111 protein-coding genes, 6 tRNA genes and 5 pseudogenes (1 of these 122 cut by a window edge) are annotated in these 113,409 nt (G+C 56.1%); 109 read left to right on the top strand and 13 right to left on the bottom strand.

Annotated features, from left to right (window positions below):
- Nucleotides 1-259: 259 nt before the first annotated feature.
- A pseudogene (locus tag HMPREF0721_RS00510) lies at nucleotides 260-2,383 on the bottom strand (glutamine synthetase III family protein).
- 449 nt (nucleotides 2,384-2,832) lie between these two features.
- On the opposite strand from HMPREF0721_RS00510, the pseudogene HMPREF0721_RS00520 reads away from it, so the two are divergent.
- From HMPREF0721_RS00520 to HMPREF0721_RS00560, 9 genes and pseudogenes are all read left to right on the top strand, one after another.
- Nucleotides 2,833-3,934, top strand: a pseudogene (locus HMPREF0721_RS00520) (class II glutamine amidotransferase).
- Between the two features lies 1 nt (nucleotide 3,935).
- Nucleotides 3,936-5,441: pseudogene (locus HMPREF0721_RS00525) on the top strand (glutamate synthase-related protein).
- A gap of 14 nt (nucleotides 5,442-5,455) precedes the next feature.
- Nucleotides 5,456-5,902, top strand: coding sequence for a 4Fe-4S dicluster domain-containing protein (locus HMPREF0721_RS00530; protein WP_040640114.1), 447 nt, complete (start codon nucleotides 5,456-5,458; stop codon nucleotides 5,900-5,902).
- A 9-nt stretch (nucleotides 5,903-5,911) separates the two neighbouring features.
- Entirely contained in the window at nucleotides 5,912-7,162 is a 1,251-nt protein-coding gene (locus HMPREF0721_RS00535; protein ID WP_156788665.1) for an NAD(P)/FAD-dependent oxidoreductase, read from the top strand.
- Nucleotides 7,163-7,173: 11 nt separating this feature from the next.
- Entirely contained in the window at nucleotides 7,174-7,896 is a 723-nt protein-coding gene (locus HMPREF0721_RS00540; protein ID WP_006597545.1) for a GltB/FmdC/FwdC-like GXGXG domain-containing protein, read from the top strand.
- 31 nt (nucleotides 7,897-7,927) lie between these two features.
- Nucleotides 7,928-9,226 (top strand): glutamine synthetase family protein, encoded by a 1,299-nt coding sequence (locus tag HMPREF0721_RS00545; protein WP_006597546.1) that lies wholly within the window; start codon nucleotides 7,928-7,930, stop codon nucleotides 9,224-9,226.
- Between the two features lie 36 nt (nucleotides 9,227-9,262).
- Complete coding sequence (locus HMPREF0721_RS00550; protein ID WP_156788666.1) at nucleotides 9,263-9,841, top strand: ANTAR domain-containing response regulator; 579 nt, start codon at nucleotides 9,263-9,265, stop codon at nucleotides 9,839-9,841.
- Nucleotides 9,842-9,979: 138 nt separating this feature from the next.
- The gene (locus HMPREF0721_RS00555; protein WP_040640116.1) at nucleotides 9,980-10,783 is read left to right on the top strand and encodes a class II glutamine amidotransferase; all 804 of its coding nucleotides are present in this window, start codon (nucleotides 9,980-9,982) and stop codon (nucleotides 10,781-10,783) included.
- Nucleotides 10,784-10,869: 86 nt separating this feature from the next.
- Complete coding sequence (locus tag HMPREF0721_RS00560) at nucleotides 10,870-11,610, top strand: ferritin-like domain-containing protein (protein ID WP_006597549.1); 741 nt, start codon at nucleotides 10,870-10,872, stop codon at nucleotides 11,608-11,610.
- 77 nt (nucleotides 11,611-11,687) lie between these two features.
- Here HMPREF0721_RS00560 and HMPREF0721_RS00565 read toward each other — a convergent pair whose 3' ends face one another.
- From HMPREF0721_RS00565 to HMPREF0721_RS00575, 3 genes are read right to left on the bottom strand one after another with little or no spacing between them, the layout of a single operon-like run.
- Nucleotides 11,688-12,479 carry a hypothetical protein gene (locus HMPREF0721_RS00565; protein WP_006597550.1) on the bottom strand — a complete coding sequence of 264 codons (792 nt, stop codon included), beginning with the start codon at nucleotides 12,477-12,479 and terminating at the stop codon, nucleotides 11,688-11,690.
- The gene (locus HMPREF0721_RS00570; RefSeq protein ID WP_006597551.1) at nucleotides 12,473-13,174 is read right to left on the bottom strand and encodes an ABC transporter ATP-binding protein; all 702 of its coding nucleotides are present in this window, start codon (nucleotides 13,172-13,174) and stop codon (nucleotides 12,473-12,475) included. Before HMPREF0721_RS00570 ends, HMPREF0721_RS00565 begins: the two co-directional genes overlap by 7 nt.
- On the bottom strand, nucleotides 13,167-13,535 hold the full coding sequence (locus HMPREF0721_RS00575; RefSeq protein WP_006597552.1) for a GntR family transcriptional regulator: 369 nt from the start codon (nucleotides 13,533-13,535) through the stop codon (nucleotides 13,167-13,169). The genes HMPREF0721_RS00570 and HMPREF0721_RS00575 overlap by 8 nt, the downstream gene beginning before the upstream one ends.
- Before the next feature lie 179 nt (nucleotides 13,536-13,714).
- Between HMPREF0721_RS00575 and HMPREF0721_RS00580 the strand changes: the two genes are divergently transcribed.
- The 26 genes and pseudogenes from HMPREF0721_RS00580 to HMPREF0721_RS00715 form a co-directional block, all read left to right on the top strand.
- Nucleotides 13,715-14,467, top strand: a complete 753-nt coding sequence (locus HMPREF0721_RS00580; protein WP_050786931.1) for a DUF975 family protein — start codon at nucleotides 13,715-13,717, stop codon at nucleotides 14,465-14,467.
- Nucleotides 14,468-14,588: 121 nt separating this feature from the next.
- The gene (locus HMPREF0721_RS00585) at nucleotides 14,589-15,305 is read left to right on the top strand and encodes a DUF975 family protein (protein WP_006597554.1); all 717 of its coding nucleotides are present in this window, start codon (nucleotides 14,589-14,591) and stop codon (nucleotides 15,303-15,305) included.
- Between the two features lie 271 nt (nucleotides 15,306-15,576).
- Nucleotides 15,577-16,428 carry a substrate-binding domain-containing protein gene (locus HMPREF0721_RS00595; protein ID WP_006597556.1) on the top strand — a complete coding sequence of 284 codons (852 nt, stop codon included), beginning with the start codon at nucleotides 15,577-15,579 and terminating at the stop codon, nucleotides 16,426-16,428.
- 118 nt (nucleotides 16,429-16,546) lie between these two features.
- Entirely contained in the window at nucleotides 16,547-17,419 is an 873-nt protein-coding gene (gene pstC / locus HMPREF0721_RS00600; protein WP_040639807.1) for a phosphate ABC transporter permease subunit PstC, read from the top strand.
- On the top strand, nucleotides 17,416-18,153 hold the full coding sequence (gene pstA / locus HMPREF0721_RS00605) for a phosphate ABC transporter permease PstA (protein ID WP_006597558.1): 738 nt from the start codon (nucleotides 17,416-17,418) through the stop codon (nucleotides 18,151-18,153). The genes pstC and pstA overlap by 4 nt, the downstream gene beginning before the upstream one ends.
- 105 nt (nucleotides 18,154-18,258) lie before the next feature.
- On the top strand, nucleotides 18,259-19,026 hold the full coding sequence (pstB, locus tag HMPREF0721_RS00610) for a phosphate ABC transporter ATP-binding protein PstB (RefSeq protein WP_006597559.1): 768 nt from the start codon (nucleotides 18,259-18,261) through the stop codon (nucleotides 19,024-19,026).
- A complete protein-coding gene (gene phoU / locus HMPREF0721_RS00615) occupies nucleotides 19,026-19,673 on the top strand; it encodes a phosphate signaling complex protein PhoU (RefSeq protein ID WP_006597560.1) in 648 nt (215 codons plus the stop codon). Before pstB ends, phoU begins: the two co-directional genes overlap by 1 nt.
- Complete coding sequence (locus tag HMPREF0721_RS00620; protein WP_006597561.1) at nucleotides 19,670-20,377, top strand: response regulator transcription factor; 708 nt, start codon at nucleotides 19,670-19,672, stop codon at nucleotides 20,375-20,377. The genes phoU and HMPREF0721_RS00620 overlap by 4 nt, the downstream gene beginning before the upstream one ends.
- Nucleotides 20,374-22,050 (top strand): sensor histidine kinase, encoded by a 1,677-nt coding sequence (locus HMPREF0721_RS00625; protein ID WP_006597562.1) that lies wholly within the window; start codon nucleotides 20,374-20,376, stop codon nucleotides 22,048-22,050. Before HMPREF0721_RS00620 ends, HMPREF0721_RS00625 begins: the two co-directional genes overlap by 4 nt.
- 226 nt (nucleotides 22,051-22,276) lie before the next feature.
- On the top strand, nucleotides 22,277-23,308 hold the full coding sequence (gene asrA / locus HMPREF0721_RS00630; RefSeq protein ID WP_006597563.1) for an anaerobic sulfite reductase subunit AsrA: 1,032 nt from the start codon (nucleotides 22,277-22,279) through the stop codon (nucleotides 23,306-23,308).
- Nucleotides 23,305-24,093 carry an anaerobic sulfite reductase subunit AsrB gene (asrB, locus tag HMPREF0721_RS00635; protein WP_006597564.1) on the top strand — a complete coding sequence of 263 codons (789 nt, stop codon included), beginning with the start codon at nucleotides 23,305-23,307 and terminating at the stop codon, nucleotides 24,091-24,093. The genes asrA and asrB overlap by 4 nt, the downstream gene beginning before the upstream one ends.
- Before the next feature lie 10 nt (nucleotides 24,094-24,103).
- Nucleotides 24,104-25,081 (top strand): sulfite reductase subunit C, encoded by a 978-nt coding sequence (gene asrC / locus HMPREF0721_RS00640; protein ID WP_006597565.1) that lies wholly within the window; start codon nucleotides 24,104-24,106, stop codon nucleotides 25,079-25,081.
- Nucleotides 25,082-25,224: 143 nt separating this feature from the next.
- Nucleotides 25,225-25,638, top strand: a complete 414-nt coding sequence (locus tag HMPREF0721_RS00645; protein WP_006597566.1) for a hypothetical protein — start codon at nucleotides 25,225-25,227, stop codon at nucleotides 25,636-25,638.
- The gene (locus HMPREF0721_RS00650; RefSeq protein WP_006597567.1) at nucleotides 25,635-26,633 is read left to right on the top strand and encodes a DNA/RNA non-specific endonuclease; all 999 of its coding nucleotides are present in this window, start codon (nucleotides 25,635-25,637) and stop codon (nucleotides 26,631-26,633) included. Before HMPREF0721_RS00645 ends, HMPREF0721_RS00650 begins: the two co-directional genes overlap by 4 nt.
- A 43-nt stretch (nucleotides 26,634-26,676) precedes the next feature.
- On the top strand, nucleotides 26,677-28,329 hold the full coding sequence (locus tag HMPREF0721_RS00655; protein WP_006597568.1) for a hydantoinase/oxoprolinase family protein: 1,653 nt from the start codon (nucleotides 26,677-26,679) through the stop codon (nucleotides 28,327-28,329).
- Nucleotides 28,330-28,641: 312 nt separating this feature from the next.
- Nucleotides 28,642-29,418, top strand: coding sequence for a sulfide-dependent adenosine diphosphate thiazole synthase (locus HMPREF0721_RS00660; protein ID WP_006597570.1), 777 nt, complete (start codon nucleotides 28,642-28,644; stop codon nucleotides 29,416-29,418).
- A gap of 119 nt (nucleotides 29,419-29,537) precedes the next feature.
- A tRNA-Lys gene (locus HMPREF0721_RS00665) sits at nucleotides 29,538-29,614 on the top strand.
- Between the two features lie 224 nt (nucleotides 29,615-29,838).
- Nucleotides 29,839-30,477 (top strand): DUF6652 family protein, encoded by a 639-nt coding sequence (locus HMPREF0721_RS00670; RefSeq protein ID WP_006597571.1) that lies wholly within the window; start codon nucleotides 29,839-29,841, stop codon nucleotides 30,475-30,477.
- Nucleotides 30,478-30,534: 57 nt separating this feature from the next.
- The gene (locus HMPREF0721_RS00675; protein WP_040639808.1) at nucleotides 30,535-31,098 is read left to right on the top strand and encodes a hypothetical protein; all 564 of its coding nucleotides are present in this window, start codon (nucleotides 30,535-30,537) and stop codon (nucleotides 31,096-31,098) included.
- Between the two features lie 294 nt (nucleotides 31,099-31,392).
- Entirely contained in the window at nucleotides 31,393-32,886 is a 1,494-nt protein-coding gene (locus HMPREF0721_RS00680) for a carbon starvation CstA family protein (protein ID WP_006597573.1), read from the top strand.
- A 257-nt stretch (nucleotides 32,887-33,143) separates the two neighbouring features.
- A complete protein-coding gene (locus HMPREF0721_RS00685) occupies nucleotides 33,144-34,235 on the top strand; it encodes a hypothetical protein (RefSeq protein WP_006597575.1) in 1,092 nt (363 codons plus the stop codon).
- A gap of 30 nt (nucleotides 34,236-34,265) precedes the next feature.
- Nucleotides 34,266-35,186 (top strand): AAA family ATPase, encoded by a 921-nt coding sequence (locus tag HMPREF0721_RS00690; RefSeq protein ID WP_006597576.1) that lies wholly within the window; start codon nucleotides 34,266-34,268, stop codon nucleotides 35,184-35,186.
- Between the two features lie 6 nt (nucleotides 35,187-35,192).
- Nucleotides 35,193-36,935 (top strand): vWA domain-containing protein, encoded by a 1,743-nt coding sequence (locus HMPREF0721_RS00695; RefSeq protein WP_006597577.1) that lies wholly within the window; start codon nucleotides 35,193-35,195, stop codon nucleotides 36,933-36,935.
- Between the two features lie 13 nt (nucleotides 36,936-36,948).
- Nucleotides 36,949-37,284: a hypothetical protein gene (locus HMPREF0721_RS00700; protein WP_006597578.1), complete on the top strand. Its 336-nt coding sequence runs from the start codon at nucleotides 36,949-36,951 to the stop codon at nucleotides 37,282-37,284.
- A 259-nt stretch (nucleotides 37,285-37,543) separates the two neighbouring features.
- Entirely contained in the window at nucleotides 37,544-38,494 is a 951-nt protein-coding gene (locus HMPREF0721_RS00705) for a 2-hydroxyacid dehydrogenase (RefSeq protein WP_006597580.1), read from the top strand.
- Between the two features lie 693 nt (nucleotides 38,495-39,187).
- A pseudogene (locus HMPREF0721_RS00715) lies at nucleotides 39,188-39,886 on the top strand (DUF6017 domain-containing protein); the annotation flags it as partial.
- Here the strand turns inward: HMPREF0721_RS00715 and HMPREF0721_RS12650 are convergent.
- Nucleotides 39,803-40,114, bottom strand: coding sequence for a plasmid mobilization protein (locus HMPREF0721_RS12650; RefSeq protein WP_423219052.1), 312 nt, complete (start codon nucleotides 40,112-40,114; stop codon nucleotides 39,803-39,805). The pseudogene HMPREF0721_RS00715 and the gene HMPREF0721_RS12650 sit on opposite strands and share 84 nt — an antisense overlap.
- A gap of 296 nt (nucleotides 40,115-40,410) precedes the next feature.
- Between HMPREF0721_RS12650 and HMPREF0721_RS00720 the strand changes: the two genes are divergently transcribed.
- The 7 genes from HMPREF0721_RS00720 to HMPREF0721_RS11385 all read left to right on the top strand — a co-directional run bounded on the left by HMPREF0721_RS00720 (nucleotide 40,411) and on the right by HMPREF0721_RS11385 (nucleotide 47,847).
- Nucleotides 40,411-41,049, top strand: coding sequence for a TetR/AcrR family transcriptional regulator (locus tag HMPREF0721_RS00720; RefSeq protein ID WP_006597584.1), 639 nt, complete (start codon nucleotides 40,411-40,413; stop codon nucleotides 41,047-41,049).
- A 128-nt stretch (nucleotides 41,050-41,177) separates the two neighbouring features.
- On the top strand, nucleotides 41,178-41,774 hold the full coding sequence (locus HMPREF0721_RS00725) for an MptD family putative ECF transporter S component (protein ID WP_006597585.1): 597 nt from the start codon (nucleotides 41,178-41,180) through the stop codon (nucleotides 41,772-41,774).
- On the top strand, nucleotides 41,764-42,477 hold the full coding sequence (locus tag HMPREF0721_RS00730; protein WP_006597586.1) for an energy-coupling factor transporter transmembrane component T family protein: 714 nt from the start codon (nucleotides 41,764-41,766) through the stop codon (nucleotides 42,475-42,477). The genes HMPREF0721_RS00725 and HMPREF0721_RS00730 overlap by 11 nt, the downstream gene beginning before the upstream one ends.
- Nucleotides 42,462-43,931, top strand: a complete 1,470-nt coding sequence (locus HMPREF0721_RS00735) for an ABC transporter ATP-binding protein (protein ID WP_006597587.1) — start codon at nucleotides 42,462-42,464, stop codon at nucleotides 43,929-43,931. The genes HMPREF0721_RS00730 and HMPREF0721_RS00735 overlap by 16 nt, the downstream gene beginning before the upstream one ends.
- A complete protein-coding gene (locus HMPREF0721_RS00740; RefSeq protein ID WP_006597588.1) occupies nucleotides 43,921-45,711 on the top strand; it encodes an ABC transporter ATP-binding protein in 1,791 nt (596 codons plus the stop codon). Before HMPREF0721_RS00735 ends, HMPREF0721_RS00740 begins: the two co-directional genes overlap by 11 nt.
- Complete coding sequence (locus tag HMPREF0721_RS00745; protein WP_006597589.1) at nucleotides 45,704-47,449, top strand: ABC transporter ATP-binding protein; 1,746 nt, start codon at nucleotides 45,704-45,706, stop codon at nucleotides 47,447-47,449. The genes HMPREF0721_RS00740 and HMPREF0721_RS00745 overlap by 8 nt, the downstream gene beginning before the upstream one ends.
- A 197-nt stretch (nucleotides 47,450-47,646) precedes the next feature.
- On the top strand, nucleotides 47,647-47,847 hold the full coding sequence (locus tag HMPREF0721_RS11385; RefSeq protein WP_006597590.1) for a cysteine-rich KTR domain-containing protein: 201 nt from the start codon (nucleotides 47,647-47,649) through the stop codon (nucleotides 47,845-47,847).
- Between the two features lie 728 nt (nucleotides 47,848-48,575).
- Here HMPREF0721_RS11385 and HMPREF0721_RS00750 read toward each other — a convergent pair.
- Nucleotides 48,576-49,202, bottom strand: a complete 627-nt coding sequence (locus HMPREF0721_RS00750; RefSeq protein ID WP_006597591.1) for a DUF5662 family protein — start codon at nucleotides 49,200-49,202, stop codon at nucleotides 48,576-48,578.
- Between the two features lie 12 nt (nucleotides 49,203-49,214).
- Entirely contained in the window at nucleotides 49,215-50,579 is a 1,365-nt protein-coding gene (locus HMPREF0721_RS00755; protein ID WP_006597592.1) for an MATE family efflux transporter, read from the bottom strand.
- A 291-nt stretch (nucleotides 50,580-50,870) separates the two neighbouring features.
- Between HMPREF0721_RS00755 and HMPREF0721_RS00760 the strand changes: the two are divergent.
- A pseudogene (locus HMPREF0721_RS00760) lies at nucleotides 50,871-52,081 on the top strand (IS110 family RNA-guided transposase).
- Nucleotides 52,082-52,330: 249 nt separating this feature from the next.
- On the opposite strand, the gene HMPREF0721_RS00765 reads toward HMPREF0721_RS00760, so the two are convergent.
- Together HMPREF0721_RS00765 and HMPREF0721_RS00770 are read right to left on the bottom strand one after the other, a co-directional pair.
- Nucleotides 52,331-52,750, bottom strand: a complete 420-nt coding sequence (locus HMPREF0721_RS00765) for a hypothetical protein (protein ID WP_006597595.1) — start codon at nucleotides 52,748-52,750, stop codon at nucleotides 52,331-52,333.
- Nucleotides 52,751-52,919: 169 nt separating this feature from the next.
- Nucleotides 52,920-53,555, bottom strand: coding sequence for a EutP/PduV family microcompartment system protein (locus HMPREF0721_RS00770; protein ID WP_006597597.1), 636 nt, complete (start codon nucleotides 53,553-53,555; stop codon nucleotides 52,920-52,922).
- A gap of 287 nt (nucleotides 53,556-53,842) precedes the next feature.
- On the opposite strand from HMPREF0721_RS00770, the gene HMPREF0721_RS00775 reads away from it, so the two are divergent.
- The 26 genes from HMPREF0721_RS00775 to HMPREF0721_RS00885 all read left to right on the top strand — a co-directional run bounded on the left by HMPREF0721_RS00775 (nucleotide 53,843) and on the right by HMPREF0721_RS00885 (nucleotide 74,173).
- A complete protein-coding gene (locus HMPREF0721_RS00775; protein ID WP_006597598.1) occupies nucleotides 53,843-54,034 on the top strand; it encodes a hypothetical protein in 192 nt (63 codons plus the stop codon).
- A 160-nt stretch (nucleotides 54,035-54,194) separates the two neighbouring features.
- Nucleotides 54,195-55,022: a TMEM175 family protein gene (locus HMPREF0721_RS00780; protein WP_006597600.1), complete on the top strand. Its 828-nt coding sequence runs from the start codon at nucleotides 54,195-54,197 to the stop codon at nucleotides 55,020-55,022.
- A gap of 9 nt (nucleotides 55,023-55,031) precedes the next feature.
- Complete coding sequence (locus HMPREF0721_RS12655; RefSeq protein WP_006597601.1) at nucleotides 55,032-55,172, top strand: hypothetical protein; 141 nt, start codon at nucleotides 55,032-55,034, stop codon at nucleotides 55,170-55,172.
- Nucleotides 55,151-55,558: an MBL fold metallo-hydrolase gene (locus HMPREF0721_RS12660; RefSeq protein WP_006597602.1), complete on the top strand. Its 408-nt coding sequence runs from the start codon at nucleotides 55,151-55,153 to the stop codon at nucleotides 55,556-55,558. Before HMPREF0721_RS12655 ends, HMPREF0721_RS12660 begins: the two co-directional genes overlap by 22 nt.
- Entirely contained in the window at nucleotides 55,495-55,827 is a 333-nt protein-coding gene (locus HMPREF0721_RS12665; RefSeq protein ID WP_341349313.1) for an MBL fold metallo-hydrolase, read from the top strand. Before HMPREF0721_RS12660 ends, HMPREF0721_RS12665 begins: the two co-directional genes overlap by 64 nt.
- Nucleotides 55,828-56,330: 503 nt before the next feature.
- Nucleotides 56,331-56,483 carry a DUF2798 domain-containing protein gene (locus HMPREF0721_RS12670; RefSeq protein WP_314605194.1) on the top strand — a complete coding sequence of 51 codons (153 nt, stop codon included), beginning with the start codon at nucleotides 56,331-56,333 and terminating at the stop codon, nucleotides 56,481-56,483.
- Nucleotides 56,484-56,528: 45 nt separating this feature from the next.
- A complete protein-coding gene (locus tag HMPREF0721_RS12675; protein WP_314605193.1) occupies nucleotides 56,529-56,816 on the top strand; it encodes a DUF2798 domain-containing protein in 288 nt (95 codons plus the stop codon).
- Nucleotides 56,817-56,843: 27 nt separating this feature from the next.
- Nucleotides 56,844-57,575 carry a F0F1 ATP synthase subunit A gene (locus HMPREF0721_RS00795; protein WP_006597607.1) on the top strand — a complete coding sequence of 244 codons (732 nt, stop codon included), beginning with the start codon at nucleotides 56,844-56,846 and terminating at the stop codon, nucleotides 57,573-57,575.
- 81 nt (nucleotides 57,576-57,656) lie between these two features.
- Nucleotides 57,657-57,884: an ATP synthase F0 subunit C gene (gene atpE, locus HMPREF0721_RS00800; RefSeq protein WP_006597608.1), complete on the top strand. Its 228-nt coding sequence runs from the start codon at nucleotides 57,657-57,659 to the stop codon at nucleotides 57,882-57,884.
- A 69-nt stretch (nucleotides 57,885-57,953) separates the two neighbouring features.
- On the top strand, nucleotides 57,954-58,412 hold the full coding sequence (gene atpF / locus HMPREF0721_RS00805; protein WP_006597609.1) for a F0F1 ATP synthase subunit B: 459 nt from the start codon (nucleotides 57,954-57,956) through the stop codon (nucleotides 58,410-58,412).
- On the top strand, nucleotides 58,396-58,914 hold the full coding sequence (locus HMPREF0721_RS00810; protein WP_006597610.1) for a F0F1 ATP synthase subunit delta: 519 nt from the start codon (nucleotides 58,396-58,398) through the stop codon (nucleotides 58,912-58,914). The genes atpF and HMPREF0721_RS00810 overlap by 17 nt, the downstream gene beginning before the upstream one ends.
- Entirely contained in the window at nucleotides 58,911-60,410 is a 1,500-nt protein-coding gene (atpA, locus tag HMPREF0721_RS00815) for a F0F1 ATP synthase subunit alpha (RefSeq protein ID WP_006597611.1), read from the top strand. Before HMPREF0721_RS00810 ends, atpA begins: the two co-directional genes overlap by 4 nt.
- 1 nt (nucleotide 60,411) lies before the next feature.
- Nucleotides 60,412-61,290, top strand: a complete 879-nt coding sequence (gene atpG, locus HMPREF0721_RS00820; protein WP_006597612.1) for an ATP synthase F1 subunit gamma — start codon at nucleotides 60,412-60,414, stop codon at nucleotides 61,288-61,290.
- Entirely contained in the window at nucleotides 61,287-62,696 is a 1,410-nt protein-coding gene (gene atpD, locus HMPREF0721_RS00825; protein ID WP_006597613.1) for a F0F1 ATP synthase subunit beta, read from the top strand. The genes atpG and atpD overlap by 4 nt, the downstream gene beginning before the upstream one ends.
- Nucleotides 62,693-63,088 carry an ATP synthase F1 subunit epsilon gene (atpC, locus tag HMPREF0721_RS00830; RefSeq protein WP_006597614.1) on the top strand — a complete coding sequence of 132 codons (396 nt, stop codon included), beginning with the start codon at nucleotides 62,693-62,695 and terminating at the stop codon, nucleotides 63,086-63,088. The genes atpD and atpC overlap by 4 nt, the downstream gene beginning before the upstream one ends.
- Nucleotides 63,089-63,218: 130 nt before the next feature.
- Complete coding sequence (locus HMPREF0721_RS00835; RefSeq protein ID WP_006597615.1) at nucleotides 63,219-63,620, top strand: DUF2513 domain-containing protein; 402 nt, start codon at nucleotides 63,219-63,221, stop codon at nucleotides 63,618-63,620.
- A 156-nt stretch (nucleotides 63,621-63,776) separates the two neighbouring features.
- Nucleotides 63,777-66,128 (top strand): HAD-IC family P-type ATPase, encoded by a 2,352-nt coding sequence (locus tag HMPREF0721_RS00840; RefSeq protein ID WP_006597616.1) that lies wholly within the window; start codon nucleotides 63,777-63,779, stop codon nucleotides 66,126-66,128.
- Between the two features lie 29 nt (nucleotides 66,129-66,157).
- On the top strand, nucleotides 66,158-66,682 hold the full coding sequence (locus HMPREF0721_RS00845; RefSeq protein WP_006597617.1) for a cysteine hydrolase family protein: 525 nt from the start codon (nucleotides 66,158-66,160) through the stop codon (nucleotides 66,680-66,682).
- Between the two features lie 60 nt (nucleotides 66,683-66,742).
- Nucleotides 66,743-67,225 (top strand): hypothetical protein, encoded by a 483-nt coding sequence (locus HMPREF0721_RS00850; protein ID WP_006597618.1) that lies wholly within the window; start codon nucleotides 66,743-66,745, stop codon nucleotides 67,223-67,225.
- A gap of 473 nt (nucleotides 67,226-67,698) precedes the next feature.
- A complete protein-coding gene (gene trpD, locus HMPREF0721_RS00855) occupies nucleotides 67,699-68,715 on the top strand; it encodes an anthranilate phosphoribosyltransferase (protein ID WP_040640126.1) in 1,017 nt (338 codons plus the stop codon).
- A 1-nt stretch (nucleotide 68,716) separates the two neighbouring features.
- Entirely contained in the window at nucleotides 68,717-69,517 is an 801-nt protein-coding gene (gene trpC / locus HMPREF0721_RS00860) for an indole-3-glycerol phosphate synthase TrpC (protein ID WP_006597621.1), read from the top strand.
- Entirely contained in the window at nucleotides 69,504-70,136 is a 633-nt protein-coding gene (locus HMPREF0721_RS00865; protein ID WP_006597622.1) for a phosphoribosylanthranilate isomerase, read from the top strand. The genes trpC and HMPREF0721_RS00865 overlap by 14 nt, the downstream gene beginning before the upstream one ends.
- A complete protein-coding gene (trpB, locus tag HMPREF0721_RS00870; protein WP_006597623.1) occupies nucleotides 70,133-71,371 on the top strand; it encodes a tryptophan synthase subunit beta in 1,239 nt (412 codons plus the stop codon). Before HMPREF0721_RS00865 ends, trpB begins: the two co-directional genes overlap by 4 nt.
- The gene (gene trpA / locus HMPREF0721_RS00875) at nucleotides 71,364-72,149 is read left to right on the top strand and encodes a tryptophan synthase subunit alpha (protein WP_006597624.1); all 786 of its coding nucleotides are present in this window, start codon (nucleotides 71,364-71,366) and stop codon (nucleotides 72,147-72,149) included. The genes trpB and trpA overlap by 8 nt, the downstream gene beginning before the upstream one ends.
- Nucleotides 72,150-72,220: 71 nt before the next feature.
- Nucleotides 72,221-72,895, top strand: coding sequence for a TIGR00266 family protein (locus tag HMPREF0721_RS00880; protein WP_006597625.1), 675 nt, complete (start codon nucleotides 72,221-72,223; stop codon nucleotides 72,893-72,895).
- Between the two features lie 135 nt (nucleotides 72,896-73,030).
- Nucleotides 73,031-74,173: an aldo/keto reductase gene (locus HMPREF0721_RS00885; RefSeq protein ID WP_006597626.1), complete on the top strand. Its 1,143-nt coding sequence runs from the start codon at nucleotides 73,031-73,033 to the stop codon at nucleotides 74,171-74,173.
- A gap of 232 nt (nucleotides 74,174-74,405) precedes the next feature.
- On the opposite strand, the gene HMPREF0721_RS00890 is transcribed toward HMPREF0721_RS00885, so the two are convergent.
- Nucleotides 74,406-75,119: a TVP38/TMEM64 family protein gene (locus tag HMPREF0721_RS00890; RefSeq protein WP_006597627.1), complete on the bottom strand. Its 714-nt coding sequence runs from the start codon at nucleotides 75,117-75,119 to the stop codon at nucleotides 74,406-74,408.
- A gap of 490 nt (nucleotides 75,120-75,609) precedes the next feature.
- On the opposite strand from HMPREF0721_RS00890, the gene HMPREF0721_RS00900 reads away from it, so the two are divergent.
- The 18 genes from HMPREF0721_RS00900 to HMPREF0721_RS00985 all read left to right on the top strand — a co-directional run bounded on the left by HMPREF0721_RS00900 (nucleotide 75,610) and on the right by HMPREF0721_RS00985 (nucleotide 94,847).
- Nucleotides 75,610-76,380, top strand: coding sequence for a nucleotide-binding protein (locus HMPREF0721_RS00900; protein WP_006597629.1), 771 nt, complete (start codon nucleotides 75,610-75,612; stop codon nucleotides 76,378-76,380).
- A complete protein-coding gene (locus HMPREF0721_RS00905) occupies nucleotides 76,361-77,689 on the top strand; it encodes a nitrogenase component 1 (protein ID WP_242821838.1) in 1,329 nt (442 codons plus the stop codon). Before HMPREF0721_RS00900 ends, HMPREF0721_RS00905 begins: the two co-directional genes overlap by 20 nt.
- Complete coding sequence (locus HMPREF0721_RS00910; protein WP_006597631.1) at nucleotides 77,689-78,726, top strand: nitrogenase component 1; 1,038 nt, start codon at nucleotides 77,689-77,691, stop codon at nucleotides 78,724-78,726. The genes HMPREF0721_RS00905 and HMPREF0721_RS00910 overlap by 1 nt, the downstream gene beginning before the upstream one ends.
- Complete coding sequence (gene hypF, locus HMPREF0721_RS00915) at nucleotides 78,723-81,038, top strand: carbamoyltransferase HypF (protein WP_006597632.1); 2,316 nt, start codon at nucleotides 78,723-78,725, stop codon at nucleotides 81,036-81,038. Before HMPREF0721_RS00910 ends, hypF begins: the two co-directional genes overlap by 4 nt.
- Nucleotides 81,039-81,093: 55 nt before the next feature.
- The gene (locus HMPREF0721_RS00920) at nucleotides 81,094-81,306 is read left to right on the top strand and encodes a HypC/HybG/HupF family hydrogenase formation chaperone (protein ID WP_006597633.1); all 213 of its coding nucleotides are present in this window, start codon (nucleotides 81,094-81,096) and stop codon (nucleotides 81,304-81,306) included.
- A complete protein-coding gene (gene hypD / locus HMPREF0721_RS00925; protein ID WP_006597634.1) occupies nucleotides 81,303-82,352 on the top strand; it encodes a hydrogenase formation protein HypD in 1,050 nt (349 codons plus the stop codon). The genes HMPREF0721_RS00920 and hypD overlap by 4 nt, the downstream gene beginning before the upstream one ends.
- Before the next feature lie 11 nt (nucleotides 82,353-82,363).
- Nucleotides 82,364-83,380: a hydrogenase expression/formation protein HypE gene (gene hypE, locus HMPREF0721_RS00930; protein WP_040639810.1), complete on the top strand. Its 1,017-nt coding sequence runs from the start codon at nucleotides 82,364-82,366 to the stop codon at nucleotides 83,378-83,380.
- Between the two features lie 67 nt (nucleotides 83,381-83,447).
- The gene (locus tag HMPREF0721_RS00935; RefSeq protein WP_006597636.1) at nucleotides 83,448-83,714 is read left to right on the top strand and encodes a TM1266 family iron-only hydrogenase system putative regulator; all 267 of its coding nucleotides are present in this window, start codon (nucleotides 83,448-83,450) and stop codon (nucleotides 83,712-83,714) included.
- Nucleotides 83,707-84,474 carry a nucleotide-binding protein gene (locus HMPREF0721_RS00940; RefSeq protein ID WP_006597637.1) on the top strand — a complete coding sequence of 256 codons (768 nt, stop codon included), beginning with the start codon at nucleotides 83,707-83,709 and terminating at the stop codon, nucleotides 84,472-84,474. The genes HMPREF0721_RS00935 and HMPREF0721_RS00940 overlap by 8 nt, the downstream gene beginning before the upstream one ends.
- Nucleotides 84,468-85,811 (top strand): nitrogenase component 1, encoded by a 1,344-nt coding sequence (locus tag HMPREF0721_RS00945; protein ID WP_006597638.1) that lies wholly within the window; start codon nucleotides 84,468-84,470, stop codon nucleotides 85,809-85,811. The genes HMPREF0721_RS00940 and HMPREF0721_RS00945 overlap by 7 nt, the downstream gene beginning before the upstream one ends.
- A complete protein-coding gene (locus HMPREF0721_RS00950; protein ID WP_006597639.1) occupies nucleotides 85,808-86,968 on the top strand; it encodes a nitrogenase component 1 in 1,161 nt (386 codons plus the stop codon). Before HMPREF0721_RS00945 ends, HMPREF0721_RS00950 begins: the two co-directional genes overlap by 4 nt.
- 35 nt (nucleotides 86,969-87,003) lie before the next feature.
- The gene (hydF, locus tag HMPREF0721_RS00955) at nucleotides 87,004-88,206 is read left to right on the top strand and encodes a [FeFe] hydrogenase H-cluster maturation GTPase HydF (protein ID WP_040640129.1); all 1,203 of its coding nucleotides are present in this window, start codon (nucleotides 87,004-87,006) and stop codon (nucleotides 88,204-88,206) included.
- 31 nt (nucleotides 88,207-88,237) lie between these two features.
- Entirely contained in the window at nucleotides 88,238-89,284 is a 1,047-nt protein-coding gene (gene hydE, locus HMPREF0721_RS00960; protein WP_156788667.1) for a [FeFe] hydrogenase H-cluster radical SAM maturase HydE, read from the top strand.
- A 39-nt stretch (nucleotides 89,285-89,323) separates the two neighbouring features.
- Nucleotides 89,324-90,628 carry a DNA polymerase Y family protein gene (locus HMPREF0721_RS00965; RefSeq protein ID WP_006597642.1) on the top strand — a complete coding sequence of 435 codons (1,305 nt, stop codon included), beginning with the start codon at nucleotides 89,324-89,326 and terminating at the stop codon, nucleotides 90,626-90,628.
- A 98-nt stretch (nucleotides 90,629-90,726) separates the two neighbouring features.
- Entirely contained in the window at nucleotides 90,727-92,097 is a 1,371-nt protein-coding gene (locus HMPREF0721_RS00970; protein ID WP_006597643.1) for a Mur ligase family protein, read from the top strand.
- A gap of 11 nt (nucleotides 92,098-92,108) precedes the next feature.
- Complete coding sequence (locus tag HMPREF0721_RS00975) at nucleotides 92,109-92,852, top strand: type 1 glutamine amidotransferase (protein ID WP_006597644.1); 744 nt, start codon at nucleotides 92,109-92,111, stop codon at nucleotides 92,850-92,852.
- A 47-nt stretch (nucleotides 92,853-92,899) separates the two neighbouring features.
- Nucleotides 92,900-94,090, top strand: coding sequence for a M20 metallopeptidase family protein (locus HMPREF0721_RS00980; protein ID WP_006597645.1), 1,191 nt, complete (start codon nucleotides 92,900-92,902; stop codon nucleotides 94,088-94,090).
- A gap of 16 nt (nucleotides 94,091-94,106) precedes the next feature.
- Nucleotides 94,107-94,847 carry a class I SAM-dependent DNA methyltransferase gene (locus HMPREF0721_RS00985; RefSeq protein ID WP_040639811.1) on the top strand — a complete coding sequence of 247 codons (741 nt, stop codon included), beginning with the start codon at nucleotides 94,107-94,109 and terminating at the stop codon, nucleotides 94,845-94,847.
- A gap of 56 nt (nucleotides 94,848-94,903) precedes the next feature.
- Here HMPREF0721_RS00985 and HMPREF0721_RS00990 read toward each other — a convergent pair whose 3' ends face one another.
- Nucleotides 94,904-95,503, bottom strand: a complete 600-nt coding sequence (locus tag HMPREF0721_RS00990) for a cytidylate kinase-like family protein (RefSeq protein WP_040639812.1) — start codon at nucleotides 95,501-95,503, stop codon at nucleotides 94,904-94,906.
- 209 nt (nucleotides 95,504-95,712) lie between these two features.
- Between HMPREF0721_RS00990 and HMPREF0721_RS00995 the strand changes: the two genes are divergently transcribed.
- The 11 genes from HMPREF0721_RS00995 to scfA all read left to right on the top strand — a co-directional run bounded on the left by HMPREF0721_RS00995 (nucleotide 95,713) and on the right by scfA (nucleotide 100,684).
- Nucleotides 95,713-95,788, top strand: a tRNA-Val gene (locus HMPREF0721_RS00995).
- 6 nt (nucleotides 95,789-95,794) lie between these two features.
- Nucleotides 95,795-95,871, top strand: a tRNA-Asp gene (locus tag HMPREF0721_RS01000).
- A 1-nt stretch (nucleotide 95,872) separates the two neighbouring features.
- Nucleotides 95,873-95,948 (top strand) — tRNA-Phe (locus HMPREF0721_RS01005).
- A 10-nt stretch (nucleotides 95,949-95,958) separates the two neighbouring features.
- Nucleotides 95,959-96,033 (top strand) — tRNA-Gly (locus tag HMPREF0721_RS01010).
- A gap of 8 nt (nucleotides 96,034-96,041) precedes the next feature.
- Nucleotides 96,042-96,115: transfer RNA gene (locus HMPREF0721_RS01015), tRNA-Cys, on the top strand.
- 89 nt (nucleotides 96,116-96,204) lie between these two features.
- Entirely contained in the window at nucleotides 96,205-96,819 is a 615-nt protein-coding gene (gene ruvA / locus HMPREF0721_RS01020) for a Holliday junction branch migration protein RuvA (RefSeq protein WP_040639813.1), read from the top strand.
- 20 nt (nucleotides 96,820-96,839) lie between these two features.
- Complete coding sequence (ruvB, locus tag HMPREF0721_RS01025; protein WP_006597649.1) at nucleotides 96,840-97,901, top strand: Holliday junction branch migration DNA helicase RuvB; 1,062 nt, start codon at nucleotides 96,840-96,842, stop codon at nucleotides 97,899-97,901.
- Between the two features lie 14 nt (nucleotides 97,902-97,915).
- A complete protein-coding gene (gene queA, locus HMPREF0721_RS01030; RefSeq protein ID WP_006597650.1) occupies nucleotides 97,916-98,965 on the top strand; it encodes a tRNA preQ1(34) S-adenosylmethionine ribosyltransferase-isomerase QueA in 1,050 nt (349 codons plus the stop codon).
- Nucleotides 98,966-98,982: 17 nt separating this feature from the next.
- Nucleotides 98,983-100,134, top strand: coding sequence for a tRNA guanosine(34) transglycosylase Tgt (gene tgt, locus HMPREF0721_RS01035; RefSeq protein ID WP_006597651.1), 1,152 nt, complete (start codon nucleotides 98,983-98,985; stop codon nucleotides 100,132-100,134).
- Nucleotides 100,112-100,510 carry a preprotein translocase subunit YajC gene (gene yajC / locus HMPREF0721_RS01040; RefSeq protein ID WP_050786932.1) on the top strand — a complete coding sequence of 133 codons (399 nt, stop codon included), beginning with the start codon at nucleotides 100,112-100,114 and terminating at the stop codon, nucleotides 100,508-100,510. The genes tgt and yajC overlap by 23 nt, the downstream gene beginning before the upstream one ends.
- Before the next feature lie 33 nt (nucleotides 100,511-100,543).
- Nucleotides 100,544-100,684, top strand: coding sequence for a six-cysteine ranthipeptide SCIFF (gene scfA, locus HMPREF0721_RS11390; protein ID WP_083798117.1), 141 nt, complete (start codon nucleotides 100,544-100,546; stop codon nucleotides 100,682-100,684).
- On the opposite strand, the gene HMPREF0721_RS12025 is transcribed toward scfA, so the two are convergent.
- Nucleotides 100,628-100,813, bottom strand: coding sequence for a hypothetical protein (locus HMPREF0721_RS12025; RefSeq protein ID WP_006597654.1), 186 nt, complete (start codon nucleotides 100,811-100,813; stop codon nucleotides 100,628-100,630). The genes scfA and HMPREF0721_RS12025 overlap by 57 nt on opposite strands.
- Here HMPREF0721_RS12025 and scfB point away from each other — a divergent pair.
- The 4 genes from scfB (at nucleotide 100,805) to HMPREF0721_RS01055 (ending at nucleotide 103,819) form a co-directional block, all read left to right on the top strand.
- Nucleotides 100,805-102,199, top strand: a complete 1,395-nt coding sequence (gene scfB / locus HMPREF0721_RS01045) for a thioether cross-link-forming SCIFF peptide maturase (RefSeq protein WP_006597655.1) — start codon at nucleotides 100,805-100,807, stop codon at nucleotides 102,197-102,199. The genes HMPREF0721_RS12025 and scfB overlap by 9 nt on opposite strands.
- A 483-nt stretch (nucleotides 102,200-102,682) precedes the next feature.
- A complete protein-coding gene (locus tag HMPREF0721_RS01050) occupies nucleotides 102,683-102,844 on the top strand; it encodes a hypothetical protein (RefSeq protein WP_242821839.1) in 162 nt (53 codons plus the stop codon).
- Nucleotide 102,845: 1 nt separating this feature from the next.
- Nucleotides 102,846-102,992: a hypothetical protein gene (locus tag HMPREF0721_RS12030; RefSeq protein WP_006597658.1), complete on the top strand. Its 147-nt coding sequence runs from the start codon at nucleotides 102,846-102,848 to the stop codon at nucleotides 102,990-102,992.
- Nucleotides 102,993-103,111: 119 nt separating this feature from the next.
- The gene (locus tag HMPREF0721_RS01055) at nucleotides 103,112-103,819 is read left to right on the top strand and encodes a hypothetical protein (protein ID WP_006597660.1); all 708 of its coding nucleotides are present in this window, start codon (nucleotides 103,112-103,114) and stop codon (nucleotides 103,817-103,819) included.
- A 138-nt stretch (nucleotides 103,820-103,957) separates the two neighbouring features.
- Here HMPREF0721_RS01055 and HMPREF0721_RS01060 read toward each other — a convergent pair whose 3' ends face one another.
- Nucleotides 103,958-105,466 (bottom strand): IMP dehydrogenase, encoded by a 1,509-nt coding sequence (locus HMPREF0721_RS01060; RefSeq protein WP_006597661.1) that lies wholly within the window; start codon nucleotides 105,464-105,466, stop codon nucleotides 103,958-103,960.
- Between the two features lie 265 nt (nucleotides 105,467-105,731).
- Between HMPREF0721_RS01060 and recD2 the strand changes: the two genes are divergently transcribed.
- The 7 genes from recD2 to HMPREF0721_RS01100 form a co-directional block, all read left to right on the top strand.
- On the top strand, nucleotides 105,732-107,951 hold the full coding sequence (recD2, locus tag HMPREF0721_RS01065; protein WP_040640136.1) for an SF1B family DNA helicase RecD2: 2,220 nt from the start codon (nucleotides 105,732-105,734) through the stop codon (nucleotides 107,949-107,951).
- Entirely contained in the window at nucleotides 107,948-108,694 is a 747-nt protein-coding gene (locus HMPREF0721_RS01070) for a ComF family protein (protein WP_006597664.1), read from the top strand. The genes recD2 and HMPREF0721_RS01070 overlap by 4 nt, the downstream gene beginning before the upstream one ends.
- 28 nt (nucleotides 108,695-108,722) lie before the next feature.
- Nucleotides 108,723-109,517 carry a tyrosine-protein phosphatase gene (locus HMPREF0721_RS01075; protein ID WP_006597665.1) on the top strand — a complete coding sequence of 265 codons (795 nt, stop codon included), beginning with the start codon at nucleotides 108,723-108,725 and terminating at the stop codon, nucleotides 109,515-109,517.
- Between the two features lie 298 nt (nucleotides 109,518-109,815).
- The gene (gene murB, locus HMPREF0721_RS01085) at nucleotides 109,816-110,706 is read left to right on the top strand and encodes a UDP-N-acetylmuramate dehydrogenase (RefSeq protein ID WP_040640138.1); all 891 of its coding nucleotides are present in this window, start codon (nucleotides 109,816-109,818) and stop codon (nucleotides 110,704-110,706) included.
- Nucleotides 110,703-111,473 carry a PHP domain-containing protein gene (locus HMPREF0721_RS01090; RefSeq protein WP_006597668.1) on the top strand — a complete coding sequence of 257 codons (771 nt, stop codon included), beginning with the start codon at nucleotides 110,703-110,705 and terminating at the stop codon, nucleotides 111,471-111,473. Before murB ends, HMPREF0721_RS01090 begins: the two co-directional genes overlap by 4 nt.
- Complete coding sequence (rapZ, locus tag HMPREF0721_RS01095; RefSeq protein ID WP_006597669.1) at nucleotides 111,470-112,342, top strand: RNase adapter RapZ; 873 nt, start codon at nucleotides 111,470-111,472, stop codon at nucleotides 112,340-112,342. The genes HMPREF0721_RS01090 and rapZ overlap by 4 nt, the downstream gene beginning before the upstream one ends.
- Before the next feature lie 59 nt (nucleotides 112,343-112,401).
- Nucleotides 112,402-113,409, top strand: partial view of a gluconeogenesis factor YvcK family protein gene (locus HMPREF0721_RS01100; RefSeq protein ID WP_050786933.1) — the 5' portion only. The gene runs 72 nt beyond the window's last position; 1,008 of the gene's 1,080 nt are visible here — the first part of the coding sequence; the start codon lies at nucleotides 112,402-112,404; its stop codon lies off the right edge, out of view.

Raw genomic sequence — 113,409 nt, forward strand, 5'->3', positions numbered from 1 at the left:
GGACGCGTGGATGGGCTTACGGCCGGCGCATCGAATGATGCCAACAAAAAGCACTTCACCTGTGGCCGTGAAGTGCTTTTTGGGTATAGAAGATGTTAATGGTTTGCCGCATGGCGACAAAGGAGAATGTCACGCCGAGGCGGCGTGCGGCCGGGCGCCACAGGGGCCGTTCAAAACGCCCATCTCCTGCCAGGAGATGGGCGCGTCTTTGCGAATATGCGAGTGATTGAAAGGGTTGGAAGGATTGAAAGGTTGTGAATTAAACGTAGAAGAGCAGGTCTTCATAAATCGGATAGGGCCAGTATTCCCGGCCGACGATGGTTTCGAGCTCGTCGGCGACGGCGCGCAGGGCGTTCATCGCGCCGATCACCGCATTGCAATAGGCATCGGCCCTTTCCTGGGCGTCGGCGGCGGCCTGGGCGGCGCGATTGGCGGCTTCCAACGCGTCGGTCTTTTCGAGCATGCCGCCGGCCAGCGCGGAGATGCGCGCGGCCATTTTGGCTTCGACGCTGCCTTTGGTATCGAGGCCGACGGCCTTTTTCTGGGCGAGGATGGTCGTCAGGTCCTTTTCGCACTTAAGCACCGCCGGCAGAATTTCGTGTCGGGCCATCGAGAGCATGGTCAGTGCTTCAATGTTGATGGTTTTGGCGTATTCCTCCAGGTGGATTTCCTGGCGGGCCTTCATTTCCTCTTCGGAATAAATGCCGTGGCGGGCCATCACGTCCACATTCTTCGGCAGGCAGTAATCGGCAAAGGCCTCCGGCGTGGTTTTGAGATTGGGCAGGCCGCGGCGGGCAGCTTCGGCCACCCATTCGTCGGAATAATTGTTGCCGTTGAAGATCACGCGCTTGTGCGCAGAGAGGCGGCCGCGCAGAAATTCGCGGCAGTCGGCTTCAAAATCGGTGCTGCCCTCCAGGGCATCGGCATATTCCCGCAGCACTTCAGCCACGGCGGCGTTGAGGGCGATGTTCGGTCCGGCGATGGACTGATTGGAGCCCAGCATCCGGAATTCAAACTTGTTGCCGGTGAAAGCGAAGGGCGAGGTGCGGTTGCGGTCGGTGGCATCGGAGATGAAGTTCGGCACCGAGTCGACGCCGATATCCATGATCAGATCTCGAGCGGTTTCGACCGTTTCGCCGGTTTCCAGGGATTTGAGGGCGGCCGTTAGCTGGTCGCCGAGGAAGATCGAGATAATGGCCGGGGGCGCTTCGTTGCCGCCGAGACGGTGGTCGTTGCCCGCCGAGGCCACGGTGGAGCGCAGCAGCTCCGGATAGCGGTCGACCGCTTCGATCACCGCGACGAGGAAGAGCAGAAACTGCAGATTGCTCGCCGGATCGCCGCCGGGATCCAGCAGATTTTCGCCGGTATCGGTGCTGATGGCCCAGTTGTTGTGCTTGCCGGAGCCGTTGATGCCCTCAAAGGGTTTTTTGTGGATCAGGCAATGCAGGTTGTGTTTGGGGGCGATGCGGCGCAGGGTTTCCATGATTAGGTGATTGTTGTCCGTCGCCTGGTTGGAGGTGGAGAATACCGGCGCGAGCTCGTGCTGGCAGGGGGCGACTTCGTTGTGGCGGGTTTTGCTCGGTACGCCGAGAGCCCAGAGCTCGTCGTCCACCTCGCGCATGAAGTGGCGGACCCGCCCGCGGATGCGCCCGAAATAATGGTCCTCCATTTCCTGCCCCTTGGGCGCGTCGGCCCCGAAGAGGGTGCGGCCGGTGAGGATCAAATCCTTGCGCTTTTTATACATGTCATTGTCGATCAGGAAATATTCCTGTTCGGCGCCGACGGTGGTGGTCACCTTTTTCACGTCGGTTTTTCCGAAGAGTGCCAGGATGCGGATGGCCTCGTCGGACAGGGCCTTCATTGAGCGGAGCAGCGGCGTCTTTTTGTCGAGTACTTCGCCGGAGTAGGAGATGAAGGATGTGGGGATGTAAAGGGATTTGCCCTTGACAAAGGCGAAGGAAGTCGGGTCCCAGGCGGTGTAGCCCCGGGCTTCAAAGGTCGCCCGCAGCCCGCCGGAGGGAAAGGAAGAGGCGTCCGGTTCGCCCTTGATCAGTTCTTTGCCGGAGAATTCCATGATGACTTTGCCTTCGTCGGTGGGGCTGATAAAGGCGTCGTGCTTTTCGGCGGTGGCGCCGGTCATCGGCTGGAACCAATGGGTGAAATGGGTGGCACCCAGCTCCATGGCTCAGTCTTTCATCGCGTTGGCCACCACCTCGGCGGCGTCCTTTTCGAGGGGGGTGCCTTCCTTAATGGTGCGCAGCACGCTTTTGTAAATGTGCCCCGGCAGCCGCTTGCGCATCACCGTGATATTGAAAACTTTCGAGCCGAACAGCTCGACGACGCTGTCCTTTTGATCCTTGATTTCGGTTAAAACGTCAGACATGATTGCCTCCTTCTTGAAAATCGAATGGCTTGGCGAAAATAAAAAAACGCCGGCACGCTTGTTCAAACGTGCAGGCGCCTTTGCCAGATTCGCTATTGAAGATGCCTATAGGATAGGCGATGCGGAAGGACTTGTCAAGGAATTTCGTGCAAAAAAACAAAGTAGGATGCTGTATACAAATCTGCAATCCTTTTCGATCAATTAAGGCTTGCCAAGGATGGCGGGCTGTGGTTTAATAACAGCAATCTAAAAATTGTATACATCAAGAAGACCATGGAACAAAGGCGTTCCCCAAGCGGTCGATTGTGCAGACAAGCCACCAAGCGTGAAGCGGATGGCGTTTTATCGGTCTGCCGGTCGGCGGCTGGGGCGCGTCTTTTTTCTTTGAGAAGGACCTTGCTTGTAACGCACGCGGCGTCTTGGTGCGCCGGAGAAAGAAGGAGAATGTGATGTTAAGAAAAGAAGGAGAAATCAGAATCCCGTCGGGCTGTGCCATCGCGGGCATCATCGACAAGACCGGCCGGCGCAGTATCAACGGCCGCACGATTATCGATGCCATCGCGGTGATGCACGACCGCGCCAACGGGCTCGGCGGCGGCTTCGCGGGCTACGGCATCTATCCGGAATACGCCAACGCTTATGCCTTCCACGTGTTTTATGACGATCTGCAGGCCCGCCAGGAAACCGAGCGCTACTTCGACCGCTATTTTGACGTGGCGAATATGAGCCGCATCCCGGTGAAAAAGCACCCGCGGATCGGCGATGCGCCGCTGATCTGGCGCTACTTTGTTAATCCGCTGTTCAACCGGATCCAGGAGGAGCGCGGCGAAATCGACGAGGAAAAATTCATCGCCGACACGGTTTTTTATATCAACACCGCCATCGAAGGCGCGTATATTTTTTCCTCCGGGAAAAACATGGGCATTTTCAAGGCCGTCGGTTTCCCGGAGGACGTCGGCGAATTTTATCGCCTCGAGGAATACGACGGTTATTGCTGGACGGCTCACGGCCGCTACCCGACCAACACACCGGGGTGGTGGGGCGGTTGCCATCCCTTCGCGCTGCTGGATCACTCCGTGGTGCACAACGGCGAAATTTCTTCCTACGATACCAATCGGCGCACCATCGAAATGTTCGGCTACACCTGCAGCCTGCTCACCGACACGGAGGCGATCACCTACATTATCGATTACCTGAAGCGCAAGGCCGGCTTCGATTATGAGGATATCGCCCGCATCATCGCGGCGCCCTTTTGGGAGGAGATCGAGCGCATGCCGGAAGAAGCGGCGCGCCGGGCCAAGCTTTTGTGCAATACCTATGCGAGTCTCTTGATCACCGGACCGTTTTCGATCATCTGCGGGTTTAACAAGGGGCTCATGGCGCTCAACGATCGGCTCAAGCTGCGCTCGATGGTCGCCGGCGAAAAGGACGACGTGGTTTATATCGCCAGCGAGGAATCGGCGATCCGCGCCGTCTGCCCGGACATCGAGGGCATCTGGGCCCCCCCGGGGCGGCGAGCCCATCATCGTCCGCGTGAAAGAGGAGGCCTGACATGGGAATCCATTATTTATATCCGGAATTTGAAGTCCACCGGGATGTCGACCGCTGCATTCAGTGCCGGGTCTGTGAGCGCCAATGCTCGGAGGAAGTGCACGCCCTGGATCCGGAAGCGGGGATCATGCGCGCCGACGAGAGCAAGTTCGTGGATTGTCAGCGCTGCGTGACGCTCTGCCCGACCCGGGCGCTGAAGATCGTCAAGACCGACAATACCTTTCGCCCGAACCACAACTGGCAGCAGCACACCATCGAAGAAGTGTATCGCCAGGCGGATACCGGCGGGGTGCTGCTCTCCAGCATGGGCAACCCGAACGATTATCCGATCTATTGGGACAAGATCCTCCTCAACGCGAGCCAGGTGACCAATCCCTCCATCGATCCGCTGCGCGAGCCGATGGAAACCAAGGTTTTTCTCGGCAAGAAGCCGGGCAAGCTTGAATTTGACGCGCACGGCGCGCTGACCTCGGAGCTGCCGCCTCAGATTGAGCTTGAACTGCCGATCCTATTTTCGGCGATGTCCTATGGGTCCATCAGCGAGAACGCGCACAAATCTCTGGCCCGGGCCGCGACGGCGCTGGGCACCTGCTACAACACCGGCGAGGGCGGCTTGAACAAGGAACTTTATCCCTATGGGCCGAACACCATCGTCCAGGTGGCTTCCGGGCGCTTCGGCGTGCACGAGGGCTATTTAAAGGCCGGCGCCGCCGTCGAAATCAAAATGGGCCAGGGCGCCAAGCCCGGCATCGGCGGCCATTTGCCCGGCAAAAAGATCCGAGCCAAGGTTTTCGAGACGCGAATGATCCCCGAGGGGTCGGACGCGATTTCCCCGGCGCCTCACCACGATATTTATTCCATCGAGGATCTGCGCCAGCTGGTTTTCTCGCTCAAAGAGGCGACGGATTATCAAAAGCCGGTGATCGTTAAAATCGCGGCGGTGCACAACGTGGCGGCCATCGCCTCGGGCATCGCCCGCTCCGGGGCCGACGTCATCGCCATCGACGGCTTCCGCGGCGGTACTGGCGCCGCGCCGACGCGTATCCGCGACAACGTGGGCATTCCCATTGAGCTGGCTCTGGCGGCGGTGGATCAGCGTTTGCGGGACGAAAAGATCCGCAACGACGTGTCCATCGTCGTCGGCGGGAGCATCCGCTCGGCGGCGGATGTGGTCAAGGCCATTGCCCTCAGGGCCGACGCCTGCTACATCGGCACGGCGGCGCTGCTCGCCCTGGGCTGTCATTTGTGCCGGCAGTGCTAGCGCGGCCTGTGCAACTGGGGCATCGCGACCCAGCGGGAAGATCTGGTGAAGCGGCTCAATCCGGATATCGGCAGCGAGCGGCTCATCAATTTGCTGACGGCCTGGAATCACGAAATCAAGGAAATCATGGGCGGCATGGGGATCAATTCCATCGAAGCGCTGAAGGGCAACCGGCTGATGCTCCGCGGCATCGGCCTGAGTGAAAAGGAACTGGCCATCCTCGGTATTAAACACGCCGGTGAATGAATGGGAGTAACATTGTGAAAAGAGTCTATGTGAACGAAGAATGGTGTCTTGGCTGCCATTTGTGTGAATACAACTGCGCCTTTGCGAATTCCGGCGAGCCCGACATGGTGCGGGCCTTCAGCCGGGATGTGCCGCCCCTGCCGCGCATCCGCGTTGAGGACGGCACCCAGGATGGTGAGGCCATTCACTTCGCCGTGTCCTGTCGGCACTGCGAGGTGCCCTATTGCGTGAAGGGCTGCATTACCGGGGCGCTTTCTGTCGAAGACGGCGTGGTTAAAATCGACCGCGACCGATGCGTGGGCTGCCGCACCTGCATCGCCATGTGTCCCTACGGCTGTCTGGTGGTGGGCCGCGACCACACGATGCTTAAATGTGAGCTCTGCCTGGAAAACGCCGCGGGCTCGCCCGCCTGCGTCGCTGGATGCCCGAATCGCGCCATCGTTTATGAAGCGCGGGATTAGGAGGGAATGATGAGCCGGGAAATTCAGACTAAATATTTAATCGTCGGCAACGGCGTGGCGGCGGTCGGCGGGGTGGAAGGCATCCGCCAAATCAACCCCGACGGGAAGATCGTGCTGGTATCGGACGAGCCCTATCATACGTATTCGCGCCCGCTGATCTCCTACTGGCTGGAAGGCCGGGTGGACCGCGAGCACATGCGCTACCGCGGCGCGGATTTTTATAAAGTCAACCGTGTTGACGCCCGGCTGGGCGAAGCGGTTACGGCCATCGACGCGGCGGCGCACACGGCAAAACTGGCCGGCGGCGAGGGCATCGTTTATGAAAAGGTGCTTATTGCCACGGGATCGAAGCCCTTCGTGCCGCCCATTACCGGGGCAAACGGCGCGAAAAACGCATTTACTTTCACGAAGCTGGACGACGCGCTGGCCATTGGCAAGCGGCTGACACCTGAATCGAGGGTGGTCATCATGGGCGGCGGCCTCATCGGACTCAAGGCGGCAGAAGCCGTGTTGGGCCAATGCGCGAGCCTGACCGTGGTGGATCTGGCCGATCGGGTGATGCCCTCGGTGCTCGACGCCGAATGCGCCGCGGCGATGGCGGATCACCTGCGGAGCCTTGGCGTGGACCTGCGCCTTAAAACGAGTCTGACCGCGGTGGCCGACGGCACCGTCACCACCAGCGAAGGCGATGTGCTGCCCACTGATATTTTGATCCTGGCGGTGGGCACCCGCCCGAATCAGCAGCTCGCGGCGGATGCCGGGGCGGCCTGCGAACGGGGGATTGTGACCGACACGGCCCAGCGCACGAGCCTGGCCGACGTTTATGCGGCGGGCGACTGCACTCAAAGCCGCGACATCAGCGCCGGCGTGGACCGCAATATCGCGATCCTCCCCAACGCTTATCTGCAGGGGGAAAAGGCCGGCATCAATATGGCCGGCGGCGCCGCGGCGTTTGAGGCGGCCTTCCCGGTGAACGCCATGGGCATTAAGGATTTTTATCTGCTCACCGCCGGCAGCACGGCGGGCGAGCCCGTGACGGTCCGGGGCGAGGACGGCGGCCTGCGCAAGTTTTATATCGCAGATGACAGGCTTGTGGGCTTTATCATCCTCGGCGATTGCCAGCGCGCCGGGATCTACACCGACATGATCCGAAACGGGACGAAGCTGTCGTCGGCCGATTGGGAGGCGCTGCTCAAGACGCCGCAGCTTGCCGCCTTTGAAAAGGACGTGCGCCTGGCCGATCTGGCCCGGGCCCATTAAAGGAGAACGCGATGATCATCGAAACAAGAGGCAAATATTACACCCGGCTCAACCAGGAGATCAAACAGACCTGCGGCCGCAACGTGACGGTGCGCGGGGTGCTGGGCCAGCGCTACCTCGGCACCGGGACGGAAGGCAAGGCGCTGACGGTATTCGGCACGCCGGGCAATGCCCTTGGCGCCTATCTGAACGGGACCGACATCACCGTGTACGGCAATGTCCAGGACGCGGTTGGCGACACGATGGACAGCGGCGACATCGTGGTGCACGGCAGCGCCGGCGACACGCTGGGCTACGGCATGCGCGGCGGCAGCATCTATGTGCAGGGCGACGCTGGTTACCGCGTCGGCATCCACATGAAAGCCTATCGGGAAAAGCATCCGACCATTGTCATCGGCGGGAAGGTCGGCGCCTTTCTCGGCGAATATCAGGCCGGCGGCACCATCGTGGTGCTGGGGATCGGCTGCGGCGGCGCGGTGCCGATGGGCCCCTATTGCGGCACGGGCATGCACGGCGGGGAAATGTTTATCCGCTGTGACGCCGCTCCGGAGAGTTTGCCGGCGCAGGTTGAGGCCGAGCGCTGCGGCGAGAAGGATCTGGCGCGGCTCGCCCCGTTAATCAAGCGTTATTGCGACACCTTTGAGGCGGATCCCGGCCGCTTTGCCGGCAAACCTTTTTATAAATTGACACCGAGCGCTGGCAATCCCTATAATAATTTATATACCACATATTGATCGCCGCGCCGCGGCGGGACAGGAGGCAGCGATGATGATTGGCAATTCGCTGGAAGACATGCAGGAATTTATCGAAGAAAATGACGTGAAATTTCTGCGCATGCAGTTTTGCGATATTAACGGTGTAAGCCGCAATGTCGCGGTGTCGGATAAGCAGGTGGCGGACGCGGCTCAGGACGGCGTGCTCATCGATGGCAATGCCGTGGCCGGCTTCGACGGGCGGGACCGTTCCGATCTCGTGCTTAAGCCCTTTTTTGAAACGGCGACGATTTTGCCCTGGCGGCCCCAGCGGGGCAAAGTCGCTTCGGTAATCTGCGGCGTTTTTTATCCCGACGGGCGTCCCTGCGAGGCTGACAGCCGCCAGGTGCTGGGGCGCCAGATAGCCCGCGCCGAGGCTTTGGGCTATACGATGAACGTCGGCGCCGAATGCGAGTTTTATCTTTTCAAGCAGGACGATGCCGGCCGGCCGACCACGGATCCGGTGGACGATGCCGATTATTGTGCCCTGGCGCCGGGGGACCGCGGCGAGAATACCCGCCGGGACATCATCCTCACGCTGGAGGACATGGGTTTTGTGGTGGAAAGCTCTCACCACGAAACCGGGCGCGGCCATCACGAAATCGACTTTCGTTACACCGAGGCCCTCAAAGCGGCCGATCAGCTGATGATTTTGCGCAATGTGGTGCGCAACATCGCCCAGCGCAACGGTCAGCACGCCACTTTTATGCCCAAGCCGCTCAACGGCGAGCCCGGCAGCGGCATGCACGTCAACCTGTCGCTGATGCGCGGCCTCGACAACCTCTTTATCGAGCGGGACGGCGATATTTCCGAAGAGGCCCGGCATTTTGCCGCTGGGATCCTGACCCACATGCCGGGCATCACAGCCCTGGCCAATCCCACGGTCAATTCCTATAAGCGGCTGGCCACCGGCATGGAAGCGCCGAGTCGCATCAACTGGGGCAAGAGCGCCCGGGAAGCACTGATCCGCATTCCTGCCGACGCCGAGCACCGATGCCGCATGGAGGTGCGCAGTCCGGACCCGACCTGCAATCCTTATTTGACTTATGCGGTGATGCTCGCCGCCGGTCTTGACGGCCTCGAGCGGCGGCTGCCTTTGCTGCCGGAAACGGTGGGCGATGCCGAAATCGGCGTATTTTTGCCGATGTCGCTAAACGATGCGCTGGGCGCCATGGCGGCGGATCCGCTGATCACCGAGGTGCTTGGGGTGGAGCTGGCCGAAAAATTCCAGGCGATCAAGCGTGCGGAATGGCAGGCATATATGACGACGGTGCACGACTGGGAGCAGGCGCGTTATTTCACCGGCTATTGACGCGGGCAGCATCGGCGGCGGGAAGGAGGTCCGGCATTGGCGTGTGCACTGGTAATTTGTCAAAAAGGAAACCTTCAGCGCGGCGTGATCGACCTGCTTCGGGAAATGGCCTTCAATCAAATTGAGGTAGTAGCTTCCGGGGCGCAGGGACGCCGGCGCATGCAGGAAATTAATTGCGATCTCGTGATCATCAACACCCCTCTCGAGGACGAATTCGGCACGGAATGCGCCTTGGATCTGCAGGAAGATTACGAGGTCGGCATTATTTTACTGGTCAAAAGCGAGATGGCCGAAGCGGCGGCGGATCGGCTGGCGGGGACGGCGGCCTTCGTGGTGACCAAGCTGATCTCCCGGACGGTGCTGGCGCAGCACATTTCACTGCTGGTCCGGACGCAGCGGCGGGTGACGGCCCTGACCCGTAAGGTTGAGGATCTGCAGCGCAAACTCGCGGATCAAAAAATTATCTTCCGGGGCAAGCTCGTGCTCATGGGACATTTGGACATCAGTGAGGCGGCGGCCCATCGCTACCTGCAGAAGAAGGCCATGGATCTGCGGATGAAGCCGGTCGAGGTGGCCGAGCGCATCATTGCAACCGTGATTCACGAGCATTCGTAGTGGGCGCAGGCAATGCGTGGCGGCAGATAATCTGCCGCTTTTTGTTTGGTCGGCGTCAAGAAAAGGCTTGACAAAACACGGGCGGCTCATTAAAATAAAACAAACATATCAGAAAACTATGCTAAGGAGATGGCCGTCATGTGTGAATTATTTGCCTATTCGTCTAAAAAAAATCACGACATTACAAAAGAACTGAAAGGCTTTTACGCGCGCAGCGTGAATCAGCCCAACGGCTGGGGTCTGGCCGAGTTTGACGATGTGGGCAGGATGTGCATGCACAAGTATCCGGAGCGGGCCATCGATTCCAAACTTTTGCCCCGGCTCATCGGCGAGGGCATCGGGCGCAAGCGTGTGCTGGCCCATATCCGTTACGCCACCGTGGGCAGCATCAACGTCAACAACTGCCATCCCTTCGTGGCGTACGACAGCACCGGCCGGGAGTGGACGATGATTCACAACGGTACCGTGTTTAACGGAACGGCGCTGCTCAAATATTTTAATCTGCAGGACGGGGAAACGGATTCCGAACGGCTTTTGCTCTATCTGATGGATTTGATCGACGAGGCGACCCGTCGCCGGGGACACCCTCTCGACAGGGATGAGCGCTTCGACGTGATTGAGAGCATGCTGGCATCCAATGCGGACCGCAACAAGCTCAACCTCTTTCTTTACGACGGGGAGCAGTTTTATGTGCACGCGAACAACGCGCCGGCGCAGCTGCACTACACGGAGGATACGACGCCGGGAGACGAGGCGCTGATGTTTGCCACGGTGCCCTATACCGACGCCGATTGGCAGCCCGTGCCCCAGACGCAGCTGATTGCCTTTCGCGACGGGCGTTTCACCCGCTTTGGCAAGAACCATCACGTCGCTTTTCACAGCGATTATTACCGGATCATGCTCGAGCCCACTCATCCCGAGCTGGACTTTTCGTTTTTGTAAAGCGAAGCCCTTCGGGGCTTTTTTGCGTTTTCAGGGGATCCTGTGCTATCATGAAGATATTTGAAATGAAAAGGAGAAGGAATTGAATGGCAATGATTGATCTGAGCACCCTCGGCATCGGCAATCCTGCAGAGATGGATTGGGCGGCCTATTTTGACGAAAATCACGCGCATCGGCTCGTCAATGATTTTTCTAGGGAGACGCCGCTGACGGCCGATGAAAAACGGCTGATCTTTCCCAGTGTGCGCCGATTCCAGAAAGGAGAAGCCTCTGACGGGTGCTGTCTGATCGCCTGTGCCGAGGCCTATGTGCAGGTCACCGGCGATGCGGCCTATCTGCCGGCGATCCGCGGGTTTATCCGCGAGGAGAATCGCCACTCGGCCTATCTGAAAAGCTATATGGATTATTATGGCGTTGCGCCGGCGTCCCGCGTCCTGCTGGACCGGATTTTTCGCCGGATGCGCAAGGGCGGCACCCTCAAGCGGGAGATCACCGTGCTGGTGACGGCAGAAATGCTGGCACTTTCGTATTATGCGGCCCTTTCCCGGTGCACGGTCTCGCCGGTGCTGCAGCGCATTTGCGCACAGATGCTTCACGACGAATCCCGGCATATCGTTTTTCAGTCCTGGACCCTGCACAAAATCGGCGCAGGGGAGGCGGATGCCCGGCGCAGACAAAGATTGCTGCGGGCGGCGGCGAATGCCCTGTGGCTGGGGGCGAAGCCGGTTTTTGCCGCGGCAGGCTATACCCGGCGGGCCCTGTTTTCCGAGGCGGAAGCGATGCTGGCACAGTCGGCGGCAATCGCTGCAACCGGCACATGGGCATAAAAATCAAGGCAATCAAAAATACCCCGCAGCGTGCAGCGGGGTGTTTTTTGTACAGGGGGATACACACAAGATTGGCGTTATTCCAGGTTCAAATGGCGGCCCAGCAGCCAGGTGGTCAGGCCGAAGAAGAGCGCACAGAGAAGCACCTGGATGAGCAAGAAGACGCCGAGATAAGCCGAGGCCAGCTGTACCGCCTGGGCAGTGGAGAGGGCTCTGAAAGGGCTGCTTTCAAGATACTCGGAAGAGCTGGCTATGCTGACAAAGCTCAGAATTTGCAGGACGACGCTGATGCCGATATAGGCAAAGACGGAAAGGGCGCCCCGGTGCCGGTTGACCAGCTGGCCGATGGCCATGGCGAGGTAGAACATCAAAATTGAAGCGGCGAGCCCAAACAGAACCAGCAGCACGCATTCGACGACGGGCAGCGCCAGATGATACCGGCCGACGGCGCCGAACATCTGGGAGAGCTCCGCTGCCGTGAGGAAATGATGGGGCATCAGATCCGGAACGATGATAATCAGCGAGATTGGTACGACCGCTGCCGTTACGATGGTCCAGATGATAGCGGCCAAAAGCTTCGCGCCGATGTGCTCGGCCGGATGGACCGGCAGGGTCATCGTCAGGTAGCCCTGGGAGCCCAGCAAATTGTCGTAGAACCGCTTGACGATCATCACCAGCAGCAGGATGGGCACGGCCACGAAAAGAATGCCGTAAAGGGATTGGAAAATGGTCTGGATGATGCCGCCCATGTATCCGGGGATGAGCAAGGTCAGCCTCGAAACCAGTGCGCAGGCGATGATCGCCAGATAGCTGATGACCATCAGGCGCCAGGTTTCCTTCATTTCGTATTTTAATAATTTGCCTAACATTTAAACACCTCTCTGAAATAATCGTCCACGGATTTGCCTTGCTCGACGCGCAGGTCGTCCACGCTTTTGTGCAGCAGCGCCCGGCCGTCCTTGATGAAGATCACCTCGTCCAGAACGGACTCTACATCGGCGATGAGATGGGTGGCGATGAGCACCAGCGCTTTGGGGTTGTAATTGTTGATGATGGTCTGGATGATGGTATCCCGGGCCGCCGGATCCACCCCGCCGATAGGTTCGTCCAGCAGATAAAGCTTCGCGCGGCGGCTCATTACCAGGACGAGCTGCACCTTTTCAATCATCCCTTTGGAGAGTTCCTTGAAGGTCGATTCGACGTCGATCTGCATGGTCGACAGGAGAATATGGGCCTGGGATTCGTCAAAATCCGGATAAAAATCGGCCATTTTGGCGATCAGTGCCGAAACCTTCATGTGCTTGTCGAAATAAAGGCGATCCGGCAGGTAGGAGATCAGCGCGTTGGCATCTTTACCCGGGGCCAGCCCGTCGATGGTTAGACTGCCCTCCGTGGGGGTGAGCAGGCCCATGACGGTTTTGATGAAGGTGGTCTTGCCGCTGCCGTTGGGACCGAGCAGCCCGACGATGCGCCCGGCTTCAAGGCCGAGGTTTAAATGATCGAGGGCGGTGCGACGTCCGTAGCGTTTGCTCAAATCGTTCGCTTCGAGTAGACAGTTATTCATGGATGTCCTCCTTTTGGATGAGCAGGGCAATGGTTTTTTTGCGGTCAAAGCCCATTTGCTGCATTTGTTTTAAAAATGTGGCGATGGTTTCGTCGGCCAGCCGCCCCCGAATGTTTTCAATCAATTGGGTATCCTCCGTGATATAACGTCCGGCGGTGCGCTGGGTGAACAGCAAGCCGGATTGCTCCAGGGTTGCCAGGGCCCGCTGCATCGTGTTGGGATTGACAGCGGCTTCCTTTGCCAATTCGCGAACAGAGGGGAGCTTGTCGCCGGGGCGGTAATCCCCGGAGATAATGTGTCGCTCCACTTGCTCGATGAGCTGGAGATAGATCGGCCGCTTGGGGTCGATATGCCATTTCATAGGCGCCTCCTTAAAATGTTTTGTATTAATATCTTAGCACAAGTGTACGACGAAGAACGAAGTCTGTCAAGGTTTTTTTAAAAAAAGAAGCAATTATTTTGTTAAGAATTTAAAAATAGTTTGCGTCGAAGGGAGTGGAAATGTTAATATTGGCTTAATTTGAAAAAATGGAGGTTTTTATGAATTGGACAAGAGCACAACTTAAAACAGAGGCCAAAGCGCATTTCCGTGCCAATTACGGAAGCAGCGTCCTCTTTTTCTTTTTGCTGGTATTGGTAGCGGCCGGCTCCGGCGGGGCGGGTTTTCTCATTCCGATGGCCGGCGGGATCGTGGCGGAGATTTTTCTGATCCTGCCGCTGGCGGTCAGCGCGGCGCGTTTTGCCCTGGACAACCGGGAGGGCCCGGCCGAATTGGAAAGATTTGTTTTTTGTTTTAAAAGCAATTATGTCAATATTTTAAAAACGATGTTCATGATGAACTTGTTCATTGCTCTGTGGAGCCTGCTTTTTGTGATCCCCGGGATTGTGAAGGCCTATCAATATCGGTTGGTGCCCTATCTGCTGGCGGAAAATCCGGACATGGATTATCACGATGCGCTGGATACGTCCCGCCGACTCACCGACGGGCAAAAGGGTGATATCTTTGTTCTCGACCTGTCGTTCATCGGCTGGGGCATCGTCTCGGGACTCACTTGCGGCATTGTGGGGATTTTCTGGTTTGCGCCCTATATCGCTCAGACAAATGCGGAGCTTTATGCGGCGATTCGCGGCGGCACGGCGACGCCCGGCTACGGCGGCGGCCGGCCGGTCCAAGCCACGTCCTATGAGGACGTGACGCCTGAAGCCGGCGCGTCAGCCCTGCCGTCTGCATCCGGCGACGGCAACGGCGCAGACGATTTTGGCGGCAGCAGCGACGATACGATTTATCTTTAAAAAAACAGCAGTCCGGGAAAGACAGACCGTCGTCCGGACCTTTTAGATATGGCGACAGACTGTTGGCCGCATCGATCGGCCGACGGCCATGGCTAAATGGTTTCAAAGGAGGTTTTGAAAAATGAAGTGGACAAGAAGGGCCTTAAAACAGCAGGCAAAGCGCGCGATCGCGGCGCATTACAGTGTGACGGCAATCGCCTTTATCATTTACATCGCGGTTTCCTGTGTGATCGGCCAGTGCTATGGCGCGATGAGCAGGACATCATTTCGGCCCGTGATGGGCCTTTTGGGGCTGGTGCTCATGATTTTTGTGGTTAACCCGCTGTCGGTCGGGGCCGCGCGGCTGGTATTGAACAACCGTGAGGGCCGCGCTCAGGTATCAGATCTGTTTTTCGGGTTTAAAAATCATTACGGCAACGTGGTTAAAACCCTGTTCTTGATGTACCTGTTTATCGGTTTGTGGTCGCTGTTGCTCATCGTGCCAGGGATCATCAAAAGTTATCAGTATTATTTCGTGTCCTTTATGCTGGCAGAGGATCCTGCCATCGACCGGTCGGCGGCCTTTAATCGCTCCAAGGCTATGACGGACGGCTACAAGGGCGACATATTCGTGCTGACCCTGTCGTTTATTGGCTGGGGATTGATTTGCAGCGTTCCGCTGATGATCGGCATGCGCAGTGTTGGCGCAGTGTCGGTGCTTTTGACACTGGCGGCCTATGTTTATTCGGCACTGTGGCTGTCGCCCTATGTGGAGCAGACCAACGCGGAGCTTTACATCGCGATGAAGGCCATCAAGGCTGAAGGCTACGATGGCGGGGACCGCGGCGCGGCAGTTTGAACGCCGCTTCACGAAGACACGGCGCCGCCTGTTCCGTCGAGGGCCGATCGTTTCGGCGGAAACGGTCCGGTCGGATTTTAACGGCAGGCGCGTGATGGTTAAAACAAGCCCCGGTTTTGGAGACGCATCCGAAGCCGGGGCTTTTTGTGTGCCGATTTTACACAGATTTAACACGACGGCGCTTTTACATTTAACATACCGCCCTTATCATAAAAACAAATCCAACGGGATGCGGCAGGGCTCGCATCGTGTATTTTAAAAGGAGAACAATATGAAGAAGATAATGATGGCGATGATGGCGGCGGCGCTGGCAGGCGTTTTTGTTTTGGCAGGCTGTGGCGGAGGCGGCGGGAAAATCCATGTCGTCTCCCGGGAAGACGGCTCCGGGACCCGGGGCGCCTTTATCGAGCTGACCGGCATTCAAGCGAAAAAGGGATCCGAAAAGGTGGATCGAACCACGAGTGCGGCGACGGTCTCCAATTCGACGGCGGTGGTGTTGTCGACGGTCAAAGACGACACCGACGCCATCGGCTATATTTCTCTGGGCTCGCTGGACAAAAGTGTCAAGGCGGTCAAGGTTGATGGGGTCGCCCCCTCGGTCAAAACGGTTAAAAATGGTTCTTATCACTTATCCCGGCCGTTTAATATTGTGACAAAAGGTAATCTGAGCGCGCCGGCCAAAGATTTCATCGCCTTCATCCTGTCTGCGGATGGTCAGAAAGTGATTGAAAAGAACGGCTATATCGCGGTGGCAACGGGCAGCACCTATGCCGGGGCAAAGCCCGCCGGCAAGGTCACGGTCGGGGGATCCTCTTCGGTGACACCGGTGATGGAAAAGCTCAAGGAAGCTTATCAGAAGGTGAACCCCAACGCCAAGATCGAAGTGCAGGAATCGGATTCGTCCACGGGGATTGCCGGTGCGGCAGAGGGCACTTTTGATATCGGCATGGCTTCCCGCGAACTGGAGGACGACGAGCAGGCCAAGGGCATTAAGACGACAAAGATCGCGATGGACGGGATTGCCGTCATCGTCAACCGGGACAATCGGGTGGAGGCCCTGACCACGCAGGCGATCTGCAATATCTATACCGGCAAGACGACGGACTGGCGCAGCATTCAATAGATTGATCGGCGGGCTGTTTTAAAGACGGCTTGTCGTCTACCACAACCGTTTGGTCGGGGATGGGTTGTATCAAAACACATCCCCGAATCTTTTTGAAATGCAGTATCTGGAGAGAGGAATGAATCAGGAATATCATCGAAAAAAAGGGCAGGAAAACATCATGCGCATTGTTTTGATGGTGTGCGCTTCGGTGTCGATTCTCGGCATTGCACTCATCTGTGTTTTCCTGTTTGCGAACGGGATCCCCGGCATGGCCAAAATCGGTTTCGGGCATTTCCTCGGCGGCACGGTTTGGCGCCCGGGCAACAACCTTTACGGCATCTTGCCAATGATTTTGGCCAGCATCTGCGTCACGGCCGGCGCGATCGTTATCGGGGTGCCGATCGGCCTTTTAACGGCGATTTTCATGGCATGTTTCTGCCCGAAGCGGCTGTATCGGTTTTTAAAGCCCGGGGTTGATTTGCTGGCGGGGATTCCCTCGGTGGTTTACGGCTTTTTTGGGCTGCAGGTGGTGGTGCCGATTATCCGCAGCACCGCCGGCGGGGCAGGCGCCTGCATGCTGGCAGCCTGCATAATCCTCGGCGTGATGATCCTGCCGACGATCATCGCGATGAGCGAAGCGGCGATCCGAGCGGTGCCGCCTGCGTATTACGAGGGATCGCTGGGTCTTGGCGCGACGCCGGAACGCTCCGTGTTTAAAGTGGTGGTGCCCGCGGCACGCTCCGGCATTTTTGCCGGGGTCATTCTTGGCGTGGGGCGGGCCATTGGGGAAACCATGGCGGTTATCATGGTGGCCGGCAATCAGGCGGTGATTCCGGGCGGTCTCTTTATGGGACTGCGCACGATGACGGCCAATATTGTTTTGGAAATGGGTTATGCCAGCGGACTGCACCGGGAGGCGCTCATTGCCACGGCGGCGGTGCTCTTTGTATTTATCCTACTCATTAATCTGGGCTTTAACCTCTTGAAGAGAAGGGACGACAGGCGATGACGAATCGAAGCAAAAAAGAAGCCGGAATCCTCCGGGGGATGGTGTGGGCTGCGGCGGGCATCACGGCAGGCATTCTGATTTTTATCATTGCCTGTGTGGGAATCAAAGGGATTCCTCATCTCGGGCCGGCGCTGTTCGCACGACACTACACCTCGAAAAATGTTTCGCTGTTTCCGGCGCTGGTCAACACCGTGATCATGACAGGGCTGTCGCTGATTATCGCGGTGCCGCTCGGCATCGGCGCGGCCATCTATCTGGTGGAATACGCGAAGAAGAACAGCCGGCTGGTGGCCGTGGTGCGCCTGACATCGGAGACGCTGACGGGGATTCCCTCCATCGTGTACGGCATTTTCGGGATGCTCTTGTTTGTGACGCGGCTGCACTGGGGATATTCGATGCTCGCCGGGGCCTGCACCCTGGCACTGATGATTCTGCCGGTGGTCATGCGCGCGAGCGAAGAGGCGCTCACTGCCGTGCCGGACAGCTACCGCGAAGGGAGCTTCGGCCTGGGGGCGGGCAAACTGCGGACGGTGTTTCACATCGTGTTGCCCGCCGCGGCACCGGGCATTTTTGCCGGGATTGTTCTGGGCGTCGGGCGCATCGTCGGGGAAACGGCCGCACTCATTTACACCGCAGGCACCGTGGCGCAGATCCCGGCCGGCGTGATGGGCAGCGGGCGAACACTGGCCGTCCACCTTTACGCACTTTGGACGGAAGGGATGCATGTCGATTAGTCCTATGCGACAGCGGCCGTGCTGCTCGTCATGGTCATCCTGCTGAATTTGATTTCGTCAAAAATCTCGGCACGCATCGCGAGGCAGACAAAGGAGACAAGATAAATGAACGACAAACGATCGCCATCCAAAATGGAAGCAAAGGATCTGGATTTGTATTACGGCGATTTTCAGGCGCTGAAAAAGATTAATCTGGCGATGCCGGAGCACCGGATCACCGCTTTTATCGGGTCGTCCGGCTGCGGCAAATCCACCTTCATTAAAAGCCTGAACCGCATGAACGATCTGGTGGCGGAATGCCGCATTGCGGGCAGGGTGACCCTCGACGGAGAGGATATTTATGACGGGATGGATGTGAGCTGCCTGCGCCGTCGGGTGGGGATAGTTTTTCAGAAGCCGAATCCCTTCCCGATGAGCATTTACGACAATGTGGCCTATGGCCCGCGGACTCACGGCGTGAAGAACAAGGCGGCGCTTAACGAAATCGTCGAGCGCTCGCTGAGTCGGGCGGCGATTTGGGATGAGGTGAAGGACCGGCTGGGGCGTTCGGCCCTGGGCCTTTCCGGCGGACAGCAGCAGCGGCTTTGCATCGCCAGAGCGCTGGCGGTGGCACCGGAGGTGCTTCTGATGGACGAGCCCACGTCGGCCCTCGATCCCATCGCCACATCCAAAATCGAAGAGCTTGCTACGACGCTCAAAGATCAGTATACTATTGTTATTGTGACCCACAGCATGCAGCAGGCAACGCGCATTTCGGACAAGACGGCTTTTTTCCTGATGGGCGAAGTGGTGGAATACGGCGATACGGAGCAGGTGTTTTCGCTGCCGAAGGACAAGCGGACAGAGGATTATATCACGGGGAGGTTTGGCTGATGCGCCATCAATTTGACCGGGAACTGGAAACCCTCAACAATCAGATAATTCAGATGGGCGCCTTGTGCGAGCATGTGATCACGAAAGCGGTGAAGGTGGTGCAGGGGCATGACGGCACCGCCGCGCAGGAAGCCTTGGCTGAGGATGCCGACATCGATCGGATGGAACGGGACATCGAGCGGCAGTGTCTGTCGCTTTTGCTCTCCCAGCAGCCGGTGGCAAAGGATCTGCGGATGATCTCTTCGGCGCTGAAGATGATCACGGACATGGAACGCATCGGCGATCAAGCGACGGATATTTCGGAGATCGCCATGCAAAGCGATTTGTCCCGGACGGCCCGCCAGACTCATATCGAAGCCATGGGCAAGGCGGTAACCGGGATGGTGCGCGGGGCAGTGGATGCCTATGTGCGCCGGGATGCGGCGCTGGCCGTGGCCACCGCGGCGCAGGACGATGTGGTCGATGCGCAGTTCACCGCGATTCAACAGGAGCTGATCGCCTTAATCGAGGAGAAAGCTATCGATGGCGCGATGGCGCTTGATGTGCTCATGGTGGCGAAATATTTGGAGCGTATCGGCGATCACGCCTGCAATATTGCCGAGTGGGTGCGCTTTGCCGTCACCGGAAAGCACGAGAAACTCGGATGAAGATTTACTGCGTGGAGGATGACGACAGCATCCGCGAACTCATTGTCTATACCTTGAACCGTTCAGAGCACAACGTCGAGGGCTTTGCCGCCGCGGGGCCTTTTTGGCAGGCCCTGCAGGCCGGGACGCTGCCGGATCTGGTGCTGCTTGATATCATGCTGCCGGGGGAAGACGGGATTGCCGTTTTGAAAAAGCTGCGCGCGCAGGGACGGACCCGGGAGATTCCGGTGATTATGCTGACGGCGAAAAACGCCGAGGTCGACAAGGTGATGGGGCTGGACGCCGGGGCCGATGACTATATGACCAAGCCCTTTGGTATGATGGAACTGCTTTCCCGCATTCGTGCCGTGGGGCGGCGGACCATGCGGGCGCCGGCATCAACGTTTTCGGCGGGGCCCATCACGATGGATGTCCGGGCGCACAGGGTTTGTGTGGCCGGAAAGGCCGTCGCGCTGACCCTCAAAGAATACAATCTGCTGGCCCTGCTCCTGGCGGGGGCCGGCACGGTGCTGACCCGGGACGCCTTGCTGACCAAAATCTGGGGCTACGACTTCGACGGGGAAACCCGGACCGTGGATGTGCACATCCGGACGCTGCGCCAGAAGCTGGGTGACGCGGGAAAAATGATTGAGACGGTGCACGGTGTCGGCTATCGCATTGGCAAGGGAACGGAAGCGATTGGAGAAGGTTCGGAGCAACGATGAAGAGGAAGATTTTTCGCAGTCTTTTTGTGACGGCGTTAACGGTGCTGGTGTTAACCGTGGCGATTATTCTGCCGCTGCTTTCCAGACAGATGGCGGCTGAAAAACATCGGATGCTGCGCGAAGAAGCCCGTGTGATGGCCCAGGCGCTTGACGTGCGTTCCAGCGGCGCCGAGACGGCTTTTTTGAAGCAGGCCGGAAAGACGAGCGACACACGCATCACGTTGGTGCGGCCGGACGGCAGGGTGCTCTACGATTCTTATGTATCCGCTGCGGCACTGGGCAATCATAAAGGTCGCCCGGAGATTAAAGCGGCGCTTCAAAAGGGCAGCGGCTCGGCCTCGCGGCTGTCGGCCACCCTGTCGGAGTCGACCGATTATTATGCACGGCGCCTTTCGGATGGACGGGTGCTGCGCCTGGCAGACACCAGAATGAACATGCTGGGGATCTTCGGCAGTGCGGCATCGATCATCGCCTTCTTGCTGATGATCGTGGCGGTGGGCGCCTTTGTCGTCTCCGACAGGGTGTCGGCCGCTATTCTGCGGCCCATCGATCATTTGGATCTGGATCATCCGCTGGCGGGTGCCTCCTACGACGAGCTGTCGCCGCTGCTGATGCGTCTGGACCGGCAACATGCGCAGATCGAGCGGCAGATGGCTGAGCTCGCCGAGCGGCAGCGAGAGTTTGAGATCATTGCCGACACCATGAGCGAGGGGCTCATCATCATCGATCACGCCGGGCACATTCTGTCGATCAATCAGGCGGCGCTGCGCCACGGACAGATGACGCGTCCGAATCCATCTTATCTGACGTTCAGCCGGGATCCGGATTATCTGGCCGGCGTTCGGGCGGGACTGGCCGGCCGGCGGGAAGAGCGCACCATGGCGCAGGGTGGCCGCATTTATCGGCTTTTGGCCAGCCCGGTGCAGGTGGGCGAGGGGAATTACGGCGTGGCTCTGTTCATCTCGGACGTGACGGATCAGCGCGCGGCTGAGCGGCAGCGCCGGGATTTCACCGCCAATGTGTCCCACGAGCTCAAAACGCCGCTGACGGCGATTATGGGCTATGCGGAGATCATTGAGGGCGGCATTGCAGAGCCGGAGGACATTGCTGCTTTTGCCGGCAAGATCACCGGGGAAGCCCGCCGCCTGCTAAAGCTCATCGGCGATATCATCCGTCTGACCCAGCTGGATGAGACGGCCGTGGATGAAGTGACGGTGCCGGTGGATTTGAAGGCGCTGGCCGAGCAGGTGTGCGCCGATCTGTCCGAGAAGGCGGCAGCGCGGGAGGTGAGCCTTACGGTCTCCGGAGAACATGTGCGGATAACGGGTCTTTCGACCATACTCTACGAGATGGTTTATAACCTGGCGGACAACGCCGTGACCTATAACCGGCCGGGGGGGACGGTCGTTATGGAAGCGGTCCGGGAGAAAGCCGGCGCGCGGCTGACTGTGACAGACACGGGCATTGGCATTGCAGAAGCCGACCGCCCGCGGATCTTCGAGCGGTTTTACCGCGTGGATAAGAGCCGCAGCAAGGCGACCGGCGGCACCGGACTTGGGCTGTCGATTGTTAAGCACGGCGCGATGATGCACCGGGCCCGAATCGAAGTGACGAGCACCGTCGGGAAGGGTTCGCGCTTTGTCATTCACTTTCCGGATCATTCATTGAGATGAAAAAGAGGCAGCAATGCCTCTTTTTTCATGCGGTTTCAATGGACGGTTCATCGGCGTGAAATTAACGCAAACAGCTAAACTTTTTTGTCAAAGTGTTGTCATGCCAACGGACGAGGGTGCTATAATGTGCCTATAATAGGCGCTGAGCGGTCCGACCAAAGTTTGCACGGCGGCGGCCGGCCGCAATTTGTGTTTTGATTGGCATTGGATCAGAGAAGGAGGCACTATGGGTTTTCGTGCTGGACGCGCCCAGATGGACGCGTTGTTTAACGCCTGGCAGGCCGAGGGGTTTACGGTGGTCGCGCCGAAGCTTTTCGCCGGGACGGGGCGGTTTTCCGAGACGGATATCGTGCGCTATGACACGGTGACGTCCATCGACGAAGTGGTTTTCGACCGCCGCGCCGATTATTCGTTTAAAGAGGCGTTCACACCGGTTCGTCAGACGTTGTTTTATTTTGCCGGAGAGTCCACCGCCGAGGCGGAATCTCCCAGAAAAGGCGGTGCGGTGATTTTTTTGCGCAACTGCGATCGCTGTGCCCTCGAAGTGCTGGACGATATGTACCTGAAAAACGGCGAGGAAGATTTTTATTACAAGCGCCTGCGAGAGCACTGCCGCTTTGTGGTGATGGGCTGCGACCACAGCTTCGAGGATTGTTTTTGCGTTTCTATGGGGACCAATGTGGCCCCGGATTACGACATGGCCGTCGACCCGGCGGGGGATGATTTCCTGCTCGATGTGAAGGATCCGGGCTGGCAGGGCATCCTCGCCGGCATCGGCGCACCGGAACAGCCGGTGACGCCGCAGACAGTGAGCGAAAACGCGGTGCAGGTGGCCCTGCCGGAGGCGATTCCCGACCGGGCGGCCCTTTGTGCCTCGGACATCTGGAAGGAATACGACGAGCGCTGCATCGCCTGCGGGCGCTGCACCCTGGTGTGCCCCTCCTGCACCTGCTTCACCATGCAGGATCTGTTTTATGACGACGCGGGGCGCATCGGCGAACGGCGCCGGGTGCAGGCCTCCTGCATGATCGACGGCTATACCGATGTGGCCGGCGGCGGCAGCTACCGCCAGAAAAACGGCGCGCGGATGCGCTTTAAAGCGCTGCACAAGGTGTATGACCACCGGGCGCGCTTCGGCCGCAACATGTGTGTGGGCTGCGGGCGCTGCACGGCCATCTGCCCGGAATACATCGACTTCGCGGTGATCCTCAACAAGGTGGACGGCGAGGTGCGCACCCGGGGAGGAGGCCAGGCATGAACACCTATATTCCCTTTGCGTCGACGGTGACGGCGGTTATTCCCCATACCGATATTGAATACACCTTCCGGCTGAGCTATGATGGGCCGGTGCGCCCGGGACAGTTTTTTGAAGTGTCCGTGCCGAAATTCGGCGAGGCGCCGATCTCCGTGTCGGGCATCGGCAAAGATTTCGTGGATCTAACGATCCGTCGGGTCGGCGTGGTAACCGACGAGGTGTTTGAGCGCTATGTCGGGGATACCCTGCTGCTGCGCGGGCCCTATGGCAACGGCTTCGACGTCGATCTTTATAAGGGCAAGGATATCGTGGTGGTCGCCGGAGGGACGGGGCTGTCGCCGGTGCGTGGCGTCGTGGATTATTTCGCGACCCACCCTGAAGATTGTCGCTCGCTGACGCTGATCGTCGGGTTCAAATCGCCGGACGATATTCTCTTCCGGGACGACCTGACCCGCTGGGAAAAAACGGCGAAGGTCATTCTTACCACCGACAGCAACAATGGCGACGATAGTTACCGTCAGGGTTTTGTGACCGAATACATTCCGAAGCTCGCCCTTCGCGACCCGGCGGACACCGTGGCCATCGTGGTCGGACCACCGCCGATGATGCGCTTTTCAGCGGCCGGTCTTTTAGAACTCGGCATTCCCGAGACGGGTATCTGGGTGTCTCAGGAGCGCAAAATGTGCTGCGGCCTGGGCAAGTGCGGGCATTGCCGCATCGGCGATAAATATGTCTGTCTCGACGGTCCGGTGTTTAATTACACCGAGAGCAAGGGCTTAATCGATTAAGGAGGACGCTGTGGATATCAACACCAAAAAAGTCAGAAAGAACGCCTTCCGCGTGACCAAGGTCCGGGGGGTGGCAGCGTCCCGCGTGCGGGTGCCCGGCGGGGTCATCGACGCGACGACCCTTGGCATTGTCAAGGATATTGCCGAAAAATACGGCGACGGCCAGATTTTCATCACCAACCGCCAGGGCTTCGAGCTTTCGGGCATTCCCTACGACAAAATGCCCGAGGTCAACCGCGCGCTGCAGCCGGTGATTGACCGGCTGGGCATCAATCAGAGCGAACCCGGCGTGGGCTACGATTCTTCCGGAACGCGCAATATCATCGCCTGCATCGGCAATCGGGTCTGTCCCTACGCCAATTACACCACCACCGACCTGGCCCGCCGGGTGGAAAAGGCGATTTTCCCCAACGATCTGCACGTGAAGGTGGCTTTCACCGGCTGCCACAACGACTGTGCCAAGGTGCGCATGCACGATTTCGGCGTCATGGGGATGACGCTGCCCCAGTTTGACGCCAGTCGCTGTGTGTCCTGCCAGGCCTGTGTGAAGCGCTGCCGTAAAAAATCAACCGGGGCGTTAAGCTTTGATCATTTCACCCCGGTGCGCAACCACGAAAAATGCATCGGCTGCGGCGAATGCGTGCTGGCCTGCCCGACCCGCGCCTGGACCCGCAGCGACAAGCGTTATTACAGACTGACCCTCTTCGGCCGCACGGGCAAGAAGAATCCGCGCCTGGGCCAGAACTTTATCAAGTGGGTGGACGAGGACAGCATCGTTAAGATCATCGAAAACACCTATGTCTACGCGAAAAAATACATCGATCCCGAAGCGCCGGCCGGCAAGGAACACATCGGCTATATTGTGGATCGCACCGGCTTCGATGAATACCTGAAGTGGGCGCTTTCCGGCGTGACGCTACCGGATCAGGCCGAGATCAACCGCCGGCTGTATTGGAGCGGCATTCACTACGGCACCGATCAGGATTAAGATCCTCACACCGATGCGCTCAAGACGAAGGCAGGTCCTTCGTCTTTTTTGATGGGCGGCGGCCGCATTGACAAGCGCGCCGTTTTCGGGTACAGTCAAACGACGAACCGGACGAAAACAATCATTGAGAAAGGAAGCATGGCATGATTTTAGCGGTGTGTATTGACGACGGCGGCGGGCTGCGGTTTAATCACCGACGTCAGAGCCGCGACGCGGGTCTGATGGCCCGGCTGGTTGAAAAATTTCCCGGGGCGGATTTTTATGCCGCGCCGGATTCGGCCGTCCTTTTCGAAAACAGCGGTTTGCCGGCGGCGCGCCTGCACCTGGCGGCAGATTTTCTCGCCGCGGCCGGCCCCGGGGACGTGGCCTTTGCGGAGGACGGCCCCCTGGCGCCCTGGGCTGAAAAGGCCGAGGGTTTGGTGATTTACCATTGGAACCGTCGCTATCCCTCGGATGTGACGCTGGATATCGATCTCGGGGCGTGGCGGCTGGCCGGCCGGGAGGATTTTGCCGGCACCTCCCACGAGACCATCACTGAGGAGGTTTATACCAGGTGAGGACAGAAACCAAAAACAGGCGCCAAAAGGCTGCGGCTCTGGGGCTGTTATCGTTGCTGCTGGCGGCGGCGCTGGTCCTTGGCGGCTGCGCGCTGAAAGACGGTACGGCACAGGATCCATCGGCATTGGCAAAAAAGATCGCGGCAAACACGGCGGATCTGGCCAAGATCCCAGCGTATCGCGGCGATGCTTATGTTGCCATCAACAATAACGAGCCGACCTTCGCCGATTCGGCGCTGAACACCAAAAGTTTTGAGACTTACAGCGCGCAGGATGCCTTCGGCCGCTGCGGCACGGCCGCGGCCAATATCAGCCGGGCGACGATGCCCAAAGCCGGCGAGCGGCGCGGCGATATCAGCGCGGTGCGCCCCACCGGCTGGCACAACGCGGCCTATAGTTTTGTGGATGGCAGGATGCTTTACAACCGCTGCCATCTGATCGGTTATCAGCTGACGGCGGAAAACGCCAACCCGCGCAACCTCATCACCGGGACCCGCTATCTGAATGTGGAGGGGATGCTTCCCTTCGAGAACCTGGTGGCCGATTATGTGAAGGAGACGGGCAACCACGTGCTCTACCGGGTCACGCCGATTTTCGACGGCAATAATCTGGTGGCGAGCGGCGTTCAGATGGAGGCTCAATCGGTGGAGGACAAGGGTGAAGGTATTTCGTTTAATGTTTATTGCTACAATGTGCAGCCCGGCGTGAAGATTGACTACAGCACCGGCTACAGCACCCGGGACACGAGCCAGCCCACGGATGCCGAGGCGATTAAGAAAAGCGCATCCGCAGGCAGCCAGACATCTTCCCGGCACAGTCAGAACAGCACGGCAACCACGGCGACTTATGTGCTTAATGTGCGGGCTCATAAATTTCACCGGCAAAACTGCACGGCGGTCTCCCATATGGCCGAAAGAAATAAACAGACTTATACCGGCAAACGGGCCGATCTGATCCGCCGGGGATACAGCCCCTGCGCGATCTGCAATCCGTGAGTGCGCGTTTAGCTATGGATGAACACAAAGAAAGAAGGCGGGGATGAAAAAAGTTTTAGGCATTGACACCGGCGGTACCTTCACCGACGCGGTGCTGTGGGATCCGCAGGCGGCTGCGGTGCTGGACAAGGCCAAGGCGCCGACCACCCATGACGACCTGAAAATCGGCATTGGGGCGAGCATTGACGGGCTCGAGCTCGCGGATCCGGCGGTCATCGACCGGGTGGTGCTCTCCACCACGCTGGCGACCAACGCCATCGTGGAAGGCCAGGGCCGGCCGACCGGGCTCATCCTCATCGGCGGGAAACCCAAGGGCGATGTTCCCGCGGCGGCCGTCGAGCATATTACCGGCAAAATTAACATCAAGGGACGGGAAGTCATGTCCCTGGTGCCTGAGGAGGTAACGGCAGCCGTGGCCAGCCTGGCGCCCCGGGTGGAGGCCATGGCCGTCTCCGGGATGATGAGCGTGCGCAACAGCGCCCAGGAGCTCGCGGTAAAAGCGGCGGTGCGGGCCGTTTCGGATATGCCGGTGGTCTGCGGGCACGAGCTTTCCACCAAGCTGGGCTACACCGACCGAACGGTCACGGCGGTGCTCAACGCGAGCCTGATCCCCATCATTGCCGGGTTTGTGACGGCAGTCACCCGCACGTTGGCGGATAAGGCGATTGCGGCGCCGGTGTTTATCGTCAAGGGCGACGGCTCCCTGGCGAGCCTCGATTTTATCCGGGAGAAGCCCATCGAGACCATCCTTTCCGGACCGGCGGCGAGCATTCTCGGCGCGCTGGCGCTGGCGGGCACGGCCGACGGCATCGTAGTGGATATGGGCGGCACGACCACGGATACCGGCGTGGTGCAGAACAATACCCTGACCCTTTCGCCGGTGGGGGCGAAGGTGGGCAGCTGGCAAACCCAGGTGGATTCGGCCAAGCTCGCGACCTATGGCCTCGGCGGGGACACGGCCATCACTCCAGGGATGTGCGGCCCGAAGCTGACCACCCATCGGGTGCTGCCGGCATGCCGCGGCGGCGCAGGGAATCTGACTCCCACCGATTTGCTCTGCGCCCGGGGACAGCTTGACCGCTGGGATGCAGCCCCGGTGCAGGCGGCGCTCCAAAGGCAGGCCGAGGCCTGCGGGATGGATGCGCTGGCCTATGCCAAGCGGGCGGAGGCGCTGGTGCTGTCGACCATTGCGGATCCGATTCTTTCGGTCTATGAAAAAGACGTTCCGCCCGAGATGCCGGTGGTGGCCACCGGCGCACCGGCGGGGACCTGGTATGCGGCGCTGGCCGACGCGGGGAAAACCGATCGCCGGGTGATGGTGCCCGAGCATTATGAGGTGGCGAATGCCGTGGGCGCGGCGACGGCGGCGGTGGCCGAGCGGGTGGATGCGCTGGTGCGTCCGGACGAGGCCAATGACGGCTTTGCGGCCTATATCGACGGGGATTCGGCCTATTTTAAAGTGAAGACCGACGCCGTGGCCTATGCCGAGGCCAAGGCGTTGGATCGGGTGCGGGCCAAGGCCGAGCGCCAGGGCAGCGCGGAAATTACCGCTCAGGTGCATAGCGAGGAAATCACCCGCAAAGTCGGCTGGCGCATGGTTTATGTGGAGACCCGGGTGAAGGCGGTGGCCCGGGCGGGACACCTCAAACTGGCCGAGGAGGCACAAGCCCCGGCCTTTGTGAAAAACTTTGATTAAAGGCGTATCCAATAAAAAACAGTCCAGCCACTTGACAGTCCTCGGGGCATTCATTAAAATAAGCATATTAAAGCTTTAATGGGCCCCTTGAGGGGTGCAATCACAAACAAATAAACACAAACCATAACGGGAGCGCCCATGTTTTGGGCTGAGAAGTGGCTATTGAGCACACGATCCTTAATCACCTGATCAGCGTTGTGGCTGCGGAGGGAGCAATGGGACTTTTTTGGCACATTGGCTCCGGCAGATGTGTTTTTTTGTTGGCCGGTCTTCTAATTTTTTTCGGCAACAAGCAGTGAAAAAGGAGCCACGATGTTAAGTGATACAAAAATTTCGGAAGCCATATTGACGACCTATACCGATCGTTTCAAACAGATGCTTTCCAGCGATGCTGTGATTGTTGGCGGCGGTCCGTCCGGTTTGATCGCCGCTTATTATCTGGGAAAGGCCGGGGTCAAAACTACCCTTTTGGACCGCAGGCTCAGCGTCGGCGGCGGCATGTGGGGCGGCGGCATGATGATGAATCAGATCGTTGTTCAGAAAAGCGTCCTGCCTATTTTGGAGGAGATGGGCATTGCCTGCAAGGCTTATGATGCAGAGCACTATACCGTCAGTTCGGTGGCATGCATTTCCGGTCTGATCTTTCGAGCGGCGCAGTCCGGCGCGACCATTATGAACCTGGTGACGATGGAGGATGCCGTTGTGCGGGAAGGGCGGCTGGAGGGCCTGGTGATCAACTGGTCGACGGTTGAAATGGCCCATCTGATGGTGGATCCGCTGATGATGGATGCCCGGGTTGTCCTCGATGCGACGGGACATGACGCCGCGCTGGTGACTAAATTGGTTGAACGGATGGGGCCGGTGCTCAATACGCCCAGCGGCGGCCTTGAAGGGGAGAAGCCCATGTGGGCAGACCACGGCGAGAAACAGGTGGTGGCCAATACCCGGGAGGTTTATCCGGGACTTTATGTCAGCGGAATGGCGGCCAACGCCACATTCGGCGGGCAGCGCATGGGACCGGTGTTCGGCGGGATGCTGCTCTCCGGGAAAAAGGCGGCCGAGGCCATGCTTCGCCGGCTTGCGCAGTAACGGACGAAGGCGGCGCCGAGGTGTGCTTCGGCGCCGCCGGGTCTTTAAACGAAAAAATGAAAAAAAGCCTTGCATTTTAAAACACCAGCGGTTATACTATCAAAGTACTGAAAAAACACGGGCCATTAGCTCAGTTGGCTAGAGCACCTGACTCTTAATCAGGGTGTCCAGGGTTCGAGTCCCTGATGGCCCACCATGTGATGCACGCACAATACCGCCGTTTTAGGCGGTTTTTTTATGCCCGATTTTATTTTTGACTGCGGATATTTTGCACGGTCCCCATGGGTCGGGCTATGTTTGATGTGACTTTTAATGTCGCCCGGCAGGATAAAAATACGGCTGAGCCCTTAAAGAAAGGCGATATGCTAAAGAAAGGGTTGATATCATTTAATATAAATTGGGAACAGGGAGGCAAACACGATGGAAAAAGGACAAGCCTTGCGCAGACGATTTTCGGAATATGGAATTTTACCAATACAGATTCTCTTTTTGTATGCAGAGCTTTGGCTGCTGCTCAAATGGGATGGTGCGGTTTATCAATCGGCGGCAAAGGCCAGCCTGGGTGCGGCGGCGAAATGCGTCGGCATTTTGTATTTATGCCTGGCCGTTTTTAATCTGATATGGTCATTGATCCACAGTGCACCAAGATACAAAGACCGCCTGATGGCCGGCATGGTGATCAACAAATATCTGGCGATTCCGTTTTATATCGGTATTTTTCTATGGGGATTTTTGGTATCGACGATGCTGTTTTTTGTCGGCGGTCCGCTCGGCCCGCTGTCCGGCGGCGCCATCATGGTATTTGATTATCTGATTCTGCTGTCGCTGATGCCTTACAGCCTCGGTTATCTCATTTGTAAACTTCGGAGCCGGGAACTGAGCGTCATCAAGTTTATTTTGCATCTTTTGCTGCAGGGGACGTTTTGTCTGGATGTGGTGGACACCATGTATTTAACGGCGATCGGCGAAGGCAAGTGGAAAAAAGCGGCGGTTGCGGTGGTCATGGGCATCATTCTGATTGTTTTGGGACTGCTTTTATATTTGAGCAAATGGACGTGATCCGCATTCGAAAGACAAGCCGTGCAATGGGAAACCGAAGGAAGGGAGAATCCGATTATGTTGAAGAAAGGCGTTGTCATTGTTATAATCGCATTGATCATTGCCCTGGGTGCGGTTGGATGCGGCAGGGGTGGGCGTCAAAGCCGGCAGAGACCGACCGAGACCAAGCCGTCGGCCAGTCGGGTGTATACGGCCGATTACGGCCGCTTTTCGATCCCGAAAGGCTGGAAAAAGGACGCCGGCCATTCGACCCCGGGCAAACCGTTTTTCGTTCCCGGCGATTACAAGGGCAATGGGGTCCCGAACAATATTTCGGTGACATGCGGACGCAATCATTACGCTAAGCGTCAGGCGGCCGAGTTCGGGAAGGCGATCATGGCGCAGCTGGCCGCACAGACACAGGGGCAGATCAATGGCCCGATCACGGCGTCAGGAAGCACCACCAAAAGCGGAGAAACCGTGCTTATATATCGCATATCGCAATCGGACCGCATCGGTACCCAATATTATATCGTGGGCGAACAGCGTTATGTGCTGATTTATGAGACCAATGTGGACGGTTCCGATGAATGTGATGCAGCCGCCCGGCATATGGTGAAAAGTTTTAAGTGGGCGCCGTAAGCGGCCTGAACATATCGGGCGGCAGCGAACGAAAGAAAAGCAGGCAGGCGGCCGTTCAGAATTTGCAGCAAAGCGATTTAAGCGCATAAGGGCATTCAAAATAAAAGGTCTGAATTTTTCATGATGCAAAATTCAGACCTTTTATTTTGGGACATCGGCTGCAGTCAAGAGAAAAAAGAGCTTTATTAGGTGAAATAAATAGGGACTTGCAAAAACGAGGACAAAGAATTATAATTTTAAGTAAAGAATTTATACTTTTAAACGCACCTGTTTCAGGGAAGGAGTTGTTATTTTATGATTAGTTTTTTTATCTGCTTGTTGATCCTGATTGCCAGTTATTTTACTTACGGCAAATTGGTGGACAAAACCTTCGGGCCGGACGATCGTGAGACGCCGGCCGTGGCCATTAATGATGGCGTTGATTACGTGGTGATGCCCGCGTGGAAGATGTTTTTGGTTCAATTGCTGAATATCGCGGGTCTGGGCCCGATTTTCGGGGCATTGCAGGGTGCGCTATGGGGACCCGTCGTTTTTCTCTGGATTACCTTTGGAACGGTGTTTGCCGGAGGGGTTCACGATTATTTCTCAGGGATGCTGTCCGAACGGAATGAGGGCAAATCGATTGCCGAAGTGACGGGGATTTATCTCGGCCACACCATGCAGCAGATCATGCGGTTTTTCTCCGTGATCCTTCTGATCATGGTCGGGACGGTTTTTGCGGTCGGCCCAGCCGGCTTAATTGTGGAACTGCTGGTAAAAAGAGGCGTCAGCGGGACCTTTGCCTCGACAACGGTGTGGCTGGCGATCATCTTTGCGTATTACTTTATTGCCACCTTTATTTCGATCGATAAAATCATCGGCAGAATTTACCCGATCTTTGGCATTTGCTTGATCATCATGGCCATCGGCGTTGCCATTGGGCTGCCGCTGAATGGCTATCATACGCCGGAATTGTGGAGCCATTTTTATAACATGCATCCGGCCGGCACGCCAATCTGGAGCTTTATGTTTATCACGGTTGCCTGCGGGGCGGTTTCCGGTTTCCATGCGACCCAGTCGCCGCTGATGGCCCGGTGTCTGAAGAGTGAAAAGCAGGGCCGCTTCGTGTTTTACGGCGCGATGGTGGCCGAAGGCATTATTGCCTTGATTTGGGCGTCGGCCGGTTGCTCGCTGTATAAGGTGACCGGCGGCCTGAACGTTGGCCTGGCGACCGCGCTGCAGGCCGGTCAATCGGCGGCGATCTATGACGTCTGCATCAAGACGATGGGATCGGCTGGCGTGATCCTGGCCATGATCGGCGTGGTGGTCTGCCCGATCACCTCCGGCGACACCGCTTTCCGTTCTGCAAGACTGACGCTTTCCGACTGGATCGGCATCAGCCAGAAGCGGGCCGTTGATCGCCTGAAACTGTGTATCCCTTGCTTTGCCGTCGGCGGTTTTCTCGGATTTGGGCAGTCCTTCGGCTTATTCTCCTATCAGGTGATCTGGCGTTATTTTTCATTCTCCAATCAGGCCTTGGCGATGCTGACGCTTTGGTGCGGCGCTTCCTTCTTGGCAAGAGAAAGGAAAAATTTCTGGATCGCGGCGGTTCCGGCGGCATTTATGTCGGCGGTGACGAGCACCTACTTTGTGATGGCACCGGAATGTTTGGGCTTGATTCCGTCTTTGGCGAACAACACGATGGTGGCTTATCCGGTGGGCATTATCTTCGCCGTTTTCTGCCTGACTTTGTTTATGCGCCATGTGAGAAGGATCAAACGCGAAAACGGCGCCGTTCAGTCTGCGTAAGCACGCGGAAAGACGGGGCATTCATTTGAAAACATGGGCACATCGGCCTTGATTCCGCTCTTTAATGGTTCGGGTTGGTCTCTCGATGCATTGGCGTTTTGGGTTTAATGAACGTCTGCGCGAAGAGACGGACCGCAGCGGAGGATCTTCTTTTAATGGGGTGTTGCCATCCATCAGGATGGCATCTAAAGCACCGGGGGAGATCCTCTTTTTGCAGAGGGCGTTTAACAATAGCATGGGGCACGGAGAATCAGCTTTTGAGGATTGGCGCAAAGCCCTGGCAGGCGAAGCGCGGTCATTTTTGGATTGCTGAACTTGTGACGAAGGAAAGAATGATCATGGGACTTATCAAACCGACTTTGATCGGAAAACGGCCGCTGGAAAGCGAGGCACTCAGGCAGGATCGCCGGAAATGTCTGAAAATCGGCCCCTGCGGCATCGGTGAGAAGGCTTTGTATCTGAACAGTTTTTTTATCGATCGGCGGTATTATGTCCGCTATGAGGATGTCGCGCGCGTATGGAAGCGCGTCGCCATGTCCAAAGGCGGCTTTACGGGGAAGGGTGTTTTCGGGTCGATGGCCTATTTTGTGGTGAAATTAAAAGACGGCCGGGAGATTCAATGCAATTTCAAACATGAGCAGAACGTGGATATTCTGCTCGCGCGCATGGCCAAGCATCATCCGGGCATCCCGACACAAAGCGAAGAGGCAGAACGGAAACTGCAGGCGGCGGAGCGGGAAGAAAGAAAAAAGTATCGCGAGCACCTGTCTGAATCGGCAGAAAAGGCCGTTGCTGACCTGAAAAGATGCCAGGAAGCATTGCAGATACAACCGGCGCTTTATGAGAGGCTTGCGGCCGCGGCCAGGCAGAAGCGGGTGATCGACAGTATCAGCTCGACGTATAAGGCCGTGGCGCTTGTGATTTTGCTGCTCGCGATGGGGGCGGTGGCCTTTGGCGTTTATGCTTTGATGCAGCACCGCGGCGTTGCGATTTATTTCGTGCTGTTTGGCATCGCATTTATGTTTACCATCATGGCTGCCGGCGTGCTCCCCACGGGACGGCGCAACAAGCGAACGGCAGCGAAAGAATACGAGATGGCCAAAAAGGCGTGCGAAGATTACGTCAATACGATCGATCATTTCCCCATTCCGGGGCATTATGCCCATCCTATCGTGCTGGAACGGATGATTCGTGCCATTCGCATGGGGCGATGCGAGACGGCGGCGGAGGCGTTTGAGATGGTGAAGGCGGATTTGAAGGCGCTGAACGATCAAGTGACGGTCTCCCAGAAAGAATACGATGAAGTTGTCGCGGTCAAGCCGCTTTTTCTGGTCATGGCTTATCAATAAAACGCATGGCGGACATAAGGAGATGATGTGATGGAAGCGGACAGCTTGCTCCGGGAGGTTGGCGTTTCCCGGGATGTTATGGAGAAAGTCCGGAAATTCCGTCAGGGGAACCGGGTCGATGAGGGACTCAAAAATCGAATGCCGAAACCGGAATATATTTATTACGGCGAAAAGGTATGGCACCAGGCGTTGGCGGCGCTGCTCGCGGGCAGCAACCTGCTCTTAACCGGGCCCAAGGCAACGGGGAAAAATGTGTTGGCCGAATGTCTGGCCTTTGTCATGGGAAGGCCGGAATGGAACGTGAGCTTTCATGTCAATGTGGATGCGGCTTACCTGATCGGGACCGATACGTACGACGGGTCTCAGGTTGTTTTCCGGCCGGGACCGATTTATGCCTGTGCCCGAGGCGGCGGCTTTGGCATATTGGATGAAGTGAACATGGCGAAAAACGAGGCGCTGGCGGTTTTGCATGCGACCCTCGATTACCGCCGCGTCATCGACGTGCCGGGGTATCAGAAGATCGACGTTTCCGAAGCGACGCGGTTTATCGGCACGATGAATAATGGCTACGCGGGGACGCGGGACCTGAACGAGGCCCTCGTGTCGCGGTTTGCCGTGATAGAGATGCCGGTTATTGCAGCCTTGGATCTGAAAAAACTGATTGAAACAGCCCATCCCGATATTCAGTCCGAGATCTGTGAGCAGCTGGTCACTTTGTTTTATGAACTGCAGAAAAAAGCGGCGCAGGCGGAAATTTCGGAGCGAGCGGTGGATCTCCGGGGCATTCTGGAGAGTCTGCAATTGATCCGAAACGGCCTGACCATGGGAGAGGCGCTGGAAATGTGTGTCGTGAACAAAAGCTTTGATCTCTATGAGCGTGCGTTGATCGCAGATGTTATTCGCGCGCGGATGCCATCGGAGCTCACGCCGGCGCTGGTGTTTAACGGTTGAAAAATAATGAATCGGTATGACAGCCCGCAGCAGAGAAGAGCCCTGAACATCATATGGAGTGCGGCGGGACAATATGATCTGGATCCGCCGTTTATGGCGCTGGGTGAAGACGATGCGGTGGATTTTTATCTTAATATCGTGATCGGATTATCGCTGAAATGGTTGGATCCTGAAGAGATGGCATTGTTTTTTGCCTCTTATCAGCATGCTGCGAAGGCGGCGGCCTACGATACGCTGGTGTGGCTGACGTTAGAAAACTGGCTCTATTATCAGGAGCGGACGCAGCGCCCTGTGCTCGCGTCGCTGCGAAAAGAGCACGCGCTGGGTTTTATGCAGGCGCGGGATGAGCGCCGAATGGCATATCGCGAACAGAATAATACGAAGGGCTTTGAACAGGTGGCTTATCGATGGGCGTCGGTGCTCGCTATCAAACCGCCGCGGCTTTCGCCGAAAGCCGGGAAATTGGCGGCCATGCTGGCATATCGGCAAAAAGATGCGTCGACGCAGGCGGTTATCAGCCATTTGAAGGACGTTTTGATGGCGGGGTTTCATTTTTCGGATTTTAATCTGGAGATACAGCGGGGGCGCGACGTGTCGGGGCCGCTGAAAGATTTTCTCGACAGGGTGCTGCATCGGGAAAGTCACCATCAAGATTCGCTTTTGACAAGAAACGATTTGTTTTTTTCGGATGCGGACAAAGCCGGAGGCAGGCGCTTCGGGGACCGGCACGAATCGGAGCGGAATGCGGGCGATGCGGCGTATATCCAGGCGTGCTTCGGGCCGTGCATTTATTCCAAGGGCGCGATGAAAATTCTGGAAAATGATTTGTGCACGGAAGATCACGCCTATTGTCGGCTGTGGATTGCGAAGGTGAAATCGCCGCCGGCGCATTTGAAGCTGAAGGAAGCTACTTTGGTGAATCAGCAGATGCGCCGGCAGGCAGCGGCGAACCATGCTTACTATCAAAGGTTTCGCCTGGCGATGGCGGCAGCAACACGAAAACTGACGGCGGCGCTCAAAACCATTCTGGCGAGTTATATGGCGCCGCTTCCGGCCGTGTCCCGCGCGGGCCGGCTGGATGCTCGAAAGGCGTATCGGCTGGAGCTGCTCGGGGACACGACGGTGTTTACCCGGCCGGGCGACGAGGTCGAGAATGCCCTGGCAGTGACCATCCTCTTGGATGCGTCGGCATCCCGGATGCCATATCAGGAACAGATCGCCGCTCAAAGCTATGTTCTGGTTAAAAGTTTGACGAATGTGCAGATTCGAACGAGAATCATGGCCTTTCATTCGCTGCGGGGCTACACGGTGCTGCAGATGCTCAAGGATTATGGCGACCGGGACCTCAACGGCATCTTTCATTACACAGCCGCCGGGTGGAATCGCGATGGTTTGGCATTGCTTGCCGCCGGCCGGCTGATAACCGGGGAAGATGACGGAACAAAACAGATTCTTCTGGTGATGACGGATGCCAATCCGGATGACAGCACCAAGATGCCTCCGGAGACGGGAAGCATTTTTGACCGCGGCTACGGCGGTTTGGAAGGCATTAAAAGCACCAAAAGCGCGGTGAAACAATTAAAAGCCAGAGGGATTCATGTGGGCGCTGTGTACACCGGGCCCAATATGTATGTGGAAAATGTCCGGGATATTTACAGCGCCGACTATGTTCGCGTCCAAAAGATATCGCAGCTGGCGGACGGGATCAGTTCCCTGCTTCAGGCGATTCTGAGAACGATGCGCGATTAGGAGGTGACGCGCGATGTTTTTCCGGCAAAAGATGACGATGATTTATCAGAAGAAGGACCGGGATACCTGGCGTCAAATCAGGAAGGCCTTAAAGCAGGAAGGAATTCGTTCGGTGCGGGCCGGCCATTATTATGCAGATCCGGTGGGCATTAACGGGATTGGCGGTATGGTCGATCCGAGAGATTTCGGCGTTGGGCATCCAATCGACAGGGATGTTTATTTTATCGAGGTGCGCGTTTGCGATGCGGAAGCGGCCCGAAGGGCGATTTTGAAACATGGCCTCGTCGCGGCTGTCGATTCCGATGTCACTAGAGACGCGCCTGCGCGCAATCGTCGGCCGTCGGAATAAAAAACAGGTGGAATGTAACGATAACGTTCATTTCGAAAAGGACGGCGATCGAGGGATCTGACTTTGATTTGTCAGCATGCTGCTAAAAGCGGGGACGGTTTTATTGTAGCCGAAATGCCGGCAAGTGCAAGGGCAATGTCGGGAAGGCTGCTGTTCCGGAAAAATTTAATGGCCGCGCCGGTTTTTTGAGGTTCGCGGCGGACGCGGATTGTGCTACAATAAAACCAAACCAAAATTTTGATGAGAACGGGAGGCAATCATGAAAATTGTTTTGTTGGAACCTTTGGGCATCGGCCAGGAAAAGCTTGACGCGCTGGGCAAGACCCTGACGGATCAGGGGCACGCCTTTACGGCCTACGATACGCTGGCGGCGGACGCGGCCGAGCAGACCGCGCGCATCGGCGACGCCGACGTGGTGATGATCGCCAATCATCCCCTGCCGGGAGCGGTGATCGACGCGGCGCCGAATCTGAAGATGATTTCCGTGGCCTTTGTGGGCATCGATCACGTGGATGTGGCCGCCTGCAAGCGCCGGGGCATTGTGATCGCGAATACCGGCGGTTATTGTGACGACGCTGTGGCAGAGCTGGCCATCGGCCTGACCCTGGCCTGTCTGCGAAATATCACCTGCTGTGATGCGGCGGTGCAGGCCGGTGCGGGTAAGGGCGACCTCGCCGGGTTTGAGCTGGCGGGTAGGACCGTCGGCATCGTGGGGACCGGGGCCATCGGCTTGCGCACGGCGGCCATCTTCAAGGCTTTTGGCTGCCGCCTCATCGGATACAGCCGCAGCGAAAAGCCTCAGGCAAAGGCCCTCGGCTTGGTTTACAAGCCGTTGATGGCAGTGATGGCCGAGGCGGATATCGTCTCAGTGCATACCCCGCTCACGCCGGATACCCGCAGCCTGATTGACGCGGATGCCATCAACGCGATGAAGCCCGGAGCGATCCTGATCAACACCGCCCGGGGGCCGGTGGTGGATACCGATGCCCTGGCGGCGGCCCTGCGGGCCGGGCGTATCCAGGCGGGCATCGACGTGTACGAGGCGGATCCGCCGCTGCCGGCCGGCCATCCGCTGCTGGGGGCGCCCAATCTGGTGTGCACCCCCCATGTGGGCTTTGACACGAAGGAATCCATCGACCGCCGGGCCGATATGGTGTTCGAAAATGTCACAGCCTGGATGGCGGGGCATCCGGTGCGCCAGATGCTCTAAAATAAAACGCGGCAAAAAACGCGATCGTCCGATAGCAGGCGGTTGCGTTTTATTTTTTGTCTGAAACCCCGCTGCAGAAGGGATTTCCCGGGCAATACCGGCATTTGGGGCGGCGATGTTTCAAAAGAGCGGGATGCCGGGGCGCGGCGGGATACGGATCAAAGTGAAAAAGATGCGAAAGAGGCACGGCGTCGGCGCGCGCGATGGTGGCCAGTCTGCGCGCCGCGGGAGCGCCGCCGATTCGGGCGGCGGGTTTCCCCATGGCGGTCAGATTGGCCACCTTTCATTATTGTTATAGTTAAAGCTTTAATAACTAACCCTCAAACCCTTTGAATACAAGGATATTTGCAAGAGTACAAGTTGAAGTTACTACCAATTTACTACTTTTGAGGAAAGAACCTTGATGTGCTGTAAAAACTCTTGCAGATAGAAACATTTTACTACAAATAGCAAAAAGCACATTGTGGGAATCAAAGCTAAATAGAGAATCGTAAAAGCGGTAATCTTTCGCTTCTGTCAAAGGAAGCATAAGATGCCGCTTTTTTCATGCCCATGTTACGAAGTAGAGGCAAATACAGGCTTGAAATACAAGACTTTTAGAGGGCGGTTTTGACAAAGTAAGGGTAATATACCTTTTTCCTCAAAAATCGCCCTTTAACTGCGTAACAAATAAAAAATGAAAGGAGTATCAGCATGGCAGTTTTCAGAGTAGAAAAAAACAAAGGCTATACCGTCATGAGCAATCACCACCTGCGAAACAAAGAACTGACCCTAAAGGCAAAGGGATTGCTCTCACAGATGCTTTCACTTCCGGAAAACTGGGACTATACCCTTGCCGGACTTTCCCATATCAACAAAGAAAGTATCGATGCTATTCGTACCGCCGTCTGGGAGCTTGAAAAGGCGGGATATATCAAAAGGTCGCAAGGCAGAGATGAGAAAGGAAAAATGACAGCCATTACCTACACCATTTATGAACAGCCGCAAAATCCGGTATTGGAAAATCCAATGCAATTAAATAAAGATATACAAAATACGGATCCATCAAAAAAAGAAGAAATAAATAAAGATGGATTAAATACCGATTCCATTCCTATCCTTTCCCCTAACCCCTCTCCTTTGAGTGAGCAGCCACTACCGGAAAAGAACGGAAAGGAAGAAAAAGACGCATACAAAATCTATGAGGAAATCATCAAGGACAATATCGAGTATGAGCACCTCATAAGTGCAAAGCGTCTTGACCGTGATCGCATCGATGAAATTCTTGACCTCATTCTTGAAACCGTATGTAGCAAAAGAAAAAGAATCTTAATTGCCGGCGATGAATACCCCGCAGAGCTTGTAAAGGCAAAATTCATGAAGCTTAACAGCGATCATATTGAATTTGTCCTTTGCTCTCCTTGCAATCTGATTGATATTGACCCCAATTTTTTGAAGCTCTGCCGTCATTTTCTTTATATCGCTGTGATCGACCTGAATGATATATCCGTCTATCGCCATTTTCCGAAGGTACGCTTCCATATTTCTTGTAGGCACCTGTTTCATTTTTTCTTCAATCAAGCTGCGTTCTTCTTCCGTCACACGAAATTTAATCTGCACATTTCTTTTTCTGTTATTCATAGGTGAATTTCCTTTCCATTTTCATAGAGGGTTTGGGACACTTCCCAAGGGTCTGCCCCAACAGGCTTTAGCCTGCAAGGGTACAAGCAAAATCTCTAACGCTGGAACTGCGAAAAATAGAGATTTTTTACGGAAAGGGTACCCCTTTCCTATGCTTGCTATTCTTCTTATTCCTTAATCTCTATAACAACGGAATTTCACTTTTTGCCAAAGAATACAATAAAAATGTATTGATTTCAAATATAACAAGTGCTATAATATAACTAAGTTATATTTGAAGAAAGGAGGATGTAAAAGTGGCTAATGGTGATTATGAAAAAACACATAAGAAGATATTGGATTGCGGCAAGAAAATTTTCAAAGAACAAGGCTTTGAAAAAGCTAATTTAAGAGCAATATGCAAATCTGCGGGTGTTACCACCGGTGCTTTTTATGGTCATTTTGAAGATAAGGAAGCTCTTTTCTCTGAATTAGTAGAGCCAATCGTGAGTCAGATACAAAGCTCTTATGCTATGTATGAAGATAAGAGTTTTGATGTTTATAAAAGAGAAAATCATATAAAGAAAGAAACTATTTCCAAGATTTTGGAATCAAAAGCACAAGGTGCTATTGAAATGGTTCTATATTTCTTTGAGCATAAAGATGTATTTGAATTACTGGTATTTGGTTCTTATGGCACAAAATTTAACAACTTTTTGGATGAGATTATTGAGAAGGAAGATAAAAATCATTTTGAAATTTTGAGCATGATATATGGAAGAGATCATGTCAATGATGTAATAACTAATAGAGGAATTCACCTAATCAACCATGCATATTTCTATGCCTTATCGGAAGTAGCAGTTCATTCTAAAAGTAAAGAAGAGGTGAAATTGAATGCAACTTTGATTTCAGAGTTCTTTAATGAGGGATGGAAAAAGATACGAGGAATATAAACAAATTTTTTTGCCCAAAACATAACTAAGTTATATTTGGGATTACAGAAGACTAAAGACAAAATCGGATATTGTTTCTGCATGAAAACAGAAATATATCATATTGAAAAATCAAGGAGGAAAACATTATGAATTTAAAAGGTATTGTTAAAATAGCAGTATTTTCTGTTATAGGATTTGTGTTGACAATGGGGTTAGGATTTCTAACAGGTTCTTTCGGAATGGTTCCAAGTTTATACTTGTCGTCCGCATTGCCAACAATTATTGTTGCACCAGTCTTTGTGATTATGTGTAAACAGGTCGGACAAAGAGGTACAGCATTTTTATACTTTCTATTGATGGGAGCTTTCTATGTCCTTATGGGAATGTGGCCGGTAATTGCTGTTTGTGCTATTGCAGGACTTTTGGCAGAACTTGTAATTGGTAAGAAGGAAAATTATGTGAATAAAAATATGAAGATTGGGGCTGCGTTTGGAGCAGGTATGTTCATATATTCCTTACATGCTATGTATTTTATGTTTGTATTTGGTTTAGAAGGACTTACAAAGCAATTCCCTAAAATGTTTACAAAGGATTATGCAACATTCCTTTATAATTTTTACACTCCTACAAACATATTGATTTGTCTATTGATTGCGGCTGTCGCATCAGCCATAGGTGCTTATTTCGGAACATATATTTACAATAAATTTTTTAGTGATAGGAAGAAGAAAAGTGTTTTGTAGAGATGAAAAAAATAATATAAACGAATACCAACTATCAGACAAAATCAACCCGCTTACTATAGTTGGGTTGATTTTACTATTTTCAGTTATTCTAACTGTTGGAGAGCAATCACAATATTTATTTTCCCTTATTTTTGTCTTAGGACTATTATTCTTATTTTCTATAAGAAAGGCATTTAGAACGATATGTTCATTGCTTATAGTATGGGGGCTTATTTATTTGCTGAAACCCCACTTAGGAAATGTTTTGGTTGGTTCTATATATACAATGCTACTTATAGTGTTGAAATTTGCTCCACTTTTCATTTTGGGAAGAGTGCTGTCTTCATATAGTTCTTCGCATCTAATTGCTGCATTTAGAAAAATTGGAATTGATGGTGGAATAGGTATAGGAATCACAGTGTTTTTTCGTTTTATTCCGGAAATTTCTATTAGGATGAAGGAAATAAACAATGGCATGAAAATTAGAGGATTTAAAGCAAGTATTTTCAAACCAATTAAAACATTTGAATTATATTTTGTTCCTCTTATGTATAAGTGCATAGATATAAGCGATACCTTAACTTGTTCAATCATATCAAAAGGTATTGAATATGATGGACAAAAAACAAGTTTTCATGAGGTGAGATTTACATTTATTGATATCGCAATGATGATCGGAGGAATGATTTTGTTGGGGGCGAGTTTATGGAAAATATTTTAGAGGCAGAAATCAAATCCTTTCATTATGGTGAGGATTTGATTTTGAAAGATTTAAAAATGTCTGTAAAGAAAGGCGAAATTATAGTCTTAACAGGTCTTTCCGGATGCGGAAAAACGACACTTTTAAGATTACTAAACGGGCTTATTCCGTCATTTTATGACGGTGATTTGGACGGCGAAATTAAGATTTTAGGGAAGGATATAACTACATATAAAAAGGGAGAGTTAGCTAAATATATTGGCAATGTATTTCAAAATCCTAAAGATCAATTTTTTTGTGATGTAGTTGAAGATGAAATTGCTTTAGTAGGTGAAAATTTAGGCTTAGACAGGGACACTCTAAAAGAAAAAGTTGAAAAAGCAATGGACTTGTTAGGAATAAACCATATTAGCAAAAAATCCATTTTTAAATTATCAGGGGGAGAAAGGCAAAAGGTAGCCATAGCTGGAACTCTTATCTATGATACGGATATTATTTTTTTTGATGAGCCATCAAGCAGTCTTGATTACGATAGTATAAAACATTTCAGTGAAATACTTATCAGATTGAAGACGATGGGAAAGACAATAATTATAGCGGAACATAGGCTTTATTATTTAAAAGAGATTTTTAGCAGATTGATTTATATAAAAGACGGTACAATATGTGATGTTTTTCCGAATGGTAGTCTTAGCAATGATAAATGTAAGGAACTTGAGTTAAGAACGCTTAATGAAAGAGAATTGATATCAGAAAAAGAACCTATTGCTGCTAAAAGCTGTATCAAAGTAAATAAAGCCTGCATTCATCAAGGTAAAAGAACTTTGATAGAAGAATTAACCTTTGAGCTTGGAGAAAGCGAAATAATGGGAGTGATTGGTTCTAATGGGATTGGAAAAAGTACCTTGGCAAAAGCATTATGCGGGTTGTCTGAAAAATATTTGGATGTCAGTTATGGACAGAAACAAAGAGAAAGGCTTAGAAATTCATATTGCGTGTTACAAGATGTAGATGCTCAGATTTTTTTAGACACCGTAGAAAATGAGTTGATATTTTGTAAAGATAAAAACTCGGAAAGTGATTTAGAAAAAATACGAGAATATCTGAAAGATACAAACCTGTGGCATAAAAAAACTAATCATCCGCAGAAACTATCTGGTGGACAAAAACAACGACTGGCAATTATTACTTCATTTTTATCCGGTCGTAAGCTGATAATTTTGGATGAACCAACATCAGGTCTTGATTATAAAAGTATGAAAATTATGTCCGATTTAACGACAGAAAAAGCAAAGGAGATTCCAATTATAATAATTACTCATGACTTAGAGCTGTTATTTAAAACCTGTCATTCCGTCTTAATGCTCGGTGATAATGGTTATAAAAAAATATCTGTAAAGGGAAATGAAGCGTTAATCATGGATTTTATGGATAAAAAAGGAAATTTATTGAAGGAGGAAAACTATGTTAAATAAGGTTTTCGAATATGCCGGTTCGCATAAAAAATCAATACACTTGGCAAGTTTTATTATGCTTATTAGTGTAATTATGGGTGTGTTACCATTTCTATTTGCATATCAGATTATCAATCCACTTGTTTTAGGTGAACAATTAGAATTTGAAAGAATTGCTATTTTACTTACAAGTATTTTAGTTTGCTTAGTGCTGCAAGCTGTCTTAGGTGGGATAGGTCTTAATGTCTCCCATAAAGCAGCATACAACACGTTGCTTGGACTTCGAACATCCTTACAGAAAAAAATGGAAAATCTTCCATTAGGTGTTGTTGAAGAAAAAGGGACAGGTACAATCAAAAAAATGTTTGTGGATGATATTGGTAGTTTAGAAGTGCTTTTAGCTCATTCACTTCCTGAAGGAATAGCGAACTTAATTGTTCCTATTATGGTTTATATTTCAATGGTTTTTATTGACTGGAGATTAGCGTTAATGTCATTAGCTTCTATTCCGATTAGCATTCTTGCAATGATGATTATGTACTCTGTAGGTATGAAACAAATGGGACCATATTATATGGCAAGCGGAAAAATGAATAATACCATTATTGAGTATGTAAACGGTATGGAAGTTGTAAAAGTATTCAATAAGCAAACGGAATCTTATGAACGCCTTTCTAAAGATATCAGTAATTACAGAGATTATGCACTCGCTTGGTATAAGACGGCATGGCCATGGATGGCGTTATACAGTGCCTTACTTCCATGCACGATTATTTTAACATTGCCTCTTGGTGGTTACTTTGTATATATGGGCTATGCAAGTCTTTCTAACTTGATATTGATATTATGTCTTTCTTTAAGTATAGGATTGCCACTGCTGAAAGCTCTTGGATTTTTACCAACTATGCCACAGTTAAATTATAAGATTTCTGCTTTAGAACAAGCCTTAAATATGGCTCCTTTAAAACAGGGAGAAAATGATTTTAAGGGAACAGGACAAATTGTTTTATATGATAATGTTACCTTTGGCTATCAGTTAAGCAAGATGGGAGAAAATGGACAGCCTGAGACCTATATTAAGAATGTTATTCATAATGTTAGTTTTACGGCAAGAGCTGGTGAAAAGACAGCGATTGTTGGCGAATCCGGTTCGGGAAAAAGTACTTTGGCTAAACTTTTAATTCATTATTATGATGTTTTAGATGGAAGCATAAGCATTGGTGGACAAGACTTACAGGATATAAGATTGGAATCACTCAACAAACAAATTTCTTATGTGGCACAAGACCAATATCTATTTAATACCTCGCTTTTAGAAAATATTCGCATTGGTAATTTAGCTGCCAGTGATGATGAGGTTATAGAAGCAGCTAAAAAAGCACAGTGCATGGAATTCTTAAATAGACTTCCGGATGGGATTTATTCTTTAGCGGGGGAAGCAGGAAAGATGCTTTCAGGAGGAGAAAGGCAAAGAATATCATTAGCGAGAGCTATTTTGAAAAATGCTCCGATTGTTGTACTTGATGAAGCAACAGCCTACGCAGATCCGGAAAATGAAGAAAAAATGGAAGCAGCTATTCGTGAACTTGTAAAAGGAAAAACCTTAATTGTTATTGCACATAAGTTGCCATCTGTTGTAGATGCAGATCAGATATTGGTTATGGATCATGGTCATTTAGTTGCGAATGGAAAGCATAAAGATTTATTAGAATCTTCAGCAGAATATCGTAAATTATGGGATGCGACACTATTTAGTAAAGCTTGGAAAATCAGCAGAAAGGAAGGTGAAATGAATGTTTAGACTAATTTCAAGAATTTTAAATTTATCAGGTAAATACAAAAACAGAATAAAGTCCGCATTTATATTTGCCTTTGTTGAATCCATATTAAGTAAAATGCCTATATTTATTGCATTTACTGTTTTGATTGGATTTTACGAAAAAACGAATACCTCCAAAACTTTTCTATATGTAGGAATAGGACTTGTTTTAGTGGTTTTATTACAAGCGGTGGTTCACTTCTTAAGCGATAAATTACAAAGTGCAGCTGGCTTTATGATTTTTGCTGATAAAAGAATGGAGCTTGGAAATCATCTTAGAAAGCTCCCTATGGGATATTTTACAGCAGGTAATTTAGGAAAAATAAATTCAGTTTTAAGCTCGGATATGGCTTTTATTGAAGAAGTTTCCATGAGTACGATTGCCAATATGATGAGCTATGTATTATCAACTCTTGTACTAACAATATTCATGTTTGTTTTAGACTACAGAATTGGATTTATTGCGGTGTTTGTAACATTGGTTGCAACACTGATTGCAAATAGCATGAATAAGATGTCTTTATCGGAAGCGGCTATTAGACAAGAACAAAGTGAAAAACTAACGGATGCAGTTTTATCATTTGCTGAGGGTATAAGTGTTATTAAAAGCTACAACCTTTTAGGAGAAAATTCTAAGTCGCTTACAGATAATTTTGTATCTTCAAAGGACACATCTATAAAATTTGAAAATAAAATAACACCATGGACAACAGGTTTAAATATCATTTATGGAATTGGTATTACATTTATTTTAGCGGTGGCTTTATATCTTAATTATCAAGGAACTTTGGGACTTCCGTATATGCTTGGGCTTATTTTGTTTGTGTTTGACTTATTCAGCCCTTTAAAAACACTTTATGGAGAAGCTACAAGGTTTACTGTAATGAACGCTGCTTTGGATCGCATTGAAGAGGTGTTAAATGAAACAGAATTACAAGATGTAGGAAAAAATCATATTTCAAAATCTGACACATCAGAACCTGAAATTTGTTTTAATCATGTTAAATTTTCTTATGGTGAAAAAGAGGTCTTACATGATATGAGTTTTGCAATGAATAAGAATACCATGACGGCTTTAGTCGGACAGTCCGGGGGAGGCAAATCTACAGTAGCAAATCTTTTGGCAAGATTTTGGGATGTAGACTCCGGTGAAATTTTGATTAGAGGGGTGAATATTAAGGATGTTTCGCTATCTGAATTGATGTCGGAAATTAGTATGGTTTTCCAGAGAGTGTATTTGTTTCAAGATACGATTTTTAACAATATTGCCATGGGGAAAGAAAATGCGACGAAAGAAGAAGTTATAGAAGCTGCAAAAAAAGCAAGATGCTATGATTTTATTATGGCACTTCCTGATGGATTTGACACAATGATTGGAGAAGGCGGAGCAACTCTATCCGGTGGTGAAAAACAAAGAATTTCTATTGCTCGCTGCATATTAAAAGATGCTCCTATTGTAATTCTTGACGAGGCAACAGCAAGTGTTGATGTGGACAATGAAAGCTATATACAGGAAGCAATCAGTGAATTGGTAAAGAATAAAACATTATTAGTTATCGCTCACAGATTAAATACCATTAGAGATGCCGACAATATTATTATAATCAAGGAAGGTAATATCGCAGAGCAGGGAAATCACGATAAACTGATGTCCTTAAATGGCATTTATAAAGGTATGGTAGAACTGCAAAATAAAAATAATGGTGTAAAAATAATGTAAAAATATATTTATAACAAATGGAGGTAAGTACTTGAAGCGTGATATTAGAGAACAATTACTAACAAAAAGACCGATAGATTTACTCTTTCGGCTATCTGTTCTGGTAGTTATTGGAATGATAGTAATTGGTTTATAAATATTGGTTAGGGAAATAATAGAACTAACAGCAAGAACCGTAGGATAGGTGATTTTATAAAATGAATTATAGAAAAGATGAAAGACAATGGCTACTCTGTCCTATCTGTAAAAATAAAACGCGGTTGCAAATCAGAAATGATACAGAGTTAAAAAACTTTCCTCTGTTCTGTCCCAAATGCAAACAGGAAACCTTAATCAATGTAAAACAATTTAATGTATCAGTCATCAAAGAGCCAGATGCAAAGACACAGAGCCGGTGATTCACAGTTTATGAAACTGTAATTACCGGCTTATTTTATTAGGGAGAAAGTTAAACACCATGCACATGTTATATAATACTGCCGTTTTCATCTAATGAATAAAGGAGCGGAAGTTCAAACTTAACCATAGCTTGTGAAACACGGCGGTATCAAAGGAGGTATCGTCGTGTTTATTTTTCGTTATCTTAAAATCTTGTTAAAGGGGATATATTCTATTTCCGGGTTTCCGCACTTTTACGGATAACCTGTCAAATCATATTCATATAGCTATCTTTTCATGTTCGATCCTGACTGTTTTATGCAGTCGGGATTTTTTGTGTCTGCAAAAACTTTTTTTCAAAACAATTCGCTTTTCTTTGGCAGTTTTCAATCCCTCGGTGTTGAGGGTTTGTGAAAGGGGAAATTCTACCCGCTTTCGCGGCTGCGAAAGGAGGTGATACTAATTTACTTCGAAAATTGTAGTATAAATATTAAAAACTCCCTATTTTGTATTTAGAAAAAACATAAATATAAAAGGCGCGCACGCGAGAAAAGCGAAAAAACAGCCGGCAGGGCAGGCGTGTCAGTCCTGATTTTTGGACACATTTCCCCGACTTGCCCTTGCACTTCGTTTTGAATGGTATATCCTAAGGACAGATGCGGCAAAACGGGGCAATAAAAAACATCCGAGGACTTCGGATGTCGGCGGCCGCACTTGAATGCTCTTCGGGTCGAATGCCAGACGCCTTTCAACTGTAGTGATTGCGGGCGCGTTTGCGGCGGCGCAGCTCTCTTTTGAGCCAGGCAAAGGTGGCGGCTTCGCCCTCGTCCCGCAGCATGATCAAAAGTCGGGACAGCTCCTCGTGGGTTTTAGGATGCAGATAAGGCGAGCCCTCGATGCCGGTGTGATAATATTGCCAGGGATGGCCGGGATCGTAGGCTGCGCCCCGGTAGATCTTGGAGGCGGCGAGCCGGTCGCAAAACATCTCGGCTACGTAGCGGTAAGGCATGCGAAAGCCCACCAGCCGGTGATCGCCGTCGAGACTCATGTCGATCCAGTATTCAAAGTGGTGCTTGTTGCGCCCCTTGTGGTGCAGCCAGGCGCGGGAGATGCCCGTTTGGTGGCGGGATTCGGCATTGGGGCTGTGGGTTCCGGTATAAAAGCGCACCCCGGTCATAAATTCGCTGGGACTGTACTTGCTCAGGTCGTGGAGAAGGCCCTGTTTGTAAAGGCCGACGCAAAAGCAGTGGCGCATCACGAGCGCCTTGTGGCGGGTAATGGTCAAAAAATGGTGCCAGCCGTTGGCAAGCGTCCGGCGAAAGCCGAGCGCCGGCGTCCGGGCCGTAGTTTCGGATGATGAAGATGATGCGTGCATGGGGAAATCCTTTCACGAAATCGATTGGCGGACCGGTTCGGCTTTGCGGCGCATGTCGGCAAACATCCAGCGAAACATGAGCGCGGAGACGATGCCGGCTGCAAGCCAGGCCGCCGGGTCACAGGCCGCGGCCACGGCAAAGCTGTGCAGCCGCATGCCGGCCGCGGCGGTGAGGCCCCGGGCGAAAAGTTCCGTCAGGCCGCACGCCAGCGGCAGCATGGCGTAGCCGCAGCCTTCCATGCCGCTGCGAAAAATAAAAATCATCGCCAGGGGGACGTAGCAGGTGATGCAGATGCGGGCGTAGGCACTCGCCCAGGGTATCATCGCCGGCAGATCCGCGCCGCCGGAGAAGAACAGCCCCATCAGTGCGCGCAGGGGGAAGACCATCAGCCCCATGGCGATCACCGAATAGATCACCTCGACGATCACCGCCAGGCGCACGCCGGCCTTAATCCGGTCGAAGCGGCCGGCGCCGCGGTTCTGCCCGCAATAGGTGGCCATGGTTTGGCCCATGGCGATCATGCCCTGCATCAGCAGGCTCTGGATCTTGGAAGCGGCTGTAAAAGCGGCGACCGCCGTGGCACCGAAGAGGTTGATGGCCGCCTGTTGAATCATGATGCCCGAATCGGTGATGGCGTATTGCAGGGCCATGGGCAGGCCCATTTTGAGCTCGAAGCGAAGCACCGCTTTCCGGGGGCGCCACTCGCCCTTTTGTGGGATCAGCCCGGGCACCCGCCGCCAGATATAAAGGGCGCAGAGCAGCGCCGAAATCCCCTGGGCAAGCACGGTGGCCCGGGCGGCGCCGGCCACGCCCATGCCGAAGCGGATGATGAACAGCAAATCCAGCCCCACATTCAGGCAGGCGGAGAAAATCAGAAAGAACAACGGCGCCCGGCTGTTGCCCACCGCCCGCAGGTAGGCTGAAAACAGGTTGTAAAACACGGTGCAGACGGTCCCGGCGCAGATGATGCGCATATAGGCCAGCGCGTCCGGGAAGATGGCGGCCGGGGTGTTCATCCAGGTGAGCACGGCCGGCACCATGGGGAGAAACAGCGCGGTGAGCAGCGCCGTGAGGCCAAGTCCCAAAAGGATCCCCCCGGAAACCGAGGCGTGCACGCCTCCGGCATCTTTCGCGCCGTAGCGTTGGGCGGTGAGTACGGTAAAGCCGGCGGTGATGCCGATGGCAAAGCCTGTCACCAAATACATAAAGCCCCCGGTGGCGCCCACGGCGGCCAGGGCGTTTTCGCCCAGGGTGCGGCCGACGATGATGGTGTCGGCCATGTTGTAAAGCCGCTGAAAAATATCGCCGATAAGCAGCGGCAGCATAAAGCGCATCAGCATCGGGAAGATGGGTCCCCGGGTCATGTCGGTCGGCATGGCGGCCTCCTCCTAATATAAAAGTGTAGTGGTTATGCTCCTCAACAGCCAGTTGAGGGTATAGTCCTCTCGTTGCTTAAGCTGTTAGAATGTAGTGGCATTGGTTTGGACGGAGTCCTCCTTGGACCTCGCGTCCGTGCGAAAGTCTGTCTGCCAGCCACTCATTCGCAGCTGTTCGGTTTACGTAGATGGAACCGCGTCTTGTGCGTTCGCTTGATACCCCAGGAGATTGAATAAGCAATGAGGAATGGCTGGCCCGCTGCAAATTTATCTCTGGAGGGGTATCTTATGCTGAACGCTGTTGGTATCGACGTTTCGAAAGGCAAAAGCACTGTTGCTGTCCTGCGGCCTGCAGGTGAGATTGTGCGTAAGCCCTTCCATGTTTCTCACTCCGTCAAAGAACTCTCAGAACTGGTCTCCTATGTCGGAAGCCTTGATGGCGAGACCAGAGTCGTCATGGAGACGACCGGCCATTATCATGAGCCGGTGCTTAAGGCTTTTCTGGATGCAGGTATCTTTGTTTCTGCTGTTAATCCAAGCCTGATCAAGCGTCATGACAGTGATGAGAATCCGCTCCGGAAGGTCAAGTCAGATCCTGCTGATGCCAGGAAAATCGCAAAATATACGCTTGACAAGTGGGACTATCTGCGTCAGCATTCAGCTATGGATACTACTCGAACACAATTGAAAACATTAAATACACAGTTCCATTTCTTCATGCAGCAGAAGGTCTCACTGAAGAACAACCTGATCTCCCTTCTGGACCTGACCTATCCAGGCGCAAATGCTCTGTTTGACAGCCCGGTCCGCTCTGACGGAAGTGAGAAATGGGTTGATTATGTTCATTCCTTCTGGCATGTGGACTGTGTCCGCAAGATCGGCCTGAAAACTTTCACAGAACGCTATCGGAACTTCTGTAAGCACCATGCCAGCCGGGTAGGCCTGAAGAGCTTTTTAACGCTTCCAGGGAGATCGTTGCTGTCGTTCCTAAGGATCTCGTTTATAAACAGCTGATCCTCAGCAACATCGAACAGCTGGATACGGTTTCCAAACAGATTGAAACATTCCGCCGCACCATGAATGAGCTTGCTTCTACGCTTCCAGAATACACCACCGTCATGTCCATGTATGGCGTGGGCCTCACCTACGGTCCTCAGCTTATGGCTGAGATCGGCAACATCTCCCGTTTCGATCATCGCTCTGCTATTACAGCCTTTGCCGGCGTAGACCCCGGAGTCAACCAGTCCGGAACGGTAAATCACGAAAGTAACCGCGCTTCGAAACATGGTGCGCCGCGGCTTCGAAAAACGCTTTTTCAGATCATGGCCACTTTGCTTCAGCTCGCTCCGACTGACGACCCGGTCTATCGTTTCATGATGAAAAAGAAGTCTGAGGGCAAGCCTTATCAAGTCTGCATGACTGCCGGAGCAAACAAGTTCCTCCGCATTTACTACGGCAAGGTCAAAGAGTGCTTAGCGTCTCAATCGACCGCTGCTGAATAACGAATACCTTTCCCTTTTCTCTGGCCAGCGTCTCCGGTGGCCTTTTTGTGATACCTCCTGTTCTGCCTGCTGATTAGTTAAATTTCTGCTTGACTTTTTATTAGTAGACTTTCAGAAGATGGTTCACGGGATGATTGCGCGCAGATCCGCGCATTTCGTCCGGATAACGTTCCTATTGTATCATGGCGGCGAAAACTTGCCAGCGGTAAACCATTGCAAAAAATAAAAAAACCGGGATTTAACCCGGGATTAACGCGCGGCGAGCTTGACCATTTGCAGGAGGTGGTAGCCGGTTTGGAAGGGCGCCGGCGCCAGCAGATCAAAGGCGGCTTCCATTAAAATCCGGCCTGCCTGCCGGCACTTACGCTTAAGATCGGGAGAGCATTTTTTTCGTCGGCAGCGTTCCTCGGAGATAAAATCCTGCCGGGACCGGGCCGAAACCGCAAGGCGCGAAAGGTCCAGCGCTGCCAGCCGGGCCAGAAGGGTCTTGCGCTCGCCGGTATATTCGATGGCGACGGATGCGATCCGGGGCGTGATGGTCACCCCGTCGATGCCCGGCCATCCGGCGATGGTCAGACGGAGCTTATCCGCGGTGAGGCGGGACAATTTGCGCCGTTCCAGGCAGATGCGCAGGCGGCGGGCCGTTTCGTGGGCAATGGTAAATTTCATGGAAAACCTCTTCTTTTTCGGCGGATCGCGATCGATGGTGCAGGTGCAGCAAAAAGTAAATGCCGTTTGACAATGAGGCCATTGTATCGGAAAAAAACCAGGAAGTCAACGCCATCTAACACAAAATCGCGCATAAAAAACCGACGGCCGAAGCCGCCGGGCGATTTCATCAGGTGCGCTGCTTGTTGTGCATATTGTTTTTGTTGTCGGCCAGGGAATGAGCCTTGTTCTCCGACACGCGGATCTTGTCGTTGATGTCGATAAAATCCGTATCGCTCAAATCGGCGATTTCCGAGCCGATTTTCGGCGCGTCGTATTTAGTGGAGAGCACTTCCCGGGGGGATTCGAGTTCTTCCCGGGTGAAAGGGAAGACGTCGCCAGGCTCCCGCAGATACATGAGCAGGTCCCAGAGGCCCTCTCCCGTCCAGGAGGATACCGGGAAAATGGGTTTGGCCCCGGTGAGTTTGAGCCATTGGGTGGCCTGGGGCACATTGGCGCCGGGGGCGTCGATCTGGGTGACGATGCCGATGACCGGACGGGCGGAGACGCCGTCGATGGCCGGGGGATACAGAGAATACTGCTCGCAGGCGTTGATGAGCAGCGCCACGATATCCGCCTCGTAGGAATACAGCGCCAGGGCGCGGGCGAGGTCGGCCTCCTCGGCATATTCGCCCGGCGTGTCGATGATGACGTCAAAATAATTGACCGCCTGGGTTTTTTCGTATTGAATCTTTTTGCCTTTCAGGGCTTGCTTGAGCGTGGTCTTGCCGCATTCGGAGCGCCCCATCAGAACCATTTTTTTCATAATGATGCTCCTGTTTCAAATAAAGCGCCGCAGCGGGCACCAATATAGATATTATAACACAAGTCCGGCAGATTATTTTGGCCTGAACAGGGAATAATTCAGCGCTGCAGCCGCGGGTGAAAATTTTCAAAGCCTCTTTCGGCCGCGGGGCAATCGGCGGCAAACATGTAACCCGCATCAATTGTACTGAAATAAAAACATTGGCGGCTAATTATTTGTCATCCGGTTGACGCGGCCGGGGGAAGGGCGTAGGATGAGGGCACCAAAGAAAAGGGAGGTCCGAAACGATGACGTTGAGTAAAAAGGGCATGCCTGTTGTGTGGCCTATCATTGCGATGTTAATGCTCATCTGGCCTGTCGGTGTTTGTCTTATGTGGTATTATACCAATTGGCATCGCTCGGTGAAGTGGGCGATCACCCTTGCCTTTATCGCGGTGACCGTCGCGCGGCTGTCATCTTATCCAATCACGCTGCTGTGAGGCGGCGGGATGCCGAATGATTTTATGGATGCCTCTTTATAACCGGCTTCGGCCGGTTTTTGTTTGCCCGGGCAAGGGGTTGGCAAGCCGCCCAAACTGTACTATGATAAATAGAAAAGAACAGGCGGTTATGACGGTTTTATAAAGAAGGGAGGCCCCTATGTTTGAAAATCCGAGAGAAACGTTAATCGAAAAGCGGCAGGAGCGCATGCTGGCTTTTTTCGACGCGGTGCTCGCCATCGCCATCACCGTCATGGCGCTGGAGATCGCCGTGCCGGCGCTGGGCGACATCCGCTCGGCGGCTACCCAATCCTTTGTCATCCGACTCACGGGCTATCTCATCAGCTTTGTGGTGCTGGGGATGATCTGGTACGTCCACACCAATTTTTTCACTTATTATTCCTTTGTGGGCAGCAGCTCGGAAATTTTGCTCCACTTCCTGCTGATGTTTCTCATCACCCTGTTCCAGCCGGCAACTTTGGCCCTGGGCGAGTACCCGGCGGATCGGGGCGTCAAGGTGCTGTATTTGGGGCCTTTTTTGGCCGTCAACGCGCTGAACATCGGCATTTTGCTGATGGTGCGGCGGGAGAACGATGCGGTTCAGGAGGAGCGGGACGGTTTTAACGAGGCGGTTAAAGAGGCGATGAAAAACAATCCCCATCCCGGCGCCCAGGACATCACCCGAATGATGCGCACTTTGTATCACATTAAAAACCCGGCCCGGCTCATGGTGTCGTTAAAAGATCAGCTGCCGGAGGAATACCGCCATCTGCTCGAGGATTATCAGGAGGAGCGCCAGGCCAGCTATCTGTTTTCCCTGCGCTCGACCCTGGTGTGGATGGCCTTCGTCAGCCTGGCGGCCATCTGCCTGATGACCAATGTCTGGCTGTGCTATGCGGCGCTGGCCGGGGGAATGGTCGCCGTTCACGTGATCAAGACCCGCTGCCGCATCAAAAGACGATCGGGCGAGCAATGCGATATCGCGTGAGAGATCGAGATGCAATGTACTTTTTTAGGCACGGGCAACGCCATGGCGATCCGGTGCTACAATAGCTGTTTTGCCCTGCGCGACGGCAATAAGACCTTGCTGGTGGACGGGGGCGGGGCTCCGGGATTTTGGCACAGCTCGAGCAGGTAAAGCCGGATCCGGCCGGCATCCACGACATCGTGGTGACCCACAAACACATCGATCATCTGTTCGGCGTGATTTGGATGGTGCGGTGCATCGCCCAGCAAATGGGCAGGGACGCCTATCCCGGCGGGGCGCGCATCTACGCCCACGACAAGGGCATCACCCTGATCTCGGTTCTTTGCCGCAGCCTGTTGGGTCCTGGGGAGATCCGCTTTCTGGGCGGGCGGATTCACCTGATCCCCCTAGCGGACGGCGAAATCCGGGAGATCCTCAGCCGGTCACCTTTTTCGATATCCATTTTGCCAAGGCGAAGCAATTCGGCTTTGCGATGGCCTATGCAAAGGATCGGCGGCTGGTGTGCTGCGGCGACGAGCCCTGCCATCCCCCGGTAGAGAAATATGTTCGGGATGCCGACTGGCTGCTGCACGAGGCCTTTTGCCTCGATGCCGAAGCCGAACGCTTTCGTCCAATTGAAAAGCACCATTCCACGGTGAAAAACGCCTGCGAGTTCGCGGCGGCCCTCGGGGTCCGGCATCTGGCGCTCTATCACACGGAGGACAGCGATCTCGCCCGCCGCAAAGCCCGCTATACTGCGGAAGGAAAACGCTATTACGCCGGGGAGCTGCACGTGCCCGACGACCTCGAGACGCTTTCGCTTTAAGCTGAAGATGTTCCAAATTTAGTGCACGGCCGGCGAAAAAAGCTTGACAAAAAGAGGGCAATGCGTATTGCTTGTGCGTTTTTCGCAAATTTGAAGAAAAATTAACAAGGGGCCGTATAGCAAAAACGGCGCCAAAACAGCCGCACCCAGCGGCGGATTTTCGGGGCGCCTGGCAAAACGGCAGCATACGAAGGCGCCGAGTTATCGTTTCTGATAAAAAAATATCATTTTCAGCAGAAGGTGATAAACTTTTTCAATCGGCTGTAACCATGAAAATGCGTTTGAAAATTTGAAAAAAGCCCTTGCCAAACAAAAATAAAAGGCTTATACTGATCCCAATTTAATAAGCCATGAAATCAGGACATGATTTTTTTCGGTATCAAATTGGAAACGACACGTGAAGAGCCATGTGCGAACAACACACGAAAAAAGACTCTGGAGCAGTCATCGTGTGTTGCTTTTTAGTGCTTAAATTCATTTCCACATTGGTAGCGGAGGGAAAAATGCTCCAGAACAAATTTCAAGACTTTATTTTAACGCTGATGATGGCCGGCCTGATGGTCTACGCGATGATTTGTTACAACATCTGCCTGAACATCGGCGGGATGCAGAACGCCGTCTTTTTAAAGGCCTTTTCGGAACTTAAGATCATGTAGCCGGCGGCCGTCGCGCTCGAGATGCTCGTGGCCGGGCGGCTGGCGATGAAGCTCACCTTTTGTCTGTTCACCCCGGGCCGGGACAATCCCGCATGGATCACTCTGGGGATTTCGGCGACGACGATGTGCGTCATGTGCCCGCTGATGAGCCTTGTGGCGACGCTTTTGTTCAAACATCCGGGGAACCAGATTGCGGCGCTCTGGCTGCAGACATTCGCGGTGAATTTCCCGATGGCCCTTTGTTTTCAGTTGTTTTTTTGCGGGCCCTTCGTCCGGATGCTCTTCCGGAGGATTTTTGCGAAGCAGCTCGCGGCAGACGCGGACCGGGCCTGACCCGGCGGCCGCCTGACAGGCGGCGACATGGATTTATCAAGCGAACGGACGCTGAAGGGAAGTGATCAATTGGGCAATCTTTCAAAAGATTTGCAGGCGCAGCTGCACGTGGAGACCGCCATCCGCCTGAAACTGGGCGGCGTGACCATCGGCATTTCCGAGTCGGTGGTGGTCACCTGGATCATCATGGTGGTGCTGGTGGGGCTGGCGATTTTCATGACGCACGGCCTCTCCGCCGAGCATCCGGGCAAAAGGCAGCTGATACTGGAGTCGGCGATGGGCTGGTGCCGCGATTTCTTCTATGGGATCCTCGGGGAAGACGGCGCGCGCTACATCCCATATTTAACGACGGTGCTACTGTATCTGGCCGTGTCCAATCTCATCGGGCTGGCCGGTTTTAAGCCGCCGACCAAGGATTTGAACGTGACCATTGGCCTCGCGCTGATGTCCATCGTGCTGATTGAGTATTCGGGGTGGCACCAAAAGGGCGCCAAGGGGTTTTTCAAGAGCTTTGCGGAGCCGATGCCCATCATGACGCCGATCAACATTCTGGAGCTGGGCATCCGGCCGCTGTCGCTTTGCATGCGGCTGTTCGGCAATGTGTTGGGATCCTTCGTGGTGATGGAACTGCTTAAAGCGGTGTGCCCGGCGGTGCTGCCCATTCCCTTCAGCCTGTATTTCGATATTTTCGACGGCCTGATTCAGGCCTATGTCTTCGTGTTTTTAACCTCCCTGTTTATCAAGGAGGCCATTGAGTAGGCCCGCGGCGATTGTGTTTTCAATCCGTTTTCAAACTGTTTTCAAACGGTGATTCAAAAAGAAAAATGAAGGAGTTTAAAAATGAGTACATTATTAGTGGCACTGGGTGCCGGCATTGCGGTTTTAACGGGGATTGGCGCCGGCGTCGGGATCGGCATCGCCACCGGGAAGGCGATGGATGCCATCGCCCGTCAGCCGGAGGCGGAAAGCAAAATTTCCAAGAACCTGCTTTTGGGATGCGCCCTGGCCGAAGCGACCGCCATTTACGGTTTTGTCATCGGCCTGCTCATCATCATTATGCTGCATTAAGGCCGCATCCTTCGATGAAGGCTTTGATTTTAACGGCCACTGGAAGGTCGGAAAGGGCAGGGAGCTGGCATGCTAAAGATTGATATCAATCTGCTTTTTACGGTGATCAACCTGCTGATTCTTTACGTGTTGCTGCGCAAATTTCTCTTTAAGCCGCTGCAGCAGATGCTGGCCAAGCGCCGCCAGGCCGTCGCGGACGACTTCGACCGGGCGAAAACGGCCAGAGAAGCGGCCCAGGATTTAAAAGCGCAGTACGAGACTTCGATGGAAAACGCCAAGGCGGAAAGCGCAAAGATAATGGCAGAGGCTCGCGCCAAAGCGGAAGCAATGGCGGCGGACAAAATGGCAGAAGCGCAGCGGGAAGCCGATGCCCTGATGGCTAAAGCCCGCAGACAGCTGGCGGAAGAACGCGCCCAGACTGAAAGAGAGGTCCGGGACGCCATCGCGGATCTGGCGATGCAGGCGGCGCGGAAAGCCCTGGAAAGCGGCGATGTGCCGACGGAGGCCGACTATGGCGAAGTTCGCTGATCAAGCGGTCCAGAATGACACCGATGTGCTGATGGCTTTAAAGCTTTCGGACGCCGTGATTGACGATACGCGGACCATTTTCGCGGAGAATCCGACGCTCAAGGCGGCGTTGGCCAATCCTGCGGCGGCCAGCGCCGACAAAGCCCGGGCCATCGCGCGGATTTTTCCCGAGGCCATCGTGCCGTATCTCTGCGTGCTCTGCCGCCACGGGGCCATCGGCCGCATCGACGCGATTTTCGAAAATTATCTGACGCGCCGGGCGGTGGCGGCCGGCCGCGGCATCGGCACCTTGTGGTACGCCGGGGCAAAACCCGATCGCGCCATGCTCAGCGCGCTGGTGCTTGAAAAATTCGGCGTGCGGGACATCGACTGGGTGACGGTGAAGGACCCGAAGCTCATCGGCGGCTATAAAATCCGCATTCAGGATTATGTTTACGATCACAGCGTCGCCGGCAGTTTCGGCCAGCTTTCGCACCGGATACGCACGGAGGTGAGAAGATGAATTCAGAACAAATTATCCGCGTACTTGAGGATGAAATTGCAAATTTTAACAGAGACGACAATGTGCGCGAAGTGGGCACGGTGCTCACCGTTGGCGACGGCATCGTCTCCGTTTACGGGATGAACAAGGCCTTTTACGGCGAGGTGGTGACCTTTGAATCCGGGGAGCGGGGCATGGTGCTCGACATCGGTTCCGATCTGATCCGCTGCATTCTCTTCGGCCGGGACCGCGACGTCGCCGAGGGGATGGAGGTCCACCGCACCGGCGAGCAGATGGCCGTGCCCGTGGGGGATGCTTTTCTCGGCCGGGTGGTTAATGCGCTGGGGGATCCCCTCGACGGCAAAGGGCCCATTTCGGCGGACGGCAGCCGCCCGGTGGAATCGCCCGCGCCGGGGATCCTCGACCGTCAGCCGGTCGACACGCCGATGGAAACAGGGATGTTAGCCATCGATTCGATGTTTCCCATCGGCCGCGGCCAGCGGGAGCTTATCATCGGCGACCGCCAGACCGGAAAGACCACCATCGCGGTGGATACCATGCTCAACCAAAAGGGCAAGGACGTAGTCTGCGTGTATGTGGCCATCGGGCAGAAGGCCTCGAGCGTGGCCCAGCTGGCCCGCACCCTGGAAGCCCACGACGCGCTGGATTATTCGATTATCGTCTCGGCATCCGCGGCGGATCCGGCGTCGCTGCAATACATCGCCCCCTATACCGGCACGGCCATCGCCGAGCACTATATGCACGCCGGCCGCGATGTGCTCATCATCTATGACGATCTGTCCAAGCACGCGGTGGCCTACCGGACGCTGTCGCTGCTGCTCGGCCGCTCGCCGGGGCGCGAAGCCTATCCGGGGGACGTTTTTTATCTGCATTCCCGCCTGCTCGAGCGGTCGAGTCATCTGTCGGACGCGCTGGGCGGCGGCTCCATCACGGCGCTGCCGATTGTCGAAACCCAGTCCGGGGACGTCTCGGCCTATATCCCGACGAATATCATCTCGATCACCGACGGGCAGATTTTCCTTGAAAGCGCGCTCTTCCACGCCGGCACCCGTCCCGCGGTCAACGTGGGGCTTTCGGTGTCCCGGGTGGGCGGAGCGGCCCAGACCGGCGCCATGAAGGCGGCTTCCGGCAGCATCCGCATCGATCTGGCGCAGTACCGCGAGCTGGAGACCTTCACCCAATTCTCCTCCGATCTGGACGATGCCACCAAGGCGCAGCTGGGCTACGGCCAGCGTCTGATGGAGCTGCTCAAGCAGCCGGTGCACAGCCCGATGTCCCTGGCGGATCAGGTGATCTCGCTGGTTTGCGCGGAAGGCGGCGTTTTAAATGCGGTGCCGGTGGATCGCATCAAAGCTGAACAGCACGCCCTGCTCGACGCTTTCAAAATCCAGGCGCCGGATGTCGCCGATACCATTGAAACGCAGCGGTCATTAGACGACGCCCTCAAAGCGAAAATTTTAGCGACGGCAAAGGATTTAATGGCGCCGAGGTCCTGACATGGCATCCACAAAAGAACTAAAAACCCGCATCGGCTCCGTCGAGGACACGATGAAAATCACCAACGCCATGTATATGATTGCCAACAACAAGATGCGCAAGGCAAAAAAGGCCCGGGAAGCCACCGAGCCCTATTTCGAGACCCTGCAGTCGGCGCTGTCGCTGGCGATGCATCACCTGCCGGACGTCGATCATCCGTATTTCGACGCCAGGCCCGGCATCGCGCCGGCAAACCGCAAGACGGCCTACCTGGTGATCACCGGGGACAAAGGCCTCGCCGGGGCCTACCATCAGAATATTTTCAAGCTGCTGGAAGCGTCTCTCGCCAAGACGGCCAACAACCAGATTTATGTCATCGGGCAGATGGGGGTTCATTATTTGAGACGGCGGCGCATCCCCTTTGACGTGAACTTTATGTACACTGCGCAGGATCCGAGCCTCGGCCGTGCCCGGGACATCGGCACCCGCATTTTCGATTTGTTTCGGGAAGGGCTGATCGACGACGTGTATGTGATTTACACCCGGATGCAGAACGCGGCGACGATGACGGCCGAAAAGTTTCGGCTGCTTCCCCTGGACGCCGACACGATGGCAGAGCCCGCGGAGGATATTAAAAACACCTTTGCCCTTTACCCGACCCCGGAAGCGGTGGTCAGCACCGTGGTGCCGGACTACGTGGTCGGCTTTGTTTACGGCGCGCTGGTGGAATCTTACTGCTCGGAGCAAAACGCCCGGGTGATGGCGATGGAAAACGCGACGGATTCCGCCAAAGATATTCTGGCAGATCTCAAGCTTGAATATAACCGGGTGCGCCAGGCCAATATCACCCAGGAAATCACGGAGATCGTCGGCGGCGCCAGAGCCCAGAAAGGAAAATGATGAAGGGAAAAATTACACAAGTCATGGGATCGGTGATCGACGTTGCCTTCGCGGGCGGAAAACTGCCCGCCGTTAAAAACGCCCTGGTCGCCGATTATAACGACCGGCATTATACCATGGAGGTCTCCCAGCACATCGGGGACAACACCGTGCGCTGCATTCTGCTTGACGCGGCGGAGGGCCTTGCCCGCGGCATCGACGTGGCCGATACCGGAAAGAGCATCGATGTGCCGGTGGGGGAAGCCGTGCTCGGCCGCCTCTTTAACGTCACCGGGGGCCCCCTGGATGGCGGCGATCCATTAACCGAAGCCCCGCGGTGGGAAATTCACCGGGAGCCGCCGAAGTTTGAAGATCAAAGCCCGGCGGTGGAAATGCTTGAAACCGGGATCAAGGTTATCGATCTGCTCGCGCCCTATGCCAAGGGCGGCAAGATCGGCCTCTTCGGCGGGGCGGGCGTCGGCAAGACGGTGCTCATCCAGGAACTGATCCGCAACATCGCCACCGAACACGGCGGTTATTCCATCTTCACCGGCGTCGGCGAACGCTCCCGGGAAGGCAACGACCTTTACACCGAAATGCGCGAGTCCGGCGTTTTGGAAAAGACGGCGCTGGTTTTCGGCCAGATGAATGAGCCCCCGGGCTCCCGAATGCTCGTGCCGGAGACGGGGCTGACCATGGCGGAATACTTCCGGGACGAAAAGCATCAGAACGTGCTGCTCTTTATTGACAATATTTTCCGCTTCACCCAGGCGGGCTCCGAAGTGTCGGCGCTGTTGGGGCGGATGCCCTCGGCGGTGGGCTATCAGCCGACGCTGGCCAATGAAATGGGCCAGCTGCAGGAACGCATTACATCCACCAGAAACGGCTCTATCACCTCGGTGCAGGCGGTTTATGTGCCGGCCGACGATCTGACCGACCCGGCCCCGGCCACCACCTTTGCCCATCTGGATGCCACCACGGTGCTTTCCCGAAAAATTGTGGAGCAAGGGATTTATCCGGCGGTGGACCCGCTGGAATCCACCTCCCGCATCCTCGAAGCGGACGTGGTTGGCGAAGAACACTATCAGACGGCGCGTCGGGTTCAGGCCATCCTGCAAAAATATCAGGAGCTGCAGGACATCATCGCCATTCTGGGGATGGAAGAGCTTTCCGACGAGGACAAATTGACGGTGAACCGCGCCCGCAAGATCCAGCGGTTTTTGTCCCAGCCCTTCCATGTGGCGGAACAGTTCACCGGCGTGGTCGGGGTTTATGTGCCCGTGGCCGAAACCATCCGCGGCTTTAAAGCCATCTTGGACGGCGAGCTCGACGACGTCAGCGAGGCGGCGTTTTTTAACGTCGGCACCATCGACGACGTTCGGGCCAAGGACGGGCAGCTCAAGGGCGAAAGCGGAGGCGCGCCATGACACGCTTTGAGTTAAAGGTCGTGGCTTCCGACCACGTTTTTTATGACGGGCCCTGCGTCTCGCTGACCATTCCCTGCACGGACGGGGAGAAGCAGATCCTCGCGCATCACGAGGCGACATTGATGGCGATGACCAACGGCATGCTGCGCATGGTGGACGATGGCGGCAATACCCGGATCGCCGTGACGGGCATGGGCTTTGCCGAGGTGGCCGACAACAAGGTCACGGTGATTGTGGACACGGCGGAAAAGCCGGAAGAGATCGACGCGAACCGCGCCCGCCGCGCCAAGGCGCGCGCCGAAGAGCGTCTGCGCCAGAAGCAAAGCATCCACGAATACTACAAAAACCAGGCGGCGCTGTCCCGGGCAATGGCGAGGCTCAAACTCAAATAACGCCCGGCAAGCGAGAAAACCTCCGCTCTATTTTGTTCCGCGTAAGACAATGCACATCTTGCGCCATTTTCTGGTTATCCCTGTAAGCCAAATTATTCCCCGATAGAAAGTTTGCTTAAAAGGAGCATTTGTGAAGCGAGATATGGAGCTTGTTCGGCTCATTCTTTTGAAAATTGAAGAAGAATACCGTTCAACAGCAATTTACAATTTGAAGATTCCTCACTATGATATGGAAACCGTTGCTTATCACTGTAAAATCTTAAAGGAGGCCGGATTGATTTCGGATTATGACTCTCGATATGCTGATGGTAAGCTATGGTGTTTTGGTGTTGGCTCTTTGACATGGGATGGGAATGATTTTCTTGATAAAATTCGAGATAATTCCCGTTGGAAAAAGATTAAAGATACAATTACTCAAAAAGGGCTTCCACTTGCCATTGAAACGATTAAAACTATTTCTACCGCTTTTGTGACCGCAGCGACAGAAGGAGTGGCTAATTCTATTATAAAAAACGGTGGAATACCGCAGTAAAGAATAAAATCAACATTGTTGAAAAGACCGTCTACCAAGAAGTAGGTGGTCTTTTTGCGTTAAAACCCGGGAGAAGGGGTACGTTTGGGCCCGGCTGTGTTATAATAAAGGCCAATCAAACCGCTGTGCGTTTTTTAGAATGGAAGACCGATCAAAATGAATCAACCCAAGCAAAAGACAGCCGGACTTACGAGCCGGGAAGCCGAGATCCGGCGCCGCCGGGGCCAGGGCAACGCCCGGGTGGACAGCTCGGCCAAAACGGTGAAGGACATCATCCGGGAAAACACCCTGACCTATTTCAATCTGATTTTTCTGGTGATGGCGCTGCTGCTCGTCATCGCCGGCGCCTTCAACAGTCTGACCTTTCTGCCGGTGATCGTGGCCAACACCCTCATCGGAATCTTTCAGGAGGTCCACGCGAAAAAAATCCTCGACAATTTATCGATTATGAACGCGCCGACGGCCACGGCCCTGCGGGACGGCCGCCCGGTGACGCTGCCCACAGACGACCTCGTGCTCGGGGATGTGGTGGTGCTGTCCGCCGGCGTCCAGATCCCCGCGGACGCCCGGGTGCTGGACGGGGAAGTGGCGGTCAACGAGGCCTTGCTCACCGGGGAGAGCGATGAAATCGTGAAGACGGCGGGGGATGCCCTGATGTCCGGCGCCTTCGTGGTAAACGGCACGTGCCGGGCGGTGCTGACCGCCGTGGGCGCCGACGCCTACATCGCAAAGCTCACCCTGCAGGCCAAGAGCCTGGGTGACGGCGAACAGTCCGAAATGGTGCGTGCCATCGACGGCTTTGTCAAGGTGGCCGGCGTCCTCATTATCCCCATCGGCATCATCCTGCTGGTGCAGAGCATCGGCATCCAGGGGACGGGTTTTGCGCCGGCGGTCAAGTCGGCGGTGGCGGCGCTGATCGGCATGATTCCCGAGGGGCTTTACCTGCTCGTCTCGGTCACCCTCGCGGTTTCCGCCGTGCGGCTGGCCCGCCGGCAGGTGATGCTTCATGACATGAAAAGCATCGAGGCTCTGGCCCGGGTAGACGTGCTCTGTGTGGACAAGACCGGCACCATCACCGACAACGATATGCTCGTCGCCGAGGCGGTGGCCGCCCGCCCGATGACGGCTCGCGCCATCGAGGATTACGGGGCTGAGGTCGGCTGCTATCTGGGGGCGCTGCCCGACGACAACGCCACCAACCGCGCCCTCTGCGATTACTTCGGGAAAACGGCGGCCCGGGCCATCAGCACGCTGCCCTTCTCGTCGCGCTATAAATATTCCGCGGTGCAGTTTGAGGATGCGACCTATGTGCTCGGTGCGCCGGAGATCGTGCTTGCGGAAGCATATTCCCGCTACCGTAGAAGCGTCGACGCCTACGCCAGCCGGGGCCTGCGGGTGGTGGTCTTCGGGCAATATGCGAGCGGTTCGGTGCCGGTGCCGGAAGACGGCCTGGCCGCAGCCGTCACGCCGATTTTTTTTATCATGCTGCAAAACCCGATCCGGGAAACCGCGCCGGCGACCTTTGCCTATTTTGCCGATCAGGGGGTGGCGGTGAAGGTGATCTCCGGCGACAACCCGGTGACGGTGTCTGAGGTGGCGCGTCAGGCGGGCATCGCCGGAGCGGAGCGTTATGTGAACGCCCAAACCCTCACCAATGCGGAGAAAATCGCCGACGCGGTCAAAAAGACCACGGTCTTCGGCCGGGTCACGCCGGAACAAAAGCGCCAGATCGTCGGGACGCTGAAGGCCCAGGGGCACACCGTGGCGATGACCGGCGACGGGGTGAACGATATCCTCGCGATGAAGGATGCGGATTGCTCCATCGCCATGGCGGCCGGTTCCGAGGCGGCGGTGCAGGCGGCCCAGGTAGCCCTGCTCGACTCCGACTTTTCCCATATGCCCCAGATTGTGGCCGAGGGACGCCGGGTCATCAACAATATCGAGCGCTCGGCGACACTGTTTTTGGTGAAAAACATCTTTTCGCTGCTGCTGTCGATTTTCACCATCGTTTCGGTGGCGACCTATCCGCTGACGCCGTCGCAGATCTCTTTGATCTCGGGCTTTAATATCGGCATCCCGGCGTTTTTTCTCGCGATGGAAGCCAACAGCCGGCGCATCCGCGGCGACTTCGCCAAGACGGTGCTGCTGCGGGCCATGCCGGCGGCCCTCACCGATTTTCTGGCCATCGCGGCGCTGGTAGTTTTCGGGCAGACCTTCGGGGTCGCGGCGAAGGATATCTCCGTGGCGGCGACGCTGCTGCTCGCCATTGTCGGCTTTATGATTCTGCACAACATCTCGATGCCCATGAACAAATTCCGCATCGGAGTGATCGCGGGCTGCGCCGTCGGGCTTGTGGCGGCGATTGTCGCCCTGCGCGGTCTGTTTGATATCCATGCCGTTTCCCCGCAGTGCTTCATGCTCTTCGTGGTCTTCGCCATCGCGGTGATTCCCTGCATGCGGCTGCTGACCCGCTTCTTTGCTTTTATCGGCAGCAAAATCAATCCGTAGCCGTTTTCCGTATTCACAAGGAGAAAGCCATGCGCAAAATTTTAATCGTGGTGGACATGCAAAAGGATTTTATCGACGGGAGCCTGGGCACCCCGGAGGCCGAGGCCATCGTCGAGCCGGTGATCGCTAAAATCAAGGCTTATCCGGCGGAAGATGTGTATGCCACCCGGGACACCCACCCGGAAAATTATCTTGAGACCCAGGAGGGCCGGCACCTGCCGGTGCCCCATTGTGTCGCCGGCACCTCGGGTTGGCAGCTGCATCCAAAGATCGAAGGGCTTGTCCCGGCGGATCATGTGATCGACAAGCCGACCTTCGGCTCGCTGAATCTGATGAACGCCATGGTGGTCGCCCGGGCCCAGGGCGAGATCGAAATCGAGCTCGTCGGCTTGTGCACGGACATTTGCGTGGTGTCCAACGCGCTGCTCATCAAAGCGGCGCTGCCGGAAGTGCCCATCGCCGTGGACGCGCGCTGCTGCGCCGGGGTCACGCCGGCAAAACACGCGGCGGCCCTCGAAACCATGGCCAGCTGCCAGATTGATATTCGTCGATAAGGCGGCAGCGGCGGAACAAAGCATTGAAATAGCATTGAGACAGAACAGAAAGGAAGCAATATGATTCTCACGACAGAAGGCAAACGGATTTTTGAAATGCGGCTTTTGCCCCGGGACGGCCAGCAGGCTGTGATCTCGGCGGGGGACCTTTCGCCGGCGGAAACGGCGGCCCACGGGCTCGACGCGGGCCGGGTGCAAAACCGCTACGAGGTGGTTGCCGGGGCGTCGCCGGCGCTGGCGTATGAGCTCGAGGGCATTATGGATACCCTGGAGGACATCGGCGACGCGGAGGGTGCGATCACGCTAGACTGGGAAGATGCCCAGACCTTTTTGATCACGGTGATCCGCAAGGTCTCCGATCAGGCCATGGCGGATTTTGCCGGCGGCGATTCGGCGAAGCTTTTGACTACCGATCCGAAGGCGCTCTCCGACGGGCTTGCGGATGATCCGCTGGTCTGGGCGCTGCGCACCTTTTATGCGGCGGCCTTTGGCGACGGCGGGCAGGCCTTCGGCGGGAATACGTTCGCGGTTGCCCTGCGCTGAGCTTGTTTAAAAAAAATACACCGCGGCGCTTGACAGCAGAAAAAGCGACACCTATAATAAAGCCAATCTTTTATGAAAACCGTCGATGCGGAGATCAAACGAAAGGGGCACTTTCAGAGAGCTCGGGATGCTGGGATCCGGGCAGAACGCCGATTCGCAAATGGACCGCAGAGGGCGCGGGCAAAAATCGGATAGCCGATTGAGTACGCCGCGACGCGAGGGCATGCGTTAGTTGCCGGGGATATGTTGGTATCCTGCTAAGCGTGTGGGAACACAAAATAAGGTGGCACCGCGGGACTTTTTCGTGTTATTCAAAATGACAGGCCTCGCCCTTGATGAATTGATTTTCATCGAGGGCGTTTTTTAATGGATTAAAACGGCACAGGCTGTTAAGAAGCATCGCCCCGTTCCCAGCCGGCTCACCAGGAAACCAGAAGAATCAGATGGATTTCACGAAAAATCAGGAGGATCACATGATTAACGAAGCCATTGTCAAGTTGGTGGACGGCGAGGATTTAGGTGGAGCGGTCGCAGAAGCGGCTATGGACGAGATCATGGGCGGGGACTGCACCCAAAATCAGATTGCGGCTTTTTTGACGGCGCTGGCCATCAAAGAGGCCACCATCACGGAGATCACCGCCTGCGCCAAAGGCATGCGGAGCCACGCGGTGAAACTGCTCAACGATCAGCCGGTGCTTGAAATCGTCGGGACTGGCGGCGATCGGGCCAATTCCTTTAATATCTCGACGGTGGCGGCCATCGTCGTTTCGGCCGGCGGGGTGCCGGTGGCCAAGCACGGCAACCGCGCGGCCACCAGCCGCTGCGGCACGGCTGACTGCCTTGAAGCCCTGGGGGCGGCCATCGATCTGCCGCCGGAAAAAAGCGAACAGGTGCTCGACGCGCTGGGGTTCTGCTTTATGTTCGCCCAAAACTATCATCTGTCGATGAAATACGTGGCGCCGGTGCGAAAAGAGCTGCCGATCCCCACGGTGTTTAACATCCTCGGCCCGTTGACCAATCCGGCGGGGGCCACGATGCAGCTCATGGGGGTTTATGACGAATCCCTGGTGGAACCGCTGGCCCGGGTGTTAAGCAATCTGGGAGTGACCCGGGCGATGGTGGTTTACGGCCGGGACGGGCTGGACGAAATCTCCGCATCCTCGCCGACGACGGTCTGCGAGGTGATTGACGGCCGTTTCACCGGCTATACCATCCATCCGGAGGATTACGGCATGGCTTTGTGCCGCAAGCAGGATCTGGTGGGGGGCACCCCGGCGGAAAACGCGGCCATTGCCCGCTCGGTACTCGCCGGGGAGGCGGGCGCCCGGCGCAACGCCGTGCTTCTCAACGCCGGTGCGGGCATTCACATCGCCACGGGCGAGCCGTTGGCCAATGCGATTAAAAAGGCAGCGGCGCTGATCGACAGCGGGGCAGCGGCCAAACAGCTGGACGATTTTGTCGCCCTGACCAGTAGCCTCAAGAGGGCCTGAGATGGCGGATATCTTGCAAACCCTGGCGGCGGGAGCGGCGAGGCGGGTGGCGGCCGCCAAAGAACGCGTCCCGCTGGCCAAGATGATCGCCCGGGCCGAGGCCCTGCCGGCGGACACGGGCTTTCCCTTTGAGGCGGCTCTGGCCGGGCCGGAGCTGGCCTTCATCTGCGAAGTGAAAAAGGCCTCGCCCTCCAAAGGGCTGATCGCGCCGGTCTTTCCCACTCTCGAAATCGCCGGGGATTACGCAGCGGCGGGAGCCGCGGCCATCTCCTGTTTGACCGAGCCGGATTATTTTCTGGGCAGCGATGATTATCTCGAGGAGATCGCGAGCGCCGTGGCCGTGCCGGTGCTGCGCAAGGATTTTACCGTCGACGTGTATCAAATTTATGAAGCGAAATGTTTGGGGGCTTCAGCGGTGCTGCTGATCGCGGCGCTTCTCGACGAAGCTGCGCTTTCCGCCGGGATCCGAACCGCCGACAGCCTCGGCCTGTCGGCGCTGGTGGAGGCCCACGACGCGACAGAAATCGAGACGGCGCTGGCTGCCGGGGCGCGCCTCATCGGGGTGAACAACCGCAACCTCAAGACCTTTGAGGTGGATTTTGACAACGCGCTGCGCCTGCGGGCCATGATCCCAAAAGATAAGCTTTACGTCTCGGAGAGCGGGGTGAAGCGCGCTGCGGATGTGGCCCGGCTTTCTGCCGTCGGCGTCGACGCGGTGCTGGTCGGGGAGACGCTGATGCGGGCCGCCGACCGGCAGGCGGCCCTGTGCGCATTGAAGGGAGGCTGCCATGACCATCATTAAAATCTGCGGGATGATGCGCCCGGCCGACATCGCGGCGGTTAATGCCAGCCGGCCGGATCAGATCGGCTTTGTCTTTGCCAGGGGGCGCAGGCGCTGTGTGAGACACCGGGAGGCGGCGGTGATGAAGGCGATGCTGGATCCGGCCATCACCGCGGTCGGCGTTTTTGCGGACAATCCCCTTGAAGAGATCGCGGCGCTGCTGCGCCGGGGCGTGATCGATGCGGTGCAGCTCCACGGCCATGAGACCGAAGCGGCGATAGCGGCTTTGCATGCGCGTGTCCATTGTCCCGTCGTGCAGGCCTTTGCCATTGCCTCGGCAGAAGATTTGCGGCGGGCGGAGGCCTCCAGCGCGGAGATGATTCTTTTTGACAACGGCCGGGGCGGAACTGGACAGCCATTTGACTGGCGCTGGCTGCGAAGCGTCCGCCGGCCTTTTGTGCTGTCCGGCGGCCTCGACGCGGCAAACCTTGAAGCGGCGCTGGCCCTGCATCCCGCGGGGATCGACCTGAGCAGCGGCGTCGAGACCGAGGGGGCCAAGGATCCGGCGAAGATCGCGGCCTGCGTGGCGCGCTTTCGGGCGCTGACAAACGATTTGAACGATGATCGGAGGAAAAAATGACCAATCCCAAAAGCCATCAGCCCGTGGGAAAGGTGCCGAACGCCCGGGGGCGCTACGGCGGATTCGGCGGGCAATACGTGCCCGAGACGCTGATGAACGAACTCATCCGGCTCGAGGCGAGCTATCGCAAAAGCCAGCAGGACCCGGCCTTTCAGCGGGAGCTGAAGGATTTGCTCGTGCATTACGCCGGCAGACCTTCTCTGTTGTATCGCGCCGACAATATGACAAAGGATCTCGGCGGGGCGAAGGTGTATCTCAAGCGGGAAGACCTGAATCACACCGGCGCCCACAAGATTAACAACGTGCTGGGGCAGTGCCTGCTTGCCAGGATGATGGGCAAGACCCGCATCATCGCCGAAACGGGCGCGGGGCAGCACGGGGTGGCGGCGGCCACGGCGGCGGCGCTTTTGGGCCTGTCCTGCGAGGTGTTCATGGGCAAGCTTGACACCGAACGCCAGGCGCTCAACGTGTATCGGATGGAGCTGCTCGGCGCCAAGGTGCACGCGGTGACCACCGGCACGAAGACGCTCAAGGACGCGGTAAACGCGGCCATGCGTGAATGGGCCTCCCGGGTGGCGGACACCCATTATGTGATCGGCTCGGTGATGGGGCCTCACCCTTTCCCGGAAATGGTGCGGGACTATCAGTCGGTGATCGGGGCGGAAGCTCGTCGGCAGATCCTCGAGGCCGAGGGGAGGCTCCCTAAAGCGGTGCTGGCCTGTGTCGGCGGCGGGAGCAACGCCATCGGTCTGTTTCACGCCTTTGAGCCGGACGCCGGCGTCGCCCTCATCGGCTGCGAGGCGGCGGGCCGGGGCATTGCCACCGGCCGGCACGCGGCCACGATGGCGGCGGGCACCCCGGGTATCTTTCACGGGATGAAATCCTATTTCTGCCAGAACGACGAGGGCCAGATCGCCGAGGTGTATTCCATTTCGGCCGGGCTGGACTATCCGGGCATCGGGCCGGAGCACGCCTATCTGCGGGATATCGGCCGGGCGAACTACGTGCCCGTCACCGACGACGAAGCCGTGGCCGCCTTTGAATATCTGGCGCGCACCGAGGGCATCATCTGCGCCATCGAAAGCGCCCACGCCGTGACCCAGGCCATCAAGCTCGCGCCTCGGCTTTCCCCGAGCGAAAGCATTGTCGTTTGCCTGTCCGGGCGGGGCGACAAGGATGTGGCGGCCATCGCGCGCTACCGCGGCATTCAACTGAAGGAGGACATCGATGCGTAAGATTGCAGACGCGTTTAAAGATCGCAAAGCGTTTATTCCCTTTATCACCGCCGGCGATCCGGATTTAGCCACCACCGAGGCACTGATTAAAATCGCGGCGGATGCCGGCGCCGCGCTGATCGAAATCGGCATCCCCTTTTCCGATCCGATTGCCGAGGGGCCGGTGATCCAGGAAGCAGATATCCGCGCGCTGGCCGCAGGCACCACAGTGGACGGCATCTTTGTCATGGCGGCGCGCCTGCGGGAAACCATCGATATTCCGATGGTGCTGATGGGCTATGCCAATCCCTTTTTCCACTACGGCTACGACGCGTTCTTTAAGCGCTGCGCCGAAGTGGGCATCGACGGGGCCATCATTCCCGATATTCCCTTCGAGGAAAAGCACGAAGCTGCCGATGCGGCCGGGCAATACGGCGTGGCGGTCCTTTCGATGATCGCGCCGACGTCTGAAGAACGCATTCAGAAAATCGCTGCCGAGGCCCAGGGTTTTATTTATCTCGTCTCCTCCATGGGGGTTACTGGGATGCGCTCGGCGATCACGACGGATCTGGGTGCGATGGTATCGGCCATTCGACAGGTGACCGACGTGCCCATCGGCATCGGCTTCGGCATCCACACGCCACAGCAGGCGGCCGAAATGGCGGCCATTGCCGACGGGGCGATTGTGGGTTCGGCCATTGTGAATCTTGTGGCCGAACACGGTCGAAACGCAGGGCCGGCGGTCGAAGATTATGTCAAGCAGATGGTCGCCGCGGTTTGCCAGGTCCCCGTTAGATAATTTAAATTGACAAATCCATGCTCGCCTGATAAAATTATTTGCAATAAGACCATTACAAAGGAGGCGAAAGCATGCAATACAAAATTTCAGGAGGTAATTTACCGGTTGCAATTTGTAAATTGGCCGCAGGGGAGAGCATCAAATGTGAATCCGGCGGCATGTCATGGATGGATAACACCATCGAGATGCAGACCAAAGGCGGCGGCTTCGGAAAGATGATGGGCCGCATGGTCAGCGGAGAGTCGATGTTTTTTAATCATTATATTGCAAGAAGTGAGGGGGAAATTGCCTTTGCTTCAAGTTTCCCCGGCGAGATCAAGGCGATTCATATCTCGCCCGGCAACAGTCTGATCGCGCAGAAGGGCGCGTTCCTGGCCTGTCAGGAAAGCGTGGAAATGAAAATTTTCTTCCAGAGGAAATTGGGCAGCGGCTTTTTCGGCGGCGAAGGCTTCATCATGCAGCGCTATATCGGCGAAGGGCTGGTTTTTATTGAAATTGACGGTTCAGCCATAACCTATGACCTGGCAGCGGGCGAAACGAAGGTGGTCGACACCGGTTATCTGGTGGCGATGGAAGAAAGCGTCAAGATGGACATTGTGCGGGTTAAGGGCGTGAAGAACGTGCTGCTCGGCGGCGAAGGGCTGTTCAACACCACCCTTACCGGGCCGGGCAAGATCGTTCTGCAAACCATGCCGATCAACAAGACCGCCGCCGTGATTCACCGTTACGCCCCCACCAGTAAATAAAATATGACGATAAACACCGAAACACTTCAGCCGTTTCGGTGTTTTTTATGTCGGTGCATTAAATTTAAAAATTATAAAAAATGTCCCAAAATTTGTATTATAATAAACAAAAATACAAGAGCTGGGAGAAGAAGAATGATTAATCAAGACAAACAACATTTTCAGGAAATCGGGCATCTCGGCTTCGGTCTGATGCGCCTGCCCAAGGCTGCCGGCAGCGATTCCGAGATCGATTTGGAGCAGACCAAGGCCATGGTCGATCATTTTATGGCGGCCGGCCTGAATTATTTCGACACGGCCTATGTTTACGGCGACGGCCGATCGGAGGAGGCGGCCCGCAAAGCTTTGGTGGAGCGCTACCCGAGGGAATCCTTCAAGCTGGCGACTAAGCTTTGCGCCTGGATGGGCTGTGACGACGAAGCCTCGGCCAAGCAGGAGTTTTATACCAGCCTGGAACGCACCGGCGCCGGCTATTTCGATTTTTATCTGCTGCACTCGATCAAAGAAGACAACCTCGATAAATACGACGACTATGGCATTTGGGACTTTGTGAAGGAGCAGAAGGAAAAGGGACTGATTAAGCGCTGGGGCTTTTCGTTTCACGACAAGCCGGGCCTGCTGGATAAGCTTCTGACCGACCACCCGGACGTGGACTTTGTGCAGCTGCAGCTCAATTATGCCGATTGGGACGATCTGAAGATTTTATCCCGGGCGAATTACGAGGTGGCCCGCGCCCACAACGTGTCCATCGTCGTGATGGAGCCGGTCAAGGGCGGGCTTCTGGCCGATCCGCCGGCACCGGTGGCTAAAATTTTAAAGGAAGCCGATCCAGCCGCGTCGCCGGCATCCTGGGCGGTGCGCTTTGCCGCCTCGCTGGATGGGGTAATCACCGTGCTTTCTGGGATGTCCACTCTCGAACAGATGGACGACAACCTGAGCTATATGCGGGCTTTTAAACCCCTGTCCTACGAAGAGCAGCGGGTGATTGCCCAGGCACAGCAGGCCATCGCGGATATTGACTCGATCTCTTGCACCGCCTGCCATTACTGCATGCCGGGCTGTCCCATCAACATGCCGATCCCCGATATTTTTACGGCGATGAATAAGGAAATTCTCTACCATAAAACGGAAGATGCCAAGGTGGCCTATGCCTTTGCGACGGATAAGGCCGGCACCAGGGCTTCGGACTGCATTGCCTGCGGCCAGTGTGAAGATGCCTGCCCCCAGAATATTCACGTGATTTCCCGCCTGCGGGACAGCGCGGCTGCGCTGGAATAGGGCATGCTCATATTGATTTGATCAAGAAGGTGCCGATGACGTTTATCATTGATGCCGTGTCCGTCGTCGCGATTGTCGGATTGGCGTGTTTTTTTCACTGATCCCGGCGGTTGGAGCCGCGAACCAAAAAGTAAAAAAGGATGTGCCCATCGTGATGTGTACCCTCCTTACTGGATGTCCAGTAAAGAGGGTACATATCATCGCGAGACACAGCCTTTTTTGATGACGATTTTTAAAACTTGCTCAAGAACCAGTCGCGTTTTAAGAACATCACGACGATGAGCAGGACCTGTGCGGCGAAAGAGAGCACCACGAAGAGGTACTGCCCCCGCATCAGAAAGGCGCCGGCCAAACAGTTGAGCAGAATCTGCAGCCAGCTCGAGGCGGCGACGGCTATGCCAAAGCCGACGGACCTGATTTTGGACGTGGCGGCGATGTAGGGGATGATCCCGTTGGGGATCCCCGGAATCAGGCAGGCCATGCCGAAGACAAATTCCGGCTTGCTGGAGTTGATTTTGCTCATGATCCAGCTGTCCTTGTTGCGCGAAGTGAAGTGGCGGGTCAGGCGGTCGCCGACCTGCCTGGCAAAGATAAAGACCAGACAGTTGCCGGCCACAAATCCGAAATAACACATGAAAAACGCCTTCCACCAGCCGTAAATCAGGCCGGCGGCGATCTGGATGGCCATCCCCGGGATCACGATGCTAATCACCTGAATGATCGAAAATAAAACGATCACGAGAATGCCGTGCCACTGGCCCTGACGCTCGAGATAGGCGGCGATTTGATGCTCGTCGCCCTTTTGCAACAGGCGGAACAGCGGCGGAAAGGTTTTGACCGCGTTGCCGAAAGCGAGCCAGGTCATTAAAATCAGAAGGACCAGGCAGGCAAAAGTAAAAAGATGTCGCCAATTTTTTTTGATGTAGTTTTTTATAGAAGCCCCCATAAAAGATCCTTCCAGTGGTCTGGCGGGTTGCCGCGCTGAACGCAAATAATAATTTATATTATATTATTGAATCGTCAGATGTCAAGCGCGGCGGATGGTTCCCAGCTGAAAAAGCGCCCAGGTTTTCAGAAAAGCCGATGCCGTTTGACGGCAGCGGTCTCATCCTTTATAATGAAGGCAATCATCGAATTGCCATTTTGGCAGGCCGTCATCGTGCACAGCGGTGACGCGCCGAAAAAATCGCCGAGGCAAAACGCGGACATCCTTCAGGAGCGCCGTGCATTTTAAATCGGGCGACAAATTAAAGCGTACCAACTGACCGCAAGGCCGCACCCCGAGCAGGAAGTCTGTTATGCACCGAGCACCGTTTGTTTCGAGCGCCCCTCGACTCGGCGGGCCATGCACACTTTCGTCTGCCGGCGGAAGTTTTTTTATTGCGCGGCGGCGCGGCCAGAATCGCCGGACAGCGAACCGGCATCAGGAGAAAGTTATGATTAAAATCGCCGTTTACGGCAAGGGCGGCATCGGCAAATCTACCGTCACCAGCAATCTGGCGGCAGCCTTTGCCCGCCTCGGGAAAAAAGTGATTCAAATCGGCTGCGACCCCAAGGCCGATTCCACCATCAATTTATTGGGAGGCGAGCCGCTGACCCCGGTGATGAATCTCCTGCGGGAGGATGCAATGCCGGAGACCCTTGAAGCCATCTCGGCCCGGGGCTTCGGCGGGGTGCTCTGCATCGAGACCGGCGGCCCGACCCCGGGGCTTGGCTGCGCCGGGCGGGGTATTATCGCCACCTTCAATATTCTGGCGGAGCTGGACCTTATCGCCCGGGAAGCGCCGGACGTGATTCTTTTTGACGTGCTGGGGGATGTGGTCTGCGGCGGGTTTGCCGCGCCGATCCGCGAGGGCTATGCCGACCGCGTGCTCATCGTGACCTCCGGCGAGAAGATGGCCCTTTACGCAGCGGACAATATCTGCACAGCGGTGAAAAACTTCGAGGACCGGGACTACGCGCAGATGGGCGGCATTGTGCTCAATCGGCGCAATGTGCCGGACGAGGAGGCCAAAGTGTGCGCCTTTGCCGACGCGCGGGAACTCGCGATTGTCGCCGACATTCCGAGGAGTGATGTCATCAACACCTGCGAAGATCGGGGCATGACCGTGATTGAGGGGGATCCCGATGCGCCGATCAGCGGGATTTTCATCGACCTGGCCCAAAGATTATGGAATGAGGAGAGCCGTGACGAAGGCAGTAAGTAGCAAACCGGAAGCGATTTATTTCACCGCGGCGCAGCTGTCCGCCAGGGGCAGAGCGGCCATTCCCGATGCGCTCATCAGCCACACCCGGCTGATTTACAGCTCGCCGGCGACCTTGGCCTATAATTCCCCCGGGGCCGAGGGGTTTGGCGTCAAGCGGGCGGGCCTTGCCGTGCCGGAGTCGGTGATGCTCATCGTTTCGCCCGGGTGCTGCGGGCGCAACACGTCGGCGCTGTCGGAGCTGCCGGCCTATCGCCATCGTTTTTTTTACCTGACGATGGACGAAACCGATCTGGTCACCGGGCGGCATCTGACAAAGATACCCCAGGCGGTGTGCGAGGTGGTGGAAAGCCTCGCCCAAAAGCCCGTCGTGGTGATGATCTGCATCACCTGTGTGGATGCGCTTCTCGGCACCGATATGGAGCGGGTGTGCCGCAAGGCGGAATCCGCCGCCGGTGTGCGGGTGCGGCCGTGCTATATGTACGCGCTGACCCGGGAGGGGCAGTGTCCTCCGATGGTGCACGTGCGCCAGTCGCTGTATTCGCTGCTCGAGCCAGCCAGACGCCGGAGCACCAGCGTAAATCTGCTGGGCTATTTCACGCCGCTGGTAGATGACTGCGAGCTTTATGGTTTGCTGCGGCAGGCCGGGGTCCGGCAGATCCGGGAGATCAGCCGGATGACTGATTTCGCGGCGTTTGGCCAGATGGCAGAGGCCAATTTCAACCTGGTGCTGAATGCCGAGGCACTGCCCGCCGCCCAGGATCTCGAGAAACGGCTGGGCATGCCCTTTATCCAGCTGACTCGGCTTTATCAGATCGACAAAATCGAAAATCAATACGCGGCGCTGGGGCAGGCCCTGGGCATGGCTTTCGATTTTGAAGCGGACCGGGGCCGGGCGCTGGCCGCTCAGACGGCGCTTGGGGAAGCGCATCCCGATTTGACCTTTGCCGTCGGCGAGGTGCAAAATGCCAATCCCTTCGAGCTCGCGTTGGCGCTGCTGCAGGCAGGCTTTGGCGTATTGGAGATTTTCGGCACGGCGATGCCGGAGGTTTATCCCTGGATCGAGCGCATCGCAAAGCTCAGCCCGGGCACGCGCATTTACAGCAATCTGGAGCCGTCGATGCTGTATTATAAAGCGGCGGTGCGCCCGGACATCACCATCGGAGCCGACGCGGCCTATTATCATCCCGATGTGCCGAATCTGCGCTGGAACGACGAAGCCCAGCCCTTCGGTTTTGCCGGGCTGCGCCGGTTTTACCAAGGGGTGGCAGCCGCACTCACAAAAGCGGAAACGAACGAAAGGAGCTCGTAATGAAAGGCCTGAGAAAAGTACTGACGCCCTTCGCGCCGGATCAATCCGGGGCGGTGTCGGTGCTTTACGCCCTGGGGGGCGTTGTCGTCGTTATTGACGCCGGCGGCTGCACCGGCAATATCTGCGGTTTTGACGAGCCCCGTTGGCTGTCTCAGAAAAGCGCGGTGTTTTCCGCGGGGCTTCGGGACATGGATGCCATCATGGGGCGCGACGACCGCCTGATCGATAAGCTGGCGCTGGCCTGCGATCAGATCGAGGCGAATTTTGTGGCGGTGATCGGCACGCCGGTGCCCGCGGTGATCGGCACGGATTTTCGCGCGTTAAAACACATGGCCGAAAAACGCACGGGCCTGCCGGTGATCAGCCTGCCGACGGACGGCATGGCGCTGTATGATCGCGGGGCATCCGCTGCCTTCGCGGCGCTGTTCGAGGCCTTTGCCGAGCCCGGAGAGGCGGTGGCCGGCCGCGTCGGGGTGCTGGGCGCAACGCCGTTGGATATGGATGAAAAGACAGCTGAAACCATAACGGAACGATTGAAAGCAGCGGGCTGGCGGGAGATTGTGATCTACGGCATGGGAGCGGATCTTCCCGATGTGCGCCGGGCGGCAGGCGCGAAAAAAAATCTCGTCATCGCGCCGTCGGGGCTTGAGGCTGCGCGCCGGCTTGAAGCGCGCTTCGGAACGCCCTATGAAGCGGCTTATCCGACCGCGGCAAGGCTCATTGACGGGCCGGAAGTCCGCGGCAGGCGGGTGCTCGTCGTGCATCAGCAGGTGGCGGCGTGTGCCCTGCGGGAACAGCTGCTGGCAGCCGGTGCGCGCTCGGTGACGGTCGGGTGCTGGTTTATGATGGATCCGGCGCTGACACAAGCGGGGGATGTGCCCCTGGCGGAAGAGGACGATTTCACAGCGCTTGTGGCGAGCGGCGGTTTCGACCTCATCGTGGCCGATCCGACCATGAGGCCGCTGGTGCCGAATTTTGCCGGCGAATGGCTGCCCTTTCCCCATTTCGCCCTTTCCGGAAAGCTGGGGCAGGGATGAGCGGGCAGGTCACCCGGCGGCTGCGGGTGTACGGCATCGTGCAGGGGGTGGGCTTTCGCCCCACGGTGAGTCGGCACGCGGCGCGCTTTGGCATCACCGGCAGCGTCTGCAACAAGGGACCCTACGTGGAGATCCTGGCCCAGGGAGCGCCCCGAGCGGTATCGGCCTTTGCTGCGGCGGTTGAAAACGAGCCGCCCCGGCGGGCGGCCATTCTCAAGCTGGACAATAAAAAAGTGAACGATGCGCCGGATTATCAGGCGTTTGACATTATCGAGAGCGGGAAGACAGCCGGAGAGATTTATATTTCGCCGGACATTGCCATCTGCGACGACTGCGCGGCAGAGCTCGCCGATCCGGCCAACCGCCGGTATCGGCATCCCTTTATCAACTGTACCTGCTGCGGCCCAAGACTGACGATTCTTGACGCGTTGCCCTACGACCGCGAGCGCACCAGCATGGCGGCCTTTCCGATGTGCGACACCTGCAAAACGGAGTATCACGATCCCGAAAGCCGGCGCTACGATGCCCAGCCGGTGTGCTGCAACGACTGCGGTCCCTCGGTTTATGTCATTGGCCAGGATCTGAAGGATCGTTTGGCGATCACGGCCGCCCGCCGGATGATTGCCGGCGGCGGGGTAGTCGCGGTCAAGGGGATCGGCGGTTTTCATCTATGCTGTGACGCGACGGATGAGGCGGCGGTGATGCGCCTGCGGCGTCACAAGCACCGGCCGACTAAACCTTTCGCGGTGATGGCGCGGGACGAGGCGGCGGCCGATCGGGAATGCGTGATCGGCCCGGTTCAGCGCGCCGTGCTCACCGGGCATCAAAAGCCCATTGCGCTGCTGCCGAAAAAAGCCTCCGGCCGCGCGGCGGACGCGGTGGCTCCCGGGGCAAAGGCGCTGGGGCTCATGCTGCCCTACGCGCCGATTCAGCTGCTGCTCTTCACCTATGACGACGATGTGTCGGTGCCCGATCTTTTGGTGATGACCAGCGGCAACGTGTCCGGGGCGCCGATCTGCCGGAACGACGCCGAGGCGGTTCAGGAGCTGGGGAATCTGTGTGACTTGATCCTGTCGAACGACCGGCCGATCCGCACCCGGGCGGACGACAGCGTCATGGATTTCCTGGAGGATGCGCCCTATATGGTGCGCCGGTCCCGGGGGTACGCGCCGCTGCCGGTGATGTGCTCCCAGCCGCTCACTCATCAGGTGCTGGCGGTCGGCGGGGAATTAAAAAACACCTTTTGCATTGGCAAGGGACCGCTGTTTTACCCTTCGGCTTACGTCGGAGATCTGGCTGATGTGCGAACGGTGGCTGCCCTCAGGGAAAGCGTGGCCCGCATGACCGCCTTGCTTGAAGCGGCGCCGGAAGCGGTGGCCTGCGATCTGCACCCGCGCTACGAGTCGAGCCGGGTCGCGGCCGGGCTGGGGCTGCCGGTGGCGGCGGTTCAGCATCACCATGCGCATATTGCGGCCTGCCTGGCGGAAAACGACGCGTCCGGCCCGGTGATCGGTCTCGCCTTTGACGGCACGGGCTACGGTCCGGATCACACGATTTGGGGCGGGGAAATCCTCATCGCCGACTGCCGGGATTATGAACGGGTCGGCAGCGTCGTTCCCTTTCACCAGGTCGGCGGTGACGCATCGGCCCGGGAAGGCTGGCGCGTTGCGGTCGCGCTGTTCTATGGGCTCACCAAGGACGCCGAGGCGACGACTGCCTGGGCAGCCGATCTCGGCTTGTGCGAAGCCGCCGCGGCCCGGGCCCAATGCACGATGATCGACCGCCGGATGAACACGGTAACCTCGACCAGCGTCGGGCGCTTGTTTGACGGCGTTTCGGCGATGTTGGGCCTGTGCCGCCAGTCGACCTTTGAAGGCGAGGCGGCGACCGCGCTGGAATTTTGCGCCGAGGGCTGGCAGGGCGATGCCCCGAGCCTGGGCGAGCGTCCGCTCGTTTTGCAGGAGTCAGGCGGCCTGCAGCTCAACACGCCGGCATTGGTGCGCCGGATAGGCGACGGGCTTGCGGCCGGACGGCCGACGGCCGAACTGGCCTATGGCTTTCACGCGGGGCTGGCGGCTCAAGCCGTAGCGGCCTGCGTGCAGCTGCGCAAAACGCGGGGGCTTGCCGCCGTGGCGCTGTCCGGCGGGGTGTTTCAAAACAAGTTGTTGACGCGTTTAACCCGGGACAAGCTTGAAGAGCAGGGCTTTACGGTGCTTTTGCATCATCTGGTGCCGCCGAACGACGGGGGTCTTTCGCTGGGCCAGGCCGTGATCGCATCAGTGCGGCTCGAAGCCCGGGCGTCGTTAAAATAAAGATCGGCAACATTTTAAAGCAATGCATTTTTAATAGTCTTAGAAGGAGAAAAACATGTGTGTAGGATTACCGGCCCGTGTGGTGAGGCTTAAAGATAAAAATACGGCGGTAGTGGACGCTTCGGGGGCGAAGCGAGAAGTTTCTGCGGCGCTGCTGGAGATGCTGGCGCCCGGGGATTATGTGATGGTGCACGCCGGGGCGGCCATTGCCAAAATCACCGACGATGAAGAAGACGAAGTGGCGGATCTGCTGGAGGACTTGCTGTGACGACGGCAGCGCAGGCCATCGCGCGGCTTAAAGCTTATGACGGACCGTCCCTGTCCATCATGGAAGTATGCGGCACCCATACGCACGAGATCTTTCGTCAGGGGATTCGGAGTTTGCTGCCGCCCCAGGTGCGGTTGATTTCCGGACCGGGCTGTCCGGTTTGCGTGACGCCGGTGGATTATATCGATGAGGCGGTGATGCTCGCGCTGGATTTCGGCGCGACGATTTGCACCTTCGGCGATTTGGTGCGGGTGCCGGGATCAACGATGAGCCTGGCCGATGCCCGGGGGCGGGGCGCGCGCATTCAGGTGGTTTATGCGCCTCAGGATGCGGTGGCCTACGCGGCAGCTCATCCCGATGAAGCCGTGGTGTTTCTTGCGGTGGGCTTCGAGACGACGACGCCGGCGGCCTGCCTGGCGGTGCAGGCGGCGGCAGCCCGGGGACTGGCGAATTTTTCCCTGCTGACGGCCAACAAAACGATGCCCGGCGCCTACGAGGCGATGAAGGACAGCACCGATCTCTTTTTGTACCCGGGGCATGTGCACGCGATCACCGGCACCGGCGACTGCGAGACGCTGGCTCGCAAGGGCGTCAGCGGGGTGGTGGCCGGCTTCACCTCGGCGGAGCTCGTGACGGCGCTGGCCGTGGCGGTGACCCGGGCGGCCCGGGGCGAGGCGTTTTTTGTGAACTGCTATCCCCGGGTGGTGCGCCCGGAGGGCAGTCCGGCCGCGCGAAAGCTCATGGCCGCCACGATGGCGCCCTGCGACGCCAGATGGCGGGGCATCGGCGTGATTCCGAATTCGGGGCTGCGCCTGAAAGACGCTTTTGCGGATTTTGATGCGCGGAAAAAATTCGTCCTGCCGGCGCTCACCGGCCGGGAAAATCCCGCCTGCCGCTGCGGCGAGGTGCTCCAGGGGAAATGTTTGCCGGGGGACTGCCCGGTGTTTGGCAAAGGCTGCACGCCGGCGCATCCTGTCGGCGCGTGCATGGTGTCGAGCGAAGGGGCCTGTTCGGCCTATTATCTGTATGGCCGAGATGCGCAATGAGGAGGCAATCCATGACAACCATTAACAATGAAACGGTGACCCTGGCCCATGGGGCCGGCGGCAAACAGACTGCGGCTCTGATCGATCGGGTTTTTGCAAAAACTTTCGCCAATCCGGATTTCACGGCGGATGACGCGGCGGTGTTGGCGGCGCCCCGGGGCAAAATCGCGATGTCCACCGACGGCTTCGTGGTTTCGCCGGCGTTTTTTCCCGGCGGGAACATCGGCAAGCTTGCGATCTGCGGCACGGTCAACGATTTGGCCTGTATGGGGGCTCGCCCGCGGTATCTCACCTGCTCGTTCATTATTGAGGAGGGCTATCCCCTGGCAGAGCTCGAGCGCGTCGCGGCGGCCATGGCCGAAACGGCAGAAGAAGCCCAGGTGCACATTGTCGCCGGGGATACCAAGGTGGCCGGCAAGGGCCAGGCCGATGGGGTTTTCATTACGACGGCGGGGGTCGGTGAGGTGCTGCCCGGCGTCCATCCGGCGGGACATCGCGCGGCACCCGGCGACGCGATTGTGGTCACCGGGGATGTGGGGCGCCACGGGGCGACCATTCTGCTCGCCCGGGACGACTTCGGCATCGAGGCGGATGTCACCACGGACTGCGCCCCCCTTTGGACAGCGGTGGAAGCGGGGCTTGCGCGCGTGCCGGACATCCATGTGATTCGCGACGCGACCCGGGGCGGCGTGGGCACCGTGCTTTATGAAATCACCCGGCAAAGCGGCGTCGGCATCCGGCTTTCCGCCGAGGCGGTGCCGGTGGCCCCGGCGGTGCGCGGCGTTTGCGGGATGCTCGGCCTCGAGCCGCTCTATCTTGCCTGCGAGGGCACGATGGTGATGATCTGCCCGAAGGCGGACGCGCCGGCGCTGCTCGATGCGCTGCACTGTGCGCCCCATACAGCCGGCGCGGCGGTGATCGGCGAAGTGACGGCGGAAAATGCGGGCCGGGTCGTGATGACGACGGACATCGGCACCCAGACCATTCTGCCCGAGCCAGGCACGGAACTTTTGCCCCGGATCTGTTAACAAAGAAGCGAAGAACCATGCCAATCATTGGCGTGCCGAGGCGGCGAAAAAATAAAAGGAGAGCGACATGAAAACACGGGTAGCGGTCATCGCGATTATCGTGGATGACAACGCGGCGTCCGCCGCGATCAACCGGCTGCTGCACGAGGCGGCGGATTTTGTGGTCGGGCGCATGGGTATTCCCTACCGGGAAAAGGGCATTAATATCATCAGTGTGGCGGTGGATGCGCCTCAGGAAGTGATCAGCGCGCTTTCGGGCAGGATCGGGCGGCTGCCCGGCGTCAGTGTCAAGACGGCTTATTCCGGCGTCGTGACGGAGACGGCCGATGATTAAGCTCGCGTTCTACGGCAAGGGGGGCATCGGCAAATCGACGACGGTGTCCAACGTCGCGCTGGCCATGGCCCGGCGGGGGCTCACCGTGATGCAGATCGGCTGTGATCCGAAGGCCGATTCGACCCGGGGGCTTTGCGGCGGCGAACAGCCGGCCAGCGTGATGGATTTGATCCGCGCCCGCGGCGAGGATTTCGAGCTTTCGGATGCGGTGAAGACCGGCGCCGGCGGAGTGATCTGCGCCGAGGCCGGCGGTCCGCTGCCGGGGCTCGGCTGCGCGGGGCGCGGGGTGATCACCGCCCTTGAGACGCTGGCCGAAAAAGGAATTTACGAAACGGTTCAGCCGGATGTGGTGCTATTTGACGTGCTGGGGGATGTGGTCTGCGGTGGGTTCGCCCTGCCCATGCGCCGGGGCTACGCCCAGAAGGTGTATATTTTGACTTCCGGTGAAAACATGGCCATTTATGCGGCGGCCAATATCGCCACGGCCATCGCGGGCTTCAGTGACCGAGGCTATGCGAGTCTCGGCGGGCTGATTCTTAACCGGCGGGACGTGGCCCGGGAGGACGAAAAGGTGGCGGCCCTTGCCCGGGATTTCGATACGCACATCGTGGGGGCTCTGCCCCGGGACGCCCGGGTGCCCGCGGCGGAAGAAGCCGGGCAGATGGTGCTCGAGGCATATCCGGAGGCGCCTGTCGCGGCGGCCTACCGCGCGCTGGCAGCAGCCCTTTGCGCCGAAAACGGATTGGAGACGCGATGCTGACGAGGCTTACCCATAACCGAAGTACGGACCGGGCGGCGATTGCCATCGGCGAGGCCGATTTCCCCGCGCCCTTTGCCCACGGTCTGGAATATAATGCGCCGGTGCACGGCAACTGGAACATCGTTCACACGGGGATGCTCGTGCCGGAGAGCCACCAGATTTACATCTGCGCGCAAAACTGCATGCGGGGCGTCGCGATGACGGCGGCGGAGATGAACGCGGCCGATCGTTTCTCGATGGTCGTTTTGGAAGAGCACGACCTTTACGACGGCGATCTCTTCGAGATCACCTGTGAAGGCATCGCCGATGCGATCAGAAAACTGCCGGCGCCGCCCCGGGCGGTGCTCGTTTTTCCCGTGTGCCTGCATCATTTTATGGGTACAGACATGGCGGCGATTTACCGTGAACTTGAAAGCCGTTTTCCCGGGATTGATTTCATTCGCTGCTGGATGGATCCGATCATGCAAAAGACGGGGCTTACGCCGGAACAAAAGCAGCGAAAAGCGCTTTATGATCCATTGGAGGCGCTGCTCCCGGATCCCCGGGCGGTGAACCTGCTCGGGGGCAACCTCGCGGTGGATCCCGAAGGCAGCGATATTGCGCGGCTGCTGGCGAAAAATCACTTTGCGCTGCGGGAGCTGCCGACCTGTGAAACTTACGGCGATTTTCTGGCTATGGGCGAAAGCGCCTTGGAGTTGTGCACCACGCCCTTTGGCGATTACGGCGCGAGGCAGCTGGCCCGCCGCCTGCAGCGGCCTTACCTTTGGCTGCCTTGCAGTTGGCAGTTCGATCAGATCGCGGCCGACCGAAAGCGGCTGTGCGAGGCGCTGGGCATTGCCGACGCGGTTATCGCGGCGGACCGCGCTGCGGCATTGGCGGCTTTGCGAAGGCTTGCGGCCACGCTGGGCGGCACGCCGGTGGCCATCGATGCCATGGCGGTGTTTGAACCTTTGGGACTGGCGCGGCTCTTGCTTGAGCACGGCGTAAACGTCGTGCGGGTGTATCTGGACGTTGTGGCGGCGGACGAGCGGTCGGCCTTCGACTGGCTGCGCGCGCATGCGCCGGGGCTGCCCCTGGTGGCGACCATCCGGCCGGAAATGCGCATTGTGCGCCGCGGCGGCGACCGGCCGGCGGGGAAAAAACTGCTGGCCGTCGGGCCCAAGGCGGCCTATTTTGAAGATACGGAGCATTTTGTCAACACGATCGACAACGGCGGGTTCTGGGGCTACGCGGGCATTGCCGCACTGGCGCGGCAGATGGGCGAGGCCCTGGCGGCGCCCAAGGATACCCGGGCGCTGGTGCCCCGCAAGGGATGGGGGTGTGACTGCGTGCTATGAGACAGACGAGACGCATCCTCCCGGTGACCGCCGGAGACATTTCCGGGGCGGCTTCCGCCCTGTATGAGCTCGGCGGCATGACGGTGATCCACGACCCGTCGGGCTGCAACTCGACCTACAACACCCACGACGAGATCCGCTGGTACGATCAGGAAAGTCTGATTTATGTGTCGGGACTCACCGATGTGGACGCGATTAACGGTGACGACGGTAAACTCATTGCCGAGATCGTCGAGGCGGCACAGATTACCAGGCCGCGTTTTGTCGCGCTGTGCAATTCGCCGATTCCCTTCATTAACGGGACGGACTTCGAGGCCGTTGCGGCGCTGATCGCCGGGCAGACCGGGGTGCCGGCCTTTTATGTGCCCACCAGCGGCATGCACGATTATGTGCGCGGGGCGGGGCTGGCTCTGGCCAAAATCGCCGAGCATTTTGTGACGGCGCCGGCAGGGCGCCGGCCGCGCACGGTGAACCTGCTGGGGATGACGCCGCTGGACTTTGCCAACGCGAAGGCGCGCGCGTCTTTAATCGCGGGCCTTGAGGCCGAGGGCTGGCAGGTGGTCAGCTGCTGGGCGATGGGCGACGATCTTACCGCATTGACCCAGGCGGGCGGCGCTTCGGTGAACTTGGTTATTTCGGCGGCGGGGATGCGAGCGGCAAAAGTGCTTGGGCGGCGCTTCGGCACGCCGGCGGTGATCGGCTGCCCGATCGAATCCCACGCACCGGCCGTTTACCGGGCGCTTGAGCGGGCGGCGGCCGGTGAAGGGGCATCCTTCGTGACTTATGCGGCGCGGGAGATATCATCCGGGCCCGCCGTGGCGTTATTGGGCGAGCCGGTGACCATGGGATCGCTGGCGGCCGCGTTGGCAGCGCGGAGTATCCCGGCGCGGGTGATTGCAGAGGCGGAGGACAGCCGGGGGCTGCTCGCTCCGGGGGACACCCCCGCCTTGGACGAGGAAGCCGTTATCGCCGCAGTGGGTGATGCGTCGGTAATCGTGGCGGATCCGCTGTATCGGCCGGTGGTGCCGGATGCGGCGCATTTTGTGCCGCTGCCCCATCTGGCGCTGTCCGGACGGATTTTTCTCGCGCAGATGCCCGATTATTTTGCGCCGGGTTTTGACGCGGTGATCGACGCCGTCGCGGCGGTCGCACGTTAACCATTGTGAAAAATCATGAGAAAGAAGGCAGCATTGTGGCAACATTAAACGAAACCCCGCTGGGCGAGCGGGTGCACATCGGCTTTTTTGGACGGCGCAACGCCGGCAAGTCGAGTCTGGTCAATGCGGTGACGGGTCAGGCCATGGCCGTCGTTTCGGAGACGGCCGGCACCACCACCGACCCGGTGGAAAAGACCATGGAGCTTTTGCCCATCGGGCCGGTGCTCATCATCGACACGCCGGGCACCGACGACGTCGGCGCCCTGGGCGAGAAGCGGGTGGCCCGGGCCCGGGAGGTGCTCGACCGGACGGATATCGCCGTGCTGGTGGTCGACGGGGCCGTGGGCCTAACGGCGGACGACAGACGCCTGCTCGCCCTCTTTGAGGAAAAACAGGTGCCCTATCTGGTGGTGATGAATAAATGTGACGTGGGCAGCGCGCGGATGCCGGCGGACAGCATCGCCGTTTCGGCGCGCACCGGCGAAGGCATCGAAGCCTTTAAAAAACGGCTGGCGGCTTTCGGCACGGCCGAACGGCGCCCCAAGGTCCTGGTGGGCGATTTGGTGATGTCGGGAGACATCGCGGTGCTGGTGATCCCCATCGACAGCTCCGCGCCTAAAGGGCGGCTGATTTTGCCCCAGCAGATGGTGATCCGCGATCTGCTCGACGCCGGCGCGACGGCCCTTTGCGCCCAACCCGGGCAGCTGGCAGGGGTTCTGGCGGACCTGAAGGCGCCGCCAAAGCTCGTGATCACCGATTCTCAGGTTTTTAAAGCGGTGGCGAAGCTCGTGCCGGAGGCGGTGCCGCTGACGTCCTTTTCGATTTTGATGGCACGCTACAAAGGGTTTCTTGCGCTGGCGGTGGCCGGCGCCGCAGCGATTAAAACCTTAAAAGACGGCGACCGGGTGCTTATCGCCGAGGGCTGCACCCATCATCGGCAATGTGAGGACATCGGCACGGTGAAGCTGCCCCGTTGGCTCGAAGCCTATACCGGCGCCCGCTTGGTTTTCGAAACGGTTTCCGGCAAGGGCTTCCCCGAAGATCTCACGCGCTACGCCCTGGCGGTGCATTGCGGCGGCTGCATGCTGGGCGAGCGGGCAGTGGTCAGCCGCATGCGGCAAGCGGCGGCCCAGCGCGTCCCGGTGACGAATTACGGCGTGGCCATCGCCCAGATGAACGGCGTTTTGGCGCGCAGCCTTGCGATTTTGCCGAGCCTGCAGCAGCGAGCGGCGGAGTGAAGATAACGAAAGCATGACGAAAGGAGAGCGGATGGATAACACGGCACTGATCGAGGAGCTGGCAAGACGCCGAACTTTACCGGCACAAGCGCTTGCTCAGCTGCTGACGACCCTCACCGAGGCGGAGGCCGAGACGCTTTACGTCCGGGCGCGGGCCGTGCGGGAGGCGCATTACGGCCGCGCGGTGTATCTGCGGGGGCTGATCGAGTTCTCCAACATCTGCCGCAACGACTGCCGCTACTGCGGCATTCGCCGGAGCAACGGCCGGATCGAGCGTTACCGCCTGACAGCCGAAGAAATTCTGGCCTGCTGCGATCAGGGCTATGCCCTCGGCTTTCGCACCTTTGTGCTGCAAAGCGGAGAGGACACTTATTATACCGATGACGCCCTGTGTGCGCTCGTCGCGCGGATCAAGCACGCCCATCCGGATTGCGCGGTGACGCTATCCCTCGGGGAAAAGGCGGCCGCCAGCTATCAGGCGTATTTCGACGCTGGGGCCGACCGCTACCTGCTGCGTCAGGAGACGACGGACCCAGCGCTTTATGCCCGGTGGCACCCCGAGGCGATGCGTCTTGGGCATCGGCTGCGCTGCCTCGAGACGTTAAAGCGCATCGGTTATCAGGTGGGGGCCGGCATCATGGTCGGCGCGCCGGGACAGACGGTTGAAAGCGTGGTCGCAGATTTGTTTTATATGCAGGCCCACGAATTCGAAATGGTGGGCATTGGGCCCTTTATTCCCCACAAAGATACGCCGTTTAAAACCGCGGTGGCCGGAACACTCGAAGACACCCTGCATCTGCTGGCGGTGATCCGGCTGATGATGCCCCGGGTGCTTCTGCCGGCGACGACGGCTTTGGGCACGATTCATCCCCTTGGCCGGGAAAAGGGCCTCCTGGCTGGTGCCAATGTGATGATGCCCAACCTCTCGCCGCCGGGGGTGCGATCCAAGTACATGCTTTATGACGGGAAGATCTGCACCGGGGACGAGGCGGTGGAGTGCCGCCTTTGTATGGAACGGCGCATCGCCAGCGCGGGCTGTCAGGTGGCGGTGGACCGCGGGGATTATTGCTTTGCGTAAACGGCGAAGCGGCATTGAAGGCAAGGAAAAGGAGCGGCGATGGCGCGAAGCATGCGGCCGGACGAGCGGCTGATTTATCACGTGGATGTCAACTCGGCGTATCTCTCGTGGACATCGGTGGCGAGGCTTGCCGTCGGGGAGAGTGATTTGCGGGGGGTGCCGGCCTGTGTGGGCGGCGATCCCCAGATGCGCCGCGGGGTGGTGCTGGCCAAATCCATCCCGGCGGGGCGATTGGGCGTGCGCACCGGGGAGCCTTTGGCCGCCGCCCGGCGCAAATGCCCGGAGCTGATCGTCGTCCCGCCGGATTTTGCGCTGTATCACCGCTTCAGCCGGGCCTTTAAAGCCATTTGCCGCGAGTACACGCCGATGGTTGAATCCTTTTCCATCGACGAGTGTTTTCTCGACATGACGGGCACCCGGGCAATGGCGGATCCGGCGGGCGCCGCCCGGGAACTGAAAGACCGCATCCGCCGGGAGCTGGGCTTCACCGTGAACGTGGGTGTCGGCACCAACAAGCTGCTCGCGAAGATGGCCGGCGGCTTCACCAAACCGGACCGGGTGCATACCCTTTTTCCGGAAGACATTCCGGCCAAATTATGGCCGCTGCCCGTCGGGGCACTGCTCTTTGTGGGCAAAAGCGCCGCGGGCAAGCTGACCCGCCGGGGCATTCGCACCGTCGGCGAACTGGCCCGGGTGGAGCCGGCGGCGCTCGAGGCGATCGTCGGCGAAAAAAACGGGCGCGCCCTGCATCGGTGGGCCAACGGCATCGACGACAGCCCCGTGGCGGCAGTGCGGGCGGCCGCCAAGGGCTATTCCACTTCGACAACGCTGGCCGACAACGTGACGGACCGGCCCCGGGCGCACCGCGTTTTGAAGGCGCTGGCCGATTCGGTGACGGCGCGGATGCGGGCGGACGGCAAGCGGGCGACCTGTGTCGGGGTGCACCTGCGCACCCATCGCTTCGTCAATCGATCCCGGCAGCGGGTTCTGGAGCGCCCGACGGATATTACCGCCGAAGTGGAGCGGTTGTCAAAGCAGCTGCTCGGCGAAGTCTGGGACGGAACGACGCCCCTGCGCCTGCTGGGCATCGCCCTGACGGGCATCACGGACAGCCGGGCGGAGCAACTTTCACTCTTCGGCGATGCGGCGCGGGAAAAAGAGCAGCGGGTGGACCGCACCATCGACGCGCTGCGCAAAAAATTCGGGCCGGATATTATCTCCCGGGGCGTGCGCCGGCCGGACGCAGGGCAGGCGGGCAAAAGCTACCGGGCGCTGATGGCGATGACGGCGGACGAGACCGCATCGGGAAAAAACCAAACGGACGGCGGCGAAACCAAATCCTGAGCGCGGATGCACCCTCGGCGGGCATCCGTGTTTTTTGATGCGCGCAAAGTCTGCGCGGCTATTGTCAAAATCTTTCGGGAAGTGTTATAATCATTCGCATGAAACTGCAAGCTTATTTATCCATCCTGGCATCGAAGATGACCAGAGGGCTGCTGCGCGCCGTGGGCCGCGGCGGTACCGATTTTCCCGGGCGGGTGGCGATGAAATTCGACCATCAGATTTTAAAGCGGGTGTCCCGCGGGGTGACCTGCATCATCGTGACGGGCACCAACGGCAAGACCACCAGCTCCCGGATGATTGAGCAGGCGCTGACGGACGCCGGCGCCTCTTTCTTTTGCAATAAATCCGGGGCAAACCTGATTTCCGGCATCACGGCCGAATTTATTGACAACGCAACCTTCGGCGGCCGCTGCAAAAAAGATTATGCGCTGATCGAATGCGACGAGGCGGCCTTTAAAGAGGTCTCGACCATGGTGAATGCCAAGGCAGTGGTGGTCACCAATATTTTCCGCGATCAGCTCGACCGCTACGGCGAGGTGACCCACACCCTGGACAATATTAAAATCGGCATCAGCCACAGCCCGAACGCGACGCTTTGTCTGAATGCCGACGATTCTCTGGTGGCGTCCATCGCGGGCGACTATGATAACCCGGTGATTTTTTACGGTGTCAACGTGCCGATCTATCAAAAGCGGGTGGCCGAGGTCTCCGACGCGCCCTACTGCATCAAGTGCAAGCACGAATACGTCTATGATTACACCACCTACGGCCATCTCGGGGGCTACCGTTGCCCGCACTGCGGCTATCGCCGACCGGAGCCGGCCGTCGCGGTAACGGAAGTCATCGCCAGCGACGCCGAGCATTCCGAGGTTACCATCGCCGTGGGGGACCAAACCTATCCGGCGACCATCAATCTGCCCGGCGGCTACAATATTTATAACGCCTGCGGCACAGTGGCAGCGGGCAAAGCGCTCCACTTCGATACCGAGACGGTGGTGCATTCGCTTTCGGCCTTTGCGGCGGGCTTCGGCCGGATGGAAAAATTTACGATCGACGGCACGGATATGCGCATGATTCTCGTCAAAAATCCGGCGGGCTGCAATCAGACGCTCAACTTCGTGACGAACACGACGGAACCCGCGGCGTTCGTCGTCTGTCTGAACGACCGGGACGCCGACGGCACGGACATCAGCTGGATTTGGGACGTGGATTTCGAGCAAATCGTCGCCATGGGCGACAAGCTGACGGTTCTTTACGTTTCTGGCGTGCGCGCGGACGAAATGGCCCTGCGCTTTAAATACGCGGGGATCCCCGAGGATAAGATGCAGGTGATTCCGGATTACGAAACGCTGATGCAGGCCTGCGCGGCCCAGGACCACCCGGTGTATATCATGCCGACTTACACCGCGATGATGGATCTGCGCGCGAAGATCACGAAGCTTTACGGCATTAAAAATTTCTGGGAATAAGGAGGCACCTGATGAATAATGCGAAGCAAACCCTGCGGATTTGCCATCTTTATCCGGATGTTTTAAACCTCTACGGGGACCGCGGCAACGTGATGTGCCTGACGAGGCGGCTTGAGTGGCGAGGTATTAATGCCGAGGTGACGGGGGTCTCGGTGGGCGAGACGCTTTATGCGGCGGATTACGATCTCTTTTTCATCGGCGGCGGCCAGGACTTCGAGCAGGAGGTGCTCCTGCCGGATCTCGCGGCGGGCAAGGCGGCGGAGATCGTCGCGGCCGTCGAAGACGGCAAGACCTTCCTCGCTATCTGCGGCGGCTATCAGATGCTCGGCCGGTATTATAAAACCTGGGACGGGCAGCAATGCGATTTCATCGGCGCGCTGGATCTTTATACCGTGGGTAAAAAGACGCGCATGATCGGCAATTATGCGTTCAGCTTCGACGACGTGCCGGGCACCGAGGTGGTCGGTTTTGAAAACCACTCCGGCAAGACCTGGCTGGGCAGCGGCGTGCGCCCGATGGGCAAGGTGCTCGCGGGACACGGCAACAACGGCGAAGACGGCACCGAGGGGGCGCGCTATAAAAACGTCTTTGCGACCTACAGTCACGGCTGCCTGCTGCCGAAAAACCCGGTGGTGTGCGACGCGCTGCTCGCCACGGCCTTCACCCGCAAATACGGTGCGGCTGAGCTTGAACCGCTGGACGACGACATCGAAAACAACGCCCACGCCGCCATGAAAAAACGGCTGCTGGGCTGACGCGCAGCAATGTTTTTAGAATCTTTTAGAAATCGAGGCAAGGTACAGTGAATAGAGCCAACAGGATAGCCATCGCCGAAAGCTATGGGGACGAGGCCGTCGCCATTCGCCGGGCGCTGCACCGCATCCCGGAGACCGGCTTTGAAGAACGCGAGACCCAAGCGTGGATCATGGATTATCTGGGGGCGCTGGGCTACGCGCCGGAGCCCATTGTGGACACGGGTGTGGCCCTTTTAATTCCGTCGGCGGACGGCAAGGACAGCGGATGCATCGTCTTTCGCGCGGACATGGACGCCCTGCCGGTCACCGAGCCGGCGGCGACGCCCTTCCACTCGGATCATCCGGGGATGATGCACGCCTGCGGCCACGACGGCCACATGACGATGCTCCTGCTTTTGGCCAAATGTCTGCACGATCATCCCGGGCTGCGTGCTCAGTCGGTGCTTTTGATCTTTCAGCCGGCCGAAGAGGGTCCCGGCGGGGCCGATCCGGTGTGTCGCTCCGGCATTTTTGAGCGAACCGGGGCCCGGGCCATCGTAGGCTATCATCTTTTTCCCGATGTGCCGGAGGGGACGATCACCATCGCGCCGGGGCCGGTGATCGCGATGAACTCGGAAATTTATCTGGATGTGCACGGCACGGCCAGTCATGCCGCTCATCCCGATCGGGGACAGGATGCCCTCGTCGCGGCGGCGCAGCTGGTGCTCGCCGTTCAGACCATTGCCTCCCGCAGCCTCGATCCCGAGGATGCGGCCGTGGTGCATCTGGGAACCATTAACGGCGGCACCCGGATGAACATCGTTGCGGATCATGTGGCACTGACGGGCACAATGCGCTCCTTCAGCGAAGGGGTGCATCAAACCATCCGGCGGCGCATCCGCGAGATTGCTGCGGGCATCGGGACGGCAAACAGCGTGACGATTGATGTGAAGTTCATCGATATGTATCCGCCGGTGGTCAACGACACGGCCTTGTATCGGGCGGTTCGGCCACTCATCGGCGGAAACGTTGCGCCCTTTGAAAAGCGTATGATCGCCGAGGACTTTGCCTATTACGGCAAGCATTTGCCGGCGCTGTTCATGGGGATCGGCGCGCGCAGCGAGGCCAAAGGCTTCACGGCCGAGCTGCACACCCCGGGCTTCGGATTTGACGAGAAAGTGCTGCTGCGCGGCCTTGAAACGGACCTGGCGATCGTCGCCGGCGTGCCGAGATCCTTTGACGGCACGGCTGAAGATTAGTGATGAAGGAGAAAAAGTGTACGCGGATTTTTCAAAAGTTTATGACGAGCTGATGCAGGAAATCGACTACGAAGCGTGGGGCGATTATCTCTTTCGCATCACCCTCAACGCGGCGCGGCCGATCAAAAAAGTGCTGGAATTCGGCTGCGGCACCGGCAATATCACTTTGGAACTGGCAAAGAAGGGATTTGAGGTGACGGCGGTGGACCTGTCAGAGGAGATGCTCACCGTGGCCGACGAGAAAGCGGACACTGCCGGACTTCCTGTGCGCTTTTTTAAAGGGGATATGAGCAATTTCCGCATCGACGAGCAGTTTGACGCGGTGTTTTGCTGCTGCGACAGCGTGAATTACCTGCCGACGATGCAGGATGTGGAGAATTTTATCATCTGTGCCAGCGAGGTGCTGGCGCCCGGGGGCATGCTGATTTTCGATATGAACACGCCGGAAAAATTTAAAAATGTGATAGGGAATAACACCTTTGTCTATAATTTCGATAACGTATTCTGCGTTTGGGAGAATCGACCGGATGCGGAGGGCGAAAAGGTGACCTATGATCTGTCTTTTTTTGTGAAGCGAGACGACGGCCTGTATGAACGCTTTGAAGAAACTCAGGCGCAGTACAGCTATCCGGTGGAAGACGTGTTTAAAATGCTCAAGGTGCCGGCGTTTAAAAATGCGAAAATCTATGATTTTGGAACGTTCTTGGCGGGCGGCTCCCTTAATGACCGGGTGCAGTTTGTCGCCGAGAAGCGCTGACCGAACAAAATAAAAAACCTCGCAACGGCGTTGCGAGGTTTTTTGTTTTTGAAAATTTATAGATGACGATAGACGGCGGCCAGCAGATCAACGGCCTCCTGCACACTGAAGATGGAAGCATCAAAGGCCATGTCATACTGACGCAGATCGTTCCAGTCCCGATCGGTGTAGTAGTTGTAGTATTGACGGCGGCGCTTGTCCATCTTCTTTACGACGCTGGCGGCGTCCCGCTCCGAAAGCTGATCCCGTTTGCAAACCGTTTGAATGCGGAAGTTCAGCGGCGCGTAAATAAAGATATGCCGGCTGTCCGTTTTTTCCCGGAGAATATAGTCGGCGCAGCGCCCAACGATGATGCAGTCTTCATCTTCAGCGATCTGTTTGATAACCTTCGATTCAGCGCGGAATGCGGCGTCGTTCACCGTTTCGACAGAGATGTATCCCCGGCCGATATCATAATTGGCGATTTCGTAGAACCAGGGATTGGCCTTGCTTTCATCCGCCTTTTGAACCATTTCTTCCGAAAGATTGGTCTTTTCGGCCGCCAGATGGATGATCTCCTTGTCGTAAAATCCAATATTTAATACTTTGGCAAGTTTTTGAGCGATGGCACGGCCGTTGCTGCCAAACTCTCTGCCAATCGTAATTACTTTACCCATGACAATGCCTCCTTTCATGAGTTTTTATGACTAAAGTATAACATGTTTTGCAAACATTTGCATTAAGAACGGAAAAAATAGGGAGTAGTCTTAATTTTTTAAAAGAAAAGAGCGCCAGACGTTAAAAATAAACAGCCATTTTTTCGAAAAAAATAATTGACAGAAATGGTCTTTTATCGTATTATAATACCTGTGCTTCATGACAGTACGGTCGCTTAGCTCAGCTGGGAGAGCACCTGCCTTACAAGCAGGGGGTCACAGGTTCGAGCCCTGTAGCGACCACCATCAGATGGCCAGGTAGTTCAGTTGGTTAGAATGCCAGCCTGTCACGCTGGAGGTCGAGAGTTCGAGTCTCTTCCTGGTCGCCATGCCCAGATAGCTCAGTCGGTAGAGCAGGGGACTGAAAATCCCCGTGTCGGTGGTTCGATTCCGCCTCTGGGCACCACTTAATGAATGCGGAAGTGGCTCAGTGGTAGAGCATCGCCTTGCCAAGGCGAGGGTCGCGAGTTCAAATCTCGTCTTCCGCTCCATTTTTTGCGGTGGCATAGCCAAGCGGTAAGGCACAGGTCTGCAACACCTTTATCCCCAGTTCGATTCTGGGTGCCACCTCCATTCGAAAAATGAACGCTAAACCAGCATGGTTTGGCGTTTTTTGCTATCTGAAACCAATGTGTTATGGCGCAACCAAACGGAGGAACGACGTGTTTGAATATATCAAAGGGGAGCTTTCGGCGCAATCGGCCGATACCGTGGTGATCGAGAATAACGGCATCGGCTACCGGGTGCACGTGTCGCTGACGACCATTGCCGAATTGCCGCCGCTGCATGAGCAATTAAAGCTTTTGCTCTATCCGGCTTTTCGCGAGGACGACGTCACCCTCTACGGCTTCGCGACGGCCGAAGAGCGCGGGCTTTTCGGCACGCTCATCAGCATCTCGGGCATCGGGCCCAAGGCGGCGATGGGGCTGTTGTCTCAATTTGCCGAGCCCGAGCTCATCCGGCACATTGTGAACGCCGACGCTAAGGCCATTGCCCGGGCGCCGGGCATCGGCAAGAAAACCGCCGAACGCATCATCTTAGAGCTTAAGGATCGATACAAAGACGTTGTGGCGGAGGAAGGGGATGCGCCGGTCGGGGGCGCCACGGCAAAACTCCGGGCGGCGGACAATCTGACCAACGAGGGCGTCAATGGGCTGCTCGGGTTGGGCTATACCTATGCCGAGGCGTCGGACTTGGTGGCGCGGGCGCTGGCGCCGGATATGACTATCGAGGAGCTGCTCACGGCGGCGCTGGCACTGGCTGCTTCCGGGCGTTAGGGCGATGAGGAATCAGCATCATGAAAGATCGCATTATCACAACTGAATTTACCGAGCCGGACATCGAGATCGAAAGTTCCCTGCGCCCGACCAGCCTGGAAGAATACATCGGGCAGAGCCGGGTAAAAAAACAGATGGGGATTTTTATCGCCGCGGCGAAAAATCGGGGAGAATCCCTCGACCACGTGCTGCTTTACGGCCCGCCGGGGTTGGGCAAGACCACGCTGGCTAATATTATCGCCGGCGAGATGGGTACTCATATTCGCATCACCTCGGGACCGGCCATCGAAAAACCGGGGGATCTCGCTTCTATTTTGACGGGGCTGAAAGCCGGAGACGTGCTTTTCATCGATGAAATTCATCGGATGCAGCGCCAGGTGGAGGAAGTGCTTTACCCGGCGATGGAGGACTTCGCCCTGGATATCATCATCGGCAAGGGGCCGGGGGCCAAGAGCGTTCGCCTGGATCTGCCGCGGTTCACCCTGGTGGGGGCGACCACCCGGGCGGGGCTGCTCTCGGCACCGCTGCGCGATCGTTTTGGCGTGGTGCAGCGGCTCGAGCTTTACGATGCGGCCGATCTTTCGGCCATTGTGCGCCGCTCCGCCGGGATTCTAAACATTGATCTGGATGAAGCCGGCGCTATGGAGCTCGCGCGCCGCAGCCGGGGCACCCCGCGCATTGCTAACCGATTGCTCAAGCGGGTGCGGGACTACGCCGAGACCGAGGGCAGCGGTCACATTGATTTGGCGACGGCCCGGCGGGCCCTCGCGCTGTTTGAAGTGGACGACAAAGGCCTCGACGATATCGACCGGCTGATGCTGCGCACCATCGCTGAAAAATTTGACGGCGGACCGGTGGGGCTTAACACCCTGGCGGCGGCCATCGGTGAAGAGCCCGGCACCATCGAAGAGGTTTATGAGCCGTATCTGATGCAGCTGGGATTCTTGTCGCGAACGCCCAGCGGGCGCATCATCACCTCGGCGGGATGCCGGCATTTGGGCATCGCGCCGCGCACCGGCAAGGGCGACGGTCAGCAGATTTCGCTGTCGGCACTGCACGCCGAAAACGCAGAAGACGACTAAGGCAGGAGCATCATTTGGAAACTTTACGAACAGAGGATTTTTATTATGATTTGCCGGAGCGGCTGATCGCCCAGACGCCGGCCGAAAAGCGGGACGACTCCCGGCTGATGGCCATCAACCGCGCGACGGACGCGATTGAGGACCGGCATTTTCACGACATCATTGATTATCTGAATCCCGGCGATCTCCTGGTGATGAACGATACCAAGGTCCTGCCGGCGCGCATCTTCGGCCGGAAGGCCGACACCGGGGCCAGGGTGGAGCTTTTGTTGCTCACGCGTCTGGACGATTATCGCTGGGAAACCATGGTGAAGCCCGGGCGCAAGGCGCGGCCGGGAACGACGCTGGATTTTTATGATGCGGCGGGCGCACGGGTGCTGCGCGGCACCATCGAGAAAACCGTCGACGGCGGGCTGCGGGTGATTCGTTTTGAATACGACGGGGTGTTTGAGGCTATTTTAGACGTTATCGGCACGATGCCGCTGCCGCCCTATATTCATGAAACCCTCGAGGATCAAAGCCGTTACCAGACCGTTTATGCCGAACACGATGGTTCGGCGGCGGCCCCGACGGCGGGGCTTCACTTTACCGATGCGTTGCTCGGCGCCATTGCGGCCAAGGGCGTGGGCCTCGCCAAGGTGACGCTGCACGTGGGGATCGGCACCTTCCGCCCGGTAAAGGCCGCAAACATCCGCGAGCATCACATGCATTCGGAGCGTTATCTCGTGCCGAAAGAAACGGCCGAAGCCATCGCGGCGACCAAAACGGCTGGCGGTCGGATCATCGCTGTGGGCACCACCACTGTGCGCACGCTGGAAAGTGTGGCCAGGGATCACGACGGAAAAATCGTGGCGGCCGGCGGCAGCACGGACATTTTTATTTATCCGGGATTTCACTGGCAGGTGGTGGACGCGCTGATCACCAATTTTCACCTGCCCGAGTCCACGCTGCTCATGCTGGTGTCTTCCTTTTACGATCGAAAAAAAATCCTCGCGGCCTATCAACACGCCATCGACGAAAATTACCGCTTTTTCAGTTTTGGCGACGCCATGTTTTTATATTAACACAGGGGAGCAGCGTTTTGTTTCGATACGAACTGATCAAAAAAGATAAATACACCGGGGCACGGCTCGGCCGCATCATCACCGACCACGGCGAGATCGAAACGCCGATCTTCATGCCGGTGGGCACCCAGGCCACGGTGAAGTCCATGAACAATCGGGAGCTTGAAGACATCGGGGCCCAGATCATTCTGGGCAACACCTATCACCTTTACCTGCGCCCGGGAGAAGACATCATGGCCAAAGCCGGCGGGCTGCACCGCTTCATGCACTGGGACAAGCCGATTCTCACCGATTCCGGCGGCTTTCAGGTGTTCTCCCTGGGGCCGATGCGCAAGATCACCGAGGAAGGCGTGCACTTTGTTTCTCATCTGGATGGTTCCCGTCACTTCATGACGCCGGAAAAGTCCATCCACATGCAAAACGTCATCGGGGCAGATATTATCATGTGCTTCGATGAATGCGCGCCGGCCGACGCGGATTATGCTTATACGAAAAAATCCACGGCCATGACGACGCGCTGGGCGGCACGCTGTCAGGCGGCCCACAAGCGTCCGGATGCACAGGCGCTGTTTGGTATTGTGCAGGGGGGCATGTTTGACGATCTGCGGGCAAAGAGCGCTGCGGATTTGGTCGCCATGGATTTTCCGGGTTACGCCATCGGCGGGCTGAGCGTCGGGGAAAGCCACGACAAGATGTATCACATGCTCGACGTGACAACGCCGCTTTTGCCGGAGAACAAGCCCCGTTATTTGATGGGCGTCGGTTCGGTGGACGCGCTGATTGAGGGCGTGATCCGCGGCATCGACATGTTTGACTGCGTGCTCCAGACGCGCATCGCGAGAAACGGCACCGCTATGACATCCGAGGGCAAGAAGGTTATCCGCAACGCGGTTTATCAGGCGGATTTCTCTCCGCTGGATCCGGCATGCGACTGCTATGTGTGCCGCAATCACACCCGGGCTTATCTGCGCCATCTGATTAAATGCAAGGAAATATTGGGCGCGCGGTTGTTGACATATCATAATTTATATTTTACACTTAAACTAATGGAAAAAATTCGGGAAGCGATCCGAAACGATGCTGTGCTGGAGTTGCGCGACTCGGTTTTTTGCCAATACGGAATTGAAAAGATAGGAGTTTATGAAAATGCAGGGAAATCCATTGGTTAATATTTTGCCGGTCATCATCTTGGCCGTGTTTTTATATTTTGTGATGATCCGCCCGCAGAGCAAGCGGCAGAAAAAAGTGAATGATATGCTGGCCAATATGAAAATTGGCGACGAAGTCATGACAGCCGGCGGATTTTATGGTATTATTAACGCGTTGGATGACGAAAACGTCGTTTTGGAGCTCTTGCCGGATTTCCAAAAGGTGATGATCCGCAAGCAGTCCATTGTCAAGGTGATCACCGCGCAGGATGAAGAAGCCGACGCGCCCGCAGAAGCGGAAGAGGCGGAAGCTTCAAAAGCGGCGGAACCGCAGGATCAGCCGGCGGCCGAACAGCCGGAAGCGACGGACACAGCGTCAGAATCCGAAAACGCATAAGCATCACAGAGGAACAAAGGAAGGGGTATCATCATGAAACACGTAAAGATTATCAGCAAGGGCCGTCTTTGTGATACGAAGAACAAAGGCTGCGGCGAATGCCAGACATCCTGCCAGTCAGCTTGCAAAACCTCCTGCACCGTTGGGAATCAGCAGTGCAAAAACGTTCAGTAAAATCTGAATGACGTCAGCGCCAAACAGGCAGATGCGGATTTGTCCGGTCTGCCTGTTTTTATGTTCGACGCCCTTTGATAACGCTAACCAGAGGAACGCTAAAACAAGAAGAGGAACCCAATGATCCATAAATTTTATCTCAACGGTTATTATATCGTGCTCGACGTGGCCAGCGGCACCCTGCTCTCCGTCGACCGGATGACCTACGACATTCTGGACGATTACAAGCTCGCCGACAAAGCGGCGATTGTCGCCAAATGGCAAAACCGTTACGATCTGAATGAACTGGCAGAGGCCGTGGACGAGATCGCCGAACTTGAAGCAGGTGGCATGCTTTATGCGAAAGATGATTACGATCCGATGGTCTATCAGAACTACAATCTGATTAAATCCATGTGTCTGAATGTGGCCCACGACTGCAATCTGCGCTGTGCCTATTGCTTTGCCTCCCAGGGGGATTTTAACGGCGACCGGGATCTGATGCCCCTGGAAGTCGGCAAGAAGGCTTTCGATTTTCTGGTGGCCCAGTCCAAAAACCGGCACAACCTCGAGGTGGACTTTTTCGGCGGGGAGCCGCTGATGAATTTTAGGGTCGTCAAAGATTTGGTGGCCTATGGGCGCAGCCTTGAAAAGGAATATAACAAGCGCTTTAACTTTACGATGACCACCAATGCCGTGCTGCTGAATGATGAGAACATGCGCTGGATCGACGACAATATGAACAATGTGGTGCTCAGTCTCGACGGGCGCAAGGCCGTGAACGATCATATGCGCAAAACGGTGAGCGGCGGCGGTTCCTTTGATGTCATTATTGAGAATATCAAAAAAATGGCTGCCCTGCGCGAGGCCAGCGGCAAGGAATATTATGTCCGCGGGACCTACACCAAAAACAATCTCGATTTCGGAAAGGATGTGGAATTCTTGGCGAAGCAGGGGTTTCGCTCGGTCTCCGTGGAGCCGGTGGTCACCGATGAAACCAAAAACTACGCGATCCTCGAGGGAGATGTCGATAGGATCAAGGCGGAATACGATCGCCTGGCGCTGGCCTATCTCGACAAAGAAGCCAAGGGCCTCGACTATCTTTTTTATCATTTCATGGTGAATCTGGACGCCGGCCCCTGCGTGTATAAGCGCATTTCGGGCTGCGGCGCCGGCCGGGACTATGTGGCCGTAACGCCCCAGGGCACGATTTATCCCTGCCATCAATTTGTGGGCAACGACGATTTTATCATGGGGAACGTGGACGAGGGGATTACCAACCCGCAGATCAAGGAGACCTTTATGGGCGCCAATCTCTTGAAGAAGGAGGCCTGCAGGGAGTGCTGGTGCCGTTATTTCTGCGGCGGGGGCTGTCATGCCAATGCCTGGAATTTTAATCACACGGTGATGGAACCTTATGACGTTTCTTGTGAGATTGAAAAACGCCGGGTGGAAAACGCCCTGATGATCAAAATTGTTCAGGATGAACGTGCCACTGCCGAATCCGAAATGATTGCAGGTGTTAAAGAAGCATAAAACGCAAGGGCAAACATTTTCAAAATGTTTGCCTTTGCGTTTGACAGAAATCATTTGGTTTTCTATAATAAAGCTATCCCGAGCTGTGGTTGTAAGTCGAAGCCAGTCGCAGGCAAAACGATCCACGTAAGTTTAACCAAAAAAGCAAATAAAACGATCATGGTGCGGCCTAGATGTAAGTCCAGCCGCGCGGCTTTGCATTCTGCGAGGCTGCGGCGAGAGAAGGGGCGTAAGATAATATCAAGCTAAGCTTCCAGCTGGCGGGTGTGGGGGCAAAGACCAGGTCAGTCGGGGTGCTGGGGATTCATTTTCAATGGATCCTTTTTTTATTGGCGTAAAATGCCGGCGAGTGTTTATCGACGGTATGAAAAAGAAAAAGCTTTTTGCGGACAAAAAATAGCGAAAACGCTTGCGGGGGGGTAGTTAAGCTATAATAAATAAAGACGATCCATGAATCTTGTAAAAATTAAAGGAGTGCAAGCGATGAAAAAAACCAGAAAAACACGGGGCGACTGCACGGTCGGCAGCTTTGAGAAAAAGCACGGCCTATCTGCCGGTACAATTCGGAATAAAGACGGCCGGGATACCCGAAGCGATAAGAAAATTGAAACCATTCGAAAAGAGCTGGAGAGGGGAAAGTACTGAGATGGACAATAAGTGGAAGATTATTTTGCTGGTGGCATTAGTGATTTACATCGCGTCGCCGATTGATCTGGCTCCCGGCCCGATTGATGACGCGATTCTCGGTTTGATCGGGATGATTGCCGGAAGAAATAGTCTTAAAAAATCATGAAGGCGTCGATAGGTACCAGAAAAAAATTCATTTAAGAAGCTGTAATGAAAGTGTTAAATATAATCTTTGCTATTATTTAATACAGTTGTAATAATAACGATTGAAAGGAGCAAGAGAAAATGAGTTCGGCAAGAAAACAGTTCGCTGTCATTGTATGTTTAATGTTAGCAATATCAATGCTGACCGGGTGTGGATCTGAAGCAAAGAAGGAAATGCAGACAGCGGTTTCTTCTGCGAATGAATTGATTGAAAAAACGGGAAAGCCCTATGATGCCGCAACCAAAAAGAACCTTGAGAAAGCCATTGCAAGTGCGGACGGAGCTAAAGACGATGATGCCTATGTAAAGGTTACGAAAAAAGTAAAAACGACAGCAAGGGCGTATCAGAACAGTGTAAAACAACTGAAGCAGGTAACCAATCCGAAAGAAGCATTCTTAATCGAACGTGCTAAAACGGTAGGTACGATCACAAACGTTGAAACGGCTACAGAAGAAAATGATCCCAATAAGCTATTGGGTAAGTCTGATGGATACACTTCCTATATTGCGATGAAATCATCTTTAGTTACAGATGATTACTATAAAGATATGTCGCCTGTTGAAGCGGGAGTTAATGGTGGCGCGGTAATTGAGGCCTATAAAACGAAAAAAGACGCCAAAGCGAGAGAGAAATATCTCGCATCATTTGATGGAAGTGGCGCACTTTCATCCGGCTCTCACATGGTTATTGGTACCTTGGTTGTGAGAACTTCCAATGAGCTCACCGCAACACAGCAAAAGGAACTGGAGAAAAATATCATTGATGCGTTAATTCGACTTGAGGACTAACGCAATCTAATATTTGTCAAATTTTGGTCTGCAGGGGATCCTGCAGGCTTTTTTATTTTGAAGAAATCACGTAGAAGGTATGGTTTTCCACATACAAAAACGGCCTGATCATAGAGGGATCAGGTCGTTGCAAAAAGTTTAGCGGATGGGCTGAACATTGGTGTCCTTGAGGATAACATCGTGGGCGCCGCCCTCGGTGATGCTGGTGGCGGAGACCAGGGTGAGCTTGGCGTTTTGCTGGAAGTCGGAAATGCTGAGGGCGCCGCAGTTGCACATGGTGGAGCGGATTTTGGAGAGCGTCCCGGTCACGTTGTCGTGCAGGCTGCCGGCATAGGGCACGTAGGAATCGACTCCCTCTTCAAAAGAGAGCTCCTTCTTGCCGCCCATGTCGTAGCGCTGCCAGTTGCGGGCGCGGCTGCTGCCCTCGCCCCAGTACTCCTTCATATAGTTGCCGTTGATGGTGACGGTTCGAGTCGGGCTTTCGTCAAAGCGGGAGAAGTAGCGGCCGAGCATCACGAAGTCGGCGCCCATGGCCAGGGCCAGGGTGATATGATGGTCGTACACGATGCCGCCGTCGGAGCAGATGGGGATGTAGACCCCGGTTTCTTTGTAGTATTCATCCCGGGCGCGGGCCACTTCGATCACTGCGGTGGCCTGGCCGCGGCCAATGCCTTTTTGTTCGCGGGTGATGCAGATGGAGCCGCCGCCGATCCCGACTTTGACGAAGTCCGCTCCGGCTTCGGCCAGGAAGCGAAAGCCTTCGGCATCGACCACGTTGCCGGCCCCAACCTTGACGCGGTCCCCGTAGTGCTCGCGGATCCAGCCGAGGGTCAGGCGCTGCCATTCGGTAAAGCCTTCAGAGGAGTCGATGCAGAGTACATCGGTCCCGGCGTCGATGAGGGCCGGCACCCGTTCGGCATAATCCCGGGTGTTGATGCCGGCGCCGACAAGATAGCGCTTTTTGGAATCGAGCAGCTCCAGCGGGTTGGATTTATGCACAGAATAATCTTTGCGGAAAACGAAATAAGCAAGGGTGCCGTCCTTGTTGATGATCGGCAGGGTGTTGAGCTTGTTGTCCCAGATGATGTTGTTGGCTTCTTTGAGGGTGGTGCCCTCCGGTGCGGAGACGACCTTGTCCTTGGGGGTCATGAAGGCTTTGACTTTGGTGGCCGGATCCATGCGGCTGACGCGGTAGTCCCGGCTGGTGACAATGCCGAGGAACTGGCCGTTGGCGGTGCCGTCGCTGGTGATGGCGACGGTGGAGTGGCCGGTGCGCTGCTTGATATCCAGGCAGTCCTGCATGGTGTCTTCCGGAGAGAGGTTGGTGTCAGAGGGCACAAAGCCGGCTTTATAGGCCTTGACCCGGGCGACCATTTCCGCTTCGTCCTCGACGGACTGGGAGCCGTAGATAAAAGAGATGCCGCCTTCCTGGGCGAGGGCAATGGCCATCTTTTCGCCGGAGACCGACTGCATGATGGCGGAAACCATGGGGATATTGATGAACAGCGCCGGAGCTTCGCCTTTTTTGAACTTGACCAGCGGAGTCTTGAGGTCGACATTGTCGGGGATGCATTCGGCGGAGGAATAGCCGGGAACAAGCAGATATTCGTTAAAAGTGCGGGACGGTTCGTCAAAAAATTGTGCCATATTTTCTCCTTGCTTAAATGGGTTGGGAATGTACGGAAAAACGATACGGAAACGATTGAATCCACCGGATACAGAGAGAGCAATAACCTCACGATTATTGCTCTTGCGTTGGATTCCGAATATTTTTAAACAGTATATAAGTTTTGGCATCGGGTGTCAAGCGATGAAATGCTTCCCAAAAGGAAATAATCACAGCGAAGGGCGGCCGGCGATTTACACGCCGGGTGACTTTGGGTATAATAAAATCACAGAAACGGAGGTCGGCATGGACAGGCTCAAAGGTTCCCTGGAACATATTGTATTTCATAACGAGAAGAACGGCTACACCGTGGCGGATTTCGACGTGGACGGCGAAATGGTCACGGTGGTCGGCACCATGGAATCGCCGCAGATGGGCATTTTTCTCGCGATGGAGGGCATCTGGCGGGAGCACCCGACCTACGGCCATCAGTTCCAGATGGAAAATTACCGCATCGACCTGCCGACCTCCGAAGAAGGATTGGTGCGCTATTTATCCAGCGGGCTGCTTCCAGGTATCGGGGAAAAAATTGCTCTCGAAATCGTTCAGACCTTCGGTGATAAAACCATGGATGTGCTCGACCATCACCCAAAGGCACTCTTGTCGGTGCATGGCATCGGAAAGAAAACCCTGGCCCGGATGATGGCAGCCTATGAAGAGCAGCGGGAAGTGCGTAATGTTTTGATGGAGCTCCAGGAATACGGCATCTCCTCGCGGACGGCGCTTAAGCTTTACGCGGTCTATCATGAGGCGACGGTCGGCGTTTTGCTGGAGGATCCCTATCGCATTGTGAAGGATGTGCGGGGGATCGGCTTTAAAGTGGCGGATCAGCTGGCGGCGCGGCTGGGCTTCGAGACGACCAGTGAAAAGCGGGTGCGCGCCGGTGTGGTGCAAAGCCTGCGGGAGTGCTATGCCCGGGGCAATACCTATATGACGGAAGAAGAGTTATTTGAGAGCAGCGAGCGGTTTTTGGGGGTTCCCCGGGAGGCCATCGAGATGGCCATGGCCGATTTGGTGCTCTCCGGCGGGATGCACGCCGACGAGATCGACGGGCAGACCGTGTATTATCCCATGGGGCTTTATGAGGCGGAAGATCACACGGCGCTGGTGATCACTCAGCTGGTGGCTGGTTCTGGAGAGGCGCCTCAAAAAAGCGGTGTCGATCTCGATCGGGCCGTCAGCGATTACGAGCAGGCGATGCAGATCAAGCTCGACGCGGTGCAGGCCGATGCGGTGCGCACGGCCATTGCCCAGGGGGTGGCGATCATCACCGGAGGGCCGGGCACTGGCAAGACCACCATCATTAACGGAATTTTAACCATTTTAAAGGGTATGCAGCAATCGGTGCTGCTGGCAGCGCCGACGGGCCGGGCCGCCAAGCGCATGACGGAGACCACCGGCGAGGCGGCCAAGACCATCCACCGTCTGTTGGAATATACCTATTCCGACGATGAAACCTTCTCCAGTTTTGAACGCAATGAAGACAACCCCCTTGAAGCCGACGCGCTGATTGTCGACGAAGCCTCGATGATCGATATCACACTGATGGACAGTCTGCTGTCGGCGATTAAAATCGGGACACGGCTGATTCTCGTGGGAGATGCGGATCAGTTGCCTTCGGTGGGGCCGGGCAACGTGCTTTCGGATTTGATCGAAAGCGGCGCGGTGCCGGTGGTACGGCTTGAACATATTTATCGCCAAAGCGAAAAGAGCATGATCTCGGTGAATGCGCGGGCGATTAACGACGGCATCGTGCCGGAGATCGATAATCATTCGGACTTCGTGTTCATGCGCAAAAGCTCTCAGGAGGATATCGCTCAAACCATTTTGGATTTGATGCAGTGGCGGCTGCGGGACAATCTCGGCATTGAAAGCGATCGGGATGTCCAGGTGATTTCGCCCATAAAAAAGGGCATCATCGGCGTGGCGCATCTCAATCAGCAGCTGCAGGCAGTGCTCAATCCGCCGGGGCCGGATAAGAACGAGCGCACCCTGGGGCCGATCGTTTTTCGCGAGGGCGACAAGGTGATGCAGGTGCGCAATAATTATCAGCTGCGATGGGAAGACCGGGAGGCCGTCGACGAAGGGGAAGGCATTTATAACGGGGACATCGGCCAGATCATGCATATCAGCACCCAGGCCAAGGTGGTGACGGTGCGCTTTAGTGACGGCAAATGGGTGCACTACGATTTTGAACAGCTGGACGAGCTGACCCACGCCTTCGCCATGACGGTGCACAAAAGCCAGGGCAGCGAATTCCCGGTGGTGATCATGCCGATGGTGGGCGGCTCGCCGATGTTTCTCAACCGCAAGCTGCTTTACACCGGTGTGACCCGGGCCAAACGCATGATCATTCTCGTGGGGAATTTCGATCATTTTGTGCGGATGATTCGAGCAGGATCCAGCCGGGAACGGCGCACCGGGCTTAAGGCGCGAATCGCCTGCTACGAGGCGATAAAGCTATGAAAACGGTAAAGGCAATGGCGCGCTGGCTGAGCCGGCTGGTTTTTTCGGACAACGACAGCTGCCCGATTTGCGGAAGAGTGCTCTTTGATGAGCGACGTTTTCTTTGCAGCCGCTGTGAGGAAGATTTACACCGGGCGACGGGACGTGTGTGCAAAGGCTGCGGCCGGGTGCTGGTGGACGATGTGGCGGTGCTTTGCCCGGAATGCCGCCGGGAGATGTCCCCGGTTTTTGACGGCGGCTTCACCTGGCTGGTTTACGGCCAAAGCGCCAGCCGTCTGATGTATAGCTTTAAGTTTGACGGGCGGCGGCAGCTGGCCCTTTGGGCCGGACGTGAAATGGGAAAAGCGGCCGCAGCCTGTGAATGGCTGCGCGCGGTCGATGCTTTGGTGCCGGTGCCTTTGCATGCCAACCGACTGGCCAGCCGGGGTTATAACCAAAGCGCTTTGCTGGCCGAAGGCGTGGCGGCCTCGCTGGGGGAGGCAGGCATTTTTCTGCCCGTGTGGAAGCATGGTTTGCAGCGCTCGGTAGACACGCCCCATCAGCTGGGTACGGAGCGGGCCTTTCGTCTGCAAAACGTGGCCGGGGCCTTTCGGGTGAATCCGGATCAAAGGATAGCCGGCAAACGGCTGGTGCTCGTCGATGATGTGATGACCACCGGCGCGACGCTGCGGGCCTGCGCTTCGGCACTCAAGGCAAGCGGTGCGGCAGCGGTTTATGTGCTGACCTGCGCGGCAACGACCTGACGGCAATCAAATTCAAAGAGGTGAGACGATGATCGATATGCATAATCATGTGCTTTACGGCGTGGATGACGGTGCGGAAAATCTGGCGGACAGCCTCGCCATGATCGAAAAGGCGGTGTCCCTGGGGTTTGACACGCTGGTGCTGACACCCCATTACATGACGTATCGCGGTTATACGGCCGCACCGGCGCTTTGTGATCGGCGCATGGCCGAGATCGAGACGGCCCTGCTCAAAGACAAGGTGCCCGTCAGGCTGATTGCCGGCAACGAGTTGCTCTACGATTACGATCTGGTGCGGGTTTTTGGCGCGGGAAAGTTTCGGACCATCGGTGCGACGGATTATTATCTGATCGAGACGACACGTCAGGGCGGCTCAGCGCTGGCCCTTCAGAACTTTATGCATCGGCTGCATCAGATGGGCAAAAAGACGATTTTGGCGCATCCCGAGCGCTATGACTTTGTGCAGGACGATCCCAATGTGCTTTTGGATTTTATGGCGGCGGGCACTTTGATTCAGGGCAATTACCTGAGCCTGCTGGATTATTACGACCACACGGCGACGGCGACGCTTAAAATCATGCTGGAACACCAGATGGTGCAGCTAATGGCCAGCGACGCCCATCAGGTGGAGGGCTATGCCCTTTATCCCGAAGCGGCGGCGGTCGGCGGGCAGCTGATCGGGAAGGATGCCTGGCAGCGCCTGATGACGGACCATCCCCGGGCGGTGTTGGCTAATGGGTGCATTGCCGCCGAGCCCATGCCCTATAAAAAACCGGCCGCTAAAACGGCAATCGGCAATCCCGGCGGCTGGATTTCATGGTGAGCGGATCATGACGGGTCTTTGAAGGCCTTTGGGTGATGCCTTTGCAGAACCGAGACGCATCCGACGCTCTTTTGCCCCTTTGCGGGGCTTCTTTTTTTGCCGGGTATTTTTGCGATCCGTCAGCCGATATGCGGACGACCAGGGAGCGGCGGGATCAGTGTTTTGGCTGTGAAAGCAAAAGCCGGCATCGGCAGGGCGGCGGCCGTTTAATTTTCCATTAAACTCACGATGCTATAATACTTAACTAATCATCCAGAGGAGAAGAACTTTGAATAAACAAACCATTCGCGATCGCCTGATGTCGCTTTTGGGCAGCGATCACGTTTTAACCGATACGTTGATGAAAGATCACACTTCGTTTCGCGTCGGCGGGCCGGCGGATTTTCTGGTGCGGCCGGAAACCATCGAGCAATTTATCGATGTGATGTGCTTTTGCCGGACCGAAAAAATTCCGTCCTATCTCATCGGCAACGGCTCCAATTTATTGGTGCGGGACGGTGGCTTCCGGGGCGTTATCATTCAGACCCGGGGGATGGATCAGATCGTTACGAGCGGAGATCGGGTCACGGTTTATGCCGGGGCGCTTCTGCGCAGGGTCGCGGCCGAAGCGCTGGCGCATGGGCTTTCAGGCATGGAGTTTGCCGCGGGTATTCCCGGCTCGATGGGGGGCGCCATTGTGATGAATGCTGGAGCCTACGGCGGCGAAATGAAGGACATTGTCGAATCGATCACCGTGCTCACGGAGACAGGCAATCTCAGGACCATCGCCGGCGCGGACTGCGATTTCGGTTACCGGCACAGTGTGGTGCAGGATTACGATTGGATCGTGGTGAGTACGGTACTGAAGCTTGCGGCGGGGGATCCGGAAGCAATTGCGGCCAGGATGAAGGATTTCAACCGGCGGCGGCGGGACAAACAGCCACTGAATTTCCCCAGCGCGGGGAGCACCTTCCGGCGGCCGGAGGGGCATTTCGCCGGCAAGCTCATCCAGGATGCGGGCATGAAGGGGTATCGCGTCGGCGGCGCCCAGGTCAGCGAAAAGCACAGCGGCTTTGTGATCAATGCCGATAATGCCACGGCGGCGGATATCCTCGCGTTGATCGGTCAGGTGCAGGCGGCGGTGCGCGACCGGTTCGGCGTTGAGCTCAAAACCGAGGTGATCACCATCGGGGAAGAGGCCGCTTTGTGAGAATCACAGCCGATCTGCACACCCATACGACCTTCAGCCACGGCAGGAACACCATCGAAGAGATGGTGGATCGGGCCAGGGCTCTGGAGCTCGCGGCCATTGCGATCTCGGATCACGGGCGCTCTCACCCGCTTTACGGGGTCAAGCCCCGGCATTTCAGGAAAATGCGCGCCATCATTGACGATTTGAATGTGAAGTACGACGATATTCAAATTTATCTCTCGGTGGAGGCGAACATTATCGGGGCGGACGGGACCATCGATATTGGTGAGGAAGAGCGGCGTTACTGCGATTTTATTTATGCCGGGTACCACTGGGTGTATGTCCCCAAGGGTTTTCGCGATTTTTTCACTTTGAAACTGCGCAATTATCTGACGCGGATTTGCCCCTGGATGACAAAGCGCACCCGAGCGGCAAACACGCGGTGTTACCTCGCGATGTTAGACCGCTACGATCTGAAGATGATCACCCATCCCGGGGACAAGTGCCCCATCGATGTGGTAGCAGTGGCGAAAAAAGCCGCCGAGAAGCATGTGATTTTGGAAATCAATCCCCGGCATCATCATTTGAATGCGGAAGAACTGCGGCAGGTGATGGGCTTCAGCGGGCGATTTGCCATCAATTCCGACGCGCATAGCGTCGATCGGGTGGCCGATGTGGCCCCGGCAATTGACGCGGCGATGGCGGCCGGCGTGCCGGTGGCGCAGATTGTCAATGCAGAAGCGTCGGGCCGCGCTGCTGAAAAATCAGAAAGAAAACTAAAATGAAAACTTTAATTGTGACCGGCTTGTCCGGTGCCGGCAAATCTATGGCCATCGATATTATCGAAGATGCCGGTTTTTTTTGTGTCGACAACGTGCCGGTGCATTTGGTGGCAACCTTTGTGGGACTTTGCCGGTCCGGTGATTCAGAGATCGAGAAACTCGCGGTGGTCACCGATATTCGCAGCAGCATGAACAGCGCGAATTTTCAGGGGCTTTTTAAGCAGATGCACCGTGATCTGTCCGAGGTAGAGGTGCTTTTTTTCGAAGCCGACGCCGAGGTGCTCGTGCGCCGTTATCAGGAATCCCGGCGAAGACATCCGCTGCTTGCCCAGGCGGGCGGACTTTTGGCGGCGATCCAGCTGGAAAGAGACCATTTGGCGCCGATCCGCGAACAGGCGGACTATATTATCGACACGACGGATTTAAAGCTGGCCGATCTGAAGCACCGCATTTTATCGCTGCTCGAGCGGGAAAAGCTGAGCGCAACCATTCAGGTCAAGCTCATGTCCTTCGGCTATAAATATGGGGTGCCGATTTCGGCGGATTTCATCTTCGACGCGCGGTTTCTGCCTAATCCCTTCTATAAAAAAGAGCTGCGTCATCTGACCGGCGAAGACCGGGCGGTGCGGGATTATGTGATGGGATTCCCGGCGGCCCAAGATTATTTTGAGCGGCTGAAAGCGCTGATCGCCAGCGTGATTCCCTATTACGAAGATGTGAACAAGGGCTATGTCGAGATTGCCGTGGGCTGCACCGGTGGTCAACACCGCTCGGTGACTTTTGCCTGCCTGCTGGCATCAGCACTGCGGGCGCAGGGCTTTGATACGCAAATCACCCATCGGGATATCGGGAAGGATCGGGAAAAAAGATAAAAAGCGTGTCCGTTTTTGAGGGACAGGGGCTATTCTGCAATGAAGAAAAGGAGAGGCCTATGGAAATTAAAGAATACATCCGCGAGTTTTCGCTGAAAGATGTGGTGCGGGTGCGCAATCCGAAGGTGGTGGCCTTCGGCGGCGGCACCGGTCTTTCGGTGATTCTGCGCGGACTTAAAAAATACACGAACCGGCTGACGGCGGTGGTGACCGTCGGCGACGACGGCGGCAGCTCCGGTATGCTGCGTGAAGATCTGGGAATTTTGCCGCCGGGAGACATTCGCAACTGCATTCTGGCCCTGGCCGACGACGAGGGTGTCATGAATGATCTCTTTAACTATCGCTTCGATAAAGGTGGTTTGGCAGGGCACAGCTTCGGCAATTTGTTTCTCGCGGCGATGACGGGTATCAGCAGCGATTTTTACGACGCGATTGTCCGCACGTCGGACGTCCTGCAGATCACCGGGACGGTGCTGCCGGTCACCCTGGATGAGATGGTGCTGATGGGCGAGCTTAAGGACGGCACCCTGGTGGAGGGCGAGTCGGAAATTCCCCGGGCATCGGCCAAATCGGGCAGTCCCATCGCCAAGATGCACCTGAAGCATTCAGCGGCGGCATTGCCGGAGACGCTGGATGCTATCAAGGCGGCGGACATCATCATCATGGGACCGGGCAGCCTTTACACCAGCATCATTCCCCATTTGTTGGTGGACGGCATCGAGGAAACCATTCTCGCCAGCACGGCCAAGAAATTTTATGTGGGCAATATCATGATGCAGCCGGGGGAAACCCTGGGCTATACGCAGGCCGATCACCTGCTGGCCATCGAGCATCAGCAGCGCCACGGCGGGCAGGGGGCGCTCTTTGATTATGTGATTGCCAACGACGGTGTGCTCGACAAAGCCATGGCGGTACGTTACCGGAAGATCGGATCGCGCCAGGTGCTGGTGGGCGAGCATCTGCCGGCCTATGAATATATCTGCGACAATTTTGTGATTCAAAAGGATCGGAAGGTGCGTCACGACGCGGATCGGTTAGCCAAGCAGATTTTTGAAATTTATATGGGC

The sequence above is a fragment of the Pseudoramibacter alactolyticus ATCC 23263 genome (assembly GCF_000185505.1).
Taxonomy (GTDB): domain Bacteria; phylum Bacillota; class Clostridia; order Eubacteriales; family Eubacteriaceae; genus Pseudoramibacter; species Pseudoramibacter alactolyticus.

Bases quoted from the DNA above. Each gene is read 5' to 3' on its own strand.
- HMPREF0721_RS00750 (WP_006597591.1), bottom strand. From the start codon at position 49,202: ATGCACGCATCATCTTCATCATCCGAAACTACGGCCCGGACGCCGGCG.
- HMPREF0721_RS00910 (WP_006597631.1), top strand. From the start codon at position 77,689: ATGAAAGGCCTGAGAAAAGTACTGACGCCCTTCGCGCCGGATCAATCC.
- HMPREF0721_RS01070 (WP_006597664.1), top strand. From the start codon at position 107,948: ATGAAAACGGTAAAGGCAATGGCGCGCTGGCTGAGCCGGCTGGTTTTT.
- HMPREF0721_RS00565 (WP_006597550.1), bottom strand. From the start codon at position 12,479: ATGTTAGGCAAATTATTAAAATACGAAATGAAGGAAACCTGGCGCCTG.
- HMPREF0721_RS00840 (WP_006597616.1), top strand. From the start codon at position 63,777: ATGAATCAACCCAAGCAAAAGACAGCCGGACTTACGAGCCGGGAAGCC.
- HMPREF0721_RS12030 (WP_006597658.1), top strand. From the start codon at position 102,846: ATGGACAATAAGTGGAAGATTATTTTGCTGGTGGCATTAGTGATTTAC.
- HMPREF0721_RS00560 (WP_006597549.1), top strand. From the start codon at position 10,870: ATGGCAATGATTGATCTGAGCACCCTCGGCATCGGCAATCCTGCAGAG.
- HMPREF0721_RS00880 (WP_006597625.1), top strand. From the start codon at position 72,221: ATGCAATACAAAATTTCAGGAGGTAATTTACCGGTTGCAATTTGTAAA.
- HMPREF0721_RS00585 (WP_006597554.1), top strand. From the start codon at position 14,589: ATGAAGTGGACAAGAAGGGCCTTAAAACAGCAGGCAAAGCGCGCGATC.
- atpG (WP_006597612.1), top strand. From the start codon at position 60,412: ATGGCATCCACAAAAGAACTAAAAACCCGCATCGGCTCCGTCGAGGAC.
- HMPREF0721_RS00845 (WP_006597617.1), top strand. From the start codon at position 66,158: ATGCGCAAAATTTTAATCGTGGTGGACATGCAAAAGGATTTTATCGAC.
- scfB (WP_006597655.1), top strand. From the start codon at position 100,805: ATGATCCATAAATTTTATCTCAACGGTTATTATATCGTGCTCGACGTG.
- hypE (WP_040639810.1), top strand. From the start codon at position 82,364: ATGACAACCATTAACAATGAAACGGTGACCCTGGCCCATGGGGCCGGC.
- HMPREF0721_RS00695 (WP_006597577.1), top strand. From the start codon at position 35,193: ATGAATCGGTATGACAGCCCGCAGCAGAGAAGAGCCCTGAACATCATA.
- HMPREF0721_RS01075 (WP_006597665.1), top strand. From the start codon at position 108,723: ATGATCGATATGCATAATCATGTGCTTTACGGCGTGGATGACGGTGCG.
- HMPREF0721_RS00990 (WP_040639812.1), bottom strand. From the start codon at position 95,503: ATGGGTAAAGTAATTACGATTGGCAGAGAGTTTGGCAGCAACGGCCGT.
- HMPREF0721_RS00705 (WP_006597580.1), top strand. From the start codon at position 37,544: ATGAAAATTGTTTTGTTGGAACCTTTGGGCATCGGCCAGGAAAAGCTT.
- HMPREF0721_RS00950 (WP_006597639.1), top strand. From the start codon at position 85,808: ATGAGACAGACGAGACGCATCCTCCCGGTGACCGCCGGAGACATTTCC.
- HMPREF0721_RS01050 (WP_242821839.1), top strand. From the start codon at position 102,683: ATGAAAAAAACCAGAAAAACACGGGGCGACTGCACGGTCGGCAGCTTT.
- trpD (WP_040640126.1), top strand. From the start codon at position 67,699: ATGATTAACGAAGCCATTGTCAAGTTGGTGGACGGCGAGGATTTAGGT.
- HMPREF0721_RS00575 (WP_006597552.1), bottom strand. From the start codon at position 13,535: ATGAAATGGCATATCGACCCCAAGCGGCCGATCTATCTCCAGCTCATC.
- HMPREF0721_RS01055 (WP_006597660.1), top strand. From the start codon at position 103,112: ATGAGTTCGGCAAGAAAACAGTTCGCTGTCATTGTATGTTTAATGTTA.
- trpC (WP_006597621.1), top strand. From the start codon at position 68,717: ATGGCGGATATCTTGCAAACCCTGGCGGCGGGAGCGGCGAGGCGGGTG.
- HMPREF0721_RS00885 (WP_006597626.1), top strand. From the start codon at position 73,031: ATGATTAATCAAGACAAACAACATTTTCAGGAAATCGGGCATCTCGGC.
- HMPREF0721_RS00570 (WP_006597551.1), bottom strand. From the start codon at position 13,174: ATGAATAACTGTCTACTCGAAGCGAACGATTTGAGCAAACGCTACGGA.
- HMPREF0721_RS00850 (WP_006597618.1), top strand. From the start codon at position 66,743: ATGATTCTCACGACAGAAGGCAAACGGATTTTTGAAATGCGGCTTTTG.
- atpA (WP_006597611.1), top strand. From the start codon at position 58,911: ATGAATTCAGAACAAATTATCCGCGTACTTGAGGATGAAATTGCAAAT.
- HMPREF0721_RS00975 (WP_006597644.1), top strand. From the start codon at position 92,109: ATGAATAATGCGAAGCAAACCCTGCGGATTTGCCATCTTTATCCGGAT.
- HMPREF0721_RS12670 (WP_314605194.1), top strand. From the start codon at position 56,331: ATGCTCCAGAACAAATTTCAAGACTTTATTTTAACGCTGATGATGGCC.
- HMPREF0721_RS00545 (WP_006597546.1), top strand. From the start codon at position 7,928: ATGATGATTGGCAATTCGCTGGAAGACATGCAGGAATTTATCGAAGAA.
- pstC (WP_040639807.1), top strand. From the start codon at position 16,547: ATGAATCAGGAATATCATCGAAAAAAAGGGCAGGAAAACATCATGCGC.
- HMPREF0721_RS00935 (WP_006597636.1), top strand. From the start codon at position 83,448: ATGAAAACACGGGTAGCGGTCATCGCGATTATCGTGGATGACAACGCG.
- HMPREF0721_RS00740 (WP_006597588.1), top strand. From the start codon at position 43,921: ATGTTAAATAAGGTTTTCGAATATGCCGGTTCGCATAAAAAATCAATA.
- yajC (WP_050786932.1), top strand. From the start codon at position 100,112: ATGCAGGGAAATCCATTGGTTAATATTTTGCCGGTCATCATCTTGGCC.
- HMPREF0721_RS11385 (WP_006597590.1), top strand. From the start codon at position 47,647: ATGAATTATAGAAAAGATGAAAGACAATGGCTACTCTGTCCTATCTGT.
- HMPREF0721_RS00660 (WP_006597570.1), top strand. From the start codon at position 28,642: ATGTTAAGTGATACAAAAATTTCGGAAGCCATATTGACGACCTATACC.
- pstB (WP_006597559.1), top strand. From the start codon at position 18,259: ATGAACGACAAACGATCGCCATCCAAAATGGAAGCAAAGGATCTGGAT.
- HMPREF0721_RS00735 (WP_006597587.1), top strand. From the start codon at position 42,462: ATGGAAAATATTTTAGAGGCAGAAATCAAATCCTTTCATTATGGTGAG.
- HMPREF0721_RS00680 (WP_006597573.1), top strand. From the start codon at position 31,393: ATGATTAGTTTTTTTATCTGCTTGTTGATCCTGATTGCCAGTTATTTT.
- hypF (WP_006597632.1), top strand. From the start codon at position 78,723: ATGAGCGGGCAGGTCACCCGGCGGCTGCGGGTGTACGGCATCGTGCAG.
- atpE (WP_006597608.1), top strand. From the start codon at position 57,657: ATGAGTACATTATTAGTGGCACTGGGTGCCGGCATTGCGGTTTTAACG.
- scfA (WP_083798117.1), top strand. From the start codon at position 100,544: ATGAAACACGTAAAGATTATCAGCAAGGGCCGTCTTTGTGATACGAAG.
- atpD (WP_006597613.1), top strand. From the start codon at position 61,287: ATGATGAAGGGAAAAATTACACAAGTCATGGGATCGGTGATCGACGTT.
- HMPREF0721_RS00940 (WP_006597637.1), top strand. From the start codon at position 83,707: ATGATTAAGCTCGCGTTCTACGGCAAGGGGGGCATCGGCAAATCGACG.
- HMPREF0721_RS00555 (WP_040640116.1), top strand. From the start codon at position 9,980: ATGTGTGAATTATTTGCCTATTCGTCTAAAAAAAATCACGACATTACA.
- HMPREF0721_RS00675 (WP_040639808.1), top strand. From the start codon at position 30,535: ATGTTGAAGAAAGGCGTTGTCATTGTTATAATCGCATTGATCATTGCC.
- HMPREF0721_RS12650 (WP_423219052.1), bottom strand. From the start codon at position 40,114: ATGAATAACAGAAAAAGAAATGTGCAGATTAAATTTCGTGTGACGGAA.
- atpC (WP_006597614.1), top strand. From the start codon at position 62,693: ATGACACGCTTTGAGTTAAAGGTCGTGGCTTCCGACCACGTTTTTTAT.
- atpF (WP_006597609.1), top strand. From the start codon at position 57,954: ATGCTAAAGATTGATATCAATCTGCTTTTTACGGTGATCAACCTGCTG.
- hydE (WP_156788667.1), top strand. From the start codon at position 88,238: ATGGATAACACGGCACTGATCGAGGAGCTGGCAAGACGCCGAACTTTA.
- HMPREF0721_RS00745 (WP_006597589.1), top strand. From the start codon at position 45,704: ATGTTTAGACTAATTTCAAGAATTTTAAATTTATCAGGTAAATACAAA.
- HMPREF0721_RS01060 (WP_006597661.1), bottom strand. From the start codon at position 105,466: ATGGCACAATTTTTTGACGAACCGTCCCGCACTTTTAACGAATATCTG.
- rapZ (WP_006597669.1), top strand. From the start codon at position 111,470: ATGAAAACTTTAATTGTGACCGGCTTGTCCGGTGCCGGCAAATCTATG.
- trpA (WP_006597624.1), top strand. From the start codon at position 71,364: ATGCGTAAGATTGCAGACGCGTTTAAAGATCGCAAAGCGTTTATTCCC.
- HMPREF0721_RS00620 (WP_006597561.1), top strand. From the start codon at position 19,670: ATGAAGATTTACTGCGTGGAGGATGACGACAGCATCCGCGAACTCATT.
- HMPREF0721_RS00535 (WP_156788665.1), top strand. From the start codon at position 5,912: ATGAGCCGGGAAATTCAGACTAAATATTTAATCGTCGGCAACGGCGTG.
- ruvB (WP_006597649.1), top strand. From the start codon at position 96,840: ATGAAAGATCGCATTATCACAACTGAATTTACCGAGCCGGACATCGAG.
- HMPREF0721_RS00755 (WP_006597592.1), bottom strand. From the start codon at position 50,579: ATGCCGACCGACATGACCCGGGGACCCATCTTCCCGATGCTGATGCGC.
- HMPREF0721_RS00770 (WP_006597597.1), bottom strand. From the start codon at position 53,555: ATGAAAAAAATGGTTCTGATGGGGCGCTCCGAATGCGGCAAGACCACG.
- HMPREF0721_RS00595 (WP_006597556.1), top strand. From the start codon at position 15,577: ATGAAGAAGATAATGATGGCGATGATGGCGGCGGCGCTGGCAGGCGTT.
- HMPREF0721_RS00810 (WP_006597610.1), top strand. From the start codon at position 58,396: ATGGCGAAGTTCGCTGATCAAGCGGTCCAGAATGACACCGATGTGCTG.
- HMPREF0721_RS12655 (WP_006597601.1), top strand. From the start codon at position 55,032: ATGCAATGTACTTTTTTAGGCACGGGCAACGCCATGGCGATCCGGTGC.
- HMPREF0721_RS00645 (WP_006597566.1), top strand. From the start codon at position 25,225: ATGATTTTAGCGGTGTGTATTGACGACGGCGGCGGGCTGCGGTTTAAT.
- HMPREF0721_RS00670 (WP_006597571.1), top strand. From the start codon at position 29,839: ATGGAAAAAGGACAAGCCTTGCGCAGACGATTTTCGGAATATGGAATT.
- HMPREF0721_RS00580 (WP_050786931.1), top strand. From the start codon at position 13,715: ATGAATTGGACAAGAGCACAACTTAAAACAGAGGCCAAAGCGCATTTC.
- HMPREF0721_RS00945 (WP_006597638.1), top strand. From the start codon at position 84,468: ATGCTGACGAGGCTTACCCATAACCGAAGTACGGACCGGGCGGCGATT.
- HMPREF0721_RS00765 (WP_006597595.1), bottom strand. From the start codon at position 52,750: ATGAAATTTACCATTGCCCACGAAACGGCCCGCCGCCTGCGCATCTGC.
- HMPREF0721_RS00795 (WP_006597607.1), top strand. From the start codon at position 56,844: ATGGATTTATCAAGCGAACGGACGCTGAAGGGAAGTGATCAATTGGGC.
- HMPREF0721_RS12675 (WP_314605193.1), top strand. From the start codon at position 56,529: ATGAAGCTCACCTTTTGTCTGTTCACCCCGGGCCGGGACAATCCCGCA.
- HMPREF0721_RS00970 (WP_006597643.1), top strand. From the start codon at position 90,727: ATGAAACTGCAAGCTTATTTATCCATCCTGGCATCGAAGATGACCAGA.
- HMPREF0721_RS00725 (WP_006597585.1), top strand. From the start codon at position 41,178: ATGAATTTAAAAGGTATTGTTAAAATAGCAGTATTTTCTGTTATAGGA.
- trpB (WP_006597623.1), top strand. From the start codon at position 70,133: ATGACCAATCCCAAAAGCCATCAGCCCGTGGGAAAGGTGCCGAACGCC.
- HMPREF0721_RS00865 (WP_006597622.1), top strand. From the start codon at position 69,504: ATGACCATCATTAAAATCTGCGGGATGATGCGCCCGGCCGACATCGCG.
- phoU (WP_006597560.1), top strand. From the start codon at position 19,026: ATGCGCCATCAATTTGACCGGGAACTGGAAACCCTCAACAATCAGATA.
- asrA (WP_006597563.1), top strand. From the start codon at position 22,277: ATGGGTTTTCGTGCTGGACGCGCCCAGATGGACGCGTTGTTTAACGCC.
- HMPREF0721_RS00965 (WP_006597642.1), top strand. From the start codon at position 89,324: ATGGCGCGAAGCATGCGGCCGGACGAGCGGCTGATTTATCACGTGGAT.
- HMPREF0721_RS00775 (WP_006597598.1), top strand. From the start codon at position 53,843: ATGACGTTGAGTAAAAAGGGCATGCCTGTTGTGTGGCCTATCATTGCG.
- HMPREF0721_RS00890 (WP_006597627.1), bottom strand. From the start codon at position 75,119: ATGGGGGCTTCTATAAAAAACTACATCAAAAAAAATTGGCGACATCTT.
- HMPREF0721_RS00690 (WP_006597576.1), top strand. From the start codon at position 34,266: ATGGAAGCGGACAGCTTGCTCCGGGAGGTTGGCGTTTCCCGGGATGTT.
- asrB (WP_006597564.1), top strand. From the start codon at position 23,305: ATGAACACCTATATTCCCTTTGCGTCGACGGTGACGGCGGTTATTCCC.
- HMPREF0721_RS00900 (WP_006597629.1), top strand. From the start codon at position 75,610: ATGATTAAAATCGCCGTTTACGGCAAGGGCGGCATCGGCAAATCTACC.
- HMPREF0721_RS00780 (WP_006597600.1), top strand. From the start codon at position 54,195: ATGTTTGAAAATCCGAGAGAAACGTTAATCGAAAAGCGGCAGGAGCGC.
- HMPREF0721_RS00655 (WP_006597568.1), top strand. From the start codon at position 26,677: ATGAAAAAAGTTTTAGGCATTGACACCGGCGGTACCTTCACCGACGCG.
- HMPREF0721_RS00625 (WP_006597562.1), top strand. From the start codon at position 20,374: ATGAAGAGGAAGATTTTTCGCAGTCTTTTTGTGACGGCGTTAACGGTG.
- HMPREF0721_RS12665 (WP_341349313.1), top strand. From the start codon at position 55,495: ATGGCCTATGCAAAGGATCGGCGGCTGGTGTGCTGCGGCGACGAGCCC.
- HMPREF0721_RS12025 (WP_006597654.1), bottom strand. From the start codon at position 100,813: ATGGATCATTGGGTTCCTCTTCTTGTTTTAGCGTTCCTCTGGTTAGCG.
- HMPREF0721_RS00700 (WP_006597578.1), top strand. From the start codon at position 36,949: ATGTTTTTCCGGCAAAAGATGACGATGATTTATCAGAAGAAGGACCGG.
- recD2 (WP_040640136.1), top strand. From the start codon at position 105,732: ATGGACAGGCTCAAAGGTTCCCTGGAACATATTGTATTTCATAACGAG.
- HMPREF0721_RS00540 (WP_006597545.1), top strand. From the start codon at position 7,174: ATGATCATCGAAACAAGAGGCAAATATTACACCCGGCTCAACCAGGAG.
- HMPREF0721_RS00920 (WP_006597633.1), top strand. From the start codon at position 81,094: ATGTGTGTAGGATTACCGGCCCGTGTGGTGAGGCTTAAAGATAAAAAT.
- murB (WP_040640138.1), top strand. From the start codon at position 109,816: ATGTCGCTTTTGGGCAGCGATCACGTTTTAACCGATACGTTGATGAAA.
- pstA (WP_006597558.1), top strand. From the start codon at position 17,416: ATGACGAATCGAAGCAAAAAAGAAGCCGGAATCCTCCGGGGGATGGTG.